Here is an 88,389-nt window from a genome sequence, read left to right on the forward strand (position 1 = left end):
CACCGAGGACTGCGACTTTCACGGCGGGACGCTCCATTCGGTCGAGGGAAGGAACGTATGGAGAAGGCGTCGACGGAATATTGTCTACAGTATGGAAGTTGGGTCGGCAAGAGGTCGCGCTGGACATCGCATACCGTCGACCGTCCCATCGACCCGTCCCGTGTGCCCCCTTCCCAACTCCGCCTCCGGTTCCTACCGTTCGGGATCATGAGTCCCCCCATCGCGCCCCCGGGCTGGAGCCGCTGGCTCGTGCCGCCCGCCGCCCTCTCGGTGCATCTGTCCATCGGCCAGGCCTATGCCTGGAGCGTCTTCAAGCCGCCTCTCGAATCCGCGCTGCACCTCAGCGGCACCCAGAGCGCGCTGCCCTTCCAGGTCGGCATCGTCATGCTCGGCCTGTCCGCCGCGTTCGGCGGCACACTGGTCGAGCGCAACGGCCCGCGCTGGGCGATGACCGTCGCCCTGGTCTGCTTCTCCTCGGGCTTCCTGATCGCCGCGCTGGGCGCCGCGATCAGCCAGTACTGGCTGATCGTGTTCGGCTACGGCTTCGTCGGCGGGATCGGACTCGGCATCGGCTACATCTCACCCGTCTCCACGCTCATCAAGTGGTTCCCCGACCGCCCCGGCATGGCCACCGGCATCGCGATCATGGGATTCGGCGGCGGTGCGCTCATCGCCTCGCCGTGGAGCGCGCAGATGCTCGACGCCTTCGGCACGGACTCCCGCGGCATCGCGCTCGCGTTCCTCGTGCACGGCCTCACCTACGCCGTCTTCATGACGCTCGGCGTGCTCCTGGTACGCGTGCCGCGTACGGAGGGTGCGCGCGGCCCCGGTGCGCCCGGCGTGCTCGACGGGCCCCAGGTCTCCGCGCGGACCGCCGTCCGCACCCCGCAGTTCTGGTGCCTGTGGGTCGTCCTGTGCATGAACGTCACCGCGGGCATCGGCATCCTGGAGAAGGCCGCCCCGATGATCACGGACTTCTTCGCGGACACCTCGACGCCCGTGTCGGTCTCCGCCGCGGCCGGCTTCGTCGCGCTCCTTTCGGCCGCCAACATGGCCGGACGCATCGGCTGGTCGTCGGCCTCCGACCTGATCGGCCGCAAGAACGTCTACCGCGTCTACCTCGGCGCGGGCGCGCTCATGTACCTCCTGATCGCCCGCTTCGGAGACACCTCCAAGCCGCTGTTCATCGTCTGCGCGCTGGTGATCCTCTCGTTCTACGGAGGGGGCTTCGCGACGATCCCCGCGTATCTGAAGGACCTCTTCGGCACCTATCAGGTCGGCGCCATCCACGGCAGGCTGCTCACCGCCTGGTCCACGGCCGGTGTGCTCGGCCCGCTCATCGTCAACCGCGTCGCCGACCACCAGGAGGAGGCGGGCAGGCACGGCTCCGCGCTCTACGGCCTCTCCTTCGCGATCATGATCGGGCTGCTCGTCGTGGGCTTCGTCGCGAACGAGCTCGTCCGCCCCGTCCACCCCCGCCACCACATTCCCGCCCCGAAGGAGGCCGCCGATGACCACACCACCGAGCGCACCGCCCCGTGACCGCCGCGCGTTGATCGTGTTCGCGTGGCTCTGGGTGGGTCTGCCCCTCGGTTACGGCCTCTATGAACTCGTACACAAGGTCACACAGCTCTTCAGAGGGTGACGGCCTCATGAGAAGCATCCAAACCACGCACCCCATTCCTGTTGCTTTACGTGCACTGTTACTCGTGAGTCGCTGACCAGACTGGACGGTCCCGCATCTCCGGCAACAAGGGGGACCCGTCCATGCACGGCTCACGCATCGCCGCCGTCGGCCACTACCAGCCCGCCAAGATCCTCACCAACGAGGATCTCGCGGGCATGGTCGACACCAGCGACGAGTGGATCCGCTCCCGCGTGGGCATCCGTACGCGGCACATCGCGGGCCCCGAGGAGCCCGTCGACGAGCTGGCCGCGCACGCGGGCGGCAAGGCCCTGGCCGCCGCGGGCCTGTCCCCGGACGCGATCGACCTGGTCCTGGTCGCCACCTCCACGGCCATCGACCGCTCGCCGAACACGGCCGCCCGCGTGGCCGCGCGCCTCGGCATCCCGTCGGCGTCCACGATGGACATCAACGTCGTCTGCGCGGGCTTCACGCACACCCTCGCCACCGCCGACCACACCGTGCGGGCCGGCGCCGCCACCCGGGCCCTGGTCATCGGCGCCGACAAGATGTCCGAGGTCACCGACTGGACCGACCGCACGACCTGCGTCCTGACCGGCGACGGCGCAGGCGCGGCCGTCGTCGAGGCGTGCGCCCCCGGCGAGGAGCCCGGCATCGGGCCGGTGCTGTGGGGCTCGGTCCCCGAGATGGGCAACGCCGTCCGCATCGAGGGCCTGCCGCCCCGCTTCGCCCAGGAGGGCCAGAGCGTCTACCGCTGGGCGACGACCCAGCTGCCGCCGCTCGCCCGCCAGGCCTGCGAGCGCGCCGGACTCACCCCGGCCGACCTCGCCGGGGTCGTCCTGCACCAGGCCAACCTCCGCATCATCGAGCCGCTCGCCGAGCGCATCGGCGCCGTGAACGCCGTCGTGGCCCGCGATGTCGTCGAGTCCGGCAACACCTCGGCGGGGAGCATCCCCATGGCGCTGTCCAAGCTCGTGGAGCGGGGGGAGATCCGGTCCGGCGACCCGGTGCTGCTCTTCGGCTTCGGCGGCAACCTGTCGTACGCGGGGCAGGTCGTGCGCTGCCCCTGACCGTGGGGAACGCGTCACCCGCGACGGTGTGACCGGCTCAACTCCCCCTGGTGCTGGTCCCTGTGGCTCGTAGACTGTAGACAAAAGGCAATCGTCGAGGAGGGGACCGCGATGTTGTCCACAGGACTGCCGCAGGGGGCGGTGCCCCGGCTCGAACGCCCCGGACCGCTCAGGGAGCGGGTCTACGAGGCGCTGCTCGAACTCATCACGACCCGTGCGCTCCAGCCGGGCCAGCACCTCGTCGAGAGCGAACTGGCCGGGCACCTCGGCGTCTCGCGCCAGCCGGTGCGCGAGGCGCTGCAACGGCTGAACACCGAGGGCTGGGTCGACCTGCGGCCCGCCCAGGGCGCCTTCGTGCACGAGCCGACCGAGGAGGAGGCGGACCAACTCCTCACGGTCCGCACGCTGCTGGAGGCCGAGGCCGCCCGGCTCGCCGCCGCGAACACCGGCACCGCGGGCATCACGGCCCTGGACGAGCTCTGCGCCCAGGGCGAACAGGCCGTGGCGGACGGCGACGTGGAGCGCGTGGTCGCCCTCAACGCCGCCTTCCACGCCAAGGTGATGGAGCTCGCGGGCAACGTGGTGCTCGCCGAGCTCGCCGCGCAGGTCGACCGCAGGGTCCGCTGGTACTACACGCCGGTCGCCCGGCAGCGCGGCCGTCAGTCCTGGCTGGAGCACCGCGAGCTGATCGCGGCGATCGCCGAGCGCGACGAGCGGAGTGCCACGGAGATCATGCGCGCGCACACCGAGCACACCCGGCAGACGTACCACCAGCGCGAGCGCGGCTGACGCCCCCGGATCGGCCGAGCCGCGTCGGGACACCCGCCCCGCCGTCTACTCTCCCGGTGCGGCCCGTACCGCCTGTGTCTGCGTGGTCTGCCCCACGAGCCGCCCCTCGGCGTCGAACAGCTCGGTCCGCACGGTGACGAGGGTGCGGCCCGCGTGCAGCGGACGGGCCACCGCGCGTACCGTGCCCGCGCGCACGGCGTGGAAGAAGGTGGTCGTGGACGCGACCGTCGACGTGCTCGCGCCCGCCGGCAGGCCGAGGAAGGCGCACACCGCGCCGACCGTGTCGGCCAGCGTCATCAGCGCCCCGCCGTGCAGCACGCCGCCCGCGGTGCACAGCTCCGGCGACCAGCCGAGCGTGCCCTCGACCCGGCCGGGCCCCGCCTCCTCGAAGGCGATGCCGAGGTGTGCGGCGAAGGGGACCGCACCGGGCAACTGGGCCCGCAGTTCGTTCTGGGGCAGGGTGTCCGACATGGGGTGACCTTCCGTCGAGGGGCCGAGGCGCCGCCGGGAACCACCGTGCGGCCCGGGCCCCCGGCGCGTCGATTACCCCGGAGGTAAGCCAGCGCCGCCGGACGACCGGGAGAAGAGACATGGCCGCCAGCCACCGCATACGCCCCGTGATCATGGAAGACGTCCCCATGGCCGTCGACACGCTCGCGCGGGCCTTCGCCGACTACGCCTTCACGCGCCACGTCGTCGCGGCCGACGGCCACGAGGACCGGGTGCGCCGCTTCCAGGAGCTCTTCCTGACCCGCATCGGCATGGTGTACGGGAGGGTCTGGGTCGCCGGGGCCGGGCGCGCCGTCGCCGTGTGGACCACGCCGGACCGTGACCCCACGCCGGGCTTCGCCGCGATCGGCCCGCTGATCGACGAGCTCGCGGGCGACCGCGCGGCCTGGTTCGCGTCGGCGGACCACGCGCTGCGCCCGCACCGGCCGCGGCGCCCCGCGTGGTTCCTCGCCACGGTGGGCGTCGACCCCGATGCGCAGGGCCAGGGGCTCGGCAAGGCCGTGATCAGGCCCGGCCTGGCAGCCGCCGACCGCGCCGGGCACCCCTGCTTCCTGGAGACCTCCACCGAGCGCAACGTCGCGTTCTACGAACGGCTCGGCTTTGCCGTCACCGCCGACGTCACCCTCCCCGACGGCGGCCCGCGCACTTGGTGCATGCTCCGCGAACCGGCCTGAGGGGGCGGCCCGTTCGCTCTTTGTCCTGTGACTGGAGAAAGTCATGGGTAATTCGCGCGCAACTTCTTCCCACTCCCGGCAGGCACTGCTACGTTCCCCTCGAAAGCTTGAAGGAAGCCCGACGGCACGGCGTTCGCGCCCGAGGGCAAGGCCACGGGAAGCCCGATGAGGCGGGGAGGGGCGCGTGAGACGTATGACGGCTCGACCCGCCAACGCGCACCAGGCGCGACTGCTGCGGCTGTTGCGCGACGGGGGCCCCAACTCCCGTGCACAGCTGGGTGATCAGGTCGACCTCTCGCGGTCCAAGCTGGCCGTCGAGGTCGACCGGCTCCTGGAGACCGGTCTCGTGGTCGCCGACGGACTCGCCGCCTCGCGCGGCGGCCGCCGCTCCCACAACATCCGTCTGGCCCCTGGCCTCCGCTTCCTCGGCGTGGACATCGGCGCGACCTCGGTCGACGTCGCGGTCACCAACGCCGAGCTGGAGGTCCTCGGCCACATCAACCAGCCCATGGACGTGCGCGAGGGCCCGGTCGCGGTCTTCGAGCAAGTCCTCGCCATGGCGGCCAAGTTGAAGGCCTCCGGGCTCGCGGAAGGGTTCGACGGCGCCGGTATCGGCGTCCCCGGTCCCGTCCGCTTCCCCGAAGGCGTGCCGGTCGCGCCGCCGATCATGCCGGGGTGGGACGGCTTCCCCGTCAGGGAGGCCCTCAGCCAGGAGCTTGGCTGTCCCGTCATGGTCGACAACGACGTGAACCTCATGGCGATGGGGGAGCAGCACGCGGGCGTCGCACGCTCCGTGGGCGACTTCCTCTGCGTCAAGATCGGCACGGGCATCGGCTGCGGCATCGTCGTCGGCGGTGAGGTCTACCGCGGTACGACGGGCAGCGCCGGCGACATCGGACACATCCAGTCCGAACCGGACGGACGCCCCTGCGCCTGCGGCAACAAGGGCTGCCTGGAGGCCTACTTCAGCGGCGCGGCGCTCGCCCGCGACGCCGAGGAGGCGGCCAGGGAGGGACGTTCGCAGGAGCTCGCCGCGCGGCTCGACGAGACGGGGCGGCTCAGCGCCGTCGACGTCGCGGCGGCCGCCGCCGCGGGTGACGCCACCGCGCTCGACCTGATCCGCGACGGCGGAAACCGCACCGGCCAGGTCATCGCGGGCCTCGTCAGCTTCTTCAATCCCGGCCTCGTGGTGATCGGGGGCGGGGTGACCGGACTCGGCCACACCCTGCTCGCCGCGATCCGCACCCAGGTCTACCGCCAGTCGCTGCCCCTGGCGACCGGCAACCTCCCCATCGTCCTGGGCGAGTTGGGCCCCACCGCCGGAGCCATCGGCGGGGCGCGGCTCATCAGCGACCACCTGTTCTCACCGGCGTAACGCGGTACGCGCGGCGTCACGTCGTACCGAGAGCACCACTCGTACCTCTGCGCGTAGAGCACCACTCGTACCTCTGCACGTAATGCACCACTCGTACTCCTGCGCGTAGAGCACCACGCCCGTCGTACCGTCGCGTCACCCTCACCCAGTACAGCGCCCTGCCCTGCCCTGCTCCGAACGCACCCGCACCCGCACCGCGCGACCCCCAGTCCTTGATCCGTCCTGCCCCTGCTCCGCCCTGCCCTGAATCCGTCCTGCCCTGCTGCGGCCGCCGCCGAGGGGAACCGTCATGGCACCAGAACCACCGCTGCTCACCATGTCCGGCATCACCAAGTCGTTCCCCGGGGTCCGGGCCCTCGACGGCGTCGACCTCCAGGTCCAGGCCGGCGAGGTGCACTGTCTGCTCGGCCAGAACGGCGCCGGCAAGTCCACCCTCATCAAGGTCCTCGCGGGCGCCCACCAGCCCGACGACGGCGAGATCACCTGGCGCGGCGAGCGCACCACGCTCCGCTCGCCCATCGCGGCCATGCGGCTCGGCATCGCCACCATCTACCAGGAGCTCGACCTGGTCGAAGGCCTGTCCGTCGCCGAGAACGTCCACCTCGGACACGAGCCGACCACCGCCGGCTTCGTCGTGCGGGGCCGCGAGGCGAAGGCGTCGACCGCCGCGCTGCTCAAACGACTCGGTCACGCCGAGATCGAGCCGGGCCGTCTCGTCGGTGACCTCTCCGCCGCCCAGCAGCAGATCGTCTCCATGGCCCGCGCTCTCTCCCACGAGGTGCGCCTCATCGTCATGGACGAGCCCTCCGCCGCCCTCGACCCCGACGAGGTCGACAACCTCTTCCGCATCGTCGCCGACCTCACGGCGGACGGCGTCGCCGTCGTCTACATCTCGCACCGCCTGGAGGAGATCCGCCGCATCGGCGACCGCGTCACCGTCCTCAAGGACGGCCGCGCCGTCGCGGGCGGGCTCCCCGCCAAGTCCACGCCGACCAAGGACGTCGTCGCGCTGATGACGGGCCGCACCATGGAGTACGTCTTCCCCGACCGCCCGGCCCGCCCGGCCGACGCGCCACCGGTGCTGACCGTGCGGGGCCTCGCGCGGCACGACGAGTTCGAACCCCTCGACCTCGACCTGCGCCCCGGCGAGATCGTCGGCCTCGCCGGGCTCGTCGGCTCGGGCCGCTCCGAGATCCTGGAGACCATCTACGGCGCCCGTAAGCCCAGTGCCGGCCAAGTGACCGTCGACGGGCAGGTGTTGCGCCCCGGCAGCGTCCGCTCCGCCGTCCGCGCGGGTCTCGGCCTCGCCCCCGAGGAGCGCAAGGCACAGGCCCTGCTCATGCTGGAATCCGTCACCCGCAATGTGTCCGTCTCCTCCATGTCCCGCTTCTCGCGCGGCGGCTGGCTCGACCGGGGCGGCGAACGCGCGGCCGCGCACGCCGCGACCCGGGAGCTGTCCCTGCGCCCCGACGAGCCGTCCGTGCCCGTGCGCACCCTCTCCGGCGGCAACCAGCAGAAGGCCGTCCTGGCCCGCTGGCTGCTGCGCGGCTGCCGCGTCCTGCTGCTCGACGAGCCGACCCGCGGCGTCGACGTCGGCGCCCGCGCCGAGCTGTACGCGGTGATCCGCCGGCTCGCCGACGACGGCCTCGCCGTCCTCCTCGTCTCCAGCGAGGTGCCCGAGGTGCTCGGCCTCGCCGACCGCGTCCTGGTGCTGCGCGAGGGCCGCGTCGTCCACACCGCACCCGCCCGTGACCTCGATGAACACCGCGTACTCGACCTCGTCCTCGAAGGGAGCCCGGCGGCATGACCCAGCCCGCCCCGGCGGCCGAGGCCGCCCCCCGCAAGAGCACCCCCACCGACGGCGGCAGCCCGTGGCGCGCCGTGCTGGCCCGCGCCGACGTGCGCACGCTGTCCCTGCTCGGTGTGCTCGCCGTGCTGATCGTGATCGGCGGGATCACCCAGCCCGACGCGTTCCTCGACACCGACAACGTCCAGTTGGTCCTCACCCAGGCGTCCGTCATCGGCGTCGTCACCGTCGGCGTGACGTTCGTGATCATCTCCGGCGGCATCGACCTCTCCGTCGGCGCGATCGTCGCGCTCGCCTCGGTGTGGGCGACGACGGTCGCCACCCAGGAGTACGGCTTCGCGGGCATCCTCTTCACCGCCGTGGTCGTCGGCATGGGATGCGGCCTGGTGAACGGCCTGCTCATCGCGTACGGCGGGGTCGTGCCGTTCATCGCCACCCTCGCCATGCTGGCCTCGGGCCGCGGACTCGCCCTGCAGATCACCGACGGCAAGACGCAGATGGTCACCGTGGACAGCGTCCTCGACCTCGGCCTGCGCGAGTCCTACGTCCTCGGCATCCCGCCGCTCGTCCTGGTCTTCGCCGCCGTCACCGTGGTCGGCTGGCTGCTCCTGAACCGCACCACCTTCGGCCGGCGCTCCGTCGCGGTCGGCGGCAACGCGGAGGCGGCGCGCCTGGCCGGCATCGACGTCCGTAGACAGCGCCTCTATCTGTATCTGCTCTCTGGTCTGTGCTGCGGCATCGCGGCCTTCCTCCTGATCGTCCTGTCCGGATCGGGCCAGAACACCAACGGCAACCTCTACGAGCTGGACGCCATCGCCGCGGCGATCATCGGCGGCACCCTGCTCAGCGGCGGTCGCGGCACCATCACGGGCTCCGTGCTCGGCGTGCTGATCTTCACCACGATCCAGAACATCTTCGCCCTTAACAACCTGGAGACCGCGACCCAGCAGATCGCCAAGGGAGCGATCATCGTCGCCGCGGTGCTCGTCCAACGACGTACGGCCCACACCACCTGAGTCGAGGGGTTCACCATGCCAACACACACGAGCCGCAGAGGGCTCCTCTTCGGAGCCGCCGCCCTGTCCGGCGGAGCCCTGCTCGCGGGCTGCACCAGCAACGACGCGAAGGACGAGGGGTCCGACGACAAGTCCCAGCAGGTCGCCGACGACAAGCCGGGCAAGAAGGTCACCATCGGCTTCGCGGGCCCGCAGGCCGACCACGGCTGGCTGAACGCCATCAACGACAACGCCAAGAGCCGGGCGGAGAAGTACGAGGACGTCACGCTGGAGGCGACCGAGGGGTCCAACGACACCGCGGCGCAGATCGGCCAGGTCGAGACGCTGATCAACAAGAAGGTCGACGTCCTGGTGATCCTGCCGGCCGACGGCAAGGCACTCACCCAGGTCGGCCTGAAGGCGATGAAGGCGGGCATCCCCGTCGTCAACCTCGACCGCGTCTTCGCCTCGCCGCAGGCCTACCGCTGCTGGATCGGCGGCGACAACTACGGCATGGGTCTGAGCGCCGGCCAGTACATCGGCGAGAAGCTCAAGGACAAGAAGAACGCCCGCGTGGTGGAGCTGGCCGGGCTCGACAACCTGGAGCTGACCAAGCAGCGCAGCAAGGGCTTCGACGACGCCCTGAAGAACTACCCGAACATCAAGAAGGTCGCCCGCCAGGCCGCCGACTTCACCGTCGAGTCGGGGCAGTCGAAGATGTCCCAGCTCCTCCAGGCGCAGAAGAACTTCGACGCCCTGTGGAACCACGACGACGACCAGGGCGTGGGCGCCCTGCGCGCCATCAAGCAGGCGGGCCGCGACGACTTCCTGATGGTCGGCGGCGCGGGCGCGCTCTCCGCCTTCCAGGCCATCGAGTCCGACGACAGCGTCCTGAAGGCCACCGTCCTCTACCCGCCCACGATGGCCGCGTCCGCCATCGACCTGGCGCGCGCCCTCGGACAGGGCAAGGGGGTGAGCGGCATGGCGGAGTTCGAGATCCCGTCCTTCGTCACCTGCTACTCGGCCGTGGTCGACAAGGAGAACGTCGGTCAGTACATGTCCACCGGCTTCAAGTGATGTGCGTGTTAGCACCCCCCACCGAGCGTCGACGAGGAGGAGTACCGCATGCGTGAGACGGAACCCGAGGCGGGGAAGCGGCCGCTGGGAGTGGGCATGATCGGCTACGCCTTCATGGGCGCCGCCCACTCCCAGGGCTGGCGGACCGTGGGGCGCGTCTTCGACCTGCCGGTCCGGCCGGTGCTCTCGGCCGTCTGCGGCCGGGACGGCGGCGCCGTGCGCGCCGCTGCCGACCGGCTCGGCTGGGCCGCCGCCGAGACCGACTGGCGCGCCCTGATCGCCCGGGACGACGTCGACCTCGTCGACATCTGCACCCCCGGCGACAGCCATGCGGAGATCGCCGTCGCCGCCCTGGAGGCGGGCAAGCACGTGCTGTGCGAGAAACCCCTCGCCAACACCGTCGAGGAGGCCGAGGCGATGGCCGAGGCCGCCGCCCGCGCCCGCGCGCGGGGTCAGGTGGCCATGGTCGGCTTCAACTACCGCCGCGTGCCCGCCCTCGCGCTGGCCCGGCGGATGGTCGCCGAAGGACGGCTCGGCGCACTGCGGCACGTACGCCTGACGTACCTTCAGGACTGGCTGGTGCCGGAGGACTTCCCGCTCACCTGGCGGCTGCGCAAGGATCGCGCGGGATCCGGGGCGCTCGGCGACCTCGGGGCGCACATCGTGGACCTCGCGCAGTACCTGGCGGGGGAGCCGGTGGCCGGGGTGTCCGCGCTCACCGAGACCTTCGTGCGCGAACGGCCGGTCCTCGAGGGCGCGTCCAGCGGGCTCACCGCCGCGGGCGGCGCCCGGCTCGGCGCGGTCACGGTGGACGACGCGGCCGTCTTCACGGGCCGGTTCGCCTCCGGAGCCCTCGCCTCCTTCGAGGCGACCCGCTTCGCCGCCGGCCGCAAGAACGCGCTGCGGCTCGAACTCAACGGCTCCGACGGCTCGTTGGCCTTCGACCTGGAGCGGCTGAACGAGCTGTCCTTCCACGACCACACCGAACCCGCCGAGTCGTCCGGCTTCCGCCGCATCCTGGTCACCGAGCCCGGACACCCCTACCTGGACGCCTGGTGGCCGCCGGGGCACGGGCTGGGCTACGAGCACACCTTCGTGCACCAGGCCCGCGACCTGCTGCACGCCATCGCCACCGGGACCGTGCCCGAGCCGTCCTTCGCCGATGGGCTGTCCGTGCAGCGGGTCCTCGCGGCGGTGGAGGAGAGCGCCGCGAAGAACTCCGTGTACACGCCGGTCCCCGCCTGAGCCCGCGCCCGAATCCGCCGCGTTCCCACGCCTGCCCGTACTCGCCGCGTTCCCGCCCGAGCCCGAACCCGCCGCATCCCCGCCCGAGGAGGCCTGGCCATGCCACGCCAGTTCACGCTCTTCACCGGCCAGTGGGCCGACCTGCCGCTCGAAGAGGTCTGCGGGCTCGCCCGCGACTTCGGTTACGACGGCCTCGAACTCGCCTGCTGGGGCGACCACTTCGAGGTCGACAGGGCGCTCGCCGACCCCACCTATCTGGACGGCAGGCACGCCCTGCTCGACAAGTACGGACTCAAGTGCTGGGCGATCTCCAACCACCTGGTGGGGCAGGCCGTCTGCGACGCCATCATCGACGAGCGCCACCGCGCGATCCTGCCGTCCCGCATCTGGGGCGACGGCGAGGCGGAGGGCGTGCGGCAGCGGGCCGCCGCGGAGATCAAGGACACCGCGCGGGCCGCCGCGGCCTTCGGCGTCGACACGGTCGTCGGCTTCACCGGCTCGTCGATCTGGCATCTGGTCGCGATGTTCCCGCCGGCGCCCGACTCCATGATCGAGCGCGGGTACGAGGACTTCGCCGAGCGCTGGAACCCGATCCTGGACGTCTTCGACACCGAAGGCGTGCGGTTCGCCCACGAGGTGCATCCGTCCGAGATCGCGTACGACTACTGGACCACGCACAAGGCCCTGGAGGCCGTCGGCCACCGCGCCGCGTTCGGCCTGAACTTCGACCCCTCGCACTTCGTGTGGCAGGATCTCGACCCGGTCGGCTTCCTCTACGACTTCCGCGACCGGATCTACCACGTGGACTGCAAGGAGGCCCGGCGCCGCCTGGACGGCCGCAACGGCCGCCTCGGCTCGCACCTGCCCTGGGGAGACCCGCGCCGCGGCTGGGACTTCGTCTCGGCGGGCCACGGAGAGGTCCCGTGGGAGGACGTCTTCCGCATGCTGCGCTCCATCGCCTACGAGGGCCCCATCTCGGTCGAGTGGGAGGACGCGGGCATGGACCGCCTCCAGGGCGCCCCGGAGGCGCTGCGGCGCCTGAAGGCGTACGACTTCGAACCGCCCACCGCCTCCTTCGACGCGGCGTTCGGCTCCGACTGACGGCGGCGGCCCGCCACGGGGGCCGGTCCCGATCGGGACCGGCTCCGCCTCGATGTTTGTCCAGTGACGGGAAGAAGACGAACTCAGGTGCTGCGTAAGGGGTTTCCGCCCCGGACAAACGTGGCTACCGTCACTGATGTGTACAGGACATGAACCGTCCGGGGTGACGGCGCACCCCGGCGCACGGCGCACAGACCCGCGTACGACCGTCCCCCCTCCGGAGGAACCCCCGTGCACAGGAAACGCCACAGACTCCGCAGAGTCCTCGCCCTGCTCACCGGCACCGTGCTCACCGGCGCCGGCCTGACCCTCACCGTCCCCCAGGCCGGTGCCGTCCCCGCGGACCCGCCCGCCCACCGCGCCGCCCCCGCCGCCGAGGACTTCCAGCAGGTCACCCTCGCCAAGGGCGCGCCCGAGACCGGCGAGCCGATGACGCTCTCCGTGCTCCCGGACCGCTCGGTCCTGCACACCTCCCGCGACGGCACGCTGCGCCTCACCGACGCCGCGGGCAACACCAAGGTCGCGGGCAAGATACCGGTCTACTCGCACGACGAGGAGGGCCTCCAGGGCGTCGGCCTCGACCCGAAGTTCAGCGAGAACCGCGCGATCTACCTCTATTACGCACCCCCGCTCGACACCCCCGCGGGCGACGCCCCGGAGAACGGCACCGCGGAGGACTTCAAGAAGTTCGACGGCGTCAACCGCCTCTCCCGCTTCGTCCTGAAGGCCGACGGGACCCTGGACACCGCCAGCGAGAAGAAGGTCCTCGACGTCCCCGCGAGCCGCGGCACCTGCTGCCACGTCGGCGGCGACATCGACTTCGACAAGGACGGCAACCTCTACCTCTCGACCGGCGACGACTCCAACCCCTTCGCCTCCGACGGCTTCACGCCCATCGACGAGCGCGCGAACCGCAACCCCGCCTTCGACGCGCGGCGCAGCGCCGGCAACACGAACGACCTGCGCGGCAAGATCCTGCGCATCAAGGTCGCCGACGACGGCTCGTACACCGTCCCGGACGGCAACCTCTTCGCCAAGGGCACCGAGAAGACCCGCCCCGAGATCTACGCGATGGGCTTCCGCAACCCCTTCCGGATGAGCGTCGACAAGCCGACCGGCATCGTCTACGTCGGTGACTACGGGCCCGACGCGGGCGCGGCCGATCCCAAGCGCGGCCCGGCAGGACAGGTCGAGTTCGCCCGGGTGACCAAGGCGGGCAACTTCGGCTGGCCCTTCTGCACCGGCAAGAACGACGCCTACGTCGACTACGACTTCGCGACCGGCACCTCCGGCGCCGCCTTCGACTGCGCCGCGCCCAGGAACGACTCGCCGCACAACACCGGCCTGACCGACCTGCCGCCCGCGCAGGAGGCCTGGATCCCCTACGACGGCGGATCCGTCCCCGAGTTCGGCAGCGGCTCCGAGTCCCCGATGGGCGGACCCGTCTACCGCTACGACGCCGCGAACACCTCCCCGGTGAAGTTCCCCGAGGCCTACGACGGGAACTTCTTCGCCGGTGAGTTCGGCCGGCGCTGGATCAAGCGCATCGAGCAGGGCGCCGACGGCACCGTCTCGAAGATCAACCCGTTCCCGTGGACCGGCACCCAGGTCATGGACATGGAGTTCGGCCCCGACGGCGCGCTCTACGTCCTCGACTACGGCACCGCCTGGTTCGGCGGCGACGAGAACTCCGGCCTCTACCGCATCGAGAACGCCACCGAGGGCCACTCCCCGGTCGCCGAGGCCACCGCCTCCAAGACCAGCGGCCAGGCCCCGCTGCGGACCAAGTTCACCGCGACGGCCACGGATGCCGACGGCGGCACCCTGACCTACGCCTGGGACTTCGGCGACGGCGGCAAGTCGACCCAGCAGAACCCCACGTACACGTACAAGAAGAACGGCGTCTACACCGCGACCGTGACCGTCAAGGACTCCACCGGGCGCACCGGCTCGGCCAGCGCGCACGTCACCGTCGGCAACACCGCGCCGAAGGTGACCCTGGAACTCCCCGGCGACGGGCAGCTGTTCACCTTCGGCGACAAGGTGCCCTTCAAGGTGAAGGTGTCCGACCCGGAGGACGGTCCGATCGACTGCACCAAGGTGAAGGTCACCCACATCCTCGGCCATGACAGCCACGGGCACCCGGTCACCTCGGCCAACGGCTGCGAGGGCACCATCCAGACCTCCGCCGACGGCGAGCACGACCCGAACGCCAACATCTTCGGGGTCTTCGACGCCGAGTACACCGACAAGGGTGCCAATGGCCAGCCCGCGCTGACCACCCACGACCAGAACGTCGTCCAGCCCAAGCACCGCCAGGGCGAGCACTACAACGACTCCAAGGGCGTCTCCGTCGTCAACCACACCCCGGCGCACGGCGGCAAGACGGTCGGCGACATCCACAACGGCGACTGGATCTCCTTCAAGCCGTACCTCCTCGGCAACGCCACCAAGCTGACCGCGCGGGTCGCCTCCGCCGGGGCCGGCGGCACGCTGGAGGTGCGCAGCGGATCGGCGACCGGCAGGCTGCTCGGCACCGCGAAGGTCGCACCGACCGGCTCGTGGGAGACCTACACGGACGTCAGCACGGCCCTGTCCAAGCCGCCGACGCAGACCACCACGCTGTTCCTGGTCTTCAAGGGCTCGGGCAGCGGGGCGCTGTACGACGTCGACGACTTCACCATCACCACGAGCTGAGCGGGAGGTCAGCACATGCGCGCATCCGCACGGCTGGCCACGGCGACCGCCGCGGCCGCCCTGCTCATCGGCTGTGTGTCGGGCCCCGCGGCCTCGACGCCCGAGCCGTCGCGACAGGCCGGCGAGAAGGTCCTGGTCTTCTCCAAGACCGCGGGCTTCCGCCACGACTCGATCCCCGAGGGCATCGCGACCGTCAAGGAACTCGGCGCCGCGAACGGCTTCGCCGTCGACGCCACCGAGGACGCGGCGGTCTTCACGGACGCCCGTCTCGCCCAGTACGACGCCGTGATCTGGCTCTCGACCACCGGTGACGTCCTGAACGCCGAGCAACAGACGGCGTTCGAGAAGTACATCAGGGCCGGCGGCGCCTATGTCGGCGTGCACGCGGCCGCCGACACCGAGTACGACTGGCCCTTCTACGGCGGGCTCGCGGGCGCGTACTTCCAGTCGCACCCCGCGATCCAGCCCGCGAAGGTCAAGGTCGAGGACCACGCCCACCCGGCCACCGCCCATCTGGGCACCGGGACGTGGGACCGCACCGACGAGTGGTACAACTACCGCGCCAACCCGCGCGACCGGGCCCACGTCCTGGCCTCGCTCGACGAGTCCTCGTACACGGGCGGCACCATGGCCGGGGACCACCCCATCGCTTGGTGCCAGAGCGACTACCAGGGCGGCCGCGCCTTCTACACCGGCGGCGGCCACACCAAGGAGTCGTACGCCGAACCCGCCTTCCGGCAGCACCTGCTGGGCGGGATCCGGTGGGCGGTCGGCGCGGTCCAGGCCGACTGCCGCGCGGAGAAGGGCTACACCCCGCTCTTCGACGGCACGGCGGGCTCGCTGGAGGGCTGGAAGCAGGCGGGCCCTGGCTCCTTCGCGCTGGACGAGGGCGACGGGACACTCACGACCACCGGCGGCATGGGCATGCTCTGGTACGACCGGCGCGAACTCGGCTCGTACTCGCTCAAGCTCGACTGGCGGATGGCCGGGGACGACAACTCCGGGATCTTCGTGGGCTTTCCGTCCTCCGACGACCCCTGGTCGGCCGTGAACAACGGCTACGAGATCCAGATCGACGCCACGGACGTCCCCGAGAAGACCACGGGCTCCGTCTACGGCTTCAAGTCCGCCGACCTCAAGAAGCGCGACAAGGCGCTGAACCCGCCGGGTGCGTGGAACACCTACGAGATCCGCGTCGAGGGCGAACGCCTTCGCGTCTATCTCAACGGCGTGAAGATCAACGACTACACCAACACCGACCCGGCACGGAGCCTGCGCCAGGGGCACATCGGCATCCAGAACCACGGGGACGCCGATGAGGTCTCCTTCCGGAACATCCGGCTGAAGGATCTGCCCGCACGCCACACCGGTCGGCCCACGCCGGCCGGCGCGGACGCGGGGCGCTAGACGACGGCGGGCGGAGGACGCCGGACCTCCGCCCGCCGTCTTTCCTCCGAACCGGAGGTGCCCGCGCAGCCGACTCGGCTGGGCGCACCCGCGGGCCGGAGCGTTCGCGCACGCGCAGGGGCGCCCCTGCGCGTGTCCATATGAGCCAAGGCAAGGCAGGAGGCAGCCGTGTCCACATCCGCGCTCTCTACTTCGTCCGCTTCTTCCGCTCCGTCCGCCGGGACTGCGGCGGAAGAACTCGTGGGGGTCTGGCTGGTCGGGGCGCGCGGGTCGGTCGCGACCACGGCCGTCGCCGGCTGCGCGGCGGTCGCGGCCGGACTGCGACCACCGACCGGCATGGTCACCGAGACACCCCCCTTCGCCGCCGGCGGCCTCCCACCGCTGGCCTCGCTCGTCTTCGGCGGCCACGACACCACCCACTGCCCGCTGCCCAAACGGGCCGAGGAACTCGCCTCCGGCGGCGTCCTGCCGCACGGCCTTCCCGCGGCGGTGCACGCCGAACTCGCCGCCGCGGACGCCGAGATCAGGCCCGGCGGACCGCTCCCCGGCGACTCCCGCTCGGACGACGAACTCATCGACGCCTTCGCCGCCGACCTGCGCGACTTCATCCTCCGCCGGGGTCTGGCCCGCGCGGTGGTGGTGAACGTCGCCTCGACGGAACCCCTGCCCTCGGACGGCGACGCGCGACTGCCCGCCAGCTCCCTCTACGCGGCGGCCGCCCTCCGGGCCGGCTGCTCCTACGTGAACTTCACCCCCTCCACGGGCCTGCGCCACCCCCGCCTCGCCGAGGCGGCACGCACCAGTGGCCTGCCGTACGCGGGCCGCGACGGCAAGACCGGGCAGACCCTGCTGCGCTCGGTGCTCGGCCCGATGTTCGCGCAGCGGGCGCTCGACGTACGGGCCTGGTCGGGCACGAACCTCCTGGGCGGCGGGGACGGCGCGGCCCTCGCCGACCCGGCCGCGGCCGCGGCCAAGAACGCGGGCAAGGAACGCGTCCTGGCCGACACCCTGGGCACCGCCCCGGAGGGCGAGGTCCACATCGACGACGTGCCGTCCCTCGGCGACTGGAAGACGGCCTGGGACCACATCGCCTTCGACGGCTTCCTCGGCACGCGCATGGTCCTGCAGACCACGTGGCAGGGCTGCGACTCGGCCCTCGCCGCGCCCTTGATCCTTGACCTCGCCCGCCTGACGGCCCGCGCCCACGCGACCGGCCTCTCCGGCCCTCTGTCCTCCCTCGCCTTCTACTTCAAGGACCCGGACGCCGACGCTCCGGCCGCACTGGGGGAGCAGTACGGGGACCTGGTGCGTTTCGCGGGGCAACTGGGGGAGGACCGATGACCGGCACCGGCATGGGAGTGCTGTTCCGTGACCGCCAGAGGCTGGTGGTGTCCATGGACTGTCGGCGCACGACGTCGCGTGGCCGTCGGCGCGTGGCGCTGCGCGGGCCGGTGGCGGCCTTCGCGCGGGAGGCCTCATGAGCGCCGCGCGCGACTGGGCCGAACTCCTGCGGCTCCCCGCCCTGTTCACCGTCCCCGGCGACGCGCTCGCCGGGGCCGCGACGACAGGCCTGCGCCCCAACCGCCGTACTCTTCTCGCCATCGGATCCTCCCTTTGCCTGTACGAGGCCGGTATGGCCCTCAATGACTGGGCGGACCGGGCCGAGGACGCCGTCGAACGCCCCGAGCGGCCCCTGCCGTCCGGCCGCATCGCCCCGCCCGCGGCCCTCACCGCGGCCGTCGCCCTCACGGCCACGGGCCTCACCCTCGCCGCCCGCGCGGGCCGGCCCTCCCTCGTGGTGGCCGGCGCCCTGGCCGGCACGGTCTGGGGCTACGACCTGGGCCTGAAGCACACGTCCGCGGGCCCGACCGCCATGGCCGCGGCGCGCGGCCTCGACCTGCTCCTCGGCGCCACCGCCACGGCGGGCCGTGGACACGCCCCGGGCGCGCGGGCGGCGGCACCCTCCGCCGCGGTCCTCGCCGCCCACACCCTCGCCGTCACCGAGGTCTCCCGCCACGAGGCCCAGGGCGGCTCGTCGGCCACCCCACTCGCGGCACTGGCGGCGACGACGGCACTCGGGCATGTGGTGGGCCGGGGCGGGCGGAGGGTTTCGCTCCGTCGAGGCGGCGAGTTCCAGCAGGGGATGGGTTCGGGTCCCGAGCCGCGTCGAGGGAACGGACCATACCCACGTCCCGGCACCGCCCCCCAGGTCCTCCGCGCCGGGCTCGCCCTCGCCTACGTCGGTACCACCGCCAAGCCTCTCTTCCACGCCGTCCTCAATCCCTCACCTCCCCTCACACAACGGGCCGTCGGCGGTGGGATCCGGGCCATGATTCCGCTACAGGCCGCGCTCTCCGCTCGTGCCGGCGCCGTCGGCACCGCCCTGCTGACCGCCGCCCTCGCCCCCGCCGCCCGCAAGTTCGCACGGAAGGTGAGCGTCACATGAGCGCTCCCGCTCCCCGGCAGCCCCGGCCGGTCGACGGGCTCCGCTTCGGCTACGGCACCAACGGACTCACCGACCTCCGTCTCGACGACGCCCTCGGCCTCCTCGCCGACCTCGGCTACTCCGGTGTCGGTCTGACCCTCGACCACATGCACCTCGATCCCCTCGCCCCCGATCTCGCCGCCCGCACCCGCCGGGTGGCCCGCAGGCTCGACCGGCTCGGCCTGACCGCCACCGTCGAAACGGGCGCCCGCTATGTCCTCGACCCGCGCCGCAAGCACGGCCCCTCCCTCCTTGACCCCGACCCGGAGCGCCGCGCCGACCGCGTCCGTCTGCTGATCCGCGCCGTCCAGGTCGCCACCGACCTGGGTGCCCACGCCGTGCACTGCTTCAGCGGCATCACCCCGCCGGACACCTCGGACGACACCGCCTGGAAGCGGCTCGCCGACGCGCTCGGCCCCGTCCTCGACGCCGCGTCCGGCGCCGGCGTACCGCTCGCCGTCGAACCCGAACCCGGCCACCTCCTCTCCTGCCTCGCCGACTTCCACCGCTTGCGCCACACGCTCGGGGACCCCGACCCCGCACTCCTCGGCCTCACCCTCGACATCGGCCACTGCCAGTGCCTCGAACCGCTCCCTCCCGCCGACTGCGTACGCGCCGCCGCGCCCTGGCTGCGGCACGTCCAGATCGAGGACATGCGCCGCGGCGTCCATGAACACCTGCCGTTCGGCGACGGAGAGATCGACTTCCCGCCCGTCCTGGCAGCCCTCGCCGCCACCGGCTACCAGGGTCTGACCGTCGTCGAACTGCCCCGTCACTCCCACGCGGGCCCCGACCTCGCCGCCCACTCCATCGACTTCCTGCGCCGGACGGCCGAAGCCGCGGCGGTCCGGGACACGGCGGTCCGGGACACGGCGGTCCCGGGCGCAGGAGTCCCAGACGTAGGAGTCCCCGACGCAGGACTCCCGGACGCCGCAGTCCTTGCCGAAGGAGGAACCCCGTGACCGACACCCCCGGCATCACCGCCCTCCGCACCCGACTCGAAGCCGACCTCGGCGGAGCCGCACGCGCCTGGCTCGACCAGGCCGCCGCCGAGGCCACGGCCCACGGAGCCCGACCGGAGCACGCGGACCAGGGCCCGCTCCCCACCTGGGAGGTGAGGTTCGCCGAGGCGGGGCGCCGCTGCGGACCCGAGCACGCCGACGACGCCCGCGTCCTGCTCCTGCACGCGGCGAACGCCACCACGGACACCCTCACCCGCGTCTACGCCCAGGGCACCGCCGCCGAGCGCCGAGCCGTCCTGCACGCCCTGCCCCACCTGGTCCCGGGCCCCGAGGCCGTGCCGTTGATCGCGGACGCGCTGCGCACCAACGACACCCGGCTCGTCGCCGCGGCCGTCGGCCCCTACGCCGCCGCACACCTCACCTCGCACGACTGGCGCCACGCCGTCCTCAAGTGCCTGTTCACCGGCGTCCCGGTAGAGGCCGTCGCCGATCTCCCCAGGCGCGCCCGCGGCGACGCCGAGCTCGCCCGCATGCTCGGCGACTACGCGAACGAACGCACCGCGGCGGGCCGCACCGTCCCCGGCGACCTGCACCGTGCCCTGGCCCTGACCGCCCCCGAAGCCTCCTCGGATCCGGCGGCTCCCTCGGGCCCCGCGGCCCCTTCCACCGGCGAGGAGTAGGAGTCCTGATGCGCATCTTCGATCCCCACATCCACATGACCTCCCGCACCACCGACGACTACCAGGCGATGTACGCGGCGGGCGTGCGCGCGGTCGTGGAGCCCGCCTTCTGGCTCGGCCAGCCCCGCACCTCGCCCGCCTCCTTCTACGACTACTTCGACTCCCTCCTGGGCTGGGAACCCTTCCGCGCCGCCCAGTACGGCATCGCCCACCACTGCACGATCGCCCTCAACCCCAAAGAGGCGAACGACGCCCGCTGCACCCCCGTCCTCGACGAACTGCCCCGCTATCTCGTCAAGGACAACGTCGTCGCCGTCGGCGAGATCGGCTACGACTCCATGACGCCGGCCGAGGACGCCGCCCTCACCACCCAGCTCCAACTGGCCGCCGACCACGACCTGCCCGCCCTCGTGCACACCCCGCACCGCGACAAGCTCGCCGGACTGCGCCGCACGATCGACGTCGTACGGGAGTCCGCCCTGCCCCTGGAGCGGGTCCTGATCGACCACCTCAACGAGACCACCGTCAAGGAGGCCAAGGACAGCGGCTGCTGGCTGGGCTTCTCCGTCTACCCCGACACCAAGATGGACGAGGAACGGATGGTCGCCATCCTGCGGGACGTCGGACCCGAGAAGGTCCTCGTCAACTCGGCCGCCGACTGGGGCAAGAGCGACCCCCTCAAGACCCGCAAGGTCGCCGACGCGATGCTGGCGGACGGCTTCGACGAGGACGACGTCGACCTGGTGCTGTGGCGCAACCCCGTGGCCTTCTACTCGCTCAGCGGCCGCCTCGCCCTCGACGTCCAGGAGCCAGGCGCCAGCCACGAGGGCAACTCCATCCTGCGCGGCGGGGCGTGACCCATGCGCTTCCGGCACCCCGACGGCTCCACCGTGCACCTCGCGTACTGCACGAACGTCCACCCCGCCGAGACCCTCGACGGCGTGCTCGCCCAACTGCGCGACCACTGCGAGCCCGTGCGCAGACGGCTCGGCCGCGACCGGCTCGGCATCGGCCTGTGGCTGGCCAAGGACGCCGCCCACGCCCTGGTCACCGACCCCGCGGCGCTGCGCGGCCTGCGCGCCGAACTCGACCGACGCGGCCTCGAGGTCGTCACCCTCAACGGCTTCCCCTACGAGGGCTTCGGCGCCGAGCAGGTCAAATACCGCGTCTACAAGCCGGACTGGACCGACCCCGAGCGGCTCGCCCACACCACCGACCTGGCCCGACTGCTCGCCGCCCTCCTCCCCGACGACGTCACCGAGGGCACCATCTCCACCCTGCCGCTCGCCTGGCGCACCCCCTTCGACGCCGCCCGTGCCGCGTCCTCCCGCACGGCCCTCACCGCGCTCGCCCAACGCCTGGACGCCCTCGCCGAACTGACCGGCCGCTCGATCCGCATCGGCCTGGAACCCGAACCGGGCTGCACCGTCGAGACGACCGCCGACGCGATCACCCCGCTCACCGCGGTCGGCCACGACCGCATCGGTGTCTGCGTCGACACCTGCCACCTCGCCACCTCCTTCGAGGACCCTGCGACCGCTCTCGACGCCCTCGCCGCCGCGGGCGTCCCCGTCGTCAAGTCGCAGCTCTCCGCCGCCCTGCATGCCGAACACCCCCACCGTCCCGATGTGCGCGAGGCCCTCGCCGCCTTCGACGAACCCCGCTTCCTGCACCAGACACGCACCCTGACCGCCGCCGGACTGCGCGGCACCGACGACCTCGGCGAGGCCCTCGACGCCGGCACCCTGCCCGACACGTCCCCCTGGCGCGCCCACTTCCACGTCCCCCTGCACGCGGCCCCCGCCGCACCGCTCACCTCCACACTCCCCGTGCTCCAGGACGTCCTCGCCCGGCTCGTCGGCGGCCCCGCCCCCCGCACCCGTCACCTCGAGGTCGAGACCTACACCTGGCAGGCCCTGCCGCCCGCACTGCGCCCGCGCGGCCGCCCCCAGCTCGCCGAAGGCATTGCCGCCGAACTCGCCCTCGCCCGCGACCTGTTGACGGACCTCGGCCTGAAGGAACTCCCATGACTCCCACCCCCTTGCTGGTCCTGGACGTCGTCGGACTCACCCCGCGCCTCCTCGATCACATGCCCCACCTCAAGTCCCTCGGCCAGTCCGGCTCCAGGGCCCCGCTCGGCACCGTCCTGCCCGCCGTCACCTGCGCCGCCCAGTCGACGTTCCTGACCGGGACGATGCCCGCCGAGCACGGCATCGTCGGCAACGGCTGGTACTTCCGCGAGCTCGGCGACGTACTCCTGTGGCGCCAGCACAACGGCCTCGTCGCCGGCGACAAACTCTGGGACGCGGCCCGCCGCGCGCACCCCGGCTACACCGTCGCCAACATCTGCTGGTGGTACGCCATGGGCGCAGACACCGACATCACCGTCACCCCCCGCCCCGTCTACTACGCCGACGGCCGCAAAGAACCCGACTGCTACACCCGGCCGCCGGAGCTGCACGACGAACTCACCGACCAGCTCGGCACCTTCCCCCTCTTCCACTTCTGGGGACCGGGCGCCGACCTCGTCTCCAGCCAGTGGATCATCGACGCGACCCGCCACATCATGGACACCCGCCATCCCGACCTGGCCCTGACCTACCTCCCGCACCTCGACTACGACCTGCAGCGCTACGGCCCCGACGACCCGCGCTCCCTCCAGGCGGCCGCCGACCTCGACACCGCCCTCGCCCCCCTCCTCGACGCCGCCAAGGCCGAGGGCCGCACGGTCGTCGTCCTGTCCGAGTACGGCATCACCCGCGTGAACAGGCCCGTCGACATCAACCGCGCCCTGCGCCGCGCGGGCCTGCTGGAAGTGCACACCCAGGACGGCATGGAGTACCTCGACCCGATGGCCTCCCGCGCCTTCGCCGTCGCCGACCACCAGATCGCGCACGTCTACGTGCGCCGCCCCGAAGACCTCGACGCCACCCGCGCGGCCCTCGCCGACCTGCCCGGCATCGACCAACTCCTCGACGACGAGGGCAAGAAGACCCATCACCTCGACCATCCGCGTGCCGGCGAACTCGTCGCTGTCGCGGAGCCGGACGCCTGGTTCACGTACTACTACTGGCTCGACGACGCCCGCGCGCCCGACTTCGCGCAGCTCGTCGAGATCCACCGCAAACCCGGCTACGACCCGGTCGAACTGTTCATGGACCCCCTCGACCCCTACGTCAAGGTCAAGGCCGCGGGCGCGCTCGCCCGCAAGAGGCTCGGCATGCGCTACCGCATGGCGGTCGTGCCGCTCGATCCCTCACCTATTCGCGGCAGCCACGGCCGCCTTCCCCTGAGTGACGACGACGGTCCACTCATCATCAGCTCCACCCCCCATGCGTTCGACGGCCGCGTCGCGGCCACCGCAGTGAAATCCCTGCTCCTGGACCTGGCAGGCCTGGGCTGAGGCAGAGCTCGGCCCTACGTCCGCCCGATCAGAAGCAGTTACAGAGAGTGAAGCACGCGCCACTGACAACGCGCCAGTGGCTTCTGCCCGCACGCCCGAAATCGCCGAGGAGACACGCCCGTGACCGACTTCCACACCAACCCGGCCAGCGACGAAGCCCTCAGACACCGCCTCGGCATCAGCCGGCGCCGCTTCCTCAGCACCTGCACCGCCGTCGGCGCCGGAGCGGTCGCCGCGCCCGTGTTCGGCGCGGGGCCGTCCTTCGCCCGGAGTGGGGCCGACCGGGCGGCCGGTGGCGGCCACGGGCACGGCAGCGCGCTCGTGCCCGCCGCCAAGCGCGGCATCATCCTCTACACCGTCCGTGACGCCACCGGCCGCGATCCGCTCTCCACCGACCTGCCCTCCGGCTTCCGCGAGGTGTTCAAGGAGCTGGCGCGCTACGGCTACCGGCAGGTCGAGTTCGCGGGCTACGGCCAGCACGCCAACGCCCCCGGCGGCGCCAACCTCGAAACGGTCGCGGGCGCCAAGCTGCTGCGCTCCTGGCTCGACGAGTACGGCCTGCGCGCCCGGGGCAACCACGGTTTCATCCCGGGGAGCTGGCCGTTCAACCAGGGCGACCTCGACACGTTCAAGCGGCACCTGGAGATCGCGAACATCCTCGGCATGGACCACATGGGCACCGGCGGGGACCCCACGAGCAGCTCGTACAAGGCGGACTGGGACGTCGCCGCCGACAAGTGGAACGCGCTCGGTGAGATCGCGCGGCGCGCGGGCATCAAGGTCTACACGCACAACCACGACGCGGCCTACGGCTTCCTGCTCGACGGCGGCCCCCTCGACGGGCAGGGCCGGCCGACCCGCAGTTCCGGCATCCGCAAGCTGGAGTACTTCCTGGAGGCCACCGACCCGAGGTCCGTGTGGCTGGAGATGGACGTCTTCTGGGCGCACGTGGCGCAGTACAAGTTCCACACGTACACCGCGCACGACGGCTCCCAGCGCGAGAGCGTCTTCGACCCGGCCGCCCTGGTCCGCCGCAACACCAAGCGCTATCCGCTCTTCCACGCCAAGGACGGCACCCGCAACGACACCAATGGTCAGGGCTACGACATGGTGGCGTTCGGGGAAGGCGTCATCGACTACCGGAAGTTCTTCACGCGCGTGGGGGCGAAGAACTACCACAACCCCATGGTCGAGCAGGACAACGCGCCCGGCTCCGACCTCGGCCAGTCCCTGAAGTACGCGAAGATCGGTTACGACAACATCGCGGCACTGCGCACCAAGCGCTGAGCGATGCCGCGTCGGGTGCGCTGACAGTCCGTCGCGGACACGCACGGCAACCCTGACACGCACGGCCACCACGGACACGCACAGGAGGGGCCCGGCCGCCGAGGCGGTCGGGCCCCTCTCCGTAGAGATGCCGCTGTCTCCGTAGAGACGCTCTTGGCGCGGGAGCGGTACCCGCTATGCGGACGCCGCCTTCTCCGCCTTCCTCCCCGCCTCGCGCCCCGGCTGCCGCAGCAGCAGGGCGAACGCCGCGGCCACCATGGATATCCCGCCGGCCAGCGCGTACGCGCCGTTGTAGCCCCACGCGCCGACGACCATCGAGCCGAGCCCGCCGCCGAAGAGGCCGCTGACGAGCTTGCCGCTGTAGACGAGGCCGTAGTTCGTGGCGTTGTAGTTCTCCCCGAAGTAGTCCGGGGTCAGCGCCGCGAACATCGGGTAGAACGCGCCACCGCCGAAGCCCGAGAGGAACGCGAACGCCAGGAACAGCCACTCGCTGCGGATGGTGCCCGCCCAGATCACGCCGAACTGGGCGAGGCCGAGCACCACGATCACGAACACCAGGCTGAGCTTGCGGCCCCAGATGTCCGACAGCCAGCCCACCACGCCGCGGCCGACGCCGTTGATGACCGCCATGACGCCCATCGACGACGCCGCGACCAGGGGCCCGAAGCCGACCTCCTTGGCGAAGGCCACCTGGAAGGAGATGCCGAAGATCGACACCCCGGCCGTCAGCACCAGGCTCAGCCACATGAGCGGCAGCATCCCTGTCCTGATGGCCTCCTTCGGAGTGAACTGCCGCACCGCGGGCGGGTTCTTGGCGAGGCTCCGCGCGCTCTTTCCGGAGCCGGTCGTGGCGAGGGGGTCGATGTCGGCCGGCCACCAGTTCTTCGGCGGGTCCTTGAAGAAGAACGCGCAGACCAGCACGACGACCAGGATGTATACGCCGATCATGTCGAGCACGCGGTGATAGTTGGACGTGTCGAAGGCGTAGTTGAAGATGAAGATGAACGGCAGCGACCCATAGGCGAAGCCGCCGTTGACGAAACCTGTCCTGCCGCCTTTGCGCTCCGGATACCACTTGCCGACCATGTTGATGCACGTCGAGTAGACGAGGCCGGAGCCGAGGCCGCCGATGACGCCGAATCCGATGATGGCCAGCCACACATTGCTGAGGTGGGACAGCGCCAGGAATCCGAACAGGCAGAGGAAGGAACCGATCGTCATGGCCCGCCTGGCGGTCATGATGCCTTTCTCGCGCAGCCATCCGGCCGGGAAGGCGATGCCCGCCTGGAAGAACACCCAGACGCTGAGGATCCAGAAGGTGTTGGACTGCGACCAGCCGTGTGCGCTGGACAGCGTGTCCTCCGCCGAGCCGAAGGCGTACTCGGAGACGCTGATGGCCATCATCGCGACCCATGGCAGATACACCATGAACTTACGGGAATGGCCGAGGATGTCGCGGTCCGTCTCGCCCACGCGATAGACGCGGCCGTTCTCGTCGGTTATCTCGCTGTATCGGCTCTCACCGGCCGATACAGCCGTCCGAGCGGCGACAGGTTCCGCCGTCATATCAAGCCATCTCCTCACCGAGGGGTTGCGGATTGGGGCTGATCTTTCTGGGCTTCGGCCTGCCGGGTTGCGACAGGAACAGTGCGACGAAGCCGGCGAACAAGGAGATCGAACCGGCCAGGGTGAAGGCCCCGGTGTGGCCCCACTGGTGGACCACCACGGATCCCATGCCGGAGCCGAGCAGCCCGGAGACCAGCTTCGAGCTGTAGACCAGGCCGTAGTTGGAGGCGTTGTTGTTCTCTCCGAAGTAGTCGGCCGTCATGGCGGCGAACATCGGGAAGATGGCGCCGCCGCCGAATCCGGAGATGCTGGAGAAGATCAGGAAGAGCGGGAGATTCTGTATTCCGGCGGACCAGAGGATGCCGTACTGCGCGAGTCCGAGGACGACACAGACGAAGATCAGGCAGCGTTTTCGTCCGTAGCGGTCCGAGAGCCAGCCGATGACGCCCCGGCCGGTTCCGTTGACGACGGCCTTCAAGGACATGGCCGTGGCGACGATTCCACCGGCGAATCCGGCCTCCTCGCCGATGTCCACCTGGAAGGCGATCCCGAAGATGTTCACGCCGGAGGTGCACAGCAGGCAGAACCACATCAGCGCGACCCGGCCGGTCCGCCAAGCCTCCTTCGGCGTGTACTGCCGCACGGCCGGCGGATTCATCCGCAGGGCGCGCCGGGTCCGTGGGTCGTCCGGCGGACGCAGCGGGTCGACGTCGGCGGGCCACCAGTTCTTCGGCGGATCCTGGAAGAAATGGCCCGCCACGGCGACCAGGGCCGCGAGGAAGAGGCCGACGGACACCAGCACCCACCGGAAGTTCGTGAGGTCCATGTAGCCGGTGAAGAGGAACACGAACGGCACCGACCCATAGGCGAAGCCGCCGTTGACGAATCCGGTCTTGCCGCCCTTCCGCTCCGGATACCACTTGCCGACCATGTTCACGCAGGTCGCGTACACCATGCCGGCGCCCATGCCGCTGAACATGCCGAAGCCGAGGTAGGCGACGACGACATGCGGCGCGAACGCCAGGGAGAGATAGCCCAAGAGGGTGCCGAGCGCACCGAGCATCATCGCCCAGCGCGCCGGAAGCCGTCCGCTCTCGCGGAGCTTGCCCGCGGGGAAGGCCACCGCGGCCTGGAAGAACACCCAGACGCCGAGCATCCAGAAGATGTGCAGGCTGCTCCAGCTGTGCGCGGTGTGCAGGGTGTCCTCGGCGGAGGCGAACGCGTACTCGGCCGAGCTGATGCCCATCATGCCCACCCACGGCAGGATGACCATCCACTTGCGCCCGCGGCCCATGATGTCGACGTCGGTCTCGCCGATCCGGTACATCCGGCCGTTGGCGTCCCTCACCTCCCGGTAGGCGACCGCTGTGGGTATGTCGGTAGTCGTCATCTCGCTCAGCACCCCTTGCGTCGGAAAGATCCTGGCCAGCGCCCCCTGTCCTGTTTCTTTCGTGTGCGCACGGGTCCCGGGGCCGGGCGGCGCGCACCGCCGACCGACCCCCGCCGGTCACGTCATCGACCGCCTCCCAGCAGCCCGGCCGCCCGCGCCCAGCGGTACTTCGTGCCGAGCACGGCGACCGGCTTCTCGGTCGTGTACGGGTACGCCACGACGCCCCGCTCGAAGAGGTACTGGCAGGCCTCCTCCACCTCGACATCGCCCGCCAGGGAGGCCACCACGGGCTTCTCGATGCCACGTGCCCGGAACTCCGCCACCACACGGGCCGTCAGTTCGGCGAAGACCATCGGCGGCGTCACGATGGTGTGCCAGTAGCCGAGGACGAGCGCGTGGATGCGCGGGTCCTCCATGCCGAGCCTGATCGTCGCCTCGTACGTGGCGGGCGGCTCGCCACCCGTGATGTCCACCGGGTTGCCCGCGGCCCCGAACGGCGGGATGAACGCCTTGAAGGCGGCGTCCAGGTCCTCGGGGATGTCCATCAGCCGCAGGCCGTTGTCGGTCACGGCGTCGGAGAGCAGCACGCCCGAGCCGCCCGCGCCCGTGATGATGACGATGTCGTCGCCCTTGGGGGCCGGCAGGACCGGCAACGCGCGCGCGTACTCCAGCATTTCGTTGAGTCCGGGCGCCCGGATGACCCCCGCCTGCTTGAGGATGTCGTCATACACGGCGTCGTCGCCCGCCAGGGCGCCCGTGTGGGATCCGGCGGCCTTCGCGCCCGCCGCGGTCCGGCCGGCCTTGAGGACCACGACCGGCTTCTTCGGGACGGTGGCCCGCGCGGCCTCGACGAAGGCGCGGCCGTCCTTGAGGTCCTCCAGATGCATGGCGATGCACTGGGTGTTGTCGTCCTCGCCGAACCACGTCAGCAGGTCGTCCTCGTCGAGGTCCGACTTGTTGCCGAGGCCGACGATCGCCGAAACGCCGGTCTTCGTAGTGCGCGCGAAACCGAGGATCGCCATGCCGATGCCCCCGGACTGACTGGTCAGGGCGACCCCGCCCTTCACGTCGTACGGGGTGCAGAACGTGGCGCACAGGTCCTGCCACGTCGAGTAATAGCCGTAGATGTTGGGCCCGAGGAGCCGCACGCCGTGGCGCTCGCCGATCGCGACGATCTCGTCCTGGAGGGCGTGTTCGCCCGTCTCGGCGAACCCGGAGGGGATCAGGACCGCGTTCGGGATGCCCTTGCGCCCCACCTCCTCCAGGGCCGAGGCCACGAACCTGGCGGGGATCGCGAAGACCGCCACATCCACCTCACCGGGAACGTCCGTGACACTCTTGTACGCCTTGCGGCCCAAGATGTCATCGGCCTTGGGATTCACCGGATGGATCTCTCCGGAGAAACCGCCGTCGATGAGATTGCGCATCACCGAGTTGCCGATCTTCCCCTGTTCGTTGGAGGCGCCGATGACGGCGACGGAACGGGGGCGCATCAGCCGGCCCATCGAAGCGAGCATCTCCGCGCGCGTGTAGGTGCGCCGCGCCTTGGGGGCCTCTTCGGAGAGGATGATCCGGATGTCCGCGGCGACCGCGCCCTGCGGCGTGGCGATCACCGGATTGAGGTCCACCTCCGCGATCTCGGGGAAGTCCGTGACCAGCTGCGAGACACGGCGGATCTGTTCGGCGACCGCCCACCGGTCCACCGGTTCGGCGCCCCGCACCCCGCGCAGGATCTCGGCGGCCCCGATCGAGTCGAGCATCGAGGCGGCCTCGTCGGCGTCAACGGGAGCCAGCCGGAACGTGACGTCCTTGAGGACCTCCACGAGGACACCGCCCAGCCCGAACGCGACGACCTTCCCGAAGGTCGGGTCGGTCACCGCCCCCACGATGACCTCCTGGGCCGAGGGACCGGACGGCAGCAGCTCCTGCACCTGGACGCCGTCGATACGGGCCTCAGGGGCGTACGCACGGGCGTTGTCGACGATCCTGTGGAATGCCGCACGCACCTCCGCAGAGCCCGTCACGCCGACCACCACGCCGCCGGCGTCCGTCTTGTGCAGGATGTCCGGGGAGACGATCTTCATGACGACGGGGCCGTCGAAGCGCGCGGCGTGCGCCACGGCCCCGTCGACGTCGGTCGCCAACTCCTCGCCCGGTACGGCGATCCCGTAGGCGTCGGCGAGCACTTTGCCCTCGGGGGCGGTCAGTGACGTGCGCCCCTCGGCACGCACCGCGTCGAGGAGCGCACGCACCCTCAGCAGGCGGTCTTCGGCCATCACTCAGATCACTCCGTTCGACTTGAGCAGGCGCACTTCCTCGTCGCCGAGGCCGAGTTCACCGATGAACACCTCTTCGTTGTGCTCGCCCAGTAGCGGCGAACCGACCACCTCGACGGGGGAGTCGGAGAGCTTCAGCGGGGATCCGACGGTGGTGAACGTGCCGCGCTCGGGGTGCGGGACCTCGACGATCATCTCGTTGGCGACGAGCGAGACGTCCTCGATGATCTCCCTGGTGGAGAGGATCGGACCGCAGGGGATGTTGTGGGCGTTGAGCCGCTCCAGGACGTCCCACTTGGGCAGCGTCGAGGACCACTCCTCGATGAGCTGGAACATCTTGCCGAGCTTGGGGAGCCGCGCCTCCGGAGTGGCCCAGCCGGGGTCGTCGGCGAGCTCCGGACGCCCGATGAGCTCCGTGATCGGCTGCCAGCCCACGGGCTGCACGATGACGTACACGTAGTCGTTCGGGCCGCCCGGCGCGCACTTGACGGCCCATCCGGGCTGCCCGCCGCCGGACGCGTTGCCCGAGCGGGGCACCTCGTCCCCGAAGTCGTCGTTGGGATACTCCGCGAGTGGCCCGTGCCCGAGCCGCTGCTGGTCGCGCAGCTTGACCCGGCACAGGTTCAGGACGGCGTGCTGCATCGCCACGTTGACGCGCTGCCCGCGGCCCGTGTTCTCCCGCTGGAAGAGGGCGGCGAGAATTCCCGCGACGGCATGGACGCCCGTTCCGGAGTCGCCGATCTGGGCGCCCGTGGCGAGCGGCGGGCCGTCCTCGAAGCCGGTGGTCGACATGGAGCCGCCCATCGCCTGGGCGACCACTTCGTAGGCCTTGAAGTTGGTGTAGGGGCCGTCTCCGAAGCCCTTGATCGAGGCGTAGACGATGCGCGGGTTGATCTCCTGGATGCGCTCCCAGGTGAAGCCCATGCGGTCGATGGCTCCCGGACCGAAGTTCTCCACCATCACGTCGGAACGGCGGATCAGCTCGGTCAGGAGTTCCTTGCCCCGCTCGGTCTTGGTGTTGAGGGTGATGCTGCGCTTGTTGCAGTTGAGCATCGTGAAGTACAGGGAGTCGACGTCGGGCAGGTCGCGCAGCTGCCTGCGCGTGATGTCTCCGGAGGGGGCCTCCAGCTTCACCACGTCCGCGCCGAGCCAGGCGAGCAACTGGGTGGCCGAGGGGCCGGACTGGACGTGCGTCATGTCGAGGACGCGAATGCCTTCAAGAGCCTTGGTCATGGCCGTCGGGCTCCTCACTTGTACATGGTCTGGTTCATGGTTCCGGGGGCGTACGCGTCCGGGTCGACCCATACGTTGATCAGCGAGGGCTTGCCGGACTCACGGGCGCGGCGCAGTGCGGGGCCGATGTCGGCGGGGTCGCGGACCTCTTCGCCGTAGCCGCCCAGCATCTGGGCGAACTTGTCGTAGTGGACGTCTCCGAGGGTGTTGCCGACGCGCTCGCGCTCCTGGCCGTACTTGGCCTTCTGGCCGTAACGGATCTGGTTCATCGAGGAGTTGTTGCCGACGATCCCGACGAAGGGGAGGTCATAGCGCACGAGGGTCTCGAAGTCCCATCCGGTGAGGCTGAAGGCGCCGTCTCCGAAGAGCGCCACCACTTCCTTGTCGGGCCGTGCCTGCTTGGCGGCGAGGACGAAGGGGATGCCGACGCCGAGTGTGCCGAGCGGCCCCGGGTCCATCCAGTGGCCCGGCGACTTGGGCTGGACGACCTGCCCGGAGAACGTGACGATGTCGCCGCCGTCGCCGATGTAGATCGAGTCTTCTGTGAGGAAGTCGTTGATCTCGCTCACCAGCCGGTACGGATGGATGGGCGAGGCGTCGGACCTGAGGTTCGGCAGGCGCTTCTCGACGGCGGTCTGTTCGGCGGCGCGCAGCTCGTCGAGCCACTCCTTGCGCTTGGCGGCCCCGCCGTTGACGCGTCCGGAGGCGGCCTCGGTGACCGACTTCAGGACGAGCCCGGCGTCTCCGACGATGCCGAGATCGATGTCCCTGTTCTTGCCGACGGTGCGGTAGTCGAGGTCGATCTGGACGACGGTGGCGTCCGGGGAGAGCCGCTTGCCGTAGCCCATGCGGAAGTCGAAGGGCGTGCCCACGATGACGATGAGGTCGGCGTTGGAGAAGGCGTAGCGGCGCGAGAGCTGGAAGTGGTGCGGGTCCCCGGGGGGCAGGGTGCCGCGGCCCGCGCCGTTCATGTAGGCGGGCACGTTGAGGGTGCGGACGAGTTCGATGGCCGCCTCGGTGCCGCGGGTCGTCCACACCTGTCCGCCGAGCAGGATCGCGGGCTTCTCGGCGTGCACCAAGAGGTCGGCGAGCCTCTCCACGGCCTCCGGGTCGCCTGCCGAGCGGGTGGACGCGCGGTATCGCCCGGCCTCGGGGACGCGGGCCGACTCGACCGGCACCTTGGCGTCGAGCACGTCTCGCGGGATCTCCAGGAAGGACGGGCCGGGGGCGCCGTGGTAGCACTCGCGGAACGCCATGGAGACCATGTCGGCCGCCCGTGCCGTGTCGGGGACCGTCGCGGCGAACTTGGTGATCGGCGTCATCATGTCGACGTGCGGCAGGTCCTGCAGCGAGCCCATCTTGTGCTGGGTGTGGGCGCCTTGGCCGCCGATCAGGAGCATGGGGGACTCCGCGCGGAAGGCGTTGGCGACACCGGTGACGGCGTCCGTCGTGCCGGGTCCCGCCGTCACCACCGCGCAGCCCGGCTTGCCGGTGATGCGCGCGTAGCCGTCCGCGGCGTGGGCGGCGACCTGTTCGTGGCGCACGTCGACGACGTCGATGCCCTCGTCGACGCAGCCGTCGTAGATGTCGATGATGTGGCCGCCGCAGAGGGTGTAGATGACGTCCACACCCTCCGCTTTGAGCGCCTTGGCGACCAGGTGTCCACCGGAGATGTGGGGCCGGCTGTTGTCGTCGGGCATGGCGAAGTCCTGTCCCTTCGTAGGGGAGTTGGAGTGCGCTCGCACGCTTTCGGGGCGCCCTCGCAGTAGATTGCATACAGTCGACGAATACTGTATGAAGCTTGTTATCCCGCATCCGGTGGGTGGTGTCCAGGGGGCGTGCGGACTTTTCAGTCAGGAGCCGGAATGGACCTTTACGAGCACCAGGCACGGCAACTCTTCGAAGAAAACGGCATCTTGGTGCCGCGCGCCGAGACCGCCGACACGGCCGAGGGGGCGCGGTGCGCCGCCGAACGGCTCGGCGGCCGTGTCGTCGTCAAAGCCCAGGTCAAGACAGGGGGACGCGGCAAGGCGGGCGGTGTGAAGCTCGCCGCCGACCCCGCCGCGGCCCACATCACGGCACGACAGATCCTCGGCATGGACATCAAGGGCCACACTGTGCGCACTGTGATGATCGCCGAACCCGTCGACATCGACGCCGAGTTCTACGTCTCCTATGTACTCGACCGCGCCGCGGGCCGCTTCCTCGCGATCGCCTCGGCCGAGGGAGGCATGGAGATCGAGCAGGTGGCGGCGGGCCGACCCGAGGCGGTGGCCCGCCTGACGATCGACCCGGAGGAAGGAGTGACACCGGCGAAGGCCGCCGCCATCGCTGCCGCCGCGGGTCTCCCCGCAGCCACGGCCGACACCCTGGTCAAACTGTGGCGCGTTCTGATCCGTGAGGATGCCCTCCTGGTGGAGGTCAACCCGCTCGTGCGCACCGCGCAGGGAGAGATCCTCGCCCTGGACGGCAAAGTCACCCTCGACGACAACGCCCGCTTCCGCCAGGATCGCTGGGGCGCCGAACGGGAGGCGCACGACGACGCACTGGAGGCGGCGGCCGCCGCCAAGGGACTCCACTACGTGAAGCTCGACGGCGAGGTCGGCGTCATCGGCAACGGCGCCGGGCTCGTCATGTCGACGCTCGACGTGGTCGCCGGCTGCGGCGCGCGCCCCGCCAACTTCCTCGACATCGGAGGCGGCGCCTCCGCCGACGTCATGGCGGACGGCCTCTCCGTCGTCCTCTCCGACCCCTCCGTCAGGTCCGTCCTCGTGAACGTCTTCGGCGGCATCACCGCCTGCGACGCGGTCGCCGAAGGCATCGTCCGGGCCCTGGAATCCGTCCGTCTGACCAAGCCGCTCGTCGTCCGCCTCGACGGCAACAACGCCGCCCGCGGCCGTGCCGTCCTCGATGCCCGTGCCCACCCCCTCGTCCAGCAGGCCACGACCATGGACGGCGCCGCCCGCCGCGCCGCCGACCTCGCCCACGCGCCTTAAGGAGCCCGGACATGGCGATCCACCTCACCAAGGAGAGCAAGGTCCTCGTCCAGGGCATGACGGGCGCGGTCGGCATGCTGCACACGCGGCGCATGCTCGCCGCGGGCACGAACGTCGTCGGCGGCGTCAACCCCCGCAAGGCGGGCCGCACCGTCGACTTCGACGACCGCGCCGTCCCCGTCTTCGGCTCGGTCCGCGACGGCATGGACGCCACCGGCGCCGACGTCACGGTCGTCTTCGTCCCGCCCGCCTTCACCAAGGCCGCCGTGCTCGACGCCGCCGACGCCGGCATCCGCCTCGCCGTCGTCATCACCGAGGGCGTCCCCGTGCACGACTCCGTCGTCTTCCTCTCGTACGCGCGAGAGCGCGGCACCCGCGTCATCGGCCCCAACTGCCCCGGCCTGGCGAGCCCCGGGCAGTCCAACGCGGGCATCATCCCCGCCGACATCACCAAGCCCGGCCGCATCGGACTGGTCTCCAAGTCCGGGACGCTCACCTACCAGCTCATGTACGAACTGCGCGACATCGGCTTCTCCACCTGCGTGGGCATCGGCGGCGACCCCGTCGTCGGCACCACGCACATCGACTGCCTGGCCGCCTTCGAGGACGACCCCGACACCGAACTCGTCGTCCTCATCGGGGAGATCGGCGGCGACGCGGAGGAACGGGCCGCCGCGTACATCGAACGGTCCGTCACCAAGCCCGTCGTGGCCTACATCGCGGGATTCACCGCGCCGGAGGGCAAGACGATGGGCCACGCCGGCGCGATCGTCTCCGGTTCCTCGGGCACCGCGCAGGCGAAGAGGACGGCCCTGGAAGCCGTCGGCGTACGCGTGGGTCGCACCCCCACCGAGACGGCGCGGCTCGTGCTCGACCGCCTGGGGGAGTGACCGCAGACCTCACCCTCACCGTCGCACTCATCCCACCCCGATCCCCCCGCCCCCCCCGATCCCGCCCCGACCGTGCACCGTGAGCGGAGACGACCACATGACACTTCCGAGCACATCCCCGAGCACATCCCCGAGCACATCCCAGAGCGCACCTCCGAGCCCACCTCCGAACGGCAGCCCCAACCCCTCCGTCCTCAAGGCCGGTACCGCCTGGTCCGACGCCTGGCGGCGCTGTCTGGCCGCCGCGCCCGAGGCGTTCCGCGACGACCGCGTCCTGAACCTGTGGAACGGCACCTGGCAGGCCGACGGCCGGGCCCTGCCCGCGACCAGCCCCGTCGACGGCACCCCGCTCGCGGGACCGCCCCGCCTCGACGCCGCCACCGCCCACCGGGCCGTGCGCGCCGCCCTCGACCAGCACCGGGTCTGGCGGCACGTCCCCCTTCCCGAACGCCGCGCCCGCGTCGGCGCGACGCTCGACTCCCTCACCGCGCACCGCGAACTGCTCGCGCTGCTCCTCGTCTGGGAGATCGGCAAGCCCTGGCACCTCGCGCAGGCCGACGTCGACCGGGCGATCGACGGCGTGCGCTGGTACGTCGACGGGATCGCGGAGATGGCCGAGGGGCGGGCACCGCTCGACGGTCCCGTGTCCAACATCGCGAGTTGGAACTATCCGATGAGCGTGCTCGTTCACACCATGCTGGTTCAGGTACTTGCGGGCAACGCGACCATCGCCAAGACCCCGACCGACGGTGGCGTCGCCTGTCTGACCCTGGCCTGCGCCCTCGCCGCCCGCGAAGGACTGCCCGTCACCCTCGTCAGCGGCAGCGGCGGGGAGTTGTCCGAAGCTCTCGTGCGCGCGCCCGAGATCGGCTGCGTCTCCTTCGTCGGCGGCCGTGACACGGGCGCCGCGGTGGCCACGGCCGTCGCCGACCTCGGCAAGCGGCACATCCTCGAACAGGAAGGACTCAACACCTGGGGCATCTGGAACCACAGCGACTGGGACGCGCTCGCCGCGCTCGTCCCGAAGCTCTTCGACTACGGCAAGCAGCGCTGCACCGCGTACCCGCGCTTCGTCGTCCAGCGCGCCCTGTTCGACGAATTCCTCGCCGCGTATCTGCCGGCCGTCCGCACCGTACGCGTCGGGCATCCCCTCGCGGTAGCGCACCCCGAAGACCCTTTCCCCGTGCTGGACTTCGGTCCCCTCATCAACGCGGCCAAGGCCAAGGAGCTCGCCGACCAGGTGACCGAGGCCGTGGACCGGGGCGCCGTACCGCTGTACCGCGGCGCCGAGGAACCGGGGCGTTTCCTTCCCGGCCAGGACACCGGCGCGTATCTCCACCCGGTCACCCTCCTCAACCCACCGCCGTCCTCACCGTTGCACCACGCGGAGCCCTTCGGTCCGGTCGACACGATCGTCCTCGTCGACACGGAGGCGGAGCTGCTCGCGGCCATGAACGCGTCGAACGGCGCGCTCGTCGCGACGCTCTCCACCGACGACCCCGCGACGTACGAACGGCTCGCGCCGCAGATCCGCGCGTTCAAGGTGGGCCGGGGCGCACCGCGCTCGCGCGGTGACCGCGAGGAGCTCTTCGGCGGCTTCGGCGCGTCCTGGCGCGGGGCGTTCGTCGGCGGCGAGCTGCTCGTGCGCGCCGTCACGCGGGGCGAGGCGGGGGAGCGGCCGCCGGGGAACTTCCCGGACTATCACCTGATGGCCTGATGGCCTGAGGGCCTGAGGGCCTGAGGAGGGAGGCGGGAGACGGGAGGCGGGCGTGGACAGGGCCCCGGACCGAGGGAGGCGATGCGTCCACTCGTCGGCGGCCCGTCGGCGGGCCGTCGGTGGCCCACTGGCGACCGGTCGGCGGGGCGCCGGCCCCTCAGCCGATGCCCTGCCGGTCCGGCAGCAGTGCGAAGGTGCGGTCCGCCGCCTCCGGCACCGAGCGCTCCACGGCCTGCGCGAGGAGCTCCCGGTGGCGGAGGAGCGGCTCGCGCCGTTCCTCGGGGGCGAGCAGCAGCAGGTCGTCGAGCCCGGCGAGCATGCGCCGGGTCACCTGGGGGTTGCCGATCGCGCATCCCCGGATCTCGGCGAAGCCCAGGTCCACCAGCGCGGTCCAGTCCGGGACCGACTGGACGAGCCGCAGCGCCCCGCGCCGGTCGCGGTGGCCGAGCGCGCCCAGTGGGTACGGGGCGACCGAGGCCAGGAACTGCACGATGCGGTCCAGGGCCTGCACGGCGGTGGTGGGATCGTTCACCGCGGGGGACAGGGCGCGCAGCGCGATGTCGGACAGCTGCCGCAGACCGAACCCGAGATCCTGGTGGTAGGTGCGCTCCACCCCCACGAACACCGTGTGGCCGAGCAGCCTCCGTGACGGCGCGGCCCCGCCGTGCACCGTGTACACGGGCGTGCCCGGCACCACGAAGTCGCCGATCCGGGGGATCAGCCGGAGCACGACCCCCTGGCGACGGGCCGCGCGCACGGCCCGCGCGATGTTCACGTCCCGCAGGACGCCCGCCCTGCCCTGATGAGTGATCGTGGCGGTCTCGGGGCCGAGCTGCTCCGTGTCCACGGGAAGGTCCGTCGGCTGCTTCACGGCGACCCGGAACGACTCACGGGCGATCCGGTCGATGACGAAGCCGATCCGCATCATGCGGACCGTCCCGTTCACGTACGCCACGAACAGCAGCAGGCTCAGGAACACCATCGCCATGGCGAGGAGCGACTCGATCAGCGGCACGTTCGAGACCCGGCGGGGGTCCGGCTCGCCGTCGAAGGACGTCAGTGTCATCAGGGAGAACAGGAACGTCGCCATGAAGACGGTGAGCGTGGCCTTCGTGATCCGCGACCGGACGTACAGCCGCACCACCCGGGGGCTGAACTGCCCGCTGGCCATCTGCACGGCCACCAGCGAGATGCTGAAGACGACACCGATGAAGGTCATCATCGCGCTGCCGATGGTGCTGATCACCGTCTTGGCGTCGTCGGCGATCCCGATCAGGTCCTTGATCGCGTCGTACTCGCCGGCGTCCTGGAGCGTGCTGACGATCTCCGTGTCCACCGCCGAGGAGATCCACCACAGGAGCATCGCCCCCACGAGCCCCGCCGTCGGCGCGAACCACATGGTGTCCCGCAGATGCTCGCGCAGAGGGGACAGCAACCGAGGTCGGCGCACCTTCACCTCGCCGAGCGCACCGGTCGTCCCCGTAATCGATCCGTCACTCATGGTGAGACTGTAGGCGTCCCGGGGGCGAGCGCCGCGCATCCCCCGGCCGACGGGCGGATACGCAGGTGAAAGGCACTCCGAAACCTTGGTATTGTTGTCCATGTCGCCGGGGGGAACACCCCGCCGAGCGGCAGACACCTAGTCCGGGTGGCGGAATGGCAGACGCGCTAGCTTGAGGTGCTAGTGCCCTTTATCGGGCGTGGGGGTTCAAGTCCCCCCTCGGACACAGAGCAGGACGACTGGTGCCGGTCGGGAGAGATCCCGACCGGCGCTTTGCGTTGTCGGGCCGACGGCTGTGCGGTCGTCGCCGCGCGGCGTCCGGCGTATGTGCTGTTCATCTGGCGTGCGCGCCTTTCATATGGCGTGTGCGCCGTTCATGGGGGCGCTCGACGGGGTTGATTGGATACCCCCAGAGGGTATGGTGGTCCAAGCGATCGACCGAGGTGCCGACGACAGGAGTAGCTCATGGCCTCCCCTGCAACTTCCCACGGTGATGGCGACGCGAAGGGGGCCGCTGGCGCCTCCGCGGCGGGGGGTGTCACCGTGACCTACCTGGTCGAGGGCATGGTCTGCGGGCACTGCGCCGCCTCCGTGACCGAGGCGCTCACCGCCCTCGACGGCGTGCGTGATGTGGACGTCGACGTCCAGGGCGGCCGGGTGTCGGTCAGCTCCGAGCGCGAGATCGAGGAGAGCGCGGTCGACCAGGCCCTCGACGACATCGGGTACGAGGTGGCCGGCCGCGCCTGAAGCGGCGAGGTGCGGCGCGGTGGGTGAGACGGAAGGGGGCGCCGTTGCGGTCAGTCGCCGAGGGGGCGGGTGAGGGCGGTGACCTTGGCGAACCTGCCGTCGTCGGTCACCTCGCAGAACTCGATGACCTCGATCTGCTCGGTCGCCCCCGCCCTCGTCTCGCCGTGGATGATGAGGCGCGCGGCGATCCGATTGCCGTCCCGTACCGCGTCGAGCACTTCGTAGTGCCCGCTCACGACGCTCTTGCGTACGGGCCTGAGGTGTTTGATGAGGCGTTCGCGCCCCATGCTGACGCCGTCGCTCCGGAGCTCGATGTCCGGCGTGTAGTAGCGGTCGATGACCGTGGCGGGATCCTCGTCGCTGTGCACGGCATCCTCGTGGTACCTGTTGTGGAGGTCCTCGATGAAGCGCCGCGGATCCGTGACGGTCTCGATGCTCATGCTTCGCTCCTTGGGCTGTCTCGGTACTCCGGGGGATCGCGCGTGAACTTCTGTGGGTGTGCGGGCGTGTGACGGTGGATCAGGCCGTCGTGGCGCCCGGCGGGGTCAGCCCTTGATGCTGCGGGTGATCTGGTCGATGCGGACGAACCGGCCGTCGTCCGTCATCTCGCAGAACATGTGGACCTCGTTCTCGGTCTCCTTGCCCTGCTTGGTGACGGCGCGGATCACGAAACGGGCCGCGAGGCGATTGCCGTCCACGACGGCTTCGAGCACTTCGTAACTTCCGCTCAGGACGCTCTTCTTCACCGGGCGGATGTGCTTGATGAGACGGTCCCGGTCGATCTCGATTCCGTCGCTCACCTGAAGGAATCCGGGAGCGTAGTAGCGGTCGATGACCTCGCCCGCGTCCTCTTCGCCGAAGATCTCGTTCTGGAAGTTGTTGTAGAGCCTCTCCAGAAAGCCCCGCGGGTCTTCTGTGATGGTCGTGTTCATCATGCTCCTTGAGATCTCTCGATACTCCCAGGGGGTATGTGCGCGGTGCGATCAGTAAATCAGTGACGGATGGCCCCCGCAACCGGTTCGGCTCCCGGTGGCTCAGGAGGCGCTGTCGCGTGGCCAGTTGGGGTGTCAGTCGCGCCGGTTGTGGGTCCCGGGCGTATAGCCGTACGCCCGTCGGAACACGTCGATGAAGGCGCTCGTGGACGACCAGCCGCACCGGTGCGCGACCGCCGTGACCGGTGTGTCGTCGGCCAGCATGCGCAGCGCGTGATAGAGCCGCAGTTGCGTGCGCCACTGCGGAAAGGTCATGCCTAGATCGCGGCGGAAGAGGCGGCTGAGGGTGCGTTCGCCCGCGCCCGCGGCGGTGGCCAGTTCGGCGAGGCCGCGGGGGTCCGCGGGGTCGCGGTGGAGCAGGTCGCAGACGGCGGCCAGGCGTGGGTCGGTGGGCGTGGGCAGTTGGACGGGCTGCTGCGGCGAGGCGCGCAGTTGGTCCAGGAGCACGGCGCGCAGACGGCGGCCCTGTGGGGAGGCGTCGTCCGGGGCCCGGGTGCGGGCGAGGATCAGTTCGCGCAGCAGGGGGTCGACGGCGATGACGGTCGGGGCGCGGAGGCCGAGCGGGTTCGTGGTCGCGGGCAGGCCGACCAGGTGCAGGGCGAGATGGCCGTGGGCCCGGTGCTCGTGCACGCAGCCTGCGGGGACCCAGATGGCCCGCGTGCCCGGCGCGAACCACGTCCCCGCGTCGGTGGTGACGGCCACGACGCCGGAGCCGGCGTAGACGATCTGGTGGTCGTCGTGGCGGTGGGCGTCGATGCGCTCGCCCGGGGCCAGTTCGCGGATGGCGGTGGGCGCCTCGGGGGTGTGGCGGATGTTCGGCACAGGTTGGCACTTTATCGGAAGCGCGCCAGGGCGGGGTATCGCGACGATGAGGAGGTGTCGACGAATCAGAACTCACGTACGCAGGGGCTGTCGGGTGATGGGCAGGGCTCGGCTCGGAGGCGGGTCGCCGTACCGAAGCGGGGCTCGGCGCGGACGCCGGTCGCCGTTCCGAAGCGGAGTTCCGCGCGGAGGCGGCTCTCCGGCCCGGAACGGAACCCCATCCTGCTGCTCGCCCTGGGGCACGCCTGCGTCGACGTCTATCAAGGAGCCGTCGCCGCCCTGGTGCCCTTCCTCGTCTCCGAGCGCGCCTACACCTACGCCGCCGCGTCCGGTGTCGTCCTCGCCGCCTCCCTCCTCTCCTCGGTGGTGCAGCCGCTGTTCGGCGCGCTCACCGACAAGTGGTCCCTGCCGTGGCTGCTGCCGGTGAGCACACTGGTCGGCGGTGTCGGCGTCGCCTGCGCCGGGATCGGCGGGAACTACGCCCTGACCCTGCTGGCCGTCGCCGTGTCCGGCATCGGCGTCGCCGCGTACCATCCGGAGGCCGCGCGGGTGGCGCGGCAGGCGAGCCGGGGCAGCCACACCGCCATGAGCTGGTTCTCGCTCGGCGGCAACCTCGGCTTCGCCACCGCGCCCCTGCTGGTCGCGGCCGTCGTCGCCACGGGCGGTCTCGGTGCCTCGCCGCTGCTCGTCGTCCCCGCCCTCGCCGGGACGGCGCTGTGCGTGGCCGCGCTGCGCGGCGTCCGGGCGGTCGAGACGGCCGACGCCGGGAGCACGCGCGCGGCCCCGGCCGATGCCGAGGACGACTGGCCGTCCTTCCTCCTGCTGACCGGTGCCATCATGTGCCGCTCGATCGTCGTCGCCGGACTGAGCACGTTCATCGCGCTGTACGTCCGCGAGCGCACCGGCGGGGGAGAGGCCTTCGGCACCGTCGCGCTGTTCGTGCTCTATCTCGGCGGCGCGGTCGGCACGGTGGCCGGCGGGAGGCTGGCCGCGCGCCACGGCCGCATGCCGGTCGTGCGGTGGTCGTACGCCCTGTCGGTCCTCGCGGTGGCGGGTGTCGTGTTCGTTCCTGGGCCGCCCGTGTACCTGTTCGTCGCGCTCGCGTCGACGGGTCTGTCCGTCCCGTTCTCCCTGCACATCACCCTGGGCCAGGACTATCTGCCCCGGCGCATGGGTACGGCGAGCGGCGTCACCCTGGGGCTGACGGTGAGTGTCGGCGGCCTCGCGACGCCGTTGATCGGGACCCTCGCCGACGCGGCCTCGCTGCGGACGGCGCTCATGCCCCTGATCGCGCTGCCGGCCGTGGGCTGGCTCCTGCTGCGGACCCTGCGCGAGCCGGGGAGCGGTCCCGGCGCCTGAATTCCCGGGCCCGAGGGGTTGTCAGTGCAATTTCACATTACTACGTTACGCATCACATGGCCCGGAGGTGACGCCCAACTGCCTCCGGGCGCACCGGAGTTGACGACGGTGTCCACTCTCACCTCCCACAGGAGTCATCGGTGTTCCCCTCGCGATCAAGAACCCTGGCCGGACCGAGAACCCTGCGAAGATCCGTGCTCGCCGGCGTGCTGGCGGCGGCCCTCTGCGCCTCGGCCGCGCAGTACGCCCACGCGGCCGAACCCCCGAGAACGGTGGCCGGGCCCCGTACCGCCGCGGCCTCCGCGCCCGCCGCCCCGAACCCCCTGGACGTCGTGGAGCACCGGGCGAAGGCCCCCGCGCCGGGCGCCCTCAAGGTCCCGGCGCCCGGCGGACTCACCGGCGGTGGCACCCCGGGCGCGACCACGCCGAAGCCGAAGGGCGCGCCGAAAGCCGGGGCGGCCGCGGCCCCTTGCACCCTCGACGGCGTCACGGGCCTGTCGCCCGAGCGGTTCGCCGACTTCCTCGCCGACCCGGCCGTCACCGCCGACGGCTGTCTGCGCACGCTGATCTGGACCTGGGACCGGCGCCTGGCCCCCGTCATGTCCGACGCCCACGTCCAGGCGGTCTCCGCCCGCGTCACCCGGCTCGCCGCCGCCCACGACGGCAGGAACGGCAGCAACCTCCTGGAACTGCTCACCTATCTCCACGCCGTCGCCTACCAGGACTTCTCGCACGACGAGATCGACGTCACCGACGCCCCGACCGTGGACGCGATGCGCCGCGCCGTCGACGCCTTCGGAACGGCGCCGCGCACCTTCGACGTGACCCGCACCAATGCCGAGTCGCTGCGCGAGGCCCTCTACGCGGCGAGCGCGCCCGGTCTGCGCCAGCACCAACTCCCGCTGATCAAAAGGGTGCTGGCCACCATGGACGCCGCTCACCCCGACACCGCCAAGGACGCCTCCTGGGCCGGCTCCGCCCTCGCCGCGCTCTCCGTGAGCTACCTCGGCGTCTACCCCGGCAACAGGGACACCGCCTTCCACGCGGCGGTCAAGGGCGACGCCGCCTACCGTGCCGCCTTCAAGGCCTTCGGCGCGTACGCCCACCTCAAGGGCACGAACAACGCCTGGGTGGCGCGCGACGCGCTGCTGGAGTACGGCAGGTTCGGCCAGATCGACGGGCTCAACGGCGAGATCGTCACCGGCCTCGGCGGCCTCGTGGACGTCACGTCCCGCACCTTCGGCGAGGGCAGCGCCCCGTGGGCGAAGGTCGCCACCTGGCTGAACGAGTACGACGCCTGCGCGCCCTACCGCGTCTGCCGCGCGGACATCGAGCGCCGCCTCTTCCCGCAGACCTATACGTACGACAAGGGCGGCATGAAGGTCCGCACGGCGCTCGACCGCGCCACCGTCGACCAGCTCTACTACGCGAGCAAGCAGGTCAAGGCGCAGTTCCACCGCGTCGTCGGCACCGAGAAGCCGCTCGCGGGCGACCCCAACACCACGCTGACGACGGTCCTTTACGCCTCGCGCGCCGACTACGAGAACTACCATCCGCTGCTCACCGGGATGGACACGAACAACGGCGGCGTCTACATCGAGCGGGGCGCGACCTTCTACACGTACCAGCGGCGTGTCCCGCAGGACTCCTCGCTGACGCTGGAGGAGCTGTTCCGCCACGAGTACACGCACTACCTCAACGGCCGCTGGGCGGTGCCCGGCTTCTTCGGCGAGGGCCCGTGGTACCAGAACGACCGCACCACCGCCATGGACGAGGGCACCGCCGAGTTCTTCGACGGCGCCACCCGCGACGACGGCGTCAAGGTCCGCAAGTCGCTGGTCAAGGGCATCATCGCGGACACGGCGAACGGCGGGCCGCGGATGACCGTGGACCAGATCCTGCACGCCACCTACGACGGCGACGGCTTCCGCTTCTACGACTACGCGGGCACGTTCTTCGAGTTCCTGTGGGCCGAACGCCCCGCGCTCCTCAAGGAGATGTACCGGACGCTGCGCGCCGACGACCCGGCCGGGTTCGACGCCTGGCGCGACCGGCTCGGCCGCGACGGCGCCGTGCAGCGGGCCTACGACGCCTTCCTGGACCGGCAGATCGCGCGGGTCGACGACCTCTTCGTACCGGACACCACGTACGTGCCGGTCGGTCAGTTGCGCGACACCTCGGCCGACCAGGTGCGGGCCTCGTTCACGGCGACGACGGGCATCACGCCCGTGTGCACGTCGAACGGGGCGCCGGAGCGTCCGCGGTTCACCTGCCAGAGCAGGATCACCGCGAACCTCGGCGCGTCCGGCGACCCGGACGCCGTCTTCAAGGACATGTCCGAGACCGTGGACTACTTCGTCCTCGACCGGGCCGCGTCCGGTGACAACAACCTGACCGACATGAACTGCTCGTTCGGTGAGGTGGAGATCTGGTCCGACGGCCGCGCGGGCACGGCGGACTTCAGCTGTGAGGGCCCGCTGAAGGGGTGAGCCCGGCCGCCGGGGCCCCCGCGGGCGACGCGGGGGCCCCGGCGGACTTCGCCAGGCGGCCGCGCAGCATCGGGAGCCCGCACAGCGCGAGCAGCAGCGCGCCGGCCCCGGCCCCGATGCCGACCGAGAAGCCCGCGGCGGAGCCGAACGCGTCGTACACGACACCCGTGACGGCCGCGCCGATCGCGACGCCGCTCTGCAGGCCCGCGATCATCCACGTCATGGCCTCGGTGAGCCGGTGTTCGGGCGTCGTGCGCTCCACGATCCCCATGATCACCACCATGGTGGGGGCGAAGAAGACACCGGCGGCGAACACCGCGGCCGCCATCCACGCGACGGAGTCCACCCACAGGAACGGCAGCGTCGTCAGGGCGGTACCGGTGACGCCGATGAGCAGCAGCCGGGGGAGCGGGACGCTGATGTCGCGCGCCCCGAAGAGCAGCCCGGAGACGCCGGAGCCGATCGCGTACGCGGCGAAGACGATGCCGGACAGGGCCTTGTCGCCCTGGTGTTCGGCGAGGGCCAGGCCCATCGTGTCGACCATGCCGGGTATCGCGCCGCCGAAGAGCAGGGTGAGCGCGAGCAGCAGCACGGGCGGGGACCAGATGACCGACGAGGAGCCGCCGGAGGACTCGTCCGCCCGGCGCCGGACGGGCGGTTCGGTGCGCTTCTGCGGGACGAACAGCGCGACGCCGACGGCCAGCAGGAGGCCGGCGGCCAGCGGGGCGGCCTGCGGGAAGAGCGCGGTGGACAGGACCACGGCGAGCGCGGGGCTGATGACGTAGGTCAGCTCGTCGACCACGGATTCCAGGGAGTACGCCGTGGTGAGGCGGGGCGTGCCGCGGTACAGCTCCGTCCAGCGGGCCCTGACCATCGCGCCCATGCTCGGCATCAGGCCGGACAGCAGCGCGCAGAGGAACAGCGTCCAGGTCGGGGCGTCGGTGGTGGCGCAGATCAGCAGGGCGGCGAGCGCGAGCACGCTGATACCGGTGGCGATCGGCAGGACCCGGGCCTGGCCGTGCCGGTCGACGGCGCGCGAGACCTGGGGGCCGAGCAGCGCCATGGAGAAGGTGAAGGTGCCCGCGACCAGGCCGGAGAGCGCGTACTCGCCGGTGGTCTCGGAGAGCATCGTGAGGATGCCCATGTGGGTGAGCGGCAGGGGGAGCCGGGCGAGGAGCCCTGCGGAGCTGAAGGCCTTCGCGCCGGGCGCGGCGAAGATCTCGCGGTAGGGACTGGGCATGGCGTGACCTGTTTCCGGGGTCGGTTCTCCGGACGCGCGGGCATGCGGGAACCCGGCGCGCCGCACGGAAAACAAGTGGGACGTGCGTTCCACTTTCTATCACGTGGGGCCGCCGGGGTACCGTCGCCGAGGAAGAACGCACCGGCCAGGGGAGTCACACGGACCATGTCGGACACCGCGCCGATCGCCGACGGGCGCCGCGCCAAGGGCGAACGCCGCCGCCGCGCACTGATCGAGGCCGCCGTGCGCGTGATCGCACGCGAGGGGGCGTCGGGCGTCACGCACCGCACCGTCGCCCAGGAGGCGGGGCTGCCCACCACCGCCACGACGTACTACTTCGACAGCATCGGCGACCTGCTGACCGCGGCGCTGACCAGCTGCATGGAGGAGGACTCGGCGCGCATCGAGCGCCTCGTCGAGGCCCCGGTGCGGGAGCTGGAGAGCACGGACCGCATCAGGGCGCTCGCCCTGCTGATGGCGGATCTGCTGACCGCCCCCGGGCATCTGCTCGCCGAGTTCGAGATGTGCCTGCTCGCGGTGCGCCGCCCGGAGCAGCGCGCGGCGACCCGCCGCTGGAAGGAGGCGCTCGCGGCCTTCGCCCGGCACTTCACCGACGACCCGGTGCGCGTGAAGCTCTTCGCGCACGCCTACGACGGCCTGCTCCTCCAGGGCCTGCTGGCCGATGTACCGCCCACGGCGGACGAGTTCGAGGAGCTGCTGCGGCAGTTGCTGCCGACGGGGTGAGCGTGGTGGCGGGCCGCGGGGCGGCCCGCCGGGGGAGGGGCCGGGGTCAGCCCGCGGCGGGGGAGGGGCAGGATCAGCCCGCGGCGCCCGCAAGCACCTCCGCCACCGCGATCCCCGAGACCCGCGTCGCGCCGTGCGTGATCAGGTGGGCGGCGCCCAGGGTGGTGGGGGCGGGGATGCCCATCTCGACGACCAGGGCGTCGGGGCGGCTGCGCAGGAGGCGGTTGAGGGTGTCGGTCATCCAGCGGTGGCGGGCCGCGTCGCGGACCACGACCACCAGGGCGCGGCCCGTCGCCGGGGCCAGGGCCTCGCGGTCCAGGAGGTCGTCGCCGTGGGCGAGTTCGGCCTCCGTCAGGCGCACGGACGTGGTGCCGGGGCGCAGATCGCGCAGCGGCTCGGCGACGCCCCACGGGGTGCGGCCGTCGACGGCGAGGTTCATCGTGGGGGCCAGCTCCACGACGTGCGGCGCGCCGGTGAGCGGGAGCGCGCCGTTCGCCGTGCCCGCGCGGTGTCGTACCCGCACCGCGCGGCGGGCCGCGACCAGGCCGATGTCGGAGGGCTCCGCCGCGCGTGCCACGGCGCGGGAGCGCTCGCCGGACCAGGCCGCGAACGCGCCCACGCGGGCGCTCGCCTCGGCCAGCCGGGCCTCGGGGAGCCGCCCGTCCAGCACGGCCTTCACCAGGGCGGTGGAGAGCAGGTCGAAGGTGCCCTCGTCCGCGCTCTCGCCGCCCACGCACACTGCGTCCACGCCGCCGGCCACCGCCCTGACCGTGGCGCCGTCGATGCCGTAGCGGTCGGTGACCGCGCCCATCTCGATGCCGTCGGTGACCAGCAGCCCGTCGAAGTCCAGCTCCCCGCGCAGGAGTTCCACCAGGATGCGGGGGCTGAGCGTCGCCGGCAGGTCGGGGTCGTAGGCGGGGGCGAGCAGGTGCGCGGTCATCACCGCGCGGACGCCCGCCTCCATCGCCGCGATGAACGGCGGCAGCGCGGTCAGCGCGATCTCCTCGGCGGAGCCCTGGATCTGCGGCAGGCCGTGGTGCGAGTCGACGATCGTGTCGCCGTGGCCGGGGAAGTGCTTGGCGCAGGCGGCCACGCCCGCCTCCTGGAGGCCGCGGATCCAGGCGGCCGTGTGCCGGGAGACGATGTCGGTGCGCGAGCCGAAGGAGCGCACGCCGATCACCGGGTTGAGCGGGTTGGAGTTCACGTCGGCGCTGGGCGCGAAGTTGAGCGAGACGCCCGCGGCGTGCAGGTCGCGGCCGATGTCGTGGGCCACGCGCTCGGTCAGGTCGATGTCGTCGACCGCGCCGAGGGCGAGGTTGCCGGGGCGGGACGAGCCGGTCCAGGCCTCCAGGCGGGTCACGTCGCCCGCCTCCTCGTCGATGGCGACGATCAGGTCGGGGTTCTCCGCGCGGAGCGACGCGGTGAGCCGCGCGACCTGCTCGGGGGTGTCGATGTTCCGGGAGAACAGCACGACGGAGCCGAGGCCCTCGGCGATCGCGCGACGCAGCCAGTCGGGGGCCGTGAGTCCCTCGAAGCCAGGCTGCAGCACGGAATGGGCGAGGCGCTCCAGAGTCGGGTCACTGCTCGATGCCATGGCGCGACCTCCGAAGTGTGCGGGTATGTGGCTCGTGGGACGTGGGTGAGAGGCGAGGCCTCTGCTGATTGGTCCAGGCCAATCGGATAGTGGATATTGGCTCGGACCAATCGGGGCTGTCAAGAAGACGGAACCGGTCGAGACCGGCGAATTCAACATCACGGGCCAGGAGTTGGGGAATCCTTGGGACTTCCGGCACGGCATCGGCTGAGGGGAGTGGCTCATGCGCAGGTACGAGCTCGTCGGCAGGCGCGACATCAGGCTGGTCGACGACGTCGCGGTGCCCGACCCGGGACCGCAGGAGGTGCTCGTGCGCGTGCGGGCGTGCACGGTCTGCAACCGCAGCGACCTGGCGTACTTCCACTACTACGGCCTGCGCGAACACTGCTCCCAGGGCTGTTTCGGCCATGAGATCGCCGGTGTGGTCGAGGCGACGGGCGCCGGCGTGCGCCGCGTCGTGCCGGGGCAGCGGGTCTTCGTGCGCACCCCGCTCACCACCGGATACGCCGAATACGCCCTGGCCCGCGAGGTGTCCGTGGGTGCGCTGCCCGACGCCGTGCCCTTCGAACAGGGCGCGATCCTGCAGCTCCTGCCGCTGGCCGTGCACGCCACGCGCGGCATCCGGCTCGGCGACCGCGTCGTCATCGTCGGACAGGGGCCCGTCGGGCAGATGGCCCTGCGGGTCGCGCTGGCGCGGGGCGCGGCCGAGGCCGTCGCCGTCGACCTCGACGACTGGCGCCTGCGGCGGTCGAGCGCGGCGGGCGCCGACGACGTGCGCCGTGTGGACGGCAGCAGCGAGCAACTCGCGGCCGTCGGAGCGGACTTCGACGTGGCCGTCGACGCGGTCGGTACCCCCACCACGCTCAACGCCTGTGTGGGACTCGTGCGCCAGAACGGCCTCGTCGTCCTCCTCGGTACGCACCACGTCGACACCCACGTCACCGTCGACCTCGTCACCTGGGAGCGCAAGGGGCTGCGGGTGCACAGCTCCGCGGAGCCCCTGGACACCGCGCGGGCCGAGGCCCTCGCCGTCGCCGAACGGCTCGCCCACCGCCGCACCGGCCTTCTGCGCCTGCCCGACCTGCACACGCACACCTATCCCCTCGACGAACTCCCCAAGGCCATGGAGCAGCTCTCCGCCAGCCGTTCGCTGTACCCGGACGCCGAGCACGCCCCCTACGACGGCCCGCCGTCCGAGACGCTGAAGGTGGCGATCGTGCCCTGAGCGGCCGGTCGGACGAGCGGCAGCCGGACGAGAGGGGACCACGGTGAAATGGGGCATCGCCGGGTACGGCGACATCGTGACGCGGCGCGTGCTCCCCGCCCTGCACGCGCTCGGCGAGGAACCGGCCGTCCTGTGGGGCCGCGACCCGGACCGCGCGGCGCGCACGGCCGCGCGGCACGGCGTCGCCAGGACGTGCGCCGACCCGGCCGAGCTGCTGAGCGGCGTCGACGCCGTGTACGTCGCCACGCCCGTCGTGGGCCATGTGCCGCTCGCCCGCACCGTGCTGGCCGCCGGACTGCCCGTCCTGGTCGAGAAGCCGCTCGCCGGGGGCCTCGCGGACGGCGGCTCCCTCGACGTCGCCGGGCGGTGCGCGGGCGTCGCCTACTACCGCAGGCTCGCGCCCGCCGTACGACGCCTGCGCCAGGAACTCGACGGCCGACCGCCCGAGCGCGTCGAGGTGCGCTTCCGGTGCCCCTTCGCGCCCGCGCCGGACGATCCGATGCGCTGGCGCACCGACCCCGCCGTCTCGGGCGGCGGGGTCCTCGCGGACGCCGGGAGCCACCGGATCGACCTGCTGCTCCACCTGTTCGGACGGCCGTACGAGCTGACGGCCCGGCTCGGCGACCGCTTCCCGCGCGGGGCCGAGCGGCGGGCCGAACTGACCCTGCGCTGGCGCTCGGGGCCGACGGCGCACTGCCTGGTGGAGTGGGGCGAGGGCCCGCCCGTGGACCGGCTCCGGCTCACCGGAGGCGGACGCGCCGTGACCCTCGACCCGCTGGACTCCGGACGCGTCACGGGGCTCACGGCGGCGCCCCTTGACCTCCCTCCGGCGGCCAATCCGCACCAGCCGCTGCTCGCCGACTTCGCCGCCGCCGTGGCGGGCGGCGGCGCGCCGGTGTGCCCGCTCGACGAGGCGGGCCTCGTCGACGAGGTGATCGCGGCGGCGGACGTCTCGTCGGCGGCGGGCGGCGGCCGAGTTCGGCTCTGGGGCTGAAGGTGGCCTGAAACAGCGGTGGTTCACGCCCCGTCGTCCGCCGCCCAGGGCCGCATCCAGCGCGGGTCGGGGGTGTCGTCGGCGCGTACGAATCGGGCGTCGACGGACAGCCGCATCGCGTCCGTCGTCGTGTCCAGGGACGCGTGGATGATGCGCGGCAGATGCACCATCACGTCGCCCGCCGCGAAGTCCGCGTACCGCCAGCGGCGGCGGAGCGTGCGGGCCGTCAGCTCCAGGTCGTGGCAGATCTGCCGGCGGTCGCCCGGCCGGTCGGTGATGTCGCGCAGCGGGGCGTACTCCTCGGGGGACAGCCGGTGCGAGCCCTCCAGGTACACCAGCCCGCCCGTGCGCGGCGGGCAGTCGCCGACGGGTATCCACATCGTGACGACGTGCGGCGAGCCCTGGTCCATGTAGTCGAAGTCGACGTGCGCGCGGGAGGCGCGGCGCGTGCCCCGGTGGAAGTGGCGCAGGATGCGGCGCGGCAGCATCTCCACGTCGGCGTCCAGGAGCTGGGCGGCCAGCTTGGCGAGCAGCGGATTGCCCACGAAGCGGTCGAAGGGCGCCGAGCGCACGAACGCGTACGCCGGGTGCCCCGCCACCCCGTACTCGGGGACGCCCTCGGGCACCCGGCCGGAGAACACCCCGTCCTCGGGGTCACTGCCCGGCGCGAGCAGTTCGGGCGGGAAGAGCGAGAAGTACCGGCCGCGCAGGCGCAGCACCTCCGCGCGGTCGAGCAGCCCCGGCAGGTACAGGAAGCCGTCCGCGTGCAGGCGTTCGCGCAGCGAGGCCGGGTCTCGCGGCGCCAGCAGGTCCGCGCTGGACCGCAGCGGGGCGAAGAGCTCCGGCGTAAAAGGGATGGGCAAGCCGTTCGACGACAGGTTCACGATGCGTGTCCTTAGGTCCGTCGGTCAGTAGACGCCCTCCACCGCCTCCCCGGCGTCCGCGGACTCCCGGAAGGGCCGCACCGCGGCCACCCCGTCCCAGGGGAACCAGGGGTGCGGACCGGTCCTGACGGCGCTGTCCCGCTCCAGGAGGTTGGGCAGGAAGAGGTCTTCGAGGAGGGTCGTGGTCCGCACGCGGCCCCGCTGCCCCACCTCGACCTCGCGCCAGGGATCGGCGGGATCGACGACGGTGAGGACCGCGAAGGGCGGCGGCAGGTGGTAGGAGTGCCCGGTGCCGTCGGGCACCTCGGGCGCGCCCGCCACGGCGTCGGCCTGAAGGGCGTGCCCGACCAGGGTGTTGCCGTACGTGTCGATCCACTGCACCCCCGTCAGGTGCTCCGCGCGCAGGAACTCCGCCTCGGCGGCGGTGCACGAGGTGCCGCCGGTGCACACCGCGCGGATCCCGTAGGTGTGCAGCGGGCGGGGCAGCCGCATCGCCAGCTCCAGGAGCAGCCGGGAGGTGGTGAAGAGAAGAGAGGGCCGCTCGGCGGCGAGCAGGGCGAGGGTCTGGTCGATCAGATGGGCGGTGTACGCGTCCGCCTCGCCGCCCGCGCGCAGCGACGCCTTCACCCAGCGGGGGTCGAAGTCGATGGCGAACACGGCGCCGCGCCAGCTGTCGGCGAGGCCCTCCACGAAGTGCCCGTACGCGTGCGGCCCGCTCGGCGTCATCGCGAGGATGTCGCCGCCGGCCACGCCGCGCGCCTCCAGGACCGTGCGGTAGATCTCCACGTCGTACGCGAGGCGCGTGACGTTGACGATCCGGCAGGGCGTGCCGGTGGTGCCGCCGGTCTCGAAGACCCGGAAGGGCCGGTCGCCGTAGCCGCGCGGGCGCAGGTCGCGGGCGCTCGCGGCGCGCAGCTCCGCCTTGTCGAAGAGGCCGAAGCGCTCCAGCGCGGCGACGCCGTCGATGTCCTTCACCGGGTCGAAGCCGAGCTTGTCGCGCCGCCCGACCCAGAAGGGGCTGCCGGTCTCCGGCTCGAAGTGCCAGCGCATCATCCGGCGCGTCCACGTGTCGAGGTCGATGCCGAGCTCGGGAACGCGCTCGCGCAGCGTGTCGGGCAGCGTGCCGAAGACGGTCGTCATGCGGGACCTCACTTCGCGGGGCGGTACACGAACAGGGACTCTGCGGTGATGGCCCGCGTGGCGTCGGGCGTGGCGCTGAGAACGGCGGCGAAGGGGAAGGGGACCTCGTGGCCGATGAGGGGATGGAGGCCGGCGGTGCGGGTGACGTGGCCGTCCAGCAGGGCGAGTCGGGGCATGGCGTACACGTCGCCCGCGTCGCCGAGGGCGACGGGTGGGCGGCGGGTGAGGATGCGGTCTTCGGGGTGGAGGCGGTCGAGGATCGAGCGGTTCGCGCTGTGTGCGGCTCCCCGCTCCCGCAGGGCCGTCAGGGGCCACGCGCCGTCCGGCGGAAGCGCGTCGAGGGCGTCGGCCAGCGCGCGGGCCAGGAGCTGCGCTTGGTCGGGGGCCTCGCAGACCACGGTGCGTACGTTGCTGCAGAACCGCCCCGCGTCCCCCGCGATCAACGGAAGCAGCCACGTCACCGTTTCGTCGACGGTCATCTCCGGGGGCACCAGGGCACACCCCCGGCCCGGTCCGTGCAGGGTGAGTGCGGGGGAGCGGCGCACCGACGACGCGAGCCCGGCACCGCCGTACACGACGTGCCGGTCCGTACGCCTCAACAGGCCGTGCAGGACACGCTGTTCGGCGGGGTACAGGCCGACGCGGGACGCGGGCCAGCCCGCCGCGAGCAGGGCGGCGACGAACCGGGCGGCGGAGAACGGCTCGCGCCGGCTCGGGCGCAGCCAGACGCCCGCCGAGCGCTCGGCCTGGTCGCAGGCGGTCGCGAGGCAGGTGAAGGTGTTGCCCGGCAGGGCGACCAGGGCCAGCAGCGTGTCGGGCTCCGGAGCGCCGCCCTCCTTCAGCAGGCCGTCGCGCAGCATCGCGCACCACCGGTCGACGAGCGGCCCCGGCAGACCCGCACTCTCCCACAGGGCGGTGCGGAAGTCGTCGGCGCTCTGCTCGCCGAGGCCCCCGACCGTCACGGTGCCCTGGGCGAACAACTCCATTGCGTCGAGGAGAAGTTCTCGGCGGCCGGACAGCGGGGGAAGGTCGTCGACAACGGTGTCCCACCAGCGGCGGTCCGCGTCGGCGACGATCTCCGGAACGAGGGCGAGTTCCACGCTCGTGCCGGGCAACGCGGCCCGGTCCAACGACGTCCGCCACTCCCCCCGGCGAAACGCACTCAGCACCGTCGTCACGAGAGCTCGCCGCGGAGGGCGGTGACCACGCGGAGCTGTTCGTCCTCCGTGAGCGACGGGTACAGCGGCAGGGCCACGTGGTGGCGGGCGAACCAGCGGGCCCGTGCGAACGGGCCCTCCTCCGCGGCCTGTTGACGCAGCGGCGCGAAGAAGGGGTGGTCGCACAGCAGGTGGTCGTAGACCTCACCGGCCAGGGCCACCCCGTGCCGCTCCCGCAGCCGCTTCTTCAGGAGCGCGCGGTCCAGCGGCCCGTCGGGGTCGAGATAGACGAGGTACTTGTAGAAGTTGCTGCCCGCCGACGAGGGCACGGCGTGCGGCCGGACGCCCGGCACGTCGACGAGCAACGCGTCGTAGCGCGCGGCGAGTTCGCGCCGCACCGCCAGCGTGCGGTCGAACCGCTCCAGGTCGACCGTGCCGACGGCGGCGTGCAGTTCGCTCAGGCGCCAGTTGCCGCCGGGACGGTCGTGCAGCGTGGAGCCCTGCGCGCTCTTGCCGTGGTCGCGCCAGCGCCGCACCTGCTCCAGGTCGTCCGGCAGCGGCGAGGACACCAGACCGCCCTCGCCGCTGAGCGCGACCTTCGTGGGGAAGAAGGAGAAGGCGCCGAACCGTCCGAAGCTGCCTGCGGGCCGTCCGTCGAGCGTCGCGCCGAAGGCGTGCGCGGCGTCCTCCACCACGGGCACGCCCCGCTCGCGGCAGTGCGCGAGCGCCGTGTCGAGCGCGGGCGAGACGATGCCGCCGATGTGCACGGGCAGGACGGCGGCCGTGTCGGGGTGCCGGTCCAGGGCGGCGCACAGGGCGTCCGGGTCCAGACCGAGCCCGTCGAGCTCGATGTCGACGAAGCGCACGGCGGCCCCGGCGCGTACCGCTGCCGCCGCCGTCGCGAAGAACGTGTTGACCGGTACGAGAACCGTGCGGCCCGCCACGCCGATGATGCGCAGCGCGATCTCCAGGGCCGCCGCGCCCGAGGCGACCGCGGCGGTCGGCGTGCCGGTCCAGGGGCGGGCCAGCTCCTCGAAGCGGGCCACCTGCGGTCCCTGCGTGAGGATTCCGGAGGCGAGCGCGGCGTCGACGCGGTCGAGCACGGCACGCCGGTCGGACACCTCGAAGTGGATGCGTTGAGCGGGTACTTGGGCGGCCCGGGCGCGTGATCCGTCGCCGTCGTACGCGGGGACGGCGAGCGCGCGCGTGAAGAAGTCCGCCGCGTGTCCGACGTGCGTGCCGTGCCCCATGGGCAGTTCGTGGATCTCCGCGACGGCGCCGGCCTCGGCGGCCGCGTACGCCTCACGGACCGTGTCCGCCGCCGCCCGCGCGTCGGCCGGTTCCAGATACGCGTCGGCCGTGCCGTACTGCAACTGGAGCGGGGCCGGGGCGAGCGTGCCGTAGAGGTCGGGCAGGTCGGCGTACTCCAGGATGCCGGGGAGCACCGCGCCCTCGTGACCGGTCAACAGCCGTTCGAACAGCGCCGGATAGGTGCCTAGGTGGCTTGCCGCGCAGAGCGGGAGGCCGCGGCGGTCGGCGAGCAGGGCGGTGTGCAGGGCGACCGCCGCGCCCAGGCTGTGGCCGAACAGGCCGATGCGGTCCTGGTCGACCAGCGGATGCGCGGTGAGCACGTCGAGCGCGCCCAGGGCGTCACCGGTGAGCGCGCCGAGCAGGGAACGGCCCGTGAGCGCGAACGCGTGGGCCAGCAGGGTCCCTTCGTCCCGCCCGGCCCTGCGCCCCTCGTCCATGGCGCCGCCGATGCCGTGGTCGAGGGAGAGGGTGACGAAGCCCGCCCGCGCCAGTTGCTCGGCGACGTTGCGGTCGGGGTGGTCCGGCGGCACGTCGCCCGTCAGCTGGTCCAGGCGCGCGTTCTTGCCGCCGAGGACGAGGACGGCGGGGCCGGGCGCGGCGTCCTCCGGCGCCAGGAGGGTGCCGGAGAAGGAGCCGCGTACGGCCGACGCGAACACCAGCCGCTCATGGCGCAGCCCGTCGCGCACCGAGACCGTGGACTCCGCCGTGGTGAGCGGGACGCGCTCGACGCGCGCCAGCCGCTCGACGACGGCGCGCACCTGGCGGGCGCGCGCGGGGTGTTCCGCGGCGGTCTTGGTGTGGCGCAGTGCGGGCTCGGCCGCGAGGAGCCGGCGGAGGTGACGTAGTTGCATGCGGGCTCAGACGAAATCGCCGTGCAGGGTGCTGGGGACTTCCAGCGCGTACGCGTCCAGCGCCTCGTCCAATTTGATCTGCCCGCGCTTGAGGAGTTCCAGGAGTTCGTTCTGCGGGCGGTAGAAGCAGGATTTGCACAGGTCGGTCCTGCGCGGATTGGACTCTTCCCATTCGGCGCGCGGGCCGCCGTCCAGGACCTGCTCATATCCCTGTTCGAGGACATTGCCGATGAGATAGCGGCTGTTGAGGTGCACCTGCGGGCAGGGATAGAGATTTCCGTCGGCGCCGACGGCCGTGACGAAACGGCTGTAATGGCAGCGCTCGAAGTCGCCCTCGACCTCTTCGACCTGGTCCATCGGGCCGCGGTCCAGTTTCGGCACCGACACCTCGAAGGCGTCCGTGGAGAGGGCGGCGGCGCGGGTCAGGGACTCCGAGATCTCGGACATCACGGATTCGATGGTCTCGTGGCCGAGGGCGCTGTAGAACTCCGGCTCGAAGCGCACGTAATGCGCCCCGGATTCATGGGCGATGTGGGCCGCCTCCATGATCTCCCGGTAGTTCTGCAGCGTGATCACATAGTTGAAGCCGATGCGGAAGTCCGGGTCGACGGCGCGCTCCCTGAGCCGCCCGACCGATCCGATGAACTTCGAGAACGTCTGCTCGCGGTCGCGCGTGATGTCGTCGAAGGTCGCCTCCGTGCCCGCGTTCAGGCCGATGCGGACCCAGGTGTGCGTGTCGGCGACGCAGTCGGCGACCTTGGGGCGGCCCAGGCGCGAGCCGTTGGTGATCAGACCGATGCGCAGCCCGGCCTCGTGCCCGGCGCGGCAGATCTCCGTGTACCCGGGGTGGATGGTGCACTCGCCGCTGCCGCAGAAGGTCACGGCACGCCCGTCGTTCGCCGCGAACTCGCGCAGCAGGGTGACGGCCTTGTCGGTGGCGATCGAGTCCTTGAACGAGAACAGGTCGTAGAACTGCTCCTCGTTCGGTGAGTGGAAGTTGCAGAAGTTGCAACGCATATTGCAGGCGCCCATGATGCCGATCCGCATATGGACGGGCTTGATCTCCTGGCCCGCCACGAAGCGCCGCAGCAATTCCCCGTGGGCGAGGACCTTCTGTGGTGAGTGCGCCTGATCGAGGCTGACGATCGGTAGTCCCTCACGATTTTGGGGGGCTGCCATTTGAATGTCGCCGGAACCGGGTGTGCTGTTCACGAACCCCCCACGCATGATCGGTGTGCAGTGACGTCGTGCATCCTGCGGTGACGTTGTTCATCGCGGTCCTTGGGACACTAGGGAGGCCCCCAAAGGCTGTCAATGGGTCTAGACAACCCCGGAGTTGATGGCGGAATCCGAGCCGCCGGTCTGTCGGAAGACACGAGCCACGTGATATTCGAGAGCGCCCCGCACGTCGTCCGGGGTGCACCGGTCGTGCGCCACGTCCATGCCGGGCCCGGGGGCGGTGGGACTGCGCGCGCAAGGGGCGGCGAACACCCGCAGTGCGGTGTCCCGTTGGCCGTCAAGAGGCAGAAACTCGTCGAGAACGGCCCGAAGCGGAGCGCGGGGGTCGGTGAGGCCGGCGGGGATGCGGGAGCGTGCGCTGCGGTCGTTGTCCTCGTGGAGCAGACGGAGTGCGCAGACGAGAAGCCGGTGTTTGCTGTCGAAGTGGTACTGCACGACGCGCAGCGACACCCCCGCCGCCGGGGCCACCGGGGGCGGGGGTCACGGCGAAGGAGCGCCGTGGGCGCGGGTCACGACGAGCTGAGCGCCTCGGCGATCGCGGCCGCCGTGGCGGCCTTGTCGACCCCGGCCTCGGCGAGGGGGCCCGAGCCGTCCTCGTGCTCCAGGAGCGCCAGCAACAGGTGCTCCGTCCCGATGTAGTTGTGCCCGAGGCGCAGTGCCTCGCGGAACGTCAGTTCCAGGACCTTGCGCGCGTCGGCGTCGTAGGGAACGAGCGCCGGTACCTCGGGGGCCGTCGCGGGCAGGTGCTCCACGGCGGCGGCGCGCACGTCCTCCAGGCTCACGCCCTGCGCGACGATCGCCTTGGCGGCCAGCGCTTCCGGCCCGTTCAGCAGGCCCAGGATCAGGTGCTCCGTGCGGATCTCGGCGTGCTCGGCGGCCTTGGCCTCGTCCTGCGCGGCCATCAGGGCGCTCTTGGCCCGGTCGGTGAAGCGGCTGAATCCCTGGCTGGGGTCGAGGTCCGGCGACTCGCCCTGCTTCTTGGGGACGAAGCGCTTCTGGGCGGCCTGCCGGGTGACGCCCATGCTCTTGCCGATGTCGGTCCAGGAGGCGCCGGAGCGGCGGGCCTGGTCCACGAAGTGGCCGATGAGGTGATCGGCGATGTCACCGAGGTGGTCGGCCGCGATCACCGCGTCCTGGAGCTGGTCGAGCGCGTCCGTGTGGACCTTCTTGATGGCGTCGATGAGGTCGTCGAGGCGGACCGGGTTGGTCGCTGCGGTGCCTTGGGGGTGCGTCATGTGACAACCGTAGGTTGACGCTCGCGGCGGTGTCAACCGGAGGTTGTCACCTGGTGTCGGGTTCCGGATGGGCCCTCGGCGCTCGCGAACTCGGTTTAGAGGTAAGGGAGTTCGCCTCCCGTAGGGGAGCCGTCCCGCGTCGACCCACCTCGCGTACGGTGTTCGCCCACACCCCCGTGCCCCGTTCTGTGGTGGCCGTGACCATGGGAGGACCCGGCTCCGCCTCCCTAGCGTTCCGGGCATGACGAGCGAACACGACCTCACCGGCCGCACCGCCCTGGTGACCGGCGGCGGCAGCGGCATCGGACGGGCCTGCGCCGAGGCGTTCGCCGCCGCCGGTGCCCTGGTCCATGTCGTCGACGTCGACGCGGAGTCGGCGAAGGCCGTGGCCGGTACGGTCGGCGGCGTGCCGCACGCCGTCGATCTCACCGACGCCGATGCGATCCCCGCGCTGCCCGCCGCCGTCGACATCCTGGTCAACAGCGCGGGCACCCAACACGTCGCGCCCATCGAGGAGTTCCCGCCCGACCGGTTCGAGCGGATCCAGCGCCTGATGGTCACCGCGCCCTTCCTTCTCCTGCGGCACACCCTGCCCCACATGTACCGGCGGGGCTGGGGGCGCGCCGTGCACATCTCCAGCGTGCACGGCCTGCGGGCCAGCCCCTACAAGTCCGCGTACGTCGCCGCCAAGCACGGCCTGGAGGGGCTCAGCAAGGTCGCCGCCCTCGAAGGCGCGGCGCACGGGGTCACCAGCAACTGCGTCAACCCCGGATACGTACGGACGCCGCTGGTCGAGGGGCAGATCGCCGATCAGGCCGCCGTGCACGGCATCGCCCCCGAGGACGTCGTCACGGACGTCCTGCTCGGCCGCTCCGCCGTCAAGCGGCTGATCGAACCGGCCGAGGTCGCCGCCCTCGCCGTCTGGCTCTGCGGGGCGCACGCCGGGTATGTCACCGGTGCCTCGCTCCCCGTCGACGGCGGGTGGGGCGCGAGCTGAACCGTCCGCGGTCACCCGGACCGGCACCGCTGCCTGCCCCAGGGAAACCCTGGGGTCGGCCGCCCCGAGCAGTGGTTGAACGACGGAACCAACGGCTCACCGAGCCCCTGTTCGACGTGTCCCGTCCCGCCCGCCCCGACCGTCCCGCGCGCCCCGGCCGCCCACCCGGTCCCCCACCGCCAGACCCCAGGGTTTTCACGGTCGCCCCCGCCCCTGTAAGGGGCCAAGGTGGACCCACGGTCGCGGAGCCGCGGCGGACCTGAAACACCGACACGGGGGAGAAGAAAGCCGGTGACCGGACGTACTACGGGGGTGTACGCACGGACGGGCCGCCCGGGACCGGGGGAGCGACCGTCACGAGGGCGGGGGACGGGGGTGCCCGGGGAAGGCACCCCCGCTCGGGAGCGGGACGTCTCCGGGATCGGCCGCACGCCCTTGCTGCCGATACGGCTGCGGGTCGCCGGACGCTGGCGCGAAGTGGGCCTGAAACTGGAGCAGTTCAACCCAGGCGGTTCGGTCAAGGACCGGACCGCCTACGCCTTGGTCGAGGACCTGGAGGACCGCGGGCTGCTCGGCCCGGGGCGCACGGTGGTGGAGTCCACGTCGGGGAACCTCGGCGCGGCCCTCGCCTATGTGTGCCGCAGCCGGGGCTACCCGTTCGTCGCCGTCGTCGACCCCAAGACCAGCAGCCGCAACGTCGACGGGATGACCGCCCTGTCGGCCGTCGTGGAACGCGTCGACCGGCCCGACGACCATGGCGGCTACCTCCAGACCAGGCTGGACCGGGTCCGCGACCTGCTCGCGTCCGACGCCTCCCTGGTCTGGCCCGACCAGTACCGCAACCCGGCCAATCCGCGCGTCCACCGCGAGATGACCGGACCGGAGATCCTGCGGCACGGCCAGGGGAGGCCGGACGTGGTCTTCGTGGCCGTCTCCACCGGTGGCACGCTCGCGGGCGTCGCCCAGTACCTGCGCATGGTCGCGCCCGAGTGCCGCGTCGTCGCCGTGGACGTCCGCGGCTCCGTGGCGCTCGGCGGCCCGCCCGGACGGCGCGCGCTGACCGGCATCGGCGCGGGCCGCCCGTCCGCGTTCGCCCGCCCCGCCGACTGCGACGAGGTACGGCACGTGCCGGACGCCGAGGCCGTGGCGGCCTGCCACCGGCTGCGCGCGGCCACCGGCGTCGGCGTCGGCGGCTCCTCCGGCGCGGTGCTCGCCGCGGCGGCCCGCCATCTCGCCGAACACCCGGACACCGGACGGGTCGTCTGCCTGTGCGCGGACGGCGCCGACCGTTACGAGGACACCGTCTACAGCCGTGCCTGGGTGCGCGACCAGGGACTCGCGGACACCGCGTCCGCACGGCCCGCCTTCGACACCGCGCTCCTGGCCTGACGGCCCCGACGGAGCAGGGCGAACGGCAGACCGGACGACAAAAGACGGCCACAGACCAATACGAACCGCACGGCACCACCGAAGTAGCGGTACGGACCGCGCGGCGCGGCCGAACGATCCGCACGGACCGCGCGGCACCACAGAAAGATCCGCACGGACCGCGCGGCGCCGCCTCGCCATCCGTACGGACCGCACCGCACCACCGAAGAACCCGTACGCACGGACCACTCGGCACCACCGCGTACGACCGCGACAGGCACCACAACGGGGGACCACACCACCATGCCCGCTCACGGCACCATCACGCGCCATCCCGACACGCTCACCTATCTGTCCGGCGAGGAGGTCCGGCAGGCCTGCGCCGAGATCGACCCGCTCGCCTGCATGCACGAGACGCTCGTCGCGCACACCGAGGGCAGGACGATCCTGCCGCCCGAGGCCTACCTCGGCTGGGAGCCCGCCGGCGGCGGCGAGGCCCGCAGCATCAACATGCCCGGCCTGGTGAACGGCGGCCTCACCGCCGCCGGCACGAAGATCATCAACGCCAACCCGGGCAACGTCGCCCACGGCCTGCCGCGCGCCAGCGGCCTGACCGTGCTCTTCGACCCGCGCACCGCACGGCCGCTGTGCGTCATGGAGGGCGCGCACATCAGCGCCCTGCGCACCGCCGCCGTCTCCGTGCTCGCCGTCCGCCGCCTCGTGCGGCCCGGCGCGCGCACCGCGGCCCTCTACGGCGCGGGCGTCATCGCCCGCGAGCACGCCCTGATGCTCGCCCGCAGGCTGCCGGGCATCGAGGAGATCACGGTGTACGACTCCGCGCCGGGCCGTGTCGCCGAGTTCGAGCGCGACACCGGCGCGCGCCTCGCCGCGTACGGCGTGAAGGTCAAGGCCGCCGACGACGCGCGCGCGGCCGCCGACGGCGCCGACGTGGTCGTCGCCTGCACCAGCACCCGGCGCGGTTACATCGCCCGCGACTGGCTCGCCCCCGGCGCGCTCGCCGTGAACGTCTCGCTCGACGACCTCACCGAGGACGTGCTGCTCGGCGCCGACAAGCTGTACGTCGACGACTGGAACCTCATCCGGGACGACCCGCACCGGCTGCTCGGCCGGCTCCTGCGCGACGGACGCGTGCGGGAGGAGGACGCCGCCACGATCGGGGAACTGCTCACGGGCACACGCCCCGGCCGGGAGTCCGACGACGAGCTGATCGTCGTCAACCCCTTCGGTCTCGCCGTCGAGGACATCGCGCTGGCCCACCGGGTGTTCCGGATCGCCCGCCACCGGGGCCTCGGCACCGCGCTGCCGCGCTGACGCCGCCCCGCACACCACGCACTCGCCTTCCGTACACCACGGAGAACACTGTGAAACGACTGCTGTTCGTCGCGGGCCGCAGCGGCCCGTCCCTGGACTACGCCCTGCCGAAGCTCGCCGCCGTCGCGTCCGTGCACGCGGTGATCCTCTCGCCCGTCGACGCCTTCGCACGGGCCCGGCTGGACCAGCACTGCGCCGACGTCACCGACCGCGCCGACGCGCCGGACCCGGTCGAGGCGCTCGTCGCGCACGCCGAACGGGTCGGCGCCCACGGCCTCCTGACGTTCTCGGAGTACGCCGTACGGCCCGTCGCCGATGCCTGCCTGCGGCTCGGCCTGCCCGGCCCCGGCGCCAACGCGGCCCGCGCGCGCGACAAATGGCTCATGCGGCTGCGCTGGCAGCGCGCCGGCCTGCCCGTGCCGTGCTTCCGCCAGGTCGGCAGCCTCGGCGACCTCCAGCGGGCCAGGGACCGGCTCGCCACGCCCTTCCTGCTCAAGCGCGCCGACGGCGCGGGGTCGATCGGCCATGTCGTCATCGGGCAGGACACCGACATCGTCGAGGTCTGGCACCGCGCCCTGGAGGTCGACAAGGCCGCGTACCGCGACGGGTTCGGCGACTACGCGCACGGCGCGCACGTGCCGTCGTTCGTCGCCGAGGAACTCATCGCCTCCACCACCGAGTCCTGGTACGCGCCGCAGGACGACGGCACGCGCGGCTACGGCGACTACGTGAGCGTCGAGGGAATGGTCGCGGGCGGCACGTACCACCCCGTCTGCGTCACCGGCCGGCTGCCCACCGTCGCGCCCTTCACCGAACTGAGCAACCAGGCCCCGTGCGTGCTGCCCGAACGGCTCCAGCGCGTCGTCGAGGAGCACGCGCGCCGCGCCGTCGACGCCCTCGGCCTGGACACCTGCGCCACGCACACCGAGCTGAAGCTGATGGCCGACGAACGCGTCACCCTCCTGGAGACGGCCGCCCGCGTCGGCGGAGCCATGGTCACCCGCGAGGTCGAGGAGGTCTTCGGCGTCGACCTGATCACCCTCCAGGCACGCGAGGCGCTCGGCGAGCCGCAGAAGTACCCCGAGCGGATGGCGGTCACCGGCGGCGGCCGGGCCGCCGCGTCGCTCGCGCTGATCGCCACCGACTCCCGCGGCACGCCGTGGCGGACGCTGCCGCGCTTCAACTGGCGTACGTTCGACTGGAGTTCCCTGGTCTCGCCCGGCACCACGGTGGAGGTCGCCGAGGGCAGCACCGTGCCCGACGGGACCGTGATGCCCCGCTACGACGCCGCGGCCGCCGCACTCAGCATCGGCGGCATCGCGTACGTCACCGCCGACGACCCCGCCACCCTCAAGGCCGACACCTACCGCATCCTCGACGGCCTGGAGGGCGCCCTCGTCGCCGCCCGGGACGGGCGGACGTCCGAGGACACCGGGCGGCCGCAGGGCCCCAAGGGCCGCCCGGGCGACGGGCGCCCGCCGCTCCCGCTCCGCACGCCGCCGCCCGTCCGCTACGCCGAGGAACTCCCCGACGCCGCCGAGGTGGCCGGCCTCTTCCGGGCCGCCGAACTCAACGGCCCGCTCGACGAACCCGACCGCATGCGCCGCATGCTGGAGACCTCCCAGCACATCCTGACCGCCCGCGTCGACGGCGAACTCGTCGGCCTCATCAGGGTGTTGACCGACCTGTCGTTCAACGCCTTCGTCGCCGACCTGGCCGTCCACCCCGGGCACCAGCGCCGCGGCATCGGCAGTGAACTCCTGCGCCGGGCCACCGATCCGCACCCCGGCGTCAAGTTCGTCGTCCACCCCGGAAACCACTCCGGCGACTTCTACCGAAAGCAGGGCTTCGTGTCCGCGCCGGAGTGCGTGGCCCTGCCCCGGCGCGAGAACCCCACGAAGGAGGGCCGATGAAGCCCGTCGACGGAACGGTCCTGGTGGTCGGCAGCGGCACCGAGGAGTACCGCGCGTACCTGCTGCGCTCCGCCGCGCTCCGCGCCGACCTCTGGCTGCTCGACGCGGCGGCCCCCACCTGGCAGGCCCCGCACCTCGCCGGATCGACCGCCGTCGACCCGAGCGACACCAACTCCCTGATCGAGGCGGCCCGTTCGGTCGCCGCACACCGCAAGGTGCGCGGCGTCCTGTGCTACGACGAGGCGCTGATCCTGCCCGCCGCCCAGGTCGCCGAGGCCCTCGGCCTGCCGGGCCCCTCCGTGACCGCCGTGCGCAACTGCCGCGACAAGAACCGCACCCGCGCGCTGCTGCGCGACGCCGGGCTCCCGCAGCCCCGCTACGCCCTGGTCGCCGACCTCGCGGAGGCGGGCGCCGCGGCCGAGTGGATCGGCTATCCGGTGGTGGTCAAGCCCCGGGGCCTCGGTGCGAGCCGCGGCGTCGCCCTGGTCCGCTCGGCCGCCGACCTGGCCCGCCTGTTCGCCGACGCGCGGGCCGCCGACTATCCGGGCGTCCCCACCTACCGGGCGGGCATCCTCGTCGAGGAGTACCTGGAGGGGCCCGAGATCAGCGTCGACTCCGCCGTCCACGACGGCCGGTGCCTGCCCATGTTCCTGGCCCGCAAGGAAGTCGGCCTCTCCCCGTACTTCGAGGAGACCGGCCACATGGTGAGCGCGGACGACCGGCTCCTGGACGACCCGGCCCTGCGCTGGGTGCTCGACCGGACCCACCGCGCGCTCGGCTTCACCGACGGCATCACCCACACCGAACTGCGCCTGACCTCAAGGGGATTCGTGGTGATCGAGGTGAACGGCCGGCTCGGCGGGGACCTCATCCCCTACCTCGGCTCGCTCGCCACCGGCATCGACCCCGGCCTGGTCGCCGTGGACGTGGCCGTGCGCACCGCGCCCGACCTCACCCGCGACCGCGCCCGCACCCTGGGCATCCGCTTCCTGTACCCGCCCGAGCACTGCCGCGTCGAACACGTCGCCGTGCCCGGCCCCGACCCCGACCGGGGGCTGCTGCGCGCCGTCGCCCTGGCCGCGCCCGACGACGAACTCCGCCTGCCGCCCCTGGACTACCTCCAGCGGTACGCGTACGTCCTGTGCGAGGCCGGCACCCCCGCCGCGTGCGCCGCCCGACTCGACGCGGCCACGGCCCAAGTGCACCTGGAGCGAGGGGCGCTGGACCTCACGCCCGAAGAGCGGGCGGTGACATGACCGCCACGGACCCGGCCGCCGGGAGTGCCGGAGCCGCCCCGGGCGAGCGGCCCGACCCGGGCATCCGCGCCGCCCTGCGCGCGCTGCCCGGACCCGCCCGGCTGCTCCTCGCCGGAGTCGCCCTCAACCGCATGGGCTCCTACGTCCAGGTCTTCGTGGTCCTGTACGTCACCTCCCTCGGCCACACGGCGGCGCAGGCGGGGCTCGTCCTCACCGGCTACGGCGCGGGCTCCGTGCTCGGCACCCTGCTCGGTGGGACCCTCGCCGAGCGGATCGGCAACCGCCTCGCGATCGCCGGCTCTGTGATCGTCACCGGGCTGCTCACCGCCGTCCTGCCCGCCGCGCCCGGCTACGCCACGCTCCTGATCACCGTCACCGCCATCGGCACGGCCTCCCAGGTCTACCGCCCGGCGGCCTCCGCGCTGCTCGCCGAACTCCTGCCGCCCCAGAGGCTGGTGGTGGCATCGGCCGCCTTCCGGCTCGCGCTCAACGTCGGCGCCGCCCTCGGGCCGCTGGCCGGCGCGGCCCTCCTGACCGGTTCCTACACGCTGATGTTCGAGGTCAACGCGGCCGTCTCCGTGGTGTTCGGACTGGTGGCGCTCGCCGCCCTGCCCGACGGCAGGCCCGACGCGACCGCGCCCGCCGAGCGCACCCGCGCCCGCTACGCCGACGTCCTGCGCGACCGGCGGTTCACGCTCGTCGTCCTCGCCCTGTTCCTGATCGCCCTCGTCGAGTCGCAGTACCTCTCCGCGCTCCCGCTCGACCTGCGCGACCGCGGCGTGCCCACGGCCGTGTACACCGCGCTCGTCGCGCTCAACGGCCTCCTGGTCATCGTGGGCGAACTGCCGCTCACCCGCCATGTGCAGCACTGGCCCATGCGCGTCTCCATCGCGGGCGGCATCGCGCTCATCGGCGTCGGCATCGGCCTGTACGGGGTGCACGCGGGAGCCGCCCTGCTCGTCGTCGCCACCGTGGTGTGGACGCTCGGCGAGATGGTCGCCGCGCCCTCGACCCTCGCCTACCCGGCGCTCACCGCACCCGAAGGGGCACGCGGCCGCTATATCGCCGCGCTCTCCGCGAGCCAGAGCGTCGGCTACGCCGCGGGGCCCGCCCTCGGCGCGCTCCTGTTCCAGGGGCTCGGCGCCGCCGTCTGGCCCCTCTTCGCGGCCGTCGGGCTGCTCGCCGCGGCGGCGGCCCGCTCCGGGGTGCGCCAGCCGGAGGCGCTGCGCACCGCGCCGACCGCCTAGCCGCCGCCCGTACACCGTCAACTGCCCGAGAGCAGAGAAGAGATGCTGAACAACGACACGCCGGACTGGTACGAGCGGTCGGGGGTGCGCAGCGGTCCGCACCGGACCGTCCAGGGACCCCTGGACCCCTCGACCCGCTTCTTCCCGCACCACCTGGTCCCGTACTGGAACCACCCGCTGGTCCGCGCCCTGCCCGACCGCCGCCGCCACGAGCTCCTCGCCCGGCACCTCTACCACTACCTGACGTTCACCGCCCACTTCGAGACGCGCGTCGTCAACCGCGCCACCGAGCGCATCGCGGACGGCCGCTCCGGCCTGGCCCTGCCCGCCCCCGTGCGCCTGGACGCGTACCGCATCTACTGCGACGAGGGCTACCACGCGCTGTTCAGCCTCGACGTCGTCGAGCAGATCGCCGAGGCCACCGGCATCCCGCCGCTGCCCTACGCCTTCGACCCCTTCCTGAACCGGCTCGACGGCATCGGCGCCGAACTCCTCTCCGGAGAGCCGGTGCTGGCCCAGCTCCTTCAGGTCGTCGTCTTCGAGACGCTGGTCACCTCCGTCCTGAACGAAGTGCCCAAGGACCGCGCCGTGCTGCCCGTGGTGCGCGAGATCGTCCGCGACCACGCCCGCGACGAGGGACACCACCACGTCTACTTCTCCCGCTTCTTCGAACGGCTCTGGCGCGACCTGTCGACACCGCTCAAGCGCCGCGCCGCCCACTGCCTGCCCGAACTGATCGTCTCCAGCCTCACGCCCGACCTGCGGCCGGTGGGCGCCGCGCTGACCGTGGCGGGCCTCGACGCCGACGACGTGCGCGAGGTCATCGCCGACAGCTACCGCGACGGGCGCAGCGCCCGGACGCTGCGGGCCACCGCGCGCCACGGCGTCCGTCTGTTCCGGGACACCGGAGTCCTCGAACTGCCGGGCGCCACCGACGCGTTCGCCGCGGCGGGTCTGCTCGACGACGTGCCGGACCGGCCGGATCCCCTTGTGTCATCCCTGGAGGAAACACCATGACCACCGCCACCACCACCGTCCCCCGGGGCGCCCCGCCCCAGGCCACCGAGGCCGGACTGTTCTCCCTGGCCGACCTGCCCGCGGCGACCGTCACCCGGCTCGCGGAGCGGTCCGTGGCCCTGCACCGCGACCCCACCGCACACGACAGGCCGCTGGCCGGCGCCACGGTCGGCGTCCTGTTCACCAAGCCGTCCACCCGCACCCGCACCGCCTTCACGGTGGCGGCCGTCCGCCTCGGCGCCACCCCCGTCACCTACGGCCCCGGCGACCTCCAGCTGTCGACCGGCGAGACCGTCGAGGACACCGGACGCATCTTCGGCAGCATGCTCGACGGCCTCGTCGCCCGCACCGCGGGCCCCCTGGACGAACTGCGGCGCCTGTCCCGGTACGGGCACCTCCCCGTGGTCAACGCCATGGCCACCGAGGAGCACCCCTCCCAGGGCCTGTGCGACCTGGCCACGCTGACGCTGTGCCTGGGCGACCTGCGCGGACTGCGCCTCCTGTACGTGGGGGAGGGCAACAACACCGCGACGGCCCTCGCGCTCGCCCTGTCCGGCGTGCCCGGCTGCGAGGTCACCTTCGCCTGCCCGCCCGGCCACGGACTGCCCGAGGACCTGCTCGCGACGGCGCGCGGGCGTGCGGCCGGGGCGGGCGCGACGATCGCCGAGCGGGACACGGCACGGGACCTGCCGACCGGCGTCGACGTCGTCTACACCACCCGCTGGCAGACCACCGGCACCAGCAAGAGCGACCCGGCGTGGCGCGAGCGGTTCCGGCCCTTCCACGTCGACGAGGACTTCATGGCCCGCAGGCCCGGCGCGCTGTTCCTGCACGACCTGCCCGCGCACCGGGGCGACGAGGTGTCCGGCGCCGTCCTCGAAGGGCCGCGGTCGGTGGCGTGGACGCAGGGCGCGATGAAGCTCAGCAGCGCGACGGCCGTACTGGAGTGGGCCCTCACGGGTGCTCAGACCTGAGAGGCCTCCGAGGCCTGCGCGAGGAGCCGGACCAGCTGCGCCCTGCGGTGCACCCCGTCGAGCTTGCGGTAGATGTTGCTCAGATGGAACTCGACGGTCTTCACGCTGAGGAAGAGCCGCTCCGCCACCTCGTGATTGGTCAGCCCCCGGCCGACCACCAGGGCGACCTGGAGTTCCTGCGGGGTGAGCCGCTCCAGCGGCGCCCGCTCCGGGCGCACCTCGGTGCCGCCCGCGGCGCGCAGCTCGGCGGCCACCCGCGCCGCCCAGCCGGTCGCCCCGAGCCGCTCGAACGTGGCGAGGGCCCGCTCCAGCAGGCGGCGGGCCTCGCTGCGCCTGCCCTGCCGGCGCAGCTGCTCGCCCCACGCGAACTCCGTCCGCCCCCGCTCGAAGGGCACCGGACGCTCCGAGAGGAGTGCCAGGGAACGCCGCATGTGCCGGGAGGCGTTCTCCGGGTCGCCCGGTTCGAGCAGTCCCCGGCAGCGTGCCGCCGCCCCCGCGGTGACCGGACGGTGGCCCCGGCTCGCCTCGAACTCCAGGACGTCGAGGACCTCCCGCGCCTCGGCGGTCATGTGCAGATGGACGTACGCGTCCGCCAGGTCGGCCGCCCACGTCAGATACAGCCCGTCGCCCCGGCCGTGGCTCCGGGAGAAGGACCGCACCTCCTCCAGGTGGTGCACGGCCTCCTCGAAGCGGCCGAGGCCCAGCTCCAGGAGACCGAGCGCGCCGCCCGCCCGCGCCGCGTCCATCGGCAGCTCCGTCGAGGCGGCCCACTCCATCGCCTGCGCCGCGTGCCGCCGGCAGTCCTCCTCGCGGTTGAGGGCCGCCTCGGTCCTGGCGAGCGAGGCGAGCGCGCGCGGCACCTCGATCAGCCGTCCGGTCGCCTCGGCGAGCCGCACCGCCTCGTCGGCGTGGGCGAGCGACGGCGTCCAGCGGCCCCGCCAGAACTCCACCACCGACAGCGTGCACAGCAGATGCGACAGGAGCCCCACCGCGCTGGACCCGCGCGCCGTGTAGGCGGCGCGGTCCAACAGGCTGTGCGCCTCGTCCAGTTCCTCGGCCGCCAGGTGGCACAGGCCGCCCACCCCGGAGAGCGGATAGGGGAAGGCGGGGTCCGGCGAGGCGAGGGGCTCGGCGAGCTCCCGCAGCAGGGCACGGCCCGCCTCGGCGTCCCCGCCGAGCAGCAGCACCAGCGTGCGCAGCAGGCGCACCGGCAGCAGCGTCTCGTGCGCGGAGTCGGCCAGCTCCATCGCCGCCGCCGAGCTGCCGCGGGCCGCGGTCAGGTCGCCGACCGCCAGCTCGGTGAGCGCGATGCCGCCGAGCATGACCGCGGCGAGCGCCGGGTCGACCTTCTCCGCCTCGTCGACGGCCGACTTCAGCAGTTCGCGCGAGCGCATCGGCTGGCCGCGCTGCACGTCGAGGTAGCAGCGCAGCTGGCGGATGTCGAGCTGGGTGCCGAGCTGCTCGGCGTGCTCCAGCGCGCGGTCCAGGATCGCGGCGGCCTCGTTCAGCGAGCCCGCCGCCTGGGAGGCGCGGGCCGCGCACAGCAGCCGCTCCGCCTTGCGCTGCCCCGGCGGGGTGAACCGCGCCGCCCGCTCGTACAGCCGCGAGGCCAGCGGATAGGCGAGGGTCTCCGGGGCGCCGGATGCCGCGTTCTCCAGGAGCGAGGCGACGTGCTCGTCCGGCTCCGCGCCCGAGGCGGCCAGGTGCCAGGCGTACTGCTCCAGGGCGGGGGCTGTGGCGCCCTGGAGGGAGCGGGCGATCGCGTGGTGGGCCCGGCGCCTGCGCACGGGCGTCGCGCCGTGGTAGACCGCCGAGCGGACCAGCGGGTGCCGGAAGGCGTACCCGTCCCGCTCCTCGACGACCAGCCCCGCGGCCTCGGCGGCCTCCAGCGACTCGTAGCTCAGACCGTGCGCCCGCAGCGCCGCCTCGGTGCCGGCCAGCGGCCGGGTCCCGAGGACGGCGAGCAGCAGCATCGCGTCCTGCGCCTCCGCGGGCAGCCGGGCCACCGCGCTGCCGAAGGTGTGGGCGAGCATCTCGCCGATGGGCAGGGGCGCTCCGGCGTCCGCCTCCTCGTCGCCCACCGCGCTGCCGGCGAGCAGGGCGGGCAGTTCGATGAGCGCGAGCGGATTGCCGCGCGCCTCGGCGAGCAGCCGGGACCGCTCCCGGTCGCTGAGTTCGGCGGTGCCCTCCTCGGTGATCAGGCGGAGCGCGGAGTCGTGGTCGAGGCCGATGAGGTTGAGGGTCTCGATGGACGCGAGCCGGGCGACGGCCTCCTCCAGCTCGTCGCGCGTGGTGAACAGGACGACGACGCCCTCGCGGCCGAGCCGCCGGGTGGCGAAGGCGAGCGCGTCCAGGGAGTAAGGGTCGAGCCACTGCGCGTCGTCGACGGTGACGAGGACGGGGCCCTCCTCGGCGAGCGCCCCGAGCAGACTCAGGGTGCCCGCGGCGACCGCGAAGCGGTCCTGGGCGACGGCGGGACCGAGCGCCAACGCGCCGGTGAGCGCGGCCGCTTGGCGCTCGGGGATGCGGTCGAGGAAGTGCAGCACGGGCCGCAGCAGATCGGCGAGCCCCACATAGGGCAGGTCCGACTCGACCTCGACGCCGCGCGTGTCGAGCCGCAGCAGGTCGTCGGCCTGGTCGGCGACGTACCCGACGAGGCTGGTCTTGCCGATGCCCGCCTCACCGCGGATGAGCAGGGCGCCGCTCTCGCCCCCGCGTGCCTTGTCGATGAGGGCGAGAAGACGAGCGCATTCCGCGGAACGCCCCAGGAGCATGCGTTCAGCGTACCGGCGGTACGTGACTTCGGAGAGCCGTGGAGGGGGACGTATCTTTTCTTCTCGGGTCGTGCCTCTGTCAACCGAAGGCACCCCTCGCTACCCTCCGCGCATGATTCCCACGGTGGTCTGGGGCACCGGCAATGTCGGCCGTGCGGCCGTCCGAGCCGTCGAGGCCCATCCCGCGCTCTCACTCGCCGCTGTGCTCGTGCACAGCCCCGCCAAGGTCGGCCGCGACGCCGGTGAACTCGCCGGTATGGAGCAGCGGTTGGGGGTCGCGGCGACCGACGACGTCGACGCGGTCCTGGCCGCCGGGCCGCGCGCGGTGGTGTACGCGGCCTCCGGCGACCTCCGCCCCGACGAGGCGCTCGCCGACGTCGTCAGGGCGGTGCGCGCCGGGGCCGTGGTCGTCACGCCCGCGCTCTACGCCTTCTACGACCGGCGCAGCGCACCGCCGGAGTTCAGCGACCCGGTGCGCGCGGCCGTCGTCGAGGGCGGCGGCTCGCTGTTCGTCTCCGGGGTGGACCCCGGCTGGGCCAACGACGTGCTGCCGCTGCTGGTCAGCGGCCTCGGCTCCACCGTCGACGCGATCCGCTGCCAGGAGATCTTCGACTATTCGACGTACGACCAGGAAGAGGCGGTCCGCGGCCTGATCGGCATGGGGCACCCGATGGACTACGAACCCCTGATGCTCGCGCCGTCGATCCCGACCATGGTGTGGGGCGGGCAGATACGCCTGATGGCGCGGGCGCTCGGCGTCGAACTCGACGAGATCCGCGAGACGTTGGAGCGCCAGGCGCTGGACGCGACGGTGCGCACCAGGACGATGGGCGAGTTCGCGGCGGGCACGCAGGGCGCGGTCCGCTTCGAGGTCCAGGGGATCGTCGGCGGCGAACCCCGCATCGTCATCGAGCACGTCACCCGCATCCACCCCTCCTGCGCGCCCCACTGGCCCCTGCCGCCCGACGGCGGCGACGGCGCCCACCGCGTGGTCGTGGAGGGCCGCCCGCGCATCGAGGTGACCATCGAGGCCACCGACGAGGGCGAGAACCGCTCCGCGGGCGGCAACGCGACCGCGGTGGGCCGCCTGGTGAACGCCGTCGACTGGCTGGTGGACGCCGCACCGGGCGTCTACGACGCGCTCGACGTCCCGCTGCGCCCGGTGGCGGGCCGACTCGGAAGGAAGTGACCCATGGGCGGATCCCTGCGCATCGACATCCCCGAGGGACAGGACGCGATCCCTTACGTGTGGGGCGACATGGTCCCCGAGATCGGGGCGGCCGCGTCGAACTTCTCCCTCGCCGTGTACGCGCACACGAAGCTCGGCCTGCGCGAGTTCGAGGCGGCCCGGCTGCGGGTGGCCCAGATCAACGGCTGCGCGTTCTGCCTGGACTGGCGCACCGAGCGCGACGGGGAGAAGGTCGAGGAGGAGTTCGCCGACGCGGTGACCCAGTGGCGCACCACCGACGCCTTCGACGACCGCACACGGCTGGCCGCGGAGTACGCCGAGCGGTACGCACTGGATCACCTGGGGCTCGACGAGGAGTTCTGGGCGCGGATGACCGCGCACTACAGCCAGGCCGAGATCGTGGAGCTGAGCATGAGCATCGGGTCCTGGCTGGCGTTCGGCAGGCTCAACCACGTGCTGGGTCTCGACACGGTGTGCGTCCTGCCCCGGCCCTGAGCCGCCGGTCCCCGAGGGGAGCTACAGATCGGCGGCGACGATCTTCTCGATGTTCCGCTCGGCGAGCGCCGTGATGGTGACGAACGGGTTGACGCTGGTGTTGCCCGGGATCAGTGCGCCGTCGATCACGTAGAGCCCCGGATGGCCGTGCAGACGGCCGTAGTTGTCGGTGGCCCTGCCGAGCACGGCGCCGCCCAGCGGGTGGTACGTGAGGTGGTCGCCCCAGATCTTGTAGGTGCCGAAGAGGTCGGTGCGGTAGATCGTCCCCTCCTTGGCGTTGATCTTGTCGAAGATGGTCTTGGCGGCGTCGATCGAGGGCTGCTTCCAGGCGGTCTGCCAGTTCAGCTCGGCGCGGCCCGCCGCCGTGTTCCAGGTGAACTCGGCGCGGTTCGGGTTCTTGGTGATCGACAGGTAGAACGACGCGTACGTCTCGATGCCGGTGGGCAGGGGCGCGACCTCGGCGAAGGCGCCGCCCGCGGCCCAGTTGTCGATGCCGGCCGTGGGGATGGACGACTGGAGCTTGCCCGTGGCGTCCCACATGTGGTTGGCGCGTCCGCACATGACGTTGCCGTTGTCGCCCCAGCCCTTGCCGACCTCGCCGTTGAGGCCGGGCAGCGCGCCGGTGGCCTTGAGCTTGACCAGGAGCTTGCTGGTGCCGACGCTGCCCGCGGCGAAGAAGACCTTGTCGGCGGTGACCTCCTTGGTGGCGCTCGTCCCGCCGCCGGTGGTGAGCTGCTCCAGGGTGACGCGGTAGCCGCCGCCGGACGCGGGGGTGACCGAACTGACGCGGTGCAGCGGTGAGACGGTGACCCGCCCGGTCGCCTTCGCGCGGGCCAGATAGGTCTGCTGGAGGGACTTCTTGCCGTGGTTGTTGCCGTAGAGGATCTCGCCGGCCAGCGCCGACTTGGGGACGGTGCCCGCCGCCTCCTGCTTCATGTACTCCCAGTCGTAGACGTCGGGCACGAAGACGAACCCGAAGCCGGAGCGCTGCGCGTGCTTGCGGCCGACCCGGGCGTACTGGTAGCACTCGGCGGTCTCGAACCAGGCCGGGTCGATGGTGTTCACGCCGAGGCCCGCGTTGGCGCGCGGGTAGTAGGTGCCGTACATCTCGGCCGCGTCGACCGACGGCAGGATCGCGGCGAAGTTCTCCCGCTTGGGGGTCACCGCCATGCCGCCGTTGACCAGGGAGCCGCCGCCGACGCCGCGGCCCTGGTAGACGATGATCCCGCCGAACTCCTCGGCGTCCAGGATGCCGGTGTGGCGCGGGACGTTCTTGTCGATGGGGAAGCCCAGGAAGTTGCTGATGGGCTGCTTGGTCTTGGTGCGCAGCCAGTAGGAACGCTCGTCGGGGCTGGTGGTGTTGGCGAAGATCTTGCCGTCGGAGCCCGGGGTGTCCCAGGCCATGCCCATTTCGACCAGCTGTACGTCGACGCCCGCCTCGGCGAGCCGCAGCGCCGTGACCGAGCCGCCGTAACCGGAGCCGATCACCAGGACGGGGACGCGGGCGCCGTCGGCGATCGGCCGGACGGCGGCGGCCGCGGCGGGTGTCGGCGCGGCCAGACCGGTGAGGGCCGCGGCGCCAAGAATAGAACTGGTTCCAGTGATGAATCTTCGACGTGACACACCCTCAGATGTCGTGCCACACACGGCAGATGCACTCATGTGATCTTCCTCACGTTTGAGTGAATGAAAACGAGTTCTACTGCCGTGAGGATGGGAAGTCACGCCATACTTGCGGGTAATTTCCGGCCGCGCCGACGGGAAGGCCCCGGCCCCTCCCGGACGGGGGAGGGGCCGGGGCCTTCGGTGTGCGGGGCCGTCGTCGGGCGGAGCTAGGAGCAGTTGCCCGCCGGGCGGGCCCGTGTGACCAGGTCGGTGTGGCCGGTCGTGCCGTCGATCCACACCACGCGCCGGCCGGTGTCGGCCGCGCCGTAACTCTGCTCACCGCGGTTGCAGGAGACCCGCTGAAGCCCCTTGCCGTCCAGGTCGGTCTGGACGAGCTTGGTGAGGTTGCCGTTGCTCCAGCCGCGCTCGGGCTTCCACTGCGTCAGCGTCAGCGCCGAGTCGGAGGCGTCGAGGCCCCAGAAGTGGGCGTCGTCGCTGTTCTCGGGGATCACGTCGGTCAGCCCCGTGCCGTCCAGCTTCGCGCGGCGCAGGCCCTGCCGGTTGTCGTCGGCGATGTCGTCGACCAGCCAGTAGAGGTACTTGCCGTTGATCGCCGGGGTGGAGATGCCGAGGTAGGCGCCCTTGGCGGGGACCAGCGTCCGCTTGCCGGTCCGCACGTCCGCGATCTCGGTGGAGACCTGCTGGACCCCGTCCTCGTCGGTGTAGACCTTGGCGTATCCCAGCTTGTCGCCCTGGAGCGTGGGCAGCGCCGTGAGCACGTCGTACCGGCCGTCGTCCACGAAGTGCGGCTCGCGCTCGCCCGGCTTGATGTACGCGACGCGCTGCTGGCCGAACGGGCTGGACTCCTGCCAGGCGACGGTGTCGCCGAAGACCCGCACGTTGCCGACGGTGGTCCCCGCCGACCAGAGCTTCTTGACGGGCCCGCCCTTCAGGGGACGGGAGAGGACCTCGACGCTGTCCGGGCCGTACGCCGCCCACGCGACCGTCTTGCCGTCGGTGTCCGCGTACACGTGGAAGCGCCCGTCGTTCGGGCTGATCAGCTTCGGGGCGCCCGTGCCGGAGGTGCGGCCCGCGTACACCGAGTACGCCTCCTCGCCCGCCTCGTCGGACTTCGAGGTGGCCCACCAGCCGCCGCCCGCGCCCGCGCCGGTCCGCTTGGTGTTGAGGTCGCCCAGGAGCTTGTCGGAGTCGGCGCCGATCGCCTTCTCCCAGCCCTTGACGATCCCGTGCGCGTCGAAGGCGCGGTGGACCGCGCGCAGGTCGGCGCCCTTGGTGCCGAGGTCCTTGGCGGCGGCGACCACCGCGTTGCGGGCCTCGGTGAAGCCGTCGAGCGGGGTGAGGTACTCGGTCAGCGCCTTGTAGACGATGCGGTCCGCGCGCTTGCCCCCGAGGTCCTCGCGGATGTCCCACAACGCACCGGAGAAGATGGTGGAGTTGAGGTGCACGCCGCCGCTGTCCGTGGCGTACGTGACGCCGAGGAAGTCCTTGCCGGTGGTGCGGCCGTCGTTCAGGTCGCGCATCGCGCAGTCCTTCGGACCCTGCGTGCGGCACAGGTTCTCGCCGATCAGCGAGGCCTCCGGGGAGCCCTCGTTGCCGGTGGCCGTGACGTCGATGGCGTTGCCGAAGTAGTCGGCGACCGCCTCGTTCAGGGCGCCGGACTGGCCCGTGTAGACGAGACCCGCGGTGTGCTCGACGACGCCGTGCGTCATCTCGTGGCCGACCACGTCCAGGTCGGCCGAGAACACCTTGTTCTCCTCGTCGCCGCCCCCGTAGACCATCTTCTGGCCGTCCCAGAAGGCGTTGACGAACGGCAGACCCTGATCCGTCACGCCCACCAGGGAGTTGATGGCCATGCCCTTGCCGTCGAGGCTGTCCCTGCCGTGCCGGGACTTGTAGTAGTCGTAGACCTCACCGGCCGCCCAGTGCGCGTCGACCGCGCCCGACTCGGTGGCGTCCTTGCCGAACTCCGGCGTCGGCGAGGTGACGTCCTTGAGGCCCGCGGGCCACCGGCCCGAGGCGTCGTCGGCGTCCACGTCACGGGCGTCGTACGTGGTGATGGGGTTCTTGCTGCCGCCCCACTGACGGCGCTGGTCGATCAGGCCGTACGCACCGGTCTTCGCGTCCTTGGTCACGTCGAGGGCGACCTTGCCGCCGTCCAGCTTCACGCCCGACCCCGTGGCGCCGGGGTGGCCGGCCGGTCCGTCGAAGGCCTGGATGCCGGAGTAGCTCAGGACCGGGAACCCCGCGTCCGCGTCGACGTAGATCTCCTGCTTGACCGGTGCCCCGGTCGCCGGGTCCTCGCCCGTGACGGTCACGTGGTAGGTCAGCACGCCCTTGCCCTGGGGTAGGACGACGAGGCCGTGGGAGGTGCCATTGAGTGAACTCTTCCCGCCCTGCTGCTTCTTGGGGGCGGCGGCCCCGTGCTTCCCGGCGCCTTCGGCCTTCTGCCCCGCCTTCGGCCCGCTCAGCTTCGTCCAGTTGCTCGCGCCGCCCTCGGAGAGCCCCGCGAGAGCGGACGCGGTGGCCCGCTCGATCGCCGTGCGCTCCGACACCTTCGCCTCGGCGCCCACCGTGAGACCGGTGAAGTACTTGCCGGACGTGCCCGTGACGACCCGGTCGCCGCCCTTCTCCTCCAGACGCACCAGATACTGGCCGCCGAGCACCGGGATGCCCCGGTGCTTCTGCTGGAAGCGCACCGCCTCGCCGGTGCGCCCGCGCACCGTCTTCCCGGCGGTCAGATCACGCCGGGGGTCGGCTATTCGGTAGCGGCTCTTCTTCTGTTCCAGGTGCTTCTTCGCGGCCTCGGCCACGCTGCCCGAGGACTGGGTGCGCTCCTCGATGCCCTCCACCAGGGCGGGCGTCGCGGTGCGCTGCCCGGGTATCAGCTCCGGCTCCGGATCCGCGGCGTGTGCGGCCGGTGCCGGGGCGGCCAGCAGGGCCGCCACACCGAGCAGCGCCGCACCGCCTGCCGTGGCGCCGGATATCCGGGCCCGGCGAATTCCCCCGGTTCTGCCAGGTGTTGAGCTCATGGGTGACTTGTTCACATTCCCCTCCATGGCAGGGCCGCAGGTCGTGCGGCCCTCTTGATCATGAAGGTGCCAGACGAATGTGGATCAAGTGATAACGCGGTGTCACAACTGTCCGGAACCGCGCCCGTGGACCCCTTTGCGCAGCGCGCATGTCGGCCGCGCACACGGCCGCGTCCCGAACCATGGTGCTCCGACATATACGCCACTGATCTGCGGCTTCCTACCTTGTGCCGGTACGGAAGCGTCCCCGCAGAACTCCTGGAAGTGGTGCACATGGCCTCGCAAGGATCCGCTCCGCCGACCCGCGCCGGCATCGGTCGCATCGTGGCCGCGAGCCTCGTCGGCACCACCATCGAGTGGTACGACTTCTTCCTCTACGGCTCGGCCGCGGCCCTGGTCTTCAACAGCCTCTTCTTCCCGGCCAGCGACCCCCTGGTCGGCACGCTGCTCTCCTTCCTCACCTACGCCGTGGGCTTCGCGGCGCGCCCGCTCGGCGGGGTCGTCTTCGGGCACTACGGCGACCGGCTCGGCCGCAAGAAGCTGCTGGTCATCAGCCTGCTGATGATGGGCGGCGCCACGTTCGCGATGGGGCTCCTCCCCACCCACGCGAGCATCGGCGTCGGCGCGCCCGTCCTGCTCACGGTGCTGCGCCTGGTGCAGGGCTTCGCGCTCGGCGGCGAGTGGGGCGGCGCCGTCCTCCTCGTGTCCGAGCACGGCGGCGACAAGAGCCGCGGCTTCTGGGCCTCCTGGCCGCAGGCCGGCGCGCCCGGCGGCAACCTCCTGGCGACCGGGGTGCTCGCGCTGCTCGCCGCCGTCCAGTCCGACGAGGCGTTCCTCGCCTGGGGCTGGCGCGTGCCGTTCCTGCTCTCCGGGGTCCTCGTGATGATCGGCCTGTGGATCCGCATCTCGGTCACCGAGTCGCCGGTCTTCCTCGACGCCCGGCGCAAGGCCGAGGCCGCGGCCTCGGCGGGGATCGAGGAGAAGCCGCCCGTCGTCGAGGTGTTCCGCACAAGTTGGCGTGAAGTGCTCACCGCGATCGGCACCCGCTTCGGCGAGAACGTCTCCTACTACATCCTCACGGCCTTCGTCCTCGTCTACGTCACCGTGCATCTGGAGCTCCCCAAGAGCGACGCGCTCAACGCCGTCCTCATCGGCTCCGCCGTCCACTTCGTCACCATTCCGCTGTGGGGCGCCCTCTCCGACCGGATCGGGCGGCGCCCCGTGACCCTGATCGGCGCCGTCGGCATGGCCGCCTGGGCCTTCGCCTTCTTCGCGATGCTCGACTCCCGCTCCTTCCCGGTCATCGCGCTCGCCGTCACCGTCGGGCTGCTCTTCCATGGCGCGATGTACGGGCCGCAGGCCGCCTTCATCTCCGAGCTGTTCGACACCAAGGTGCGCTACTCGGGCGCCTCGATGGGCTCCCAGCTCGCCTCGATCGTCGGCGGCGCCCTGGCCCCGATCATCGCCGTGGAACTGCTCAAGGACTACGCGTCCGCGCTGCCCGTCGCCCTCTACATGTGTGCCGCCGCTCTGGTCACCGCGGTCACCGTGCGCTTCGCCCGGGAGACCAGGGGACGGGACCTGGCCGCCGACGAGACCGGCGGCCCGGCCCCGCGCCCGGCCGCCGAGCGCGAGGGCTCCGTACCGCTCGGCGGCTGACCTCCCCGGCGGCCGCAGCGCCGCACGCGGTCCGCCCCGGATCCGGGGCGGACCATCGACCGCACCCACCCCGCCGGGAGACGATCGCTCCATGCTCCCCACCACCACGGGCGCGGGCCACGCCGAACCCCCGGCGGGCCCGCGCACCCTGCTCGACCTCCTCGACCGGGGCGCCCCCGCCGAGGAGTTCGCGCGCCCCGCCGCCCGCGCCCGCGAGGCGGGCGCCACGGCCGCCGACCTTGCCGCGCTCGATCAGGCCACCGAGGTCGCCCTGCGCATCCACCGCACCCTGGGCGCGCACCGCCGCCGCGAGGCCGAACTCACCGCGCTGTTCGACACCGCGAGCGACCTGGCGGCGCTGCGCGACCCGGACGCCGTGCTCCGCGCCATCGTCCGGCGCGCCAAACTGCTCCTGGGCACGGACGTCACGTACCTCTCGCTCAACGACGAGACGGCGGGCGACACCTACATGCGGGTGACCGACGGCAGCGTCGCCGCCGCCTTCCAGCAGCTGCGGCTCGGCATGGGCGAGGGCCTCGGCGGCCTCGTCGCCCAGACCGCCCGCCCCTACGTCACCGGCGACTACCAGCAGGACCCCCGCTTCCACCACACCGACGCCATCGACAGCGCCGTCCTGGAGGAGGGGCTGCGCGCGATCCTCGGCGTCCCGCTGCGCCTGGGCGCGCGCGTCATCGGCGTGCTGTACGCGGCCGACCGCGCAGCCCGCGAGTTCGCCACCGAGGAGATCGTGCTGCTGTCCTCGCTGGCCGACCACGCCGCCATCGCCATCGACGGGGCGCGGCTCCTGGAGGAGACCCGGGCCGCGCTCGTCGACCTCAACGCCGCCACCGAGACGATCCGCGCGCACAGCCGCGCCATGCGCCGCGCCGAACAGGCCCACGACCAGCTCACCGACCTCGTGCTGCGCGGCGGCGACGCGGACGACGTCGCCGACGGCATCGCCGCCCTGCTCGACGGCGGCGTCCTCATCCACGACGCGGACGGCGTCGAACTGGCCCGCACCGGAGCCGGACCGCTGTCCCCGCCCGTACCGGCCGTCGCCGCCTCACGCGCCAGCGGCCGGGCCGTCCCGCAGGACGGCACCTGGGTGTGCGCGGTCCTCGCCGGGCCCGAACTGCTCGGCAGCATCGCCCTGACCGGGCGCGCCGAACTGGCCGACGCCGACCGCAGGCTGTTCGAGCGCGCGAGCGTGGTGACCGCGCTGCTGCTGCTCCTGCGCCGCTCGGTCGCCGAGACCGAGGACCGGGTGCGCGGCGAACTCCTGGGCGACCTGCTGTCCACCACCGGCGACCCGGCGGGACTCGCGGGCCGCGCCCGCCGCCTGGGCGTGCGCCTGGACCGGCCGCACGCGGTGTTCGTCGCCCACGGCGAGAGCGTGCCCCGGCAGCGGCTCCTCGCCGCCGCCCACCGCACCGCCCGCGCGCACAGCGGCCTGGCCGGGCTGCACCACGACGACGTGGTGCTCGTGACCCCGACCGACACCCCGGGCCCCGACGCCCGCTCCCTGTCCGCCGCGCTGGGCCAGGCCACGGGCGCCCCCGTCACCGTCGGCGCGGCGGGCCCGGCACCCGGCCACGCCGACCTGCCCGCCGCGCACACCGAGGCGCTGCGCGCGCTCTCCGCGCTGCGCGCCCTCGGCCACACCGGCCACGGCGCCGCCCTCGCGGACCTCGGCTTCGTCGGACTCCTCATCGGCGAACAGGCCGACCTGGGCGCCTATGTACGCACCACCCTCGGCCCCGTCCTCGACTACGACGCCGAACGCGGCACGGAACTCATCCGCACCCTGGAGGCCTACTTCGGCCACGACCGCAGCCTCACCCGCGCCAAGACCGCGCTGCACGTCCACGTCAACACGGTGGTCCAACGCCTGGAACGCGTCTCCCGCCTCCTCGGCGACGACTGGAACACCCCCGCCCGCACCCTGGAACTCCAACTCGCCCTCAGGCTCCACCGGTTGACCCCACCGGCGTGAGCGCGGCGCGCAGGCTGCCGAGCAGGGCGCGGGCCGCCGGGCCCGCGGGGCCGTCCGTCCGCCAGGCCAGCGCGATCCTGCCGCGCGAGCGCGGATCGGTGATCTCCAGGGCACGCAGGCCGAGCGCGTCCGCCCGCGCATCGGTCAGGCCCGGCAGCACGGCCACGCCGAGCCCCCGCACCGCGAGCCGCACCAGGACCTCGGGGGCCGCCGCCTCGAAGGCGATGCGCGGCCTGAACCCCGCCTGGGCGCACGCCCGGTCGAGGACCCCGCGCACCCCGGTGCCGCGCGGCAGACAGATCAGCGGGCGCCCGGCGAGCGCGGCCAGCGGCACGCTCGTCCGCTCCTTCGGCGTGAGGAGCGGGTCGTCCGGCGTCACGGCGGCGACCAGCGGCTCGTCGATCACGACGTGCACACAGACGTCCGACGGGGGCTCCTGCGCCGTGATGCCGAGCAGTGCCATGTCCAGCTCGCCCCGGCGCAGCGCGGCGAGCATCCGGTCCGACGAGTCCTCGGTGAGGGAGATCTCGACCTGGGGGTGCGCGTCGTGGAAGTCGGCGACCACGGAGACCACGTCGAACTCGTGGACCGCGGCCCCCGACACGAGCCCGAGGGCGACCTGCCCGCGCAGCAGCCCCGTGAACTCGTCCGCCGTGCGCCACACCCCCTCGGCGGCGGCGAGCGCCGCCCGCGCGTACGGAAGCACCTCCCGGCCCACCTCCGTGAGCGTCACCCGCCGGCCCGAGCGGTCCAGGAGCCGGTGCCCCAACTCGCGCTCCAGCTGCCTTATCTGCGCGCTCACCCCGGGCTGCGCCAGGTGCAGCCGCGCGGCGGCCCGGGTGAAGTTGGCCTCCTCCACCACCGCGACGAAGTACCGCAGCTGTCGAAGTTCCATAACCAGCGATGCTAGCCGGGGGAACCGACAGCTCTTGGACTTATGGCCGGGCGTTGATCACGCTGGGCCCATGGGATACGACACCGCGGCCGTACGGGCCGAGATCGCCGCAGAACGCCGTGAGCTGGCCGACGTGTTCGACGGGCTGAGCCCCGAACAGTGGCACGCCCCCTCGCTCTGCGCGGGCTGGCGCGTGCGCGAGGTGGTGGCCCACATGTCCTTGGGCTTTCGCCACTCCCTGCCGAAGACGCTCGCCGAACTCGTCAAGGCGCGCGGGAGCCTGCACCGCATGACCGACCGCTGCGCCCGCGAGGACGCCGCCGCCTTCACCACGGCCGAACTGGCCGCGCTGCTCAGGGACAACGCCCACCACCCCTGGACGCCCCCGGTCGGCGGCTACCCCTCGGCGCTCGGCCACGACGTGGTGCACGGCCTCGACGTCACCGTCGCCCTCGGCCTGGACCGCGAGGTTCCGCCCGATCGCGTACGCATCCTCCTGGACCACGTCACGCCCAGGAGCCTCCGCTTCTTCGGGGCCGACGTCACGGGCGTCGCGCTGCGCGCCGACGACCTCGACTGGGCCATCGGCAGCGGCACGCCCGTGCACGGTGCCGCGCGCGACCTGCTGCTCGTCGCGTACGGCCGCCGGGTCCCGGCGGGCCGCCTGCGGGGCGAACGGTGCGAGCGTTATCTCCTGGGGTGAACTCGCCCCGGTGAGCTGCCGGTTGTCACATTCGGGGCGTTGGATCCGTCATGTAGGCGACCTAGTCTGGTAGCCGCCTGAAAGGGAGTCGCATGAGCGGACGCATCGAGCGAACCGGGACAAGCGGACGACCCACACGGCCGGCCCCGCCGGGGAAGGGGGAGCGGCTCGCGGACTGGGCGGACGGACGGCTGGGCATCCACACCCTGGCCAAGGCCCAGATGCGCAAGATCTTCCCCGACCACTGGTCGTTCATGTTCGGCGAGATCTGCCTCTACAGCTTCCTGATCCTCATCCTCACCGGCGTCTATCTCACCCTGTTCTTCGAGCCGAGCATGGTCGAGGTCACCTACGACGGCCCCTACGTGCCGCTCAAGGGCCTCTTGGTGTCGCGTGCGTACGAGTCCACGGTGGACATCAGCATGGAGGTGCGCGGCGGACTGCTGATCCGGCAGATCCACCACTGGGCCGCCCTCGTCTTCGTCGCGGCGATGCTCGTGCACATGATGCGGGTGTTCTTCACCGGCGCGTTCCGCAAGCCCCGCGAGCTGAACTGGATGTTCGGCTGGACCCTGCTGTTCCTCGGGATCCTCACCGGCCTCACCGGCTACTCGCTGCCCGACGACATGCTCTCCGGCACCGGCATCCGCTTCGCGCAGGGTGCCATCCTCTCCGTGCCCGTCGTCGGGACGTATCTCTCCTTCTTCCTGTTCGGCGGGGAGTTCCCGGGCGACGACATCATCGCGCGGCTCTATCCGATCCACATCCTGCTGCTGCCCGGCATCATGCTGGGGCTCGTCGTCGCCCATCTGATCCTGGTCTTCTACCACAAGCACACCCAGTTCGGCGGGCCGGGAAAGACCGAGAAGAACGTGGTCGGCGCGCCCTTCCTGCCGGTCTACATCGCCAAGGCGGGCGGCTTCTTCTTCCTCGTCTTCGGGGTGCTCGCGCTGATGGCCGCGGTCGCCACCATCAACCCCGTCTGGGCGATCGGCCCCTACCGGCCCGACCTGGTCTCCACCGGCGCCCAGCCCGACTGGTACCTCGGCTTCTCCGAGGGGCTGATCCGGGTGATGCCCAGCTGGGAGATCAACGCCTGGGGGCACACGCTCAACCTGGGCGTCTTCATCCCCTTCACGCTCTTCCCGTTGATCCTGCTGGCCATCGGCGTCTATCCGTTCATCGAGGCGTGGATCAAGGGCGACAGGAGAGAGCATCACCTCGCGGACCGGCCGCGGAACGCCCCGGTGCGCACCGGGCTCGGTGTGGCCTGGCTCTCGCTGTTCGGCGTGCTGATGATCGGCGGCGGCAACGACCTGTGGGCCACCCACTTCCACCTCTCCATCAACGTCATCACGTGGTTCGTGCGGATCGGCTGCTTCGTCGTGCCCGCCCTCGCCTTCTTCGTCACGCACCGGATCTGCCTGGGGCTCCAGCGCAGGGAGCGCGACAAGGTGCTGCACGGCCGGGAGACCGGCACCATCAAACGCCTTCCGCACGGCGAGTACGTCGAGATCCACGAGCCCCTGTCGCAGGCCGAGCTCTATCGGCTGACCGCCCACGAACAGCCCCGGCCCTTCGAGATCGGCCCCCTGGTCGACGCGAACGGAGTGGCCCGCAGGATCCCCCGCTCCGACCGCCTGCGCGCCCGCCTCGCCCGCGCCATGTACGGGCCCAAGGCGCAGGTGCCCAAGGCGACGCCGGAGGAGTACCTGGCCATCCAGCGGGGGGAGGGCGATCACCACTGAGGGCCCGGCGGCCCGGCGGCCCGGCGGTCGGGCACCCCGGCGGCCAAGGGGCCTGGGGCCTTGCGGCTCCGGGCGGTGAAGGGCCGCCGGTGCCCCGATCAGGAATCGGTCGTCGCGCGGCGGATCAACTCGGTTAGCCTCACACGGTGATGGCATCCGAGAAGACCCCGAAGTTGCTGGCGATCAGCGACCTGCACGTCGCCTATGACGACAACAAGAAATACGTCGAGTCCATACGGCCACAATCCGACGGAGACTGGCTGATAGTCGCCGGCGACGTCGCCGAGCGGATGGCCGACATCGAGTGGGCCCTGCGCATCCTCGCCGGGCGCTTCGCCAAGGTGGTGTGGTCGCCCGGCAACCACGAGCTGTGGACGCCCAAGGACGACCCGGTCCAGCTGCGCGGCGAGGAGCGCTACCAGCACCTGGTCGCCCTCTGCCGAGAGCTGGGCGTGGTCACGCCCGAGGACCCCTACCCCGTGTGGCGCGGCGCGGGCGGCCCCGTCGTCGTGGCCCCGCTCTTCCTGCTCTACGACTACTCCTTCCGGCCCGAGGGCACGCACACCAAGGAGGAGGCGCTCGCGGTCGCCCACGAGGCGGGCGTCGTCTGCACGGACGAGTACTTCCTCCACCCCGACCCCTACGCCACGCGCGACGACTGGTCCCGCGCCCGGGTCAAGCTCACGGAGGAGCGGCTCGCCGAGCGCCCCGAGGGCCTGCCGACCGTCCTCATCAACCACTGGCCCCTGCTGCGCGAGCCCACCCGGGTGCTGCGCTATCCCGAATTCGCCCTGTGGTGCGGCACCGAGCTCTCCGCCGACTGGCACGTGAAGTACGACGCGGCCGCCGTCGTCTACGGCCATCTGCACATCCCGCGCACGACCTGGCACGACGGCGTGCCGCACGTCGAGGCGTCCGTCGGCTACCCGCGCGAGTGGCGCAGGGACTTCCACCCCGACCCGCACCTGCGGCAGATCCTGCCGGCGCCGGAACGGGGCTGACGCGGGCCGGGGCACACGGAGCGGGACGGCGCGAGGGCTCGGTCAGGGCTGGGCCCGCAGCGGCCGGCGCGCCAGGAGTTCGGCGAGGCCCTGCCGGGTGGCCGCGAGGACGACGCGGTCCTCCGGGCGCAGCACGTACTCCGGGTCGAGCTGCCACTCCAGCCCCGACGCCGGGCCGGACTCCCCGTCCGACGCACGCTCCAGCGCGACCACGCGCCACGCGCCCGGCCGGAACACCTCGGCGATCCTGCGGCCCGTCAGCTGCGGCTGGAGCGAGACGTCCAGCGCCGCGAAGAGCAGCACCGAGCGCTCGACGGGCAGCGAGCCCAGGATCTGCCGGCCCATCATCGCCCCGGCGAACGCGGGCGCGGCCAGCGCGGACACGCTCCGGCTGCGGGTGAGGGCGCCCGGATGGGCGGCCCGCAGGGTGCGGTAGACGGCCGTCGCGAACTCGTCGTCGTACAGGCGCAGCGCGACCCGCAGGTCCGGCTTCACCGACCGTGCGTACAGGGCCGCTTCGAGGTTGATGGTGTCCGCGCTGGTCAGCGCGAGCAGCGCGTGCGCGCGGTGCACCTTTGCCGCCTCCAGGACGCCCTCCTCCGTGACGTCGCCGATCACGGTCGGCACGCGCAGGCGCCGCGCCAGCGAGATGCCGCGCGCCTCGGGGTCGGCCTCCACGCACACCACCGGGATGTCCAGCTCACGCAGCCGGGCGAGCACCCGGGTGCCGATCTTGCCGAGGCCCAGCAGGACGACATGGCCGGACAGACCGCGCGGCGGGCGGCGCAGCGAGGACGCGGTGCGGAACGTGCCGAGCGCCTCCAGGACGGCGGCGAACAGGATCGGCAGGAGCAGCAGTCCGACGAGCCCGGCGAGGAGCTGGAGGATCTGGCGGCTCATCGGCCCCTCCGTCGCCGGGTCGTTGATGGAGAACAGGTCAAGGAGCGTCAGATACGTCGCGTGCAGCGGGCTGGTGTCTTCGGTGGTCACGATCGAGGCGATGGCCATGCCGAGGACGGCGGCCGCGAAGCCCGCCAGTGACCAGCGCAGACGCCGTGAGAACAGCTGGCGCAGCGGTACGCCGCGGCCCGCGAGGAACCCGGGTGGCGGCGCGGAACCCGCGTACGAGACCGCCTCCAGGACCAGCGCGCCGCGGCCCGGGGCGGCGGCCACGGCGGCGTCGTCCGGCAGCAGGCGGGGGCCCGCGCCGGCCCCCGCGTCGTCCGAACCCTCGGCTCCCGCCGGGTCGTTGGCGGTCGCCGAGAGCAGCGCCAGGGTCGCCAGGCCGCGCGGTGCCACCTGGCCGGGGGCCGGAGGGGTGCGTTCCACCGCGCGCAGCAGGAGTCCGTCGGCGTGGACGACCTTGCTGGTCCCGGCGACGGCGGTGGCGGCGAGGGCCGGGGCCGCGGTGTCCGCGTCGGACAGGACGGTGACGCTGGCGTCGGTGGTCGCCAGGCCCGCCACGGCGGCGGCCTGGTCGAGCAGTTCCTCCAGGTGCTGGCCCAGCTTGCGGTTGTAGAGCCGGATCACCAGGCGCAGACGGGGGTTGAGCCGGCGGGCGGCGAGCGCGGCGCGGATATTGGTCTCGTCGTCGTCGTGCACGAGCGCGAGGGCGGCGGCCTGGGGGACGCAGGCGTCGGCGAGGACGTCGTCGGTGAGGTCGGCGGCTTCGAGGGTGCGGTGCGGTCCCGGCTCGCCGCCGTCGCCGTTGCCGTGGCCGTTCCCCGTCGTGGTGCGGGAGACGGCGGCCGTGATGCGGCCGAGCAGCGCCGTCGTCCTGGCCCGCCCCGTCGGCCGGTTCGGCTCCCCGCCGCCGCCGGCCGGCGGGACGACGAGGACGACCTGCTCGCCGTAGACCCCGCGGAGCTCGGCGGCGAGCCGGTGGGCGAGGGCGTTGTCGCCACCGCAGACGACCATGTGGCCGGTGGCGGGGGAGGGTGGGCGCTGCGGCGGAAGCGAAGATGTGTACGACACGGGGAAAGAGTGCCTCAAGTGGGTGCGGGGGGCGTCATGTTGCCCGCGCGCGTCGTCTGGCGGGGGCGCCTTGGGCGGTGCGCCTCGGTTCCGCGGGCGGGACTGGCATCGTTGGCGTCCGCGCCTTGCCGGGCCTGCGCGGTTGCTTTGTCTCTGGGGTGGGGCTGCGTTGGCGTCTGCCGGTCCGCGCTCGCTTCGTCTGTGGGGCGGGGCCGCGGGGGTATGTGCGTACTCGCCATCCCTGCGCCGCGCCTCAAGTCCAAAGGCGCCAGTGTGTGCTCGGTGCTCCGTTCGCACATACCCCCACGTCCCCTCGGGCCGGTCGGGCGCGTGCGGCCCGGTGGGGGCCGGTGCGCCCGCGCCGCGGCGGACGGGACCGTGCCGCTCCGCTGTGG

General features: G+C 72.2%; 68 protein-coding genes and 1 tRNA gene (1 of these 69 cut by a window edge). 45 read left to right on the forward strand and 24 right to left on the reverse strand.

Features of this window, described 5'->3' with window-relative positions; all coding sequences use genetic code 11:
* A protein-coding gene (locus AB0L89_RS30130) for a 2-dehydropantoate 2-reductase (protein ID WP_365147680.1) crosses the window boundary here: on the reverse strand, positions 1-22 show its start. The gene continues 950 nt to the left of window position 1, outside the view; the window shows 22 of its 972 coding nt (coding positions 1-22); it begins with the start codon at positions 20-22; the stop codon falls past the left edge of the window.
* Positions 23-207: 185 nt separating this feature from the next.
* Between AB0L89_RS30130 and AB0L89_RS30135 the strand changes: the two genes are divergently transcribed.
* The 3 genes from AB0L89_RS30135 (at position 208) to AB0L89_RS30145 (ending at position 3,504) form a co-directional block, all read left to right on the forward strand.
* Positions 208-1,542: an OFA family MFS transporter gene (locus AB0L89_RS30135; protein WP_365147682.1), complete on the forward strand. Its 1,335-nt coding sequence runs from the start codon at positions 208-210 to the stop codon at positions 1,540-1,542.
* Positions 1,543-1,767: 225 nt separating this feature from the next.
* The gene (locus tag AB0L89_RS30140; protein ID WP_365147685.1) at positions 1,768-2,715 is read left to right on the forward strand and encodes a beta-ketoacyl-ACP synthase III; all 948 of its coding nucleotides are present in this window, start codon (positions 1,768-1,770) and stop codon (positions 2,713-2,715) included.
* 111 nt (positions 2,716-2,826) lie between these two features.
* A complete protein-coding gene (locus tag AB0L89_RS30145; RefSeq protein WP_365147688.1) occupies positions 2,827-3,504 on the forward strand; it encodes a GntR family transcriptional regulator in 678 nt (225 codons plus the stop codon).
* Positions 3,505-3,549: 45 nt separating this feature from the next.
* Here AB0L89_RS30145 and AB0L89_RS30150 read toward each other — a convergent pair whose 3' ends face one another.
* Positions 3,550-3,975, reverse strand: a complete 426-nt coding sequence (locus AB0L89_RS30150) for a PaaI family thioesterase (protein ID WP_365147691.1) — start codon at positions 3,973-3,975, stop codon at positions 3,550-3,552.
* 119 nt (positions 3,976-4,094) lie between these two features.
* Here AB0L89_RS30150 and AB0L89_RS30155 point away from each other — a divergent pair, with 119 nt between their 5' ends.
* The 17 genes from AB0L89_RS30155 (at position 4,095) to AB0L89_RS30235 (ending at position 25,209) form a co-directional block, all read left to right on the forward strand.
* Positions 4,095-4,688 (forward strand): GNAT family N-acetyltransferase, encoded by a 594-nt coding sequence (locus AB0L89_RS30155; RefSeq protein WP_365147694.1) that lies wholly within the window; start codon positions 4,095-4,097, stop codon positions 4,686-4,688.
* A gap of 193 nt (positions 4,689-4,881) precedes the next feature.
* Entirely contained in the window at positions 4,882-6,063 is a 1,182-nt protein-coding gene (locus tag AB0L89_RS30160; RefSeq protein WP_055702478.1) for an ROK family transcriptional regulator, read from the forward strand.
* A gap of 289 nt (positions 6,064-6,352) precedes the next feature.
* Positions 6,353-7,870 carry a sugar ABC transporter ATP-binding protein gene (locus AB0L89_RS30165; protein ID WP_365147699.1) on the forward strand — a complete coding sequence of 506 codons (1,518 nt, stop codon included), beginning with the start codon at positions 6,353-6,355 and terminating at the stop codon, positions 7,868-7,870.
* Positions 7,867-8,886, forward strand: a complete 1,020-nt coding sequence (locus AB0L89_RS30170; RefSeq protein WP_365147702.1) for an ABC transporter permease — start codon at positions 7,867-7,869, stop codon at positions 8,884-8,886. The genes AB0L89_RS30165 and AB0L89_RS30170 overlap by 4 nt, the downstream gene beginning before the upstream one ends.
* Before the next feature lie 15 nt (positions 8,887-8,901).
* Complete coding sequence (locus tag AB0L89_RS30175; RefSeq protein WP_365147705.1) at positions 8,902-9,942, forward strand: substrate-binding domain-containing protein; 1,041 nt, start codon at positions 8,902-8,904, stop codon at positions 9,940-9,942.
* 48 nt (positions 9,943-9,990) lie between these two features.
* Positions 9,991-11,187, forward strand: coding sequence for a Gfo/Idh/MocA family oxidoreductase (locus AB0L89_RS30180; RefSeq protein ID WP_365147708.1), 1,197 nt, complete (start codon positions 9,991-9,993; stop codon positions 11,185-11,187).
* Positions 11,188-11,286: 99 nt separating this feature from the next.
* Complete coding sequence (locus AB0L89_RS30185; protein ID WP_365147711.1) at positions 11,287-12,288, forward strand: sugar phosphate isomerase/epimerase family protein; 1,002 nt, start codon at positions 11,287-11,289, stop codon at positions 12,286-12,288.
* 231 nt (positions 12,289-12,519) lie between these two features.
* Positions 12,520-14,985 carry a PQQ-dependent sugar dehydrogenase gene (locus AB0L89_RS30190; protein ID WP_365147714.1) on the forward strand — a complete coding sequence of 822 codons (2,466 nt, stop codon included), beginning with the start codon at positions 12,520-12,522 and terminating at the stop codon, positions 14,983-14,985.
* A gap of 15 nt (positions 14,986-15,000) precedes the next feature.
* On the forward strand, positions 15,001-16,392 hold the full coding sequence (locus tag AB0L89_RS30195) for a ThuA domain-containing protein (protein WP_365147717.1): 1,392 nt from the start codon (positions 15,001-15,003) through the stop codon (positions 16,390-16,392).
* A gap of 240 nt (positions 16,393-16,632) precedes the next feature.
* Positions 16,633-17,733, forward strand: coding sequence for an inositol-3-phosphate synthase (locus AB0L89_RS30200; RefSeq protein ID WP_365147720.1), 1,101 nt, complete (start codon positions 16,633-16,635; stop codon positions 17,731-17,733).
* Between the two features lie 136 nt (positions 17,734-17,869).
* Positions 17,870-18,838: an SCO3242 family prenyltransferase gene (locus AB0L89_RS30205; protein WP_365147723.1), complete on the forward strand. Its 969-nt coding sequence runs from the start codon at positions 17,870-17,872 to the stop codon at positions 18,836-18,838.
* A complete protein-coding gene (locus tag AB0L89_RS30210) occupies positions 18,835-19,839 on the forward strand; it encodes a sugar phosphate isomerase/epimerase family protein (RefSeq protein WP_365147726.1) in 1,005 nt (334 codons plus the stop codon). The genes AB0L89_RS30205 and AB0L89_RS30210 overlap by 4 nt, the downstream gene beginning before the upstream one ends.
* Positions 19,836-20,519, forward strand: coding sequence for an EboA domain-containing protein (locus tag AB0L89_RS30215; protein ID WP_365147729.1), 684 nt, complete (start codon positions 19,836-19,838; stop codon positions 20,517-20,519). Before AB0L89_RS30210 ends, AB0L89_RS30215 begins: the two co-directional genes overlap by 4 nt.
* Before the next feature lie 8 nt (positions 20,520-20,527).
* Complete coding sequence (locus tag AB0L89_RS30220; protein ID WP_365147732.1) at positions 20,528-21,376, forward strand: TatD family hydrolase; 849 nt, start codon at positions 20,528-20,530, stop codon at positions 21,374-21,376.
* 3 nt (positions 21,377-21,379) lie between these two features.
* Positions 21,380-22,549, forward strand: coding sequence for a metabolite traffic protein EboE (gene eboE / locus AB0L89_RS30225; RefSeq protein ID WP_365147735.1), 1,170 nt, complete (start codon positions 21,380-21,382; stop codon positions 22,547-22,549).
* Positions 22,546-23,922, forward strand: a complete 1,377-nt coding sequence (locus AB0L89_RS30230; RefSeq protein ID WP_365147738.1) for a nucleotide pyrophosphatase/phosphodiesterase family protein — start codon at positions 22,546-22,548, stop codon at positions 23,920-23,922. Before eboE ends, AB0L89_RS30230 begins: the two co-directional genes overlap by 4 nt.
* Positions 23,923-24,042: 120 nt before the next feature.
* On the forward strand, positions 24,043-25,209 hold the full coding sequence (locus tag AB0L89_RS30235; protein ID WP_365147741.1) for a sugar phosphate isomerase/epimerase family protein: 1,167 nt from the start codon (positions 24,043-24,045) through the stop codon (positions 25,207-25,209).
* A 174-nt stretch (positions 25,210-25,383) separates the two neighbouring features.
* Here the strand turns inward: AB0L89_RS30235 and AB0L89_RS30240 are convergent, their stop codons facing one another.
* The 5 genes from AB0L89_RS30240 to AB0L89_RS30260 form a co-directional block, all read right to left on the reverse strand.
* Positions 25,384-26,775: an OFA family MFS transporter gene (locus AB0L89_RS30240; protein ID WP_365147744.1), complete on the reverse strand. Its 1,392-nt coding sequence runs from the start codon at positions 26,773-26,775 to the stop codon at positions 25,384-25,386.
* A 1-nt stretch (position 26,776) separates the two neighbouring features.
* On the reverse strand, positions 26,777-28,165 hold the full coding sequence (locus AB0L89_RS30245) for an OFA family MFS transporter (protein ID WP_365147747.1): 1,389 nt from the start codon (positions 28,163-28,165) through the stop codon (positions 26,777-26,779).
* A 122-nt stretch (positions 28,166-28,287) separates the two neighbouring features.
* A complete protein-coding gene (locus AB0L89_RS30250) occupies positions 28,288-30,441 on the reverse strand; it encodes an acetate--CoA ligase family protein (RefSeq protein ID WP_365147750.1) in 2,154 nt (717 codons plus the stop codon).
* A 3-nt stretch (positions 30,442-30,444) separates the two neighbouring features.
* Entirely contained in the window at positions 30,445-31,674 is a 1,230-nt protein-coding gene (frc, locus tag AB0L89_RS30255; protein ID WP_365147753.1) for a formyl-CoA transferase, read from the reverse strand.
* A gap of 14 nt (positions 31,675-31,688) precedes the next feature.
* Positions 31,689-33,374: a thiamine pyrophosphate-binding protein gene (locus tag AB0L89_RS30260; RefSeq protein WP_365147756.1), complete on the reverse strand. Its 1,686-nt coding sequence runs from the start codon at positions 33,372-33,374 to the stop codon at positions 31,689-31,691.
* A gap of 165 nt (positions 33,375-33,539) precedes the next feature.
* Between AB0L89_RS30260 and sucC the strand changes: the two genes are divergently transcribed.
* The 3 genes from sucC to AB0L89_RS30275 all read left to right on the forward strand — a co-directional run bounded on the left by sucC (position 33,540) and on the right by AB0L89_RS30275 (position 37,277).
* Positions 33,540-34,670, forward strand: coding sequence for an ADP-forming succinate--CoA ligase subunit beta (gene sucC, locus AB0L89_RS30265; protein WP_365147759.1), 1,131 nt, complete (start codon positions 33,540-33,542; stop codon positions 34,668-34,670).
* A gap of 11 nt (positions 34,671-34,681) precedes the next feature.
* Complete coding sequence (gene sucD / locus AB0L89_RS30270) at positions 34,682-35,560, forward strand: succinate--CoA ligase subunit alpha (RefSeq protein WP_365147762.1); 879 nt, start codon at positions 34,682-34,684, stop codon at positions 35,558-35,560.
* Between the two features lie 97 nt (positions 35,561-35,657).
* The gene (locus tag AB0L89_RS30275; protein ID WP_365147765.1) at positions 35,658-37,277 is read left to right on the forward strand and encodes an aldehyde dehydrogenase family protein; all 1,620 of its coding nucleotides are present in this window, start codon (positions 35,658-35,660) and stop codon (positions 37,275-37,277) included.
* A gap of 157 nt (positions 37,278-37,434) precedes the next feature.
* Here the strand turns inward: AB0L89_RS30275 and AB0L89_RS30280 are convergent, their stop codons facing one another.
* Complete coding sequence (locus tag AB0L89_RS30280) at positions 37,435-38,778, reverse strand: DUF2254 domain-containing protein (RefSeq protein WP_365147768.1); 1,344 nt, start codon at positions 38,776-38,778, stop codon at positions 37,435-37,437.
* 141 nt (positions 38,779-38,919) lie between these two features.
* Here AB0L89_RS30280 and AB0L89_RS30285 point away from each other — a divergent pair.
* Together AB0L89_RS30285 and AB0L89_RS30290 are read left to right on the forward strand one after the other, a co-directional pair.
* Positions 38,920-39,004: transfer RNA gene (locus AB0L89_RS30285), tRNA-Leu, on the forward strand.
* A 317-nt stretch (positions 39,005-39,321) separates the two neighbouring features.
* Positions 39,322-39,525 carry a cation transporter gene (locus AB0L89_RS30290; protein WP_365147771.1) on the forward strand — a complete coding sequence of 68 codons (204 nt, stop codon included), beginning with the start codon at positions 39,322-39,324 and terminating at the stop codon, positions 39,523-39,525.
* A gap of 50 nt (positions 39,526-39,575) precedes the next feature.
* On the opposite strand, the gene AB0L89_RS30295 is transcribed toward AB0L89_RS30290, so the two are convergent.
* The 3 genes from AB0L89_RS30295 to AB0L89_RS30305 form a co-directional block, all read right to left on the reverse strand.
* Positions 39,576-39,965, reverse strand: coding sequence for a nuclear transport factor 2 family protein (locus AB0L89_RS30295; protein WP_365147774.1), 390 nt, complete (start codon positions 39,963-39,965; stop codon positions 39,576-39,578).
* Between the two features lie 105 nt (positions 39,966-40,070).
* On the reverse strand, positions 40,071-40,457 hold the full coding sequence (locus tag AB0L89_RS30300; protein ID WP_365147777.1) for a nuclear transport factor 2 family protein: 387 nt from the start codon (positions 40,455-40,457) through the stop codon (positions 40,071-40,073).
* Between the two features lie 135 nt (positions 40,458-40,592).
* Positions 40,593-41,339, reverse strand: coding sequence for a helix-turn-helix transcriptional regulator (locus AB0L89_RS30305; RefSeq protein ID WP_365147780.1), 747 nt, complete (start codon positions 41,337-41,339; stop codon positions 40,593-40,595).
* Positions 41,340-41,558: 219 nt separating this feature from the next.
* On the opposite strand from AB0L89_RS30305, the gene AB0L89_RS30310 reads away from it, so the two are divergent.
* Both AB0L89_RS30310 and AB0L89_RS30315 read left to right on the forward strand, forming a co-directional pair.
* On the forward strand, positions 41,559-42,698 hold the full coding sequence (locus AB0L89_RS30310) for an MFS transporter (RefSeq protein ID WP_365147903.1): 1,140 nt from the start codon (positions 41,559-41,561) through the stop codon (positions 42,696-42,698).
* Between the two features lie 164 nt (positions 42,699-42,862).
* The gene (locus AB0L89_RS30315) at positions 42,863-45,187 is read left to right on the forward strand and encodes a collagenase (protein WP_365147906.1); all 2,325 of its coding nucleotides are present in this window, start codon (positions 42,863-42,865) and stop codon (positions 45,185-45,187) included.
* On the opposite strand, the gene AB0L89_RS30320 is transcribed toward AB0L89_RS30315, so the two are convergent.
* On the reverse strand, positions 45,159-46,427 hold the full coding sequence (locus AB0L89_RS30320) for an MFS transporter (RefSeq protein ID WP_365147783.1): 1,269 nt from the start codon (positions 46,425-46,427) through the stop codon (positions 45,159-45,161). The two genes, AB0L89_RS30315 and AB0L89_RS30320, sit on opposite strands and share 29 nt — an antisense overlap.
* A 165-nt stretch (positions 46,428-46,592) precedes the next feature.
* Between AB0L89_RS30320 and AB0L89_RS30325 the strand changes: the two genes are divergently transcribed.
* A complete protein-coding gene (locus AB0L89_RS30325) occupies positions 46,593-47,171 on the forward strand; it encodes a TetR family transcriptional regulator (protein ID WP_365147786.1) in 579 nt (192 codons plus the stop codon).
* A 73-nt stretch (positions 47,172-47,244) separates the two neighbouring features.
* Here the strand turns inward: AB0L89_RS30325 and AB0L89_RS30330 are convergent, their stop codons facing one another.
* On the reverse strand, positions 47,245-48,765 hold the full coding sequence (locus tag AB0L89_RS30330) for a glycoside hydrolase family 3 N-terminal domain-containing protein (RefSeq protein WP_365147789.1): 1,521 nt from the start codon (positions 48,763-48,765) through the stop codon (positions 47,245-47,247).
* Positions 48,766-48,988: 223 nt separating this feature from the next.
* On the opposite strand from AB0L89_RS30330, the gene AB0L89_RS30335 reads away from it, so the two are divergent.
* Together AB0L89_RS30335 and AB0L89_RS30340 are read left to right on the forward strand one after the other, a co-directional pair.
* On the forward strand, positions 48,989-49,990 hold the full coding sequence (locus AB0L89_RS30335; protein WP_365147791.1) for a zinc-binding dehydrogenase: 1,002 nt from the start codon (positions 48,989-48,991) through the stop codon (positions 49,988-49,990).
* A 43-nt stretch (positions 49,991-50,033) separates the two neighbouring features.
* Positions 50,034-50,984 carry a Gfo/Idh/MocA family oxidoreductase gene (locus tag AB0L89_RS30340; RefSeq protein ID WP_365147794.1) on the forward strand — a complete coding sequence of 317 codons (951 nt, stop codon included), beginning with the start codon at positions 50,034-50,036 and terminating at the stop codon, positions 50,982-50,984.
* Between the two features lie 23 nt (positions 50,985-51,007).
* On the opposite strand, the gene AB0L89_RS30345 is transcribed toward AB0L89_RS30340, so the two are convergent.
* From AB0L89_RS30345 to AB0L89_RS30370, 6 genes are all read right to left on the reverse strand, one after another.
* Entirely contained in the window at positions 51,008-51,847 is an 840-nt protein-coding gene (locus AB0L89_RS30345; RefSeq protein ID WP_365147796.1) for a phytanoyl-CoA dioxygenase family protein, read from the reverse strand.
* Between the two features lie 45 nt (positions 51,848-51,892).
* The gene (locus AB0L89_RS30350) at positions 51,893-53,008 is read right to left on the reverse strand and encodes a hypothetical protein (RefSeq protein WP_365147799.1); all 1,116 of its coding nucleotides are present in this window, start codon (positions 53,006-53,008) and stop codon (positions 51,893-51,895) included.
* 8 nt (positions 53,009-53,016) lie between these two features.
* A complete protein-coding gene (locus AB0L89_RS30355) occupies positions 53,017-54,123 on the reverse strand; it encodes a hypothetical protein (protein WP_365147802.1) in 1,107 nt (368 codons plus the stop codon).
* 59 nt (positions 54,124-54,182) lie between these two features.
* On the reverse strand, positions 54,183-56,327 hold the full coding sequence (locus tag AB0L89_RS30360) for a DegT/DnrJ/EryC1/StrS family aminotransferase (protein WP_365147805.1): 2,145 nt from the start codon (positions 56,325-56,327) through the stop codon (positions 54,183-54,185).
* 6 nt (positions 56,328-56,333) lie between these two features.
* The gene (locus tag AB0L89_RS30365) at positions 56,334-57,506 is read right to left on the reverse strand and encodes a radical SAM protein (RefSeq protein ID WP_365147808.1); all 1,173 of its coding nucleotides are present in this window, start codon (positions 57,504-57,506) and stop codon (positions 56,334-56,336) included.
* 569 nt (positions 57,507-58,075) lie between these two features.
* The gene (locus tag AB0L89_RS30370; RefSeq protein ID WP_365147811.1) at positions 58,076-58,801 is read right to left on the reverse strand and encodes a Clp protease N-terminal domain-containing protein; all 726 of its coding nucleotides are present in this window, start codon (positions 58,799-58,801) and stop codon (positions 58,076-58,078) included.
* A 241-nt stretch (positions 58,802-59,042) separates the two neighbouring features.
* Between AB0L89_RS30370 and AB0L89_RS30375 the strand changes: the two genes are divergently transcribed.
* The 8 genes from AB0L89_RS30375 to AB0L89_RS30410 all read left to right on the forward strand — a co-directional run bounded on the left by AB0L89_RS30375 (position 59,043) and on the right by AB0L89_RS30410 (position 68,905).
* Entirely contained in the window at positions 59,043-59,798 is a 756-nt protein-coding gene (locus tag AB0L89_RS30375) for a 3-hydroxybutyrate dehydrogenase (protein WP_365147813.1), read from the forward strand.
* A 375-nt stretch (positions 59,799-60,173) separates the two neighbouring features.
* The gene (locus AB0L89_RS30380; RefSeq protein ID WP_365147816.1) at positions 60,174-61,187 is read left to right on the forward strand and encodes a pyridoxal-phosphate dependent enzyme; all 1,014 of its coding nucleotides are present in this window, start codon (positions 60,174-60,176) and stop codon (positions 61,185-61,187) included.
* A gap of 282 nt (positions 61,188-61,469) precedes the next feature.
* On the forward strand, positions 61,470-62,498 hold the full coding sequence (locus AB0L89_RS30385; RefSeq protein WP_365147819.1) for an ornithine cyclodeaminase family protein: 1,029 nt from the start codon (positions 61,470-61,472) through the stop codon (positions 62,496-62,498).
* 50 nt (positions 62,499-62,548) lie between these two features.
* On the forward strand, positions 62,549-64,411 hold the full coding sequence (locus AB0L89_RS30390; RefSeq protein WP_365147822.1) for a GNAT family N-acetyltransferase: 1,863 nt from the start codon (positions 62,549-62,551) through the stop codon (positions 64,409-64,411).
* Positions 64,408-65,667 carry an ATP-grasp domain-containing protein gene (locus tag AB0L89_RS30395; protein ID WP_365147825.1) on the forward strand — a complete coding sequence of 420 codons (1,260 nt, stop codon included), beginning with the start codon at positions 64,408-64,410 and terminating at the stop codon, positions 65,665-65,667. Before AB0L89_RS30390 ends, AB0L89_RS30395 begins: the two co-directional genes overlap by 4 nt.
* Positions 65,664-66,914, forward strand: a complete 1,251-nt coding sequence (locus AB0L89_RS30400) for an MFS transporter (protein ID WP_365147828.1) — start codon at positions 65,664-65,666, stop codon at positions 66,912-66,914. The genes AB0L89_RS30395 and AB0L89_RS30400 overlap by 4 nt, the downstream gene beginning before the upstream one ends.
* Before the next feature lie 42 nt (positions 66,915-66,956).
* Positions 66,957-67,931: a diiron oxygenase gene (locus AB0L89_RS30405; RefSeq protein ID WP_365147831.1), complete on the forward strand. Its 975-nt coding sequence runs from the start codon at positions 66,957-66,959 to the stop codon at positions 67,929-67,931.
* Complete coding sequence (locus AB0L89_RS30410) at positions 67,928-68,905, forward strand: ornithine carbamoyltransferase (RefSeq protein ID WP_365147834.1); 978 nt, start codon at positions 67,928-67,930, stop codon at positions 68,903-68,905. Before AB0L89_RS30405 ends, AB0L89_RS30410 begins: the two co-directional genes overlap by 4 nt.
* Here AB0L89_RS30410 and AB0L89_RS30415 read toward each other — a convergent pair.
* On the reverse strand, positions 68,896-71,679 hold the full coding sequence (locus tag AB0L89_RS30415) for an AAA family ATPase (protein ID WP_365147837.1): 2,784 nt from the start codon (positions 71,677-71,679) through the stop codon (positions 68,896-68,898). The two genes, AB0L89_RS30410 and AB0L89_RS30415, sit on opposite strands and share 10 nt — an antisense overlap.
* Positions 71,680-71,791: 112 nt before the next feature.
* Here AB0L89_RS30415 and AB0L89_RS30420 point away from each other — a divergent pair, with 112 nt between their 5' ends.
* Entirely contained in the window at positions 71,792-72,868 is a 1,077-nt protein-coding gene (locus AB0L89_RS30420; protein WP_365147840.1) for a dihydrodipicolinate reductase, read from the forward strand.
* Between the two features lie 15 nt (positions 72,869-72,883).
* Entirely contained in the window at positions 72,884-73,363 is a 480-nt protein-coding gene (locus tag AB0L89_RS30425; protein WP_365147909.1) for a carboxymuconolactone decarboxylase family protein, read from the forward strand.
* Between the two features lie 21 nt (positions 73,364-73,384).
* On the opposite strand, the gene AB0L89_RS30430 is transcribed toward AB0L89_RS30425, so the two are convergent.
* Together AB0L89_RS30430 and AB0L89_RS30435 are read right to left on the reverse strand one after the other, a co-directional pair.
* Positions 73,385-75,025, reverse strand: a complete 1,641-nt coding sequence (locus tag AB0L89_RS30430) for a GMC oxidoreductase (protein ID WP_365147843.1) — start codon at positions 75,023-75,025, stop codon at positions 73,385-73,387.
* Positions 75,026-75,195: 170 nt separating this feature from the next.
* Positions 75,196-78,018 carry a M4 family metallopeptidase gene (locus AB0L89_RS30435; RefSeq protein ID WP_365147846.1) on the reverse strand — a complete coding sequence of 941 codons (2,823 nt, stop codon included), beginning with the start codon at positions 78,016-78,018 and terminating at the stop codon, positions 75,196-75,198.
* A gap of 273 nt (positions 78,019-78,291) precedes the next feature.
* Between AB0L89_RS30435 and AB0L89_RS30440 the strand changes: the two genes are divergently transcribed.
* Positions 78,292-79,677, forward strand: a complete 1,386-nt coding sequence (locus tag AB0L89_RS30440; RefSeq protein ID WP_365147849.1) for an MFS transporter — start codon at positions 78,292-78,294, stop codon at positions 79,675-79,677.
* Positions 79,678-79,768: 91 nt separating this feature from the next.
* Entirely contained in the window at positions 79,769-81,673 is a 1,905-nt protein-coding gene (locus tag AB0L89_RS30445) for a GAF domain-containing protein (RefSeq protein WP_365147852.1), read from the forward strand.
* Here AB0L89_RS30445 and AB0L89_RS30450 read toward each other — a convergent pair.
* Positions 81,642-82,568: a LysR substrate-binding domain-containing protein gene (locus AB0L89_RS30450; protein ID WP_365147855.1), complete on the reverse strand. Its 927-nt coding sequence runs from the start codon at positions 82,566-82,568 to the stop codon at positions 81,642-81,644. The two genes, AB0L89_RS30445 and AB0L89_RS30450, sit on opposite strands and share 32 nt — an antisense overlap.
* Before the next feature lie 70 nt (positions 82,569-82,638).
* On the opposite strand from AB0L89_RS30450, the gene AB0L89_RS30455 reads away from it, so the two are divergent.
* The 3 genes from AB0L89_RS30455 to AB0L89_RS30465 all read left to right on the forward strand — a co-directional run bounded on the left by AB0L89_RS30455 (position 82,639) and on the right by AB0L89_RS30465 (position 86,020).
* On the forward strand, positions 82,639-83,271 hold the full coding sequence (locus AB0L89_RS30455) for a maleylpyruvate isomerase family mycothiol-dependent enzyme (protein WP_365147858.1): 633 nt from the start codon (positions 82,639-82,641) through the stop codon (positions 83,269-83,271).
* A 92-nt stretch (positions 83,272-83,363) separates the two neighbouring features.
* A complete protein-coding gene (locus AB0L89_RS30460; protein ID WP_365147861.1) occupies positions 83,364-85,019 on the forward strand; it encodes a cytochrome bc complex cytochrome b subunit in 1,656 nt (551 codons plus the stop codon).
* Between the two features lie 149 nt (positions 85,020-85,168).
* Positions 85,169-86,020, forward strand: coding sequence for a metallophosphoesterase (locus tag AB0L89_RS30465; RefSeq protein WP_365147864.1), 852 nt, complete (start codon positions 85,169-85,171; stop codon positions 86,018-86,020).
* Between the two features lie 42 nt (positions 86,021-86,062).
* On the opposite strand, the gene AB0L89_RS30470 is transcribed toward AB0L89_RS30465, so the two are convergent.
* The gene (locus AB0L89_RS30470) at positions 86,063-87,937 is read right to left on the reverse strand and encodes an NAD-binding protein (RefSeq protein WP_365147911.1); all 1,875 of its coding nucleotides are present in this window, start codon (positions 87,935-87,937) and stop codon (positions 86,063-86,065) included.
* Positions 87,938-88,389 lie beyond the last annotated feature (452 nt).

The sequence above is a fragment of the Streptomyces sp. NPDC052114 genome, from assembly GCF_040680155.1.
In the GTDB taxonomy this organism is placed as follows: Bacteria; Actinomycetota; Actinomycetes; order Streptomycetales; family Streptomycetaceae; genus Streptomyces.

Coding starts and splice junctions, on each gene's coding strand:
- AB0L89_RS30135 (WP_365147682.1), top strand. CDS start 208: ATGAGTCCCCCCATCGCGCCCCCGGGCTGGAGCCGCTGGCTCGTGCCG.
- AB0L89_RS30140 (WP_365147685.1), top strand. CDS start 1,768: ATGCACGGCTCACGCATCGCCGCCGTCGGCCACTACCAGCCCGCCAAG.
- AB0L89_RS30145 (WP_365147688.1), top strand. CDS start 2,827: ATGTTGTCCACAGGACTGCCGCAGGGGGCGGTGCCCCGGCTCGAACGC.
- AB0L89_RS30150 (WP_365147691.1), bottom strand. CDS start 3,975: ATGTCGGACACCCTGCCCCAGAACGAACTGCGGGCCCAGTTGCCCGGT.
- AB0L89_RS30155 (WP_365147694.1), top strand. CDS start 4,095: ATGGCCGCCAGCCACCGCATACGCCCCGTGATCATGGAAGACGTCCCC.
- AB0L89_RS30160 (WP_055702478.1), top strand. CDS start 4,882: ATGACGGCTCGACCCGCCAACGCGCACCAGGCGCGACTGCTGCGGCTG.
- AB0L89_RS30165 (WP_365147699.1), top strand. CDS start 6,353: ATGGCACCAGAACCACCGCTGCTCACCATGTCCGGCATCACCAAGTCG.
- AB0L89_RS30170 (WP_365147702.1), top strand. CDS start 7,867: ATGACCCAGCCCGCCCCGGCGGCCGAGGCCGCCCCCCGCAAGAGCACC.
- AB0L89_RS30175 (WP_365147705.1), top strand. CDS start 8,902: ATGCCAACACACACGAGCCGCAGAGGGCTCCTCTTCGGAGCCGCCGCC.
- AB0L89_RS30180 (WP_365147708.1), top strand. CDS start 9,991: ATGCGTGAGACGGAACCCGAGGCGGGGAAGCGGCCGCTGGGAGTGGGC.
- AB0L89_RS30185 (WP_365147711.1), top strand. CDS start 11,287: ATGCCACGCCAGTTCACGCTCTTCACCGGCCAGTGGGCCGACCTGCCG.
- AB0L89_RS30195 (WP_365147717.1), top strand. CDS start 15,001: ATGCGCGCATCCGCACGGCTGGCCACGGCGACCGCCGCGGCCGCCCTG.
- AB0L89_RS30205 (WP_365147723.1), top strand. CDS start 17,870: ATGAGCGCCGCGCGCGACTGGGCCGAACTCCTGCGGCTCCCCGCCCTG.
- AB0L89_RS30210 (WP_365147726.1), top strand. CDS start 18,835: ATGAGCGCTCCCGCTCCCCGGCAGCCCCGGCCGGTCGACGGGCTCCGC.
- AB0L89_RS30220 (WP_365147732.1), top strand. CDS start 20,528: ATGCGCATCTTCGATCCCCACATCCACATGACCTCCCGCACCACCGAC.
- eboE (WP_365147735.1), top strand. CDS start 21,380: ATGCGCTTCCGGCACCCCGACGGCTCCACCGTGCACCTCGCGTACTGC.
- AB0L89_RS30230 (WP_365147738.1), top strand. CDS start 22,546: ATGACTCCCACCCCCTTGCTGGTCCTGGACGTCGTCGGACTCACCCCG.
- AB0L89_RS30240 (WP_365147744.1), bottom strand. CDS start 26,775: ATGACGGCGGAACCTGTCGCCGCTCGGACGGCTGTATCGGCCGGTGAG.
- AB0L89_RS30245 (WP_365147747.1), bottom strand. CDS start 28,165: ATGACGACTACCGACATACCCACAGCGGTCGCCTACCGGGAGGTGAGG.
- AB0L89_RS30250 (WP_365147750.1), bottom strand. CDS start 30,441: ATGGCCGAAGACCGCCTGCTGAGGGTGCGTGCGCTCCTCGACGCGGTG.
- frc (WP_365147753.1), bottom strand. CDS start 31,674: ATGACCAAGGCTCTTGAAGGCATTCGCGTCCTCGACATGACGCACGTC.
- AB0L89_RS30260 (WP_365147756.1), bottom strand. CDS start 33,374: ATGCCCGACGACAACAGCCGGCCCCACATCTCCGGTGGACACCTGGTC.
- sucC (WP_365147759.1), top strand. CDS start 33,540: ATGGACCTTTACGAGCACCAGGCACGGCAACTCTTCGAAGAAAACGGC.
- sucD (WP_365147762.1), top strand. CDS start 34,682: ATGGCGATCCACCTCACCAAGGAGAGCAAGGTCCTCGTCCAGGGCATG.
- AB0L89_RS30275 (WP_365147765.1), top strand. CDS start 35,658: ATGACACTTCCGAGCACATCCCCGAGCACATCCCCGAGCACATCCCAG.
- AB0L89_RS30280 (WP_365147768.1), bottom strand. CDS start 38,778: ATGAGTGACGGATCGATTACGGGGACGACCGGTGCGCTCGGCGAGGTG.
- AB0L89_RS30295 (WP_365147774.1), bottom strand. CDS start 39,965: ATGAGCATCGAGACCGTCACGGATCCGCGGCGCTTCATCGAGGACCTC.
- AB0L89_RS30300 (WP_365147777.1), bottom strand. CDS start 40,457: ATGAACACGACCATCACAGAAGACCCGCGGGGCTTTCTGGAGAGGCTC.
- AB0L89_RS30320 (WP_365147783.1), bottom strand. CDS start 46,427: ATGCCCAGTCCCTACCGCGAGATCTTCGCCGCGCCCGGCGCGAAGGCC.
- AB0L89_RS30325 (WP_365147786.1), top strand. CDS start 46,593: ATGTCGGACACCGCGCCGATCGCCGACGGGCGCCGCGCCAAGGGCGAA.
- AB0L89_RS30330 (WP_365147789.1), bottom strand. CDS start 48,765: ATGGCATCGAGCAGTGACCCGACTCTGGAGCGCCTCGCCCATTCCGTG.
- AB0L89_RS30335 (WP_365147791.1), top strand. CDS start 48,989: ATGCGCAGGTACGAGCTCGTCGGCAGGCGCGACATCAGGCTGGTCGAC.
- AB0L89_RS30350 (WP_365147799.1), bottom strand. CDS start 53,008: ATGACGACCGTCTTCGGCACGCTGCCCGACACGCTGCGCGAGCGCGTT.
- AB0L89_RS30360 (WP_365147805.1), bottom strand. CDS start 56,327: ATGCAACTACGTCACCTCCGCCGGCTCCTCGCGGCCGAGCCCGCACTG.
- AB0L89_RS30365 (WP_365147808.1), bottom strand. CDS start 57,506: ATGGCAGCCCCCCAAAATCGTGAGGGACTACCGATCGTCAGCCTCGAT.
- AB0L89_RS30370 (WP_365147811.1), bottom strand. CDS start 58,801: ATGACGCACCCCCAAGGCACCGCAGCGACCAACCCGGTCCGCCTCGAC.
- AB0L89_RS30375 (WP_365147813.1), top strand. CDS start 59,043: ATGACGAGCGAACACGACCTCACCGGCCGCACCGCCCTGGTGACCGGC.
- AB0L89_RS30385 (WP_365147819.1), top strand. CDS start 61,470: ATGCCCGCTCACGGCACCATCACGCGCCATCCCGACACGCTCACCTAT.
- AB0L89_RS30395 (WP_365147825.1), top strand. CDS start 64,408: ATGAAGCCCGTCGACGGAACGGTCCTGGTGGTCGGCAGCGGCACCGAG.
- AB0L89_RS30400 (WP_365147828.1), top strand. CDS start 65,664: ATGACCGCCACGGACCCGGCCGCCGGGAGTGCCGGAGCCGCCCCGGGC.
- AB0L89_RS30405 (WP_365147831.1), top strand. CDS start 66,957: ATGCTGAACAACGACACGCCGGACTGGTACGAGCGGTCGGGGGTGCGC.
- AB0L89_RS30410 (WP_365147834.1), top strand. CDS start 67,928: ATGACCACCGCCACCACCACCGTCCCCCGGGGCGCCCCGCCCCAGGCC.
- AB0L89_RS30415 (WP_365147837.1), bottom strand. CDS start 71,679: ATGCTCCTGGGGCGTTCCGCGGAATGCGCTCGTCTTCTCGCCCTCATC.
- AB0L89_RS30420 (WP_365147840.1), top strand. CDS start 71,792: ATGATTCCCACGGTGGTCTGGGGCACCGGCAATGTCGGCCGTGCGGCC.
- AB0L89_RS30430 (WP_365147843.1), bottom strand. CDS start 75,025: ATGAGTGCATCTGCCGTGTGTGGCACGACATCTGAGGGTGTGTCACGT.
- AB0L89_RS30435 (WP_365147846.1), bottom strand. CDS start 78,018: ATGAGCTCAACACCTGGCAGAACCGGGGGAATTCGCCGGGCCCGGATA.
- AB0L89_RS30440 (WP_365147849.1), top strand. CDS start 78,292: ATGGCCTCGCAAGGATCCGCTCCGCCGACCCGCGCCGGCATCGGTCGC.
- AB0L89_RS30445 (WP_365147852.1), top strand. CDS start 79,769: ATGCTCCCCACCACCACGGGCGCGGGCCACGCCGAACCCCCGGCGGGC.
- AB0L89_RS30450 (WP_365147855.1), bottom strand. CDS start 82,568: ATGGAACTTCGACAGCTGCGGTACTTCGTCGCGGTGGTGGAGGAGGCC.
- AB0L89_RS30455 (WP_365147858.1), top strand. CDS start 82,639: ATGGGATACGACACCGCGGCCGTACGGGCCGAGATCGCCGCAGAACGC.
- AB0L89_RS30460 (WP_365147861.1), top strand. CDS start 83,364: ATGAGCGGACGCATCGAGCGAACCGGGACAAGCGGACGACCCACACGG.
- AB0L89_RS30465 (WP_365147864.1), top strand. CDS start 85,169: ATGGCATCCGAGAAGACCCCGAAGTTGCTGGCGATCAGCGACCTGCAC.
- AB0L89_RS30470 (WP_365147911.1), bottom strand. CDS start 87,937: ATGGTCGTCTGCGGTGGCGACAACGCCCTCGCCCACCGGCTCGCCGCC.